Here is a 115,343-nt window from a genome sequence, read left to right as displayed (position 1 = left end):
TACCATACTTCTTAGCCATGGTAGCTATTCCTCCTTGCAAATGCGGTCAAATGGTCGTCCAAGACCTCCCGCTTGATCATGCTTAGTTTCCTACGCGATCCGTACTAACGTCAGATTAGCCTTCAACAGTGAAGCCCATTGAACGTGCAGTACCTTCAATCATGCGAGCTGCTGCTTCAACATCAGCTGCGTTTAGATCTTGCATCTTAGTTTCTGCAATTTCACGCACTTGTGCTGCAGTAACTGTGGCAACCTTCTTCGTGTTAGGTTCTCCTGAACCCTTATCCGTTCCAGCGGCCTTCTTTAGCAATACAGCTGCAGGTGGCGTCTTTGTAACGAACTCGAATGAACGATCCTCATATACAGTAATAACTACAGGAATTAGCATACCGTCTTGATCAGCAGTACGTGCATTAAATTCCTTTGCGAATCCCATGATGTTAACACCAGCTTGACCCAAAGCAGGTCCTACTGGAGGTGCAGGTGTAGCCTTACCGGCTGGAATCTGCAACTTAACAATACTTGAAACTTTCTTAGCCACGATTGTTTCCTCCTTCGTGTTTGTGGTATAAATGGCGAGTTTCGATTTCCGCCTCCCACATATACGTGTCACCACGCATACCTGAACATTATAATAAAAGCCATACACTTTTGCAAGGGTATGGCGGAATTATTTTTAATTTACTGGCTTAACATCAGCAAATGAAATTTCTGTTGGTGTTTCACGACCTAAGAAGTTAACCAAAACAGTCACTTCTTGCTTGTCGTTATCGATACTTGTAATTGTACCTTCCATACCTTCAAATGAACCGCTGGTTACATTCACAACATCCCCAACTTCTGCATCAATATGGTCAACGACATCACGTTCTGTATCTTCAACACGTGCTAACATCTCATCAACTTCTTCTGGCAACAATGATGTTGGCTTTGAACCACCACCGTGTGAACCTAAGAATCCAGTAACACCAGGTGTGTTACGCACAACATACCAGGCTTCGTCAGTCATAACCATTTCAACTAAGACATATCCTGGGAAGTCATTTTCCTTTACAACCTTAGTTTCACCATTTTCGTTAACTGTTACTTCGCGTTCTGGAACAACGACACGGAAAATATAATCTGTCATGCCCATTGTTTCAATACGTGATTCAAGATTTGTTTTCACACTGTTTTCGTAACCTGAATAGGTATGGATAACATACCATTGATTGTCAAAAGACTCGTCTGCCATGATGCCTCCTAGCTAATTGTTAAATAAAAACCCCCGAAATTGGAGGTTTTGTTTGCTGTTAAGATTTAATAAGTCAATTATACCTTAGACCGATTATTTCGACAAGAATGTAATTCCTTGTTCAAAGATCCAATCTGCGCTCCCTAAGAATAGGGCGAAGAAGAGACTAGTCAAAATAACAACGGTTGTATTATGAATATTTTGACTGAAAGTAGGCCAAGTCACCCGCCTCATTTCTTCAAAAACACTACTAATAAAATTCATTTGCTAGCTCCCTTCTTCGCTTACATCGTCTCGCGATGAATCGTATGTTGATCACAATACTTACAATATTTTTTTACTTCAAGCCGAGTTGCGCGGTCTGTTTTCTTTGGAACCGTATAATTACGTGATCCACAAACACTACAAGCCAAGGCTACTTTTTTCTGGGCCATTTGAAATCCCACCTTATTTTTATTCATTCACTTTTATAGTGTAACACGTTTTTGAAAAAACGACAGTATCAATTAAATGCATGTGGCCGTTCTTTCATTGATTTGAAATAATGCTGAATTAAGCGCCATTGTTGGTAACACCATGAAGCTGACTTGTCTAGTTCAACGGCACATTCCTGGATTGAATAGCCCTGCAATCGCAAAGTCATCAATTGATACTGTAATGTTGACAACTCAGCCATCGCCCCTTCTAATAACAAATGCCATTCAATCTCCAAGTTTGAACCATAAGCCTGATCCGTCGGTAAATACGTTAAACAGTCATCTGAAAGCATGGGCCCATATTTACTCTGTACCTCTTCTCGCCAAAGCGATGTCACATGGTGCCTTAACGCCCGTTGAAAGTAAATGGTTAAAACACCCCAATGTTGATGGGGTAGTTTCATCAAACAACGATACATCACCAAACGACACTCATGATACCAATCATCGGGTTTGGGACGCATTTTTTGTCCCTGAAATTCTTGCCAAATTAAGCCATTAAATGCTTGTAAAACCCATTCAAGCGCTGCCTCATCCCCGGTCATTGCTGCTGCTAAGTAAAACTCACGGCATTCTTTCATTTGCATAATTATTTCCCCCAGAAAAATCATTATGCCGGGGACAATTTTGTGAAACAAGCTTATGTTTTGAACTTGTTTTTTGATGTTTTCGAGCATGCTTTTTCGAATAGAGCCTATGGTACAATCGAGCTATCAGATAATTTACGAAAAGAGGACGCTACGATGTTTAAAGTTGGTGATTTAGTACAAACAGATGATATCAGTTATCCGGGCGTACCGGGTGTTTTAGTCTATTATAACCAAACTGATGATACTTGGCTGGTTCGCTATGGCGTGAACCAAGGCTTCTATGCCACCGGCCGGATCAGTCCTTGGGACAAATAAATTAGCATTATTTATACCGGCACGTGCACCATGCAAAGACCTGTGCATTTTAACTTAAAAACCCCTTGATCACTGTTTATGTGGTCAAGGGGTTTTATTTTACAAAGGATTACGTGAGTTAAAGCCTTGATAAATCAACAGGCTGGCTGCAACAGAAGCATTCAAACTTTGCACATGTCCAATCATTGGAATTGAGAGCGTTTCGTCAACGGTCTTCTTCAACAAAGGCGAAATACCCTTACCTTCATTCCCAATAATCAAGGCCGTGGCCCCTTTGGCATCCCAGCGACGGTAATCAGTCCCATCCATGTCGGTTCCAAAGACCCACAAGCCACGTTCTTTCAACTTCTCAACCGTTTGGACCAAGTTCGTCACCCGGGCAACAGGCACGTGCTCAATCGCCCCAGTTGATGTCTTAGCAACTGTCGATGTTAATTGAACGGCGCGGCGCTTTGGAATAATCACACCATGGACCCCAGCAGCGTCGGCTGTTCGCAAGATTGACCCTAAATTATGTGGATCTTCAATTGAATCCAAAATCAAGATAAAGGGTGCTTCATCTTTTTCAGCTGCTAAAGCGAACATGTCGTCAATGCTAGCATACGCATAAGCCGCAATTGATAAGACAACACCTTGGTGATTTTGTCCATCAGTTAATTCATCCAATTTCGCTTTGGGTGCGTCTTGAATAATCAATCCACGCTTCTTTGCCAAAGTCGTTAACTCATTCCGAGTTTTATCTTGCAAACCAGATTGTAGCCAAACTTTGTTGATTTGCGTTTCACCCTTCAAGGCTTCGGTTGCGGCATGAATGCCGAAAATGAATTCAGCATTATCAACGCTTTGATTTTTATCTTGTTGGGCGTCATGTTGTTCCTTACGACGACCATTATTTTGTTGTGGACGGCCTTTACCGTTACGACGGTCATTTTGCTTTTGACGCCCGTCCGCTTTATTTCTTGTTTGTGCCATTTGCTTTTGTTTTCCCATCCTCTACTTGTGTAAACACCCAACTGACGAGTGTTTCTAAGCGTTCAATTTGATGACTCGCATATAAATAGCCAATCAAAGCTTCAAAACCAGTTGAAATTCGATAACTGACAACATCTGTATTCTTAGCCTTGGTATGTGAATTTGCATTTCGGCCGCGCTTGAAATAGCGCATTTCTTCTTCCGTCAACACATCATCGGCTTCCATCAAAGCAAATAAAGCGGCGTGCGCCTTAGCTGATACATATTGCTTTGACTGGCGTTGCAATTGTTGGGGACGGGTAATCCCTTGCGCCAATAAATGTTGACGTACATAAATTTCGTAGACCGCATCGCCGAGGTAGGCTAAATCAAGGCCATTCATTTGTTGATAATCAAGTTCATCAGAATTCATTTTTATTTTTCTCTCTATATTATATTCTCAAGTTGTTCGTTAGGCTTTATGCCAACGGGTTCCTTGCGGTGTATCTTCTAAAATCACACCTTGTGCTGATAATTCATCCCGAATTTCATCAGAACGGGCAAAATCGCGGTTCGCACGAGCTGCATCACGTTCATCAATTAAGGCTTGAATGTCTGTATCAGCTTCCTCTTCTTGGGCAAAGCCATCGACACCAAACACGCCCATCAATGTTTCAATCTGATTTAGGATGTTGGTCACCGTTTCACTTTGAACAGCTGTTTGCTCAGCATAAATATTCGCCAATTCAACCAATCCATAAACAGCCGCTAAGGCATTTTGTACATTGAAATCATCATCCATCGCTTCAACATACTTTGCCACAAGGTCAGCCACTTTTGCGTCAGTTTCTGCATTCTGACCAGGGTTTGCATCAGCCAAACGGAACTTAAGATTTCGGTAACCGGTGCGAATACGTTCTAGATTACGCGCCGCTTGCGTCATATTCTTTTCCGAAAAAGCAATTGGACGACGATACTGAGTTGTTGCCATAAAGAAACGTAGAACCATTGGATCATCAATTTCTTGCAATAGATCATGCACTGTTGTGAAGTTGCCCAAAGACTTTGACATCTTCTCTTCTTCATCCCCAACTGTCACAAAGCCATTGTGTAACCATTTGTTGACGAATGTTTCACCGGTTTTAGCCTCAGACTGTGCAATTTCATTGGTATGGTGTGGGAACGCCAAATCAATCCCACCCCCATGAATATCGAAATGATTCCCGAGATACTTTGTTGCCATAACCGAGCATTCAATATGCCAACCTGGACGACCTTGACCCCAAGGTGATTCCCATGAGATTTCATCGTCTGTTTTAGATGCTTTCCAAACCGCAAAGTCCATTGGATCTTCCTTGCGGTCCATTTCAGCATCATCTAAACGACCCGCAGCATTGTGTTCCATTTCAGCAACATCTTGATGGGCTAAAGCACCATAATCATCAAACTTGCTAGCACGATAATAAACATCACCCGCAGACTCATAAGCATAACCTTTATCGACCAAGTCTTGCACAAACACAATGATTTCAGGAATATTGTCCGTCGCACGTGGCTGAACGGTCGCAGGCCGCACATTTAATGGCTTCGTGTCCTCAAAGTAGGCCGCAATAAATTTATCAGCCAGCTCTGGGACGGTTATGTTTTCGGCGCGAGCCGTGTTAATCATTTTGTCATCAATATCAGTGAAATTAGACACATAATTCACTTGATAACCTTTGTACTCAAAATACCGACGAATCGTATCAAAAGCAATTGCTGAACGTGCATTACCAATATGAATGTAGTTGTATACAGTCGGCCCACAGACATACATATTGATTTCATTAGTATGCATTGGTATAAACTCTTCTTTAGTGAGGGTCATTGTATTAAAAACTTTCATGAGAAGCACCGTTCCTTTTTTAGAATGTCTCTAGTTTACCATATAAAGCGAATTATCGGCATGAAAAAACGACCAATCAGCATTGGTCGTCGATTGTTTAATTTATTTCCACCAGGCGTCAAAAACAGTGACTGGGGCTTGGCGCTTATGCTCAGTTCGTGTATACCAATTCTCAATTTTTTCAGCGACATCATCTGCCACATCGCGGCCTTCCAAATAATCATCGATATCAGTATAAGTTACACCTAATGCGACTTCATCTGGTAGCGCTGGACGATCTTCTTCCAAATCGGCCGTTGGCGTCTTTTCATACAAATGCTTAGGCGCATCCAAATATTCAAGAATTTGACGTCCTTGGCGCTTATTCAAGCGGTGCAAAGGTGTGATATCAGCTGCGCCATCACCAAATTTCGTATAGAAACCAGTAATTGCTTCAGCCGCGTGATCCGTTCCAATCACTAGGCCACCCATTGAACCAGCCACCGCATATTGGAAAATCATACGTTGACGGGCTTTGATATTACCTTTATTGAAATCAGATACAGGTAAGTCATTATTCACAACTTCAGCAACGGTATGTTCCGTCACGTCTTGAATATTAACCCGAATTGTTTGATCGGCATTTTGCCACGCAATGGCATCCAATGCATCTTGTTCATCGGCTTGTTCATTGTATGGGAGACGCATCGCAACGAATTGATACGCAGCATCCCCTGTTTCATCACGTAATTCAGTAATTGCAGTTTGTGCCATCTTACCGGCTAAAGTTGAATCTTGACCGCCAGAAATTCCTAGCACGTACGTCTTTAAATGCGTTGATTGTAGATATCCTTTTAACAAATCAACAGAACGACGGAATTCTTGCTCAGGATCAATCGTTGGTTGAGCACCCAATGCTTCAATAATTTCGGCTTGTTTTGCACGCATGTTCGTTACTTCCTTTGGTTAAAATAAAGTTGATATGCCTAGAGTACAGCGTTTTAACCCGGTGTGCAACTACTTAAATATTTGTAATTGTGGGGTCTGCTGCCGTGAGGTGATAAATTGTTCCTTCAACCCCAAGCTCACGTGCAATCACACTTTGTAAGGCATCCATTGCAATAAAGACTTTTCGTTGACAAAATTAATCGATTGAAAGAAAAAAGCCACCATTACGGCAGCTTTCTATCTGTTATGCTTGTGTATTTTGCTTATCATCCTTATCAGCTAATTCTTTCACGTAACCACGAATTTGCTCGATGAGATTCATCTTATTATTCCAAGCTTCAGGTGACAAATCAACTGGATACTCTTGTGGATTTAAGTCACGACGGTATTCTGACCAAAGTGCTTTCAGATTTTGACGTGAATATTGACGAATTTCTTGAACGTCGGGTGATTCATAGACCACTTCACCATCAATAATCATATCGTGCAAGAGTGGACGGGCTGTGTAATCTTCAACTGTTTTGTTCAAGTAAGTGTAGTTTGGGTGGAACATATACAAACCTTCAGGTAAATCACGTGGATCTTCATGACTCAATGCAATGTAATCACCTTGTGATTTACCATCAGTGTTTGATGTAATGCGCCAAACTTGTTTCTTACCTGGTGTTGAAATCTTTTCAGCAGAACCAGAAATCTTGATAGTATCAACCATTTCACCAGATTCATCTTCAATTGAGACAACCTTATAAACACCACCCAATGCAGGTTGGTCATAGGCAGTAATCAATTTCGTGCCAATTCCCCAGACGTCAATCTTCGCATCTTGACGCTTCAAACTTGTAATGGTTTCTTCATCCAAATCGTTTGATGCATAAATTTTAGCCTCAGTGAAACCAGCCTCATCCAAAAGATGACGGACACCCTTTGAAAGATAAGCCATGTCCCCTGAATCTAAACGAACACCTTGGAAATTAATCTTATCTCCAAATTCCTTCGCAACACGAATTGCGGCTGGAACACCTGAATGTAAAGTATCATACGTATCAACTAAGAAGACAACATCACGATGCGTTTCAGCATAGGCTTTGAAGGCTTCGTAGTCACTACGATACGTTTGAACCAAGCTGTGGGCGTGTGTTCCTGAAATCGGAATATTAAATAACTTTCCAGCACGGACATTTGAAGTGGCATCGAATCCACCAATAAAGGCCGCACGGGTTCCCCACAAAGCCGCATCCATCTCCTGGGCACGACGAGTTCCGAACTCTAGAAGTCCTTGGTTACCAACGACCGTGCGAATACGCGCTGCCTTAGTTGCAATCAGTGTTTGGTAATTAATAATATTCAATAATGGCGTTTCAATTAATTGGGCATCAAAGACAGTTCCTTCAACTTGAACGATTGGTTCATTATTGAAAACTGGTTCACCTTCATAAGGTGCACGGACAGTTCCCTTGAAACGCCAATTAGCCAAATAGTCTACAAACTTTTCATCAAATTCACCAGACTCACGTAGATAAGCAATGTCACTTTCTGAAAAGTGAAGACCATTTAGGAAGTCAAGCACACGCTCAAGTCCCGCAAAAATGGCGTAACCATTTTCGAATGGCAACTTTCTAAAGTACATTTCAAACACTGCTTTACGTTCATGCACGCCTTCTAAGAAGTACGTTTGCATCATTGAAAGTTGATAAGCATCTGTATGTAATGCTAAACTATCATCCGGATATTTTTGAGTCATAACAGGTCTCCCATTTATTCAACAAATTTAATAGAAATTGATTATATTAATAAAATATACGTTCATTGTAACACATTAGGTTATGAATTTAGTCATTTCGTAAAAATGCACAATTTATGATTTTATATGTTGACATCACTATCAATATCATCTAATATACAAAACAAGGAAATTAAGAGAAACAAGTTGAGCAGGAAAGTATGTTCATAACCCATGTCTCAGAGAATACAACATTGGTGCGAGTTGTTACATGTGGTTAGAATTGAAAATGGCCTGTGATTGGCGTTGATGAGCAGCAAGACTGTAAGTTAACGACGTATTGGTCTACGTTACAAGACACACGAATCGGCAAAGCATCATCTCGCTCCCTGCCCGCTCGTTGCCGAGGTCTAGAAGAGCAATTTTCTAGGTAAAGTAGAATGGTAACACGGAAGATCCGTTTCTATATGTATTTTGTTTACAAGATATATGTAGAAACGGTTTTTTTATTGTCTACTACTTTATCTGCAATTCGCCTCATGTCTCTTAGTTAGTTAGATATTTTTTAGGAAAAAGGAGTTATATCTATGTCAAAATTCGTTAAGTTCGGTGCCATTGCCGCCGCTACCCTAATTACTGCTTCTGCTGTTAGCCCACTTACAGCCACTCATGTCAGTGCTGATAGCAAAGATAAGACTGTGACTGTTGGTGTCGTTGGAAATGACGACAGTAAGATTTGGAAGTCTGTTGCTAAAACAGCCAAGGATAAGTACGGTGTCACTGTTAAGACTAAGGTCTTCACAGACTATAACCAACCAAACAAGGCTGTTGCTGATGGATCAATTGATCTAAATGCATTCCAACACCAATTCTTCTTAGATGATTGGAACAAGCACAACAAGAACCAAGTTAAGGCAATCGGTGATACATTCATCACACCAATCCGTCTTTACGCCACTGATTACAAGGAACCAAAGAACTTCAAAAAGGGTGATACGATTGGGGTACCAAACGACCCTACTAATGAAGGTCGTTCATTGAAGGTCTTGGAATCAGCTGGACTTATCAAGTTGAAGAAGACTGATTTGCCAACAACTAAAGATATCACTGAAAACAAGAAAGACTTGAAGATTAAGGAATTGTCAGCTGATCAAGTTGCCGCTGCCTTCAAGAAGAAGAGTGTTGACGGTGCTGTTATCAACACAAACTATGCACAAGAAGCTAAGATTAAGTTGGATTCAGCCATCTATGTTGAACCAGAAAACAAGGATTCAAAGCAATGGGTCAACGTGATTGCAGCTAAGAAGGATAAGACTGACAAGAAGGAATACAAGGATGTCGTAAAGGCTTACCAAACTGAGCAGACTAAGAAGGTCATGAAGGAAGAGTTTGGCGATACGCAAGACGCCGCTTGGGATAAGAAATTCTAATCGCATAACATTTTTCGACGCATCTGCAATTTAGGATGCGTCGATACATATTTATTAAAGGAGTAAATTATGGCTGTTATTGAATTAAAGGATATTAACGTCACATTTAAACAAAAAGACCAATCAATCGTAGCCGTGCAAAAAGAAAGTATTACCGTTGAAAAAGGTGATATTTACGGGATTGTAGGTTACTCAGGGGCTGGTAAGTCAACTTTGGTACGTACAATTAACTTATTGCAAAAGCCAACAAGTGGCTCAGTTAAAGTTAATGGCACTGAAATGACGACATTATCAGACGGTGAACTTCGCGAACGCCGTAAGAAAATTGGTATGATTTTCCAACACTTCAATTTGATGGATGAATTGACTGTTTTTGGTAATGTTGCCCAACCTCTTAAGCATAGTAAGCTTTCAAAGGATGAAAAGAAGGCAAAAGTTAACCATCTACTTGAATTAGTTGGATTGGATGATCGTAGCCAAAACTACCCTTCTCAATTATCTGGTGGTCAAAAGCAGCGTGTGGCGATTGCCCGTGCTTTAGCTAACGATCCTGAAATTTTGATTTCCGATGAAGCAACTTCTGCTCTAGATCCAAAGACGACAAATCAAATTCTAGAAATTCTAACACGTTTGAATAAGGAACTTGGTTTAACAATCGTCTTGATTACGCACGAAATGCAAGCGATTAAAGAAGCCGCAAACAAAGTGGCTGTTATGGAAAACGGTACAATCATTGAACGTGGTAGTTTGCTTGAGATTTTCACTAACCCACAACAAAAGTTAACGAAGGATTTCATCAATACTGCAACGAATCGTGATGAAGCACTTACGAAGGTGCAAGAACTACTTGTTGAAAAGCCACTAGCAACTGACGAACGCCTAGTTCAAATCAATTACGTTGGTAACGACACAGCGCAACCATTACTTTCTACCATTTACGCTGACTACCAAGTAACAACAAATATTCTTTATTCAAACATGGAAATTCTGACACAAACACCGGTTGGACTTGCGATTGCAATCTTTAAGGGACAACCCGAAAACACCAATGCAGCTATTGCTAGCTTGATTGATCATGGTGTCAATGTTACTGAATTAGATGTAAAACAGGAGGAAGCTTAATATGATTGATTGGATTGCTCAAAATCTTCCCGGCGTCTATGAATTAGGTTGGACCGGTGATTCAGGTTGGGGAACGGCCATTGGACAGACTCTTTATATGACCGTTGGTTCTGCAATTTTTGGTGGCTTACTTGGTTTGGCCTTTGGTATCGGTTTAGTCATTACTGATGACTCAGGGATTAGCCCAAATCGCATTGCCTTTCAAATTCTAGACAAAGTCGTTTCAGTCGGACGTGCGATTCCATTCATTATCATGGTAGTTGCGTTCTCTCCGTTGACCCAACTGATTACAGGAACAACAATTGGGGCAACGGCTGCCCTAGTGCCATTATCACTTGGGGTTTTCCCATTCTATGCCCGTCAGGTGCAAGTCGCACTCCTTGGTGTTTCAAGTGGTAAGGTCGAAGCCGCACGTGCATTTGGTGCAAGCAAGTGGGACATCATCCATGATGTTTACCTACGTGAAGGGCGTTCAGAACTTGTTCGTGTTTCAACAGTTACCATGATTAGTTTGGTTGGATTAACTGCCATGGCTGGTGCCATTGGTGGTGGTGGTCTTGGAACAACAGCGATTGTTACAGGTTACCAACGTTTCCAAAACGACGTAATGTGGACCGCAACAATCATTATTCTCTTGTTTATTGTGTTAATTCAATTTATTGGAGATCTTGTTGCTCGTCACTACAGTCATCATTAATATCAAATAAAAAAGAGCTTAACTCGGATCTTCGAGTTAAGCTCTTTTCTTGTGCAACTGTTAATGGGCATCAGCAAAAACTCACAGCATTGCTGGCCCTTATTGATGCAAGGTACGCCTGTAGTAAGCAGCGATGAAATGCCCATTGCCCCCAGTATGTCGATGTCCTTAAGCATACTGCTTATTCTTAAAAGCATTATTATTTTTTATCTATGTATACAAAAAAACCTCACACGTCAATGAGTGCAACGTTTAAAACGTCATTCAACCTAGACTTGGCCGAAGCCATCATCGTAGCGGTTTATACTCAAAGATATGAGAGATTCCATTGTTAATTGTTATTAATTTTCTAATACGTTAATATTAGTCAACCAATTCCAAGATGACCATTGGAGCAGCGTCTCCACGACGTTGGTCCAACTTCAAGATACGAGTGTAACCACCCGCACGTCCTTCAAAACGTGGTGCAACATTGTCAAACAAGAATTGCACTGCATTTTGAATCTTGATGTTATCATCTTCAGTCGTTTGTACATCAGCAACGACGTTACGCAAGAAAGCAGCGGCCTTACGGCGTGAAGCCAAGTCACCACGCTTACCAAGTGTAATCATCTTATCTGCTGTACGGCGAACTTCTTTCGCGCGCGCTTCAGTCGTTTCAATACGACCATTAATCAACAATGAAGTTGTCAAGTCACGCAACATAGCCTTACGTTGTGAGCTATTACGTCCCAACTTACGGTATCCCATGAGTGTATCCTCCTTTTCTTGGAATTCTATTTATTTAATTTAATCTTCCTTGCGGAACCCTAAACCGAGCACAGCCAGCTTATCCTGGATTTCGTCAAGTGACTTACGTCCCAAATTACGAACAGTCATCATTTGAGCTTCTGAACGATCAGTAAGCTCTTGAATTGTGTTAATTCCGGCACGCTTTAGGCAGTTGTAAGAACGAACAGACAAATCCAATTCTTCAATTGGAACTTCAGCATTCTTGCTTGTAGTCGTTTCTTCCTTATCAACCATAACTTGTGTTTCCACTGCGCGTTCTGATAATTCGATAAATGGGTTCAAATGATCTGACAAGATACGTGAAGCAAGAGAAATAGCTTCAGTTGCTGTCAAAGAACCATCAGTCCAAACATCCATAGTCAACTTATCATAATCGTTACGTTGACCAACACGAGTTTCCTCAACTTGATAATTTACGCGTTCGATTGGGGTAAAGATTGAATCAATTGCTAGAACACCAATTGGCGTATCATCATGCAATTCCTTATTCTGGTCACCTGATACATAACCACGACCACGTACTGCGGTTACAGTCATATGCAAAGTAGCACCAGCTGCAACAGTTGCAATGTATTGATCCTTATTCAAGACCTCAACATCAGCATCACCAACTAAATCGCCGGCAGTGACTGTTGCAGGTCCATTAACATTTACTTCGAGCGTCTTCTCATCATCACTATCGATACGCATTGAAACCTTTTTAAGGTTCAAGATGATTTGCGTTACGTCTTCAACAACCCCTTCGACTGTTGAAAACTCATGCAAAACGCCATCAATTTGTACTGAGTTGATTGCCGCACCGGGCAATGAAGACAACAATACACGGCGTAGGGAGTTACCCAAAGTAGTTCCGTAACCACGTTCAAGCGGCTCAACCACAAACTTACCGTAATTACTATCCTCTTCAACCAGTGTAATCTTTGGGTTTTCGAATTCAAGCATACTGTTTGTTACCCCTTTCAAAGCATTGTGCGCTAACTAGTTGCATTAACAATTAGACACGACGACGCTTTGGTGGACGTGAACCGTTGTGTGGTACTGGAGTAACATCCTTGATAGATGTAACTTCCAAACCAGCAGCGGCTAACGCACGAATAGCTGACTCACGTCCTGAACCAGGACCCTTGACAGTTACTTCAACAGTCTTCATGCCACTTTCCATTGCTGACTTTGCAGCTGCTTCAGCAGCCATTTGTGCAGCGAATGGAGTAGACTTACGGCTACCCTTGAATCCAAGAGCACCAGCTGATGACCATGATACCGCGTTACCTTGAACGTCAGTAACCATGACAATCGTGTTATTGAATGTTGCGTGAATGTGAACAACACCACTTTCAATATTCTTTTTAACACGACGCTTACGATTTGTACGACCTGCCATAATCAAGTAATCTCCTTTCCTTTAAAAATTAATTACTTCTTCTTACCTGCAATTGAAACAGCTGGGCCTTTACGTGTACGTGCATTGTTCTTCGTGTTTTGACCACGAACAGGCAAATTACGACGATGACGTAGACCACGGTATGATCCAATTTCTTTTAAGTTCTTAATGTTCATTGAGACTTCACGACGCAAGTCACCTTCCACCTTGATACCATCAACGATGGCACGGATGGCGTCTTCTTGGTCGGGAGTTAAGTCACGAACACGAACGTCTTCAGAAACACCAGCTTCAGAAACAATCTTTTCTGCAGTTGTGTTACCGATTCCGTATACATATGTCAATGCAATCACGATACGCTTATCGCGAGGCAAATCAACACCAGCAATACGAGCCATTACGATTACCTCCTATTTTATTTATTGTTTCAAGAATGCTAATTAAGCACCTTGACGTTGCTTGTGCTTGGCGTTTGCAGAACAAATCACCATAACACGACCGTTACGCTTAATCACTTTACAGTGATCGCACATAGGCTTTACAGATGGACGAACCTTCATAATATTTACCTCCCCTTGGATTTTTGGACGTTACATTATTTAATATAACGATACGTAATACGACCCTTAGTTAAATCATATGGCGACATTTCTACCGTCACTTTATCTCCAGGTAAGATACGAATAAAATTCTTACGAATCTTTCCAGAAACGTGCGCTAAAATAGTCGCCCCGTTTTCCAATTCAACGGTAAACATGGCATTAGGCATAGTATCAATTACTTTACCTGAAATTTCAATAACATCTTTGGCCACGTTGCTGCCTCCTTAATGTGACATTGGAGAACGTAACACGTAATTATACCATAATGAACCAATTAGATTCAATAAGATATTTTACGAATTACCCTTCCAAGTTATCCAATACTGTTTCAACATCAGTGAACACATCTTCAAGAGCTTTCGCTCCATCAAGTTCGTGTAGGACACCCTTTTCCGCATAAAAATCAGCAATAGGTTTTGTCAACTCACCATTGACGTTCAAACGATTTTGAATGACCTCAGGAGTGTCATCAGCTCGACCGCGAGCCATCATTCGTTGAACTAGAACATCATTGTCAGCAGTAAAGTAAAGCACACCGTTAATGTTACGATCTTGTGCTGCTAACATTTGCTCCAAAGCTTTAGCTTGTTCAATGTTACGTGGATAACCATCAAGGATGAATCCATTTTTTGTATCATCTTGAGCTAACCGTTCTTCTACGATACCATTAGTAACTTCGTCGGGGACCAAGTTACCAGCATCCATATAAGACTTTGCTTTCAAACCAAGTTCTGTTTCGTTCGCCATTGCTTCACGGAACATATCCCCGGTACTAATATGTGGCAAGTTGTAAGTTTCAACAATCTTTGCAGCTTGAGTACCCTTTCCCACGCCAGGTAAACCTAGCAATACGATATTCTTGCTCATTTTGCTTTGACTCCTTCTTGAATAAAACCAACATACTGACGCTTCATTAATAGTCCTTCCAATTGACGAATCAAGTCAATGGCAACACCGATAACAATCAAAATTGATGTACCTGACATTGCTAATTGACCATCAAGGCCAAAGGCGTGGGTTGCTAGAACTGGGGTCAAAGCCACAAATCCTAGGAAGAACGCGCCGACTACTGATAGACGCAACAAGAGAGCAGAAATCCACTTTTCTGTTGCCTTACCAGGTCGAACCCCCACAATATAACTACCCTGCTTTTGCAAGTTCTCTGCAACCTTTTCAGGATTAACCTGAACGAAAGCATAGAAGAATGTAAAGAGGACAATCAATAAGGTGTAAACAATTCCACCTTGAACAGTCTGCATATTAAGATATTCCATGACTGTTGTATACCAAGCTGTATCTCCAAACTTTGTTGCAAATAATTGCAAAATAGTTTGTGGCGTCACCATCAAAGATGACGCAAAGATAACAGGAATCACACCAGCAACATTCACTTTCAAAGGTAAGTAAGACGTGCTTCCTGAACCCTTTGATTGACGTGTATATTGCATTGGAATCTTACGGATTGCTTGGTTGAACCAAGTAATAAATCCGACAACCACCAAAAAGAGGATGAGGATTCCAATCATAAATGCCCAACCTCGCGCTTGGTCGGCACTTACAATAACGTGTTCTCTGAACAACTTATAAACAGATGCAGGCATTCTTGCAATAATACCTGCGAAAATCAACATTGAGACACCTTGTCCAAGTCCGTGACTTGTAATCATATCACCAAGCCAAACAGCAAACATCGTTCCAGCGGTTAGAATAAACCCAATTAGAACATATGTTTGCGTATTTGGTGTGCTGACTAAGTTCACTTGACTTAGTTGATTAAACCCAGCAGTAATTCCAATAGATTGGACGAATGCTAGGAAAATGGTCAAGTAACGGGTGACTTGGTTTAACTTACGTCGTCCCACTTCACCTTGTTTTGACCATTCAACAAATCGTGGCACAATATCCATCTGAAGGAGCTGTACCACGATTTGTGCAGTAACGTATGGTGAAACTCCCATTGCGAACAATGAATAATTTGTAAGACCACCACCGCTAAACATATTCAAAATGCTGCCGAGTCCAGAAGATGCAACGTCTTGTAGTGCCAAAGGATTAATACCAGGAATGGTAATTTGAGCACCGATTCTGTATACAATCAAAATCGCTAAAGTAAAGAACAATTTATTACGAATGTCTTTTTCTTTCAGTGATTGGAACACGGTTTTTAGCATTAAATCACCTCAGTTTTACCACCAGCTGCTTCAATAGCTGAAACGGCTGAAGCTGAGAACTTGTTAGCTTTAACAGTCAAAGATTTCTCTAGTTGACCGTTTGCTAAGATCTTAATGCCACTTAATTCGTTTTTAACGATACCTGATTCTACCAACAAAGCTGGTGTAACTTCAGTACCATTGTCAAACTTGTTCAACGCATCAAGGTTTACGACTGCGTAATCCTTGCGGTTAATGTTAGTAAATCCACGCTTTGGCTTACGACGGAACAAAGGCATTTGTCCACCTTCGAAGCCCATACGTACCTTACTACGAGCCTTTTGACCTTTTTGACCACGTCCAGCAGTCTTTCCGTTACCTGATGATTCCCCACGTCCAACACGGTTGCGAACGTGACGTGAACCTTCAGATACTTGGAGTTCATTAAGCTTCATTAGGGTTGTACCTCCTTCAAAGCAATCTATTAGCTACTTAACTACTTCAACAGTAATTAAGTGAGCAATCTTAAATAGTGCACCACGCGTTGCTGCGTTGTCAGGCAATACGACTGATGAGTTCACCTTGTTCAAACCAAGTGACTTAACAATCGCGCGCTGATTTGGCTTACGGTGAGCAGCACTCTTAACAAGTGTAACCTTTACTTGATCGGTCATTTTCTGCCTCCTTAATCTGCCAAGTGCTCAAGTGAGACCTGACGCATTTCAGCAACTTCTTCAGCGTTCTTCAAAGACTTGATTGCTTCAAAAGTTGCGCGAACAACGTTAATTGGTGTAGCTGAACCTAATGACTTTGCAGTCACGTCGGCTACGCCACCCAAATCCATAATAGCACGAGAAGCTCCACCGGCAGCTACTCCAGAACCTTCAGCAGCGGGCTTTAGCAAAACGCGTCCACCACTGTAGATACCCAAAGTAGAATGAGGAAGGGTCGTACCAACCATTGGGATTGCAACGATATTACGCTTAGCATCATCAACAGCCTTACGGATAGCTTCTGGCACTTCTTGTGCCTTACCAGTTCCGAAACCAACATGTCCATTGCGGTCACCAACAACAACTAGTGCTGCGAAACGTAGACGACGTCCACCCTTAACAACCTTAGTAACACGGTTGATGGCTACAACATTTTCTTCAAGCTCTCCGAGCGTTTTTGGATCGATATAAGCCATTTTCTTTCCTCCTTCCTTTAGAACTTCAAACCAGCTTCACGAGCAGCTTCTGCCAAAGCTTGTACACGACCATGGTACAAATATCCACCACGATCAAATACAACAACTTCGATGTTAGCAGCCTTTGCGCGTTCAGCGATCAAAGCTCCAACCTTAGCAGCTTGCTCTGTCTTTGGAGCAGTTTCAATTGAGCTGTCCAAAGTTGAGGCACTAGCAAGCGTCACACCCGCTACGTCATCAATTAATTGCGCGTAGATGTTCTTGTTAGAACGGTAAACGTTCAAGCGTGGGCGCTCAGCAGTACCAGAAATCTTTCCACGAACACGTGTGTGTCGGTGTTGACGCACTTTGTTCTTGTCTGACTTCGTAATCATTGTTCGTAACCTCTTTTTCAAAAATTTAAAAGATATACTCATAAGTAAATCCGGAAACGTTGTCATTCCGGCTAAACAATTTGTTTAGATTACTTACCAGTCTTACCTTCCTTACGTGCAACGTATTCGTTTTCGTAACGGATACCCTTACCCTTATAAGGTTCAGGTGAACGTACGGCACGAATTTCAGCGGCCAAATCTCCAACGCGTTGCTTGTCGATTCCGCTAACGATAATTGTCAAAGTATCAGGTACTTCAACTGATAACTCTTCACGGGCATCAAATTCAACAGGGTGTGAGTAACCAACATTCAAAACAAGCTTGTCGCCTTGCTTTGCTGCACGATAACCAACACCGACTAGCTTCAAAGTCTTCTTGAAACCATCTGTTACACCCTCGACCATGTTTGCAACATTGGCACGAGTTGTTCCGTGAAGGGCCTTGATACGACCTTCATCAGAAGGACGTGTGAAAGTAACTTCGTTACCTTCTACTGTGAATTGGATTTCGGGAGCGATTTCGCGTGAAAGCTCACCCTTTGGTCCCTTAACAGTAACTGTGTTTCCATCACGTGCAATTTCTACACCTGCTGGCAACGTAACTGTTTTATTACCAATACGACTCATGAGTAGACACCTCCTTGTTAGATTTTATTTTTTACCAGACGTAAGCTAATACTTCGCCACCAATACCCTTGGCGCGAGCTTCTTTATCGGTGATAACACCTTCAGAAGTTGAGATGATTGCGATACCTAGTCCGTTCAATACCTTAGGTACATCATCTGATTTAACATATGAACGTAGACCTGGCTTTGAAATACGCTTCAAACCAGAAATTACGCGAGTCTTATCAGAACCATACTTAAGGAAGACACGGATGACACCTTGCTTGTCATCTTCAATGTATTCAACGTCACGAACAAAGCCTTCGTTCTTCAAAATCTCGGCGATGTCCATCTTGATCTTTGATGCAGGTACTTCTACTGAATCGTGACGAACCATGTTCGCATTACGAATGCGAGTCAAAAAGTCTGCAATTGGGTCAGTCATTGACATTGATGTTTGCCTCCTATTATTAATTACTGTAAATCAGTTAAAGATTACTTTGAGAAAGGCATACCCATTTGAGTAAGCAATTCACGTGCTTCTTCGTCAGTGTTGGCAGTTGTAACAACAACAATATCCAAACCACGGACGCGGTTAACAGCATCGTAATCAATTTCTGGGAAAATAAGTTGTTCACGAATTCCCAACGTGTAGTTTCCACGACCATCAAAGGCCTTTGGTGAAACTCCACGGAAGTCACGAACACGTGGCAATGAAACGTTGATTAACTTATCCAAAAAGTCATACATACGCTCACCACGCAAAGTAACCTTAGTACCGATTGCCATACCCTCACGCAAACGGAAGCCAGCGATTGACTTCTTGGCACGAGTGATAACTGGCTTTTGACCAGCAATCAATTCTAATTCAGCAACAGCTTCATCCAAGTTCTTTGAGTTTGAGACAGCGTCACCAACACCCATATTCAACACGATCTTTTCGATCTTTGGAGTTTGCATGATTGATGAGTAATCAAACTTTTCGACCAATGAAGGTGTAACTTCACTGATGTACTTTTCCTTTAAACGACTTGCCATGATAATGATTTCCTCCTTTCACCTAAATATTAAGCTAAAGTCTTTCCAGACTTCTTAGCAAAACGTACCTTCTTACCATCTTCAACCTTGTAACCAATCTTAGTTGGTTCGTTAGTAGAAGGGTCAAGCAATTGTACGTTTGAAACGTGGATAGGAGCTTCTTGCTCGATAATTCCACCTTGTGGATATTGGTTATTTGGCTTTTGATGCTTCTTAACCATGTTTACACCTTCAACAACAACACGGTCTTGGTTGGCTAGAGTCTTAACAACTGAACCTTCCTTGCCCTTGTCCTTGCCGGCGATAACCTTAACCTTGTCACCAGTCTTCACAAACATGCGAGGCTTCCTCCTTGATTTAATGATGGTAATTACAATACTTCAGGTGCCAATGACACAATACGCATGTAATCATTGTCACGCAATTCACGCGCAACGGGGCCAAAAATACGTGTACCTACGGGGCTCTTGTCATCCTTTACGATAACAGCAGCATTTTCATCAAACTTGATGTATGATCCGTCTGTACGGTGGATTCCTGAAACGGTACGAACGATAACAGCCTTAACGACGTCACCCTTCTTTACAGTACCACCAGGAATAGCTTGCTTAACAGTTGCGACGATCATGTCACCGACACCGGCGAACTTACGTCCTGAACCACCCAAAACTTTGATTGTCAAAATTTCGCGAGCTCCAGAGTTATCAGCAACTTTCAAACGACTCTCTTGTTGAATCACGATTATATCCTCCTTCCGTTATTGGTTAGATTCGAGATTAACGATTAGATAATAACGGCCTTCTCGACGATTTCTACCAAACGGAAGCGCTTTGTAGCTGACGTTGGACGCGTCTCCATGATGCGTACGATGTCACCTTCTTTAGCTTCGTTATTCTCATCGTGAGCCTTAAACTTCTTCGTGTACTTAACACGCTTACCATAAACGGGGTGGTTCTTGTAAGTGTTAATGGCAACAGTAATTGTCTTATCCATCTTATCTGAAACCACGCGTCCTTGATAAACTTTACGTGCGTTACGATCTTCAGCCATACCGGTCTCCTCTCTTAGTCTACTTGTTTAATTCTTCTTGACGAATCGCCGTCTTGATACGAGCAATTTGCTTGCGTACTTCTGACAATCGAGCCGTGTTCTCAAGTTGACCAGTAGCTAATTGGAAACGCAAGTTAAACAACTCTTCCTTGTAGCTCTTTTCCTTGGCAACCAACTCAGCTTGGCTGAGACCCTTGATTTCTTCTTGTAAGTCCTTGATCTTCATTATTCACCCTCCGTTTGGCGAGTCAAAATTTTAGTTCTGACAGGCAACTTGTTAGATGCGAGACGCAAGGCTTCGCGGGCAACATCTTCAGAAACACCGCCGACTTCAAACATAACAGTGCCACGCTTTACTGGGGCAACCCAACCTTCGGGAGTACCCTTTCCGTTACCCATACGAACACCGACACCCTTAGAAGTGTATGACAAGTGTGGATAAATCTTAATCCAAACCTTACCACCACGCTTCATGTAACGTGTCATAGCAATACGAGCCGCCTCGATTTGACGATTTGTAATCCAATGTGAGTCGATGGCTTGTAGTCCAAACTCACCAAATGTTACTGTCTTACCACCCTTAGCTTCACCACGCATGTGGCCACGATGTGGACGACGATACTTAACACGCTTTGGAACTAGCATTTGTTACTCGCCTCCTTGCTTCTTTGACTTCTTCTCTGGCAAAACATCACCACGGTAGATCCAAGTTTTTACACCTAGTTGACCGTATGTTGTTGTTGCTTCATCCCATGAGTAGTCAATGTCTGCACGCAATGTGTGCAAAGGCACTGTACCCTCAGTATATTGTTCGATACGAGCAATGTCTGCTCCATTCAAACGACCAGAAACTTGTACCTTGATTCCCTTGGCACCTGAACGCATTGCACGTTGGATAGCACCACGCATTGAGCGACGGAATGCCACACGGCGTTCCAAATCGCCAGCGATTTGTGAACCTACCAAGTGAGCGTCCAAATCTGGCTTCTTAATCTCAATGATGTTGATGTGTACACGTTCACCCTTTGCCACCATCTTTGACAATTCGCTACGCAATGCATCAACTTCTGATCCACCTTTACCAATAACCATACCTGGCTTAGCAGTGTGGATTGAGATGTTTACACGGTTCGCAGTACGTTCAATTTCAATACGTGAAACTGATGCATCTGCCAACTTAGTCTCGATATAACTACGCAACTTCAAGTCTTCGTGCAAGTTGTTTGCATAGTCCTTCTTGTTTGCGTACCATTTAGCATCCCAGTCGCGGATGACACCGACACGGAAACCGGTTGGGTTAATCTTTTGACCCATGACTCAATCCTCCTTACTTTTCTTTTACCACAATCGTAATGTGGCTTGTTCGCTTGTTGATTGGTGAAGCAGAACCCTTAGCACGTGGACGGAAACGCTTTAGCGTTGGTCCTTCGTTTGCGTAAGCTTCTTCAACAACCAAATCTTCGCGATCTAGTGAAAAATTGTTCTCAGCGTTTGCTACTGCTGAGTTCAATACCTTATATACATCTGTAGCAGAGTGATTTGGCAAAAATTCCAAAATCGCGAATGCTTCTGCTACTGACTTTCCACGCACTTGGTCAAGCACTAAGCGGACCTTACGTGGAGCGACACGAACGATATTCGCTGTGGCGCGTGCTGACGTAATTTGTTCAGCCATTGTACTGTCCTCCTATTACTTACGTTGCGTCTTCTTATCGTCTGCAGCGTGTCCACGGAATGTACGCGTTGGGACGAATTCACCTAACTTGTGACCGACCATATCTTCTTGAACCAAAACTGGTACGTGCTTTCGTCCGTCATAAACGGCGAAAGTTAATCCGATAAAGCTAGGGAAAATTGTTGAGCGACGTGACCATGTCTTGATAACAGTTTGCTTATCTGATTCATTGGCTTGTTCAACCTTCTTCAACAGACTGGCATCAGCAAATGGTCCTTTTTTCAGGCTACGACCCATTCTGAGTCCTCCTCTCGATTGCTTATAAGTTTGAAATACTCAGGAACTAGACTACTTGCTCTTACGACCACGAACAATGAACTTAGATGATTGTGCGTTCTTGTTACGAGTCTTCTTACCAGCAGTCTTCTTACCCCATGGAGACAATGGAGATGGACGACCAACAGGGGCCTTTCCTTCACCACCACCATGAGGGTGATCGTTAGGGTTCATTACAGATCCACGAACGTGTGGACGTTGACCCTTCCAACGACTACGACCGGCCTTACCCCAATTGATCAATGAGTGTTGTTCGTTTCCAACAACTCCAATTGTGGCACGGTTCGTTGCCAAGATCATACGTACTTCACCAGATTGTAGGCGAACCAATACGTACTTTCCTTCACGACCCAAAACTTGAGCTGAAGTTCCGGCTGAACGGACAAGTTGTCCACCCTTACCAGGCTTCAATTCAATATTGTGAATTTGAGTTCCATCAGGAATTACTGACAATGGCAATGCATTTCCGACCTTAAAGTCGGCTTCAGGACCAGATTGAACAGTCATGCCCACTTCTAGACCCTTTGGTGCCAAGATATATGACTTGATACCGTCTGTGTATTGCAACAAAGCGATGTTAGCTGAACGGTTTGGATCGTATTCGATCGCAACAACCTTAGCTGGTACTTCATCCTTTGTACGCTTAAAGTCTACAGTACGGTATTGGCGCTTGTGTCCACCACCGCGATGGCGAACAGTCATGTGTCCGTAAGAATTACGAGCACCTGTGTTTGACTTTGATTCCAACAAGCTCTTTTCTGGTGTCGTCTTTGTGATTTCTGAAAAATCAGAACCAGTCATATTACGACGACCATTAGAGGTTGGCTTATACTTCTTGATAGCCACGCTAAGTTCCTCCTAATTAGTTTTCGTTGAACAATTGAATGTCCTTAGAAGCGGCAGACAACTTAACAGTTGCCTTCTTGCGCTTCTTAGTGTAACCAGTATAGCGTCCTTGACGCTTAAGCTTACCACGTACGTTTGCTGTATTGATCTTTTCAACCTTTACGTCGAAAATTTCTTCAATAGCGCGCTTGATTTGTGGCTTTGTGGCGCGAACATCAACTTCAAACGTGTAACGCTTTTCATCCAAAACGTTCATTGTTTGTTCAGTGATGACCGGGCGCAAAATGATTTCGCGTGCGTCCATTATGCCAAAACCTCCTCAACTTGTGCCAAAGCTGATTGTACAACAACCAACTTATCATTGTTGATTACGTCAAGAACGTTAACACCCTTAGCAGTCATAACAGTCACGTTTTCTAAGTTACGTGCTGCCAATGCTGCGTTTGTGTTGTCATCGTCCAAGACTACCAACGTCTTTCCGTCTACGTTCAAGTTATTCAAAACGTTCTTGAATTCCTTTGTCTTTGGTGCGTCAAATGCCAATGCATCTACGACAACCAATGAAGAATCCAAAACCTTTTGTGATAACACTGACTTCAATGCCAAACGGTATGCCTTCTTTGGCATCTTGTAGGCATATGAACGTGGAGTAGGTCCAAAGACAATTCCACCACCACGCCATTGTGGAGAACGGATTGATCCTTGACGAGCACGTCCAGTACCCTTTTGACGCCATGGCTTCTTTCCACCACCAGAAACGGCTGAGCGATTCTTAACAGCGTGAGTACCTTGACGCATTGATGCACGTTGCATCAAAACAGCGTCTGTTACAACGTTGTCGTTTGGCTCAACAGCGAAAATTGCGTCGTTCAACTCAACTTCACCGGCATTTGAACCGTCTTGCTTAAATAAAGCAATCTTAGTCATGTTATATTCCTCCTTTCGTCCTTATTACTTAGCTTTGATTGAATTCTTAACAGTAACAAGTGACTTGTTGGCACCAGGTACGTTTCCCTTGATCAAAAGTACGTTGTTTTCAGTATCAACACGAACAATCTTCAAGTTTTGAACAGTACGCTTACGGTTACCCATGCGTCCAGGCAACTTCTTACCCTTGAACACACGATTGATAACGGCTCCCAAAGAACCTGGACGACGGTGGTAACGAGATCCGTGAGCCATAGGTCCACGAGATTGGCCGTCCTTCTTGATGTTACCTTGGTAACCATGACCCTTTGTGATTCCAGTTACGTCAACGGCTTCACCTTCGGCGAAAACATCAACCTTAACTTCATCCCCAACATTGTATTCACCCTCAGCGTCGCGGATTTCACGAATGTAGCGCTTAGGGGTCGTGTTCGCCTTTGCGGCGTGACCTTGCTCAGGTTTGTTACTCAAAACGGCACGCTTGTCACCCAAACCAAGTTGAAGTGCGCTGTAACCATCATTTTCCAAAGTCTTAACTTGGAGGACGACGTTTGGCGTTGCTTCAACCACAGTAACTGGGATAAGCTCACCATTCTCAGTGAATACCTGAGTCATGCCGACTTTGCGGCCTAAGATACCCTTAGTAGTCATGACTATCTCCTTTATAAATGTAATATCTTTATTTTCAGTCAGTTGAATGCTTAACCAGGCAAGTTTTTAAAGTGTAATTAGAAATTACAACTTGATTTCAATATCAACACCACTTGGCAATTCAAGCTTTGACAAAGCATCAACTGTCTTAGCAGTAGGATTCATGATATCGATCAAACGCTTGTGTGTGCGCATTTCGAATTGTTCACGTGAATCCTTGTTCTTATGTGGTGAACGTAGCACCGTGTATAGTGTGCGTTCTGTAGGCAAAGGAATAGGACCTGAAATTTCGGCACCTGTTCGGTTTGCTGTTTCTACAATCTTTTCTGCTGATGCATCCAAGATTTCGTGCTCGTATGCCTTCAAACGGATACGAATCTTCTTACTTGCCATGATAATAATTCTCCCTTCGTCCATATTGGAATATGAAACTAACTCCGTGGAAACTACCGACACGCCACTCGAAATCCCATGGCCTGGGTCTCGTGGCAATGCTGCCGGGTGTGTCGCAACCTCCCACATCATCGCTGTGTGTTTTTCGACACTTTTGTAGTAGGTAATACCTACACACAATTAGCGTACTTGAATATAATACACAATATGCGGGTAAATGACAAGGTTTTTCTGCAATTAATTTAAATTGTTTTTTTCTGCCGTCTTTTTGCGACCATCACAAATTTTTTTCAATTCGTTTTTTCTCTTATAATATGAAGGAAACTGAAAAATACGAAACATTTAGAAAATACACCTGACTTTTTAATACGAATAGATTAAACTATTAATTATGGCGAGTAAGCATAACAATCTAATTAAGAACTAAAGGAGTTCGATTATCAATGCAAGATAATTCTATTCAATTAAACGCCATTTGGAATGATTTCCCATCTATTCAATCGGATCTAACTGAAGTATTAGACGTAATTCAAAGTGAATTGAAGGCGAAGAACCCTGCGGTTCAGGATGCCCTTATTGAAATGATAACAAGCGGCGGCAAGCTATTGCGCCCAGCCCTAACCATTCTAATTGGTCAAATGACCCTAAACAACCACGATAACTTAATTCATTTGGCCGCTGCTGTTGAGATGCTTCATTCAGCGACCTTAGTTCATGATGATATCATTGATAGTTCATCCCAACGTCGACACCATCCTTCTATTCAAGCCCGTTTCGGCCAAGATGTTGCTGTGTACGCTGGAGACTATCTCTTTTCAGTTACCTTTAAAATATTAGCGTTCCATTCGAGTTCAATGGACGTTTCTCGTAAGGCTACAACTTATCTAGAACAGATTTTGAACGGTGAGCTATTGCAACGTTCACATTACTATCATCTAGATATGACCATTGACGAGTACCTTGAGCAAATCGCTGGTAAGACGGCTGCATTATTCGAACTTGCAGCCCAACTGGGACTATCTGCAGCCGATGAACAGCCTGATCAAGCGTTAACCGACAAACTGATTTCCTTTACCTATAATCTTGGCATGGCCTTCCAAATCTTGGATGACTTACTAGATTATCAAGATGACAGCCAAACATTAGGTAAGCCAACGCTTAACGACATGCGCGAAGGCGTTTACTCTGCACCCCTTCTTTATGCAATTAATCGTAGTGAACGCGTCAAGGAATTGCTGGCTGCGCGCGAGACCATGACAGATGCTCAAAGCCAAGAGGTTGCTCAGCTTGTTCATGAGACCGGTGCTTTCGATGCTGCGACTGAATTAGCTGTCGATTACACTGACATCGCATTGGACATTCTTGATGAATTACCTGATAGCGATGCTAAAGATATGCTAATTGATTTAAGTAAACACTTACTACATCGTAGCGTTTAATATTTTTAAATAAAATAACCCCATACCGGTGCACCACTTAGATGTGGAACAGGTATGGGGCTTTTTTTACTCTTCTAAATAGTTAAATTCCAAGGCAGGGTTAGCATTTAAATCCCACTCACCACGTTTACCATGGCGATAGGCAATATCTCCAGCAGCACCAATCATCGCTGCATTGTCGCCAGCCAAAGCAATCGGAACCGGGATATACCTTGTATCTGGGAATTGTTGCATTAATTCATTTAGACCGTCACGTAGGCCTTGATTAGCGGCAACACCACCGGCAACAATAAATGACTTAACTGGGTATGCCTTTAATGCACGTTCTGTTTTACCAACTAACACATCAACCACGGCATGCTGGAAACTCGTTGCTAGATTATCTAAATCAACTGATTCTCCACGTTGTTCAGCGTTATGCATAAGGTTAATCACTGCACTCTTTAGACCTGAAAATGAAAAATCAAAATTATCTTCATTCAACATGGCACGTGGCAAATCATAGGCATCTTCACCACGATGCGCCATTTCATCAATAATTTTCCCAGATGGATACTTTAGCCCCATCGTCCGGCCAACCTTGTCATAACACTCACCAGCAGCGTCATCACGTGTATCTCCAATAACTAAGTAATCGTATTCCTCACGCATAAGCACTAACTCTGTGTGGCCACCAGAAACCATTAAAGCCAATGCTGGGTATTGAATCGGCTCAACAAAATTAGCTGCGCTAATATGGCCAGCTAAATGAATGACCGGTACTAACGGTAAGTTATGAGCCCATGCAATTGTTTTAGCAGCAGTCACCCCAATCAACAGTGCGCCAACCAAACCTGGCCCTTGCGTAACTGTGATTGCTGTCAGGTCATCATATGTGACATCGGCATCTTGCAAAGCTGCATCAGCCAAAAGCGTCACTTGTTCAATGTGATGGCGACTAGCCACCTCTGGGACAATTCCGCCAAAACGCTGATGCGATTTAATTTGCGTCGCCGTTTCAAGACTAACAATTTCATTGCCATCACGAATAATGGCGACACTCGTTTCATCTGCACTTGATTCAAAAGCCATTATTAAACGATGTTCTGTCATGAAAATCCTCTTTCTTCAATTATAAATAACAATCCATCAAATAGGCATCCTCGACTGGATGATGATAATAATCCTTACGCATATGATAAACATGAAAGCCCAAGTTCTCATAAACATGTCGCGCTGCAACATTTGATGCCCGCACCTCTAGCAAAACACGTGTATCCGGTGCAAAATCATCTAACCAACGTTTCAGTAGCATTTGACCATAACCTCGGCCTTGATAGGCTTGGCCAATCGCCACATTGCTAACTGATAATTCATCAATTACCAACGTTCCAGCAACAAAGCCAATTGGTTTTGCATCTAATGCTAAAACTAAATAAGACGTTAATCGACTCTTCAGATCACGTTCAAAACTTTCCAAAGGCCAAGGTGCTTCACCATAGGCATCCTGCGCAAGTTCAAACAATTCACTGGCATCTGTTGCTGGTCGAAAATCCATTTTTGTCATTGTTTTATCCTATTTACACTCTTACGTTTCTTCACCATCTGCGCCATGTCATAAGCATTTTTACCCTTACCATAATAATCATGACGCTCTCGAACAATCTGGAAACCAAGTCGCTGATACAATTCAATTGCGCGTGTATTCTCAGTTGCCACTTCTAGTGACAAACGCAAAAAGCGCCCTTGCTGAGCTAATGTCATTAAATACATCAGTAAAAATGTCCCAATTTCACGTCCCTGCCAATGCGGGGATACTGTGATATTTGTTAAATGTACTTCACGAATACCTGTACGAAAAGCCACGCCCATAAAGGCAACTAGTGAATTAGTCTCCGGATTACGCAAGACGACATACAAACGTTCTCGCGTACGATTCAATTCTTGTTCAAAAATATAACGTGGCCAGGGATCATCCCCATGATAGGCTTCGTGTTCAGTCGCTAAAATGTCATCCAAATCTTCCATGGTCGCACGCGACATAATAAATTCTCGGTTTTGGACAACCACAATTTGTTCAAACTCTTTTAATTCTTTGGGAATTGGATGGGTATGCCAATGCACCCAATCACTAAACTTGCTCCACATAAACTTGATCACCTACATTAGGATTTGCTTTAGCCCAATCTGCTTCTGCTTGGGACAGACGATGGTATTCAGGTACGAAGCGATGAATGTCATCAATGGCTGTTAACAGCTTATTTTCATCTACCAACTGTGGCATATGACTCGCATGTGGCAAAACATCATTTATAAAACGCGCTTTAGGCAAAGCGCTTTGCAAGTCTTGCTTAAAGGCTGCATATTCGCCTGCAAAAACGATTGGTTGATTCGTTTGTTTAAGATGTTCAATCAAATTTGGAATATTTGAATGTTTATCTGCATCCACATTAATCAATGCCCCTGATTGCCATTGATACGTTCCGGTATAAATATTTTGGTTTCGCGCATCCATAATCGGTACAATCAGCGCATCAGTCACTTCAGCATTACTAGCTAACAACGCCAAACTTGATACAGGCGCTAAAGTTAACTGCAAGGTGAAGGCTAAAGTCTTCGCGGTCGTCACACCGATGCGCAACCCCGTATATGAGCCAGGCCCATCACTAACCACAACCCGTGTTAAGTCACTTGGCTGCCACCCCACACTTTGCGTCAATTCATCAATAAATGGCAATAATTGGACGGAATGGTTTCGAGCAATATTTGCTTCACGTTGTGCCAAAAGTGTCTCACCATCAAAAACGGCAACACTTAGCGCACGATTACTGGTATCAAATGCAAGCGTTTTGTCCACAATTAATGCCTCCTTCAATTTGTTTTTTATATAATGTCTATTCTAATGCAGTTCGGCCTAAAAAAAAACCAACTTGCTGAGTTAATCTCAAAAGCAAGCGGTTTTTTTATTTATTAACGATCTTCATAACCATGTGGATGTTGTTGATGCCACGTCCATGCGGTCTTAATAATTGTTTCAACATTATCATACTTTGGCGTCCAGTCCAAGATATCACGGGCCTTATCAGATGATGCAACCAATGAATCCGGATCACCGGCACGACGAGGTCCAACTTCAGCAGGAATTGGTTCTCCCGTTGCTTTACGCGCTGCTTCAACCATTTCTTTAACTGAGAAGCCATTGGCTGAACCCAAATTAAATTGATTTGAATCATTACCTGCAGCCAAGTAGTCCAAAGCAAGAATATGCGCATCAGCTAAGTCCATGACATGCACGTAATCGCGGACATTAAATCCATCAGGCGTGTTGTAATCATCTCCAAACATCATTACCTTGTCACGTTCACCCAAGGCAACTTGCAAGATAATTGGCACCAAATGCGTTTCAGTTGGGTGATCTTCACCAATTGAACCGTCTTCTTTAGCACCAGCAACGTTAAAGTAACGTAATGCTACCCACTTCAAGCCGTATGCTTCGTCAGCCCAACGCATAATGTGTTCCATTTGCAATTTAGATTCACCATATGGGTTGATTGGCTTTTGTGGTGTTGTTTCTGAAATTAAGGCATCTTCAGGAATACCATAAGTTGCAGCAGTTGAAGAGAAGACAATATTTTTAACATTGTGCTTAAGCATCACTTCTAAGAGTGCAATCATCCCACCAGTATTGTTGTCAAAATACTTAAGCGGATCTGACATTGATTCAGGCACAATTGATGACGCTGCAAAATGTACAACTTGGTCAATTGATTCTTTTTCAAAGACTTCATCCAACGCCGCTTTATCGCGAATATCTACCTCATAAAAAGGCACATTCTCAGGCACTGAAGCGCGATGTCCTGTGAGTAGATTGTCCACGACGACAACGTCGCGACCCGCTTCAAGTAAACGATCAACCATGTGTGAGCCAATATAACCAGCACCACCTAATACTAATGTTGCCATATAATATCTCCTTGTCTGTCTGCATTTGGTCTTTAGCTATTATTATCCTACTTAGCTATTTGTTTGTCCAATTAATGACCGCTTCAGTCGCCAAGCCACCATCAGCAAATAGAATCCGGTGCTTTGATTGCGTTTGTTCATCATTCATCACAGCTTGTGATGTCACCTTATCTGATGCGCCGACTTCTTTTTCAAAGCGAATATTCATTGTCGTAATTTCATGCTGATTCAAAAAATCAACATCCAACACATCAATCATCCAATCAAAATAGTGTGAATTATTAACATGCAAATTAAAATCAATATCAGTATAACGCACCCCATATTGCTTTTCGTAAGCAATAACATCCTCGTCTGTAATTGAGGCTGGGGCTTCGCCACGACTGATTCGCTTCACCACTTCAGGTTCATACCCTTGAACCATCTCTTTTGGAATCCGAACGAGCTTACGTTTTTCCATATCCATCAATGAAAACAGCGAGTGAATCTTAATGATTTCTTCGCCATCGGCATCAATAAACACAAAATCACGGTTAGCAAAAAATGCATTAAATTCACGGGCCATCGTCCGTAATGTCACAACTTCATCAACCATTGGACGACGCTTAATATCGATATCATACTGTAAGACAATCCAGCCCATCCCACGTTCATGTACAAAATCATCACCCACTTGTAAATCTTCTGATTGCATATTTGAAACCAAAATTGCAAGATTTAACAGCATGGGTACACTGACTTGCTTGGTCATATCACACTCATAATACTTTACTTTGTGTGAGATATCATATGTCTTAGGCATTATTTTTGCTCCTCGAATTCTTGATACAAGGTTTGTCGGTCTAATTGACGTGCCTTTGAAACTTGTTTAACCGCAGCGGTCGTCTTAATACCTGAGGCAACTAACGCCTTAACCGCATCGATTGGGGTCAATTCAGCTAAAGGATCAGCCGCAGCCACTTCTTCAACCTGGTCGTTGCCGGCCACCATGACGACAAATTCACCCCGGACTTCGTTTTCCTTTGCCCAAAGGGCCAATTCCGCCGCCGTCCCACGAATAAATTCTTCATATTTCTTCGTCAATTCACGTGCTAAACTCACTTCATGTGCATCCCCATACACCGTTTGGATGTTCGCAAGCGTCTTTGCTAAGCGATGGGGGGCTTCATAAAAGAGTATTGTCTCGGGCTTATTTTGCAAGACTGTCAACGCTTTTACTTGTTCTGATTGCTTGCGCGGCAAAAAACCGTAGAAAGTAAAGGGTTGAGGGGCCAAGCCTGAGGCAATCAATGACGTAATCCCGGCACTTGCGCCAGGTAGCGGTACAACTTGAATGTCAGCCGCAATCGCTGCTAAGACCAATTCATGGCCAGGATCTGAAATTGAAGGCATCCCTGCATCAGAAACCTGCGCTAAATTAACGCCATCGACTAATTTTGCAACTAATTCTGGAATTCGCGTCTCTTTATTGTGCTCATGAAATGAAATCTGTTTTGTTTCGATATCAAATTGATTTAACAGTTGTTGCGTATGACGTGTATCTTCCGCTGCAATTAAATCAACTGACTTTAATGTATTCACAGCACGGAAAGTCATATCTTCCAAATTACCAATTGGCGTTGGGACCAGATATAAGGTTCCCGTGTCTGTCTGTGTATAACTTCTTTGTTGTTGCATGTTTAACCTGCTATTACTTTCTGACTTTGTAAGACAAAACTTTCCAAAGTTGTTTGCGCATTCATATTCATATCTAAGGCCTTCGGCATTTCAAGCGCCAGTTCAACGACTTCAATCCAACGGCCACTCGGCATTTTAGCAACCGCTCTTTGCCAATCATCAATTGCCACAAATCCGGACGCGCTAGTGCTACCTTGGACACGCATTAAAATATCTCGGGTGGCTTGAACTAAGACGTCAACAACAGCTGCGCTTGATTGTTCACGGGCCAAAGGCATGAAGTCGGTTTGAACTAACGCAAACACTTGTAAGTCTTGCGCAATCAAACCAGTTATCATCTGCTCAACTGCTGTGCGCGTTCGGTCGAACCAGTCGTCGCTCAACCAGTTTTTAGCCAAGTCAACATCATCAGTCAATTGCATCACGATGTGTGCATTTGGCGTACTATAGCCCAACTGCTCCATTTGCGCTAAACGGCTCTGCGCACCAATAGCCGGAAACTCAATCACCTGTGTTCGTGACACAATTGTTGGCAAAATGCGTTGGCGACTGGTTGCCAGTAAAATAATGGTCTGTTGTCCCAAGGGCTCTTCAATCGACTTTAATAAACTATTCGCCGCACTCGTTGTCATCGTTTCAGCAGCCTGAATAATCATTACTTTTTGCGCCCCTTCAACGGCCGTCTTCGTTAATTCTTCTTGTAAATAGCGAACTTGTTCAACCTTTAAGCGTGCCCCATCTGGCGCCAATTCAATCACATCCGGATGCTCATGTTCCGCAATTCTTAAACATTGATGACATGTACCATCTGGTTCCCCATCTGCCTGTGGATGCAAACACAACAAACGCATTGCTAACCATTCAGCCACTTCTGTTTGACCACGCCCATTCGGGCCAATGAAAAGAAAGGCATGCCCTAACTGAGATTTTGCGATGGCGCTTTTAAATTGATGAATGATGGTTGGTTGTGTGTTGTTCGCCGTTTCAATAATTTTGGCCGGCTGTTGTTCATTCACCATAAATTGCCTCCGCTAATCGCTTAAAACTGATGAAATTGTTCGACATTTTGAACAAAGACAATGGCGCCACCGATTTCAACTTCCATCGGTGCTGCAACAGTTGATTCCACTGTATCCATGCTAAATGCTAGCGTCATCACTTGATCACGCTTTTTGGCTGAATGCTTGATGACATCTAAAACTTCATCCAAACGATCATCATCAATTCCAATCATGAAAGTTGTACTTCCGGCACGCAAGAAGCCTCCTGTTGAAGCTAAGCGGGTTGCCCCAAAGCCAGCTTTAACCAACGCTTTTCCTAACTTTGCTGCATCTTGATCTTGTACCACTGCTGTAACCATTTTCATTGTTCATTCCTCCTCGTTTTATGCTAATTCACTGGCTAAAATTTCTTGCATCGCATCCCACGCGTCTGCAATGACTGCGTCTAAGGGTTGACTGGCATCAATCACCCAAAAACGGTCAGGTGTTTGCGCAATCAACTGATGATACGCATCTGTCACACGTTGGTGAAAAGCTAAGGCTTCCACATCCAAACGGTTAATCTCGCCTTGGCGATGGGCTTGAATCCGTTCCAAGCCAACTTCTGGTGCTAAATCTAAATAGATAGTTGCTTCAGGTTGTAAACCTTGTGTTGCAAAGGCGTTAATTTGTTCAATATTAGCCACCCCCAGTTCACGGCCACCACCTTGATAGGCAATTGAACTGTCTAAATAGCGATCTGAAATAATCACTTTGTCTGCTGCCAAAGCAGGTTGAATCGTTTGAACCACATGTTGTCGACGTGCCGCTGCGTAAAGCAACGCTTCTGTCCGTGAATCCATTTCTGGGTAGTCTGGGCTCAATACCAAATCACGAATTGCTTCAGCAATTGCATTTTGATTGCCCCCAGGTTCACGTGTAATCAATAATTTTGTCCCAAGCGCTGGTTCTAATCGCTCTAAAATAGCCTTTAAGACTGACGTTTTACCTGCACCATCAGGACCCTCAAAGGAGATAAATTTTCCCGTCATAAGCCACACCTTTATTTTTTTATTCCCTACATTATAGCATAGCAAAAAAGGACCTAACCAAATTGGTTAAGTCCTTTATAAATCTTACATTTCTGGATGAATGAAAGCTTGATGGAATTTAGCGGTCACATTGCGTTGACGGGCAGCTCGTAACAAAAAGAAGTATTTTTGCTTTTGTAGCGCTGTTTGCGCCAAAATATAACGAACGTCTGCATCACTTTCTAGCATCGCATCTTGTGAAAGTTTCGCTTTTTCAAAATCATACTTGGCGTCAGCAATTCCATCTGTCAAATAATCATCGAATTGTTGCACGTTCAAGCGTGTTTTTTTCTTCATTCCAAACATTACAGCTCTGTCCTTCCTTCAACTGCTTTAATTAAGGTGATTTCATCAGCATAATCAATATCACTACCAACTGACAATCCGGTTGCCAATCGTGATACTTTAATGCCGGCCGGCTTAAGCAAACGAGACAGATACATGGCAGTGGCTTCGCCTTCTGCATTCGCATTTGTTGCGACAATCACTTCTTCAATTGCTTCATTTTTCTGTAAACGCGTCACCAATGCATCAATATTGATATCATCGGGACCTTTTCCTGCGATTGGTGACAAAACACCGTGTAAGACATGGTAAAGTCCATGATACTCACCCGCATTTTCAATCGCCATCAAATCCTTCACTTCTTCGACAACCAACACCGTTTGTTGATCACGATTCGTGTCAGTACAGATATTACATGGATCATTTTCCGTTAGGTTACCACAAATACTGCAAAAAGTTAAATCACGTTTAGCCGAAATCAACGATTGTGCAAACCCAGTAACATCTTCTTCTGGCATATCAATCACAAAAAAAGCAAGGCGTGTGGCTGTTTTAATCCCAATTCCAGGCAGTTTCGTAAAACTGTCTATGAGTTTAGCCACCGGTTCAGGATATTGCACAAGACTACCTTCTTTCTCCTAAAGTTGCCTTAAAATCCACCCATGCCTTTAGGTGCAAATTGGCCCATACGCTTTTCTGTATCGGCTTCAAGTTTCTTCAAAGCATCATTGACAGCAACCAAAATCATGTCTGACAATTCATCTGGATCTTCCGGATCAATCAATTCGGGCTTAATTTGCATATCGAGCATTTCGTGGTCACCATTAAATTTAACGGTTACCATATCACTAGGCGCTGAACCTGTGTACTCTGTTTCAGCAATCGCAGCTTGTTCTGATTGCACTTGTGATTGCATCTTCTTCATTTGCTTCATCATTTGTTGCATGTTTTGTCCACCAAACATTCGTAAATCCTCTTCTTTCTTATGCGTGTTCACATTTTAATTATCCTGTGTTTCAACTAAGTCAGCTCCAAAAATGGCTTTAGCTTCATCAACAGCTGGATTTGCTTCAACTTCTGATTCAGCTTGATCAATAAGCCCTTGCATGGTTGGATCATCCACCATATTTGGGCTGGCTGGTTCCCCTTGCGCGGGCGAACTTGTTTCACTTGTAACGCCACGTGTTTCCTTAACAAATTCAGCTCGTAAATTAGGCCAATCTTCATTAACAATAAACACTAACTGACGATCGCTGTCTGCTTGCGTTAAAATGCGCAATTGTTGGGTTAGCTTCGCCAATAGGTCTTGATTTTGCATGGCATTGACCCGAATAACATCGTAATCAAAAGCAATCACAAGTCCTTCAGGTGCTGCCGCTATTGGTCGCGCCACATTTAGCATCGCTTGTTGCGGCACTGATAAAGCATTCACCAAGTCGCCCCAAATACCTTGAATGCGATTCAAATCACCACGTGTTGCTTGCCGTAATACTTTAAACACGGCCGCTTGGTCCGAGGCCACTTGAATGCTTGCTTGTGCTGGCTTTGGTGTCTGATTGGTTGGCTCAGTTGGCGTAGGCGCCACTGGCTGCTTGGCGGCAACATTGTTTTGCGCAGCAACCACTGATTCAGCCGGTGCCTGCTGACTGCTTGTTGCCTTAACTTCAGGCTGTACCGGTGTCGGCGTGACAGGTGTTACAGCCACTTGTTCGCTGACAGCTTGCGGCTTTGTCTGCACAGCACTTAGCTTCACCGTCAACACTTCTAAGTAAACACTTGGTCGATTCGTAAAGCGTAATTGTTGTTGCGTTTCACTTAAGACGTCAATCATTTCGTACCAAACTTGCGCCGGCGTTGCTTCAGCCAATTGCTTAAAGTTATCATCTGGAACAAGTGTAATTAAATCAGGTGCTTCTGTATAAAGCAATAAGTCACGGGCGTAACTAATTAAATCTTCTACGAAGCGATTCACATCCTTACCGGCATCAAGAATTTCTTCAACCTTAGCTAGCGCGGACTTCGTATCATGCGCTTGCAAAGCTTGCACATACTCACCCAACAATGTTTGCGTCACTGAACCAGTAACCAACAGTGCATTTTCCAAGGTAACCGTATCATCACCGAATGAGAGCACTTGATCCAAAATACTTAAGGCATCACGCATCCCACCATCAGCAGCATTAGCAATCACACGTAATGCATCTTCATCATAAGCATCCCCGACTTCGTCTAAGATATATTTCATACGATTTAATGCATCTTGCGCACTGATTCGCTTAAAATCAAAGCGTTGCGTTCGTGAAATAATCGTGGCTGGAATCTTTTGTGGTTCCGTTGTTGCCAAAATAAAAATCACGTTTGCAGGTGGTTCTTCTAATGTCTTCAACAACGCATTAAATGCACCTGTTGAAAGCATGTGCACCTCATCAATAATGTAGACTTTATATTGAGCCCGCGTTGGGGCGTAATTAACATCTTCACGAATTTGTCGAATTTCATCAACACTGTTATTAGACGCCGCGTCCAATTCAATCACATCACCAAGGGCACCTTCATTAATTGCCACACAAATTTCACAGGTATCATCTGGTTCCCCATCGACGGGATGTAAACAATTCACCGCCTTGGCAAAAATCTTAGCAGCTGATGTTTTACCAGTTCCCCGAGGGCCGTTGAACAAATAGGCATGCGTAATTTGATTGCTGATAATTGTGTTCCGTAAAGTCCGGGTCACAACCTCTTGCCCAATCATGTCACTGAATTTCTGCGGACGCCATGTCCGGTATAAAGCTTGATATGCCAATCCAACGTCCTCCAATCTGTCAATTTAATACACTCTATTCTAACAGAACTTTTATCAAAAAAAACGCCAGCCGATAAAATTATCAGCTAGCGACTTTATATACTTAAGGAAGTGAAGCACAATACACGGTCTCCTTAGTGCTGCTGCCTTCCGACCCTGACACGATTCGAAGTGCATACTTGCCCCACCAGAAGATAGTATAACACGTCCTCATTTTTTTGACTAGTTATTTTTAGCTTCTTTCTCCGCCCGCTTTTGCGCCTTGCGTCGCTTGCGAACTGCTTTAAAAAAATCTTTGAGCAACTGACTTGCTTCATCTTGACGTACACCGGAAACGACATGCACTTGATGGTTTAAACGCTCATCTTCTAATACCTGATATAAGGAATGGACTGCGCCACCCTTTGGATCTTCGGCACCATAGTAAACGTCTGTAATCCGCGTTTGTTGGATTAGGCCTGCACACATCAAGCACGGTTCCAAGGTCACAAACAACTGTGCTTCGGGCAATCGCCACGAATGTAACAAACGATTTGCTTCACTAATTGCTAACAACTCGGCATGTTGGGTCCCGTCTTGCAAACGTTCACGCAAATTAAAGCCACGGCCCACAATTTCCCCATCGTTCACAACCACGGCCCCAATCGGAACTTCACCTAATGCGCCTGCTTTACGTGCTTCGTATAACGCTTGACCCATAAAATAATCAATTTGTTCAGGCGTTAGTTCCGTCGACATACACACTCTCCATAATGTAATAACCTTTATCCTTTGAAATAGTTTGGGCATTATCAAAGGTTTCAAGCATGAGCTTTTTGGCAGAAGGAGCACCTTGTTTCTTTTGCAAAACGACAGTTAATGTCCCTTCCGGTAGCAAATGATTCTTGGCTTCACTAATCATCGTTTGAACAACATCTTTCCCAGCTCGCACTGGTGGATTTACTAAAATTGCCGCAAAACGATCATGCACATTTTCATAGCAATCCGATGTCACTACTTCAATTTGATCCGCTACCTGATTCGCTTGTGCATTACGAACAATCAACCCGGCGGCACGGTGATTAATTTCTGCCGCAACAAATTGACGATCGGGTAGTGTTTTAGCCAATGATATAGCCACAGGCCCATAACCAGCCCCTAAATCTAAAATCGGCCCATCTGGAATTTCATCGCGGTCAAAGGCTTCAAGCATGGCCCGTGTCCCATAGTCGACCGTGCTCTTTGAAAAAACACCTGCGTCAGTTGTAAATGTTAAGGGATGGCCCAATAAATCAAATTGGAAAGTATGCTCGTCATGCGCTGCCGTTGGTTCTTCTGTATAGTAATAATCTGTCATCGTCTTTACCTCATCTTTGTCCATTCTATTGTAGCATGACCACATAAAAAAGGTATTGTCGTAAACACAACAATACCTTAGTTTTTAATCCATATATTTATCTAAGAAACTTTCAACCTTATGTTCATACTTTGGAATGTCCAAACGGTATGCTTCCATATGGTCAGCACCAGCAACAACCATCTTTTCTTTAGGTCCCTTTGCCGCATCATAGACGTCATGCACCATGTAACCTGGCACAAAATTATCCTCATCCCCATGAATAAATAACATTGGGCGATCGTTCTTTTTAACGGCCGCAACACTATCCACTTGATTATATGAATAACCGGCAAGAATTTTTGAATAAACTGACATGACACTAATCAAGGGATTGGCAACCCACTTTGGAATGCCAAAGAGTGTATTGGCCTCATAAACTAATTCTTCGCGCATACTTGTGTAGCCACAATCTTCAATGAAGGCCTTCACTTGCTTAGGCGGATTCATTCCTGACAAAAGCATTGTTGTTGCCCCACCTAATGATGTTCCGTAAACGACAATTTCACTATTTGGATTATCATCAATTAATTTATCAATCCATTCCAAATAGTCTTTTGCTTCCAAATAGCCATAGCCAATAAAACTACCCTCGGACTTACCCGCTGCACGATTATCACTTAGCAACACATTGTAGCCTTGGTCGTGCATTAAGTTCGCATAAGGAATCATTTCCGTATGATCCACACCAAAACCATGAATCATCACAGCGGTTTTATTAGTCTTTTTAGCAGCTGGAATGTATTGCCCTTTCAAATGCGTGCCATCTTTTGTGGTCAACGCAACATCTTGCTTATTGTCCACTTTTTTCCAAGCTTGTTTTTGGTCCGCAAGCGGGTCCTTTTTAACAACTTCCCCACTACTGTTACCACTCAACACAAAGCTTTTGTCTCCACGCACTTCAACCATATAAAATGGTCCAGCCGCGATAACCAGTACCATGACAATAAAGCCAACTAAGGTTCCCAACGCAATTTTCGTCCCTTTTTTCATCTCTTTCAATATATCAGTCTTGCTCGACTGAACTCCTCTTTTCACAAATCTAAAAATTCATAACTAAACCATTATAGCAAATCATTTGAAATTTAAAATGTATACCCCGTTAACTACAAGAAATTCCTAATAATTTTAAGGATGGACTGATTCTATGATACAATATTAAAAAACAATGAGAGGTGCCTTATGACATATTCAGAAAATTGGAATTTAATTGACCTATACCCAGGTGGCGTGGAAGGGGATGCTTTTACTGAGAAGTTAGCAACCATTCAACACCAAACCGACTCACTCAAGCAACGCATTGCCAACTATCAAGCGGATGCTGATCCTGATTTTTCAGAAGTAGTTGCCCTCACTCAACTTGTCCAAGACCTTGAAAGTGGTCTAAAGACCGTTGGTACCTATATTAATGGTTTAATTTCAGCCGATTATACAAATCCGACTTACCGTTCAGTTGATAATAGAATTCAAAGCCTCTCTGCTGGCTTTAACCAACCCTTCAATGCCTACAAGCTATTATTAGCACATTTTGATGCCGCAAGCTTTGAAAAAATTGTGGCCTTACCTGAGTTAGCACCAGTTGCTTTCACTTTAAAGGAACTACGTCATAGCGCCCAACGTTTAGGCCGTCCTGAGACCGAGGCCTTGCTTGACCAACTTAAGTTGGATGGCCTCACGGCATGGTCAAGTCACTACGATGTCGTTGCGGCGACCCTCGACATGCCATTTACCGATGAGAATGGTGAAACAAAGACGATTTCAGCTGGGCAAGCCCTAAACATGCTGGATGGTTATCCTGATAATGACGCCCGTTCTAAGCTAATGGACGGCTATGAAGACATGTGGGGGCAAGCTGAAACAATTACAGCTGACACGCTCAATCATTTAGCTGGGGCTCGTTTAACGGAACAAAAGTCCCACAACTATGAAAATTATCTTGAAGAACCACTAGAGATGAATCGTATGTCAAAGGCAACCCTTGATGCCATGTGGCAAGTTGTTGATCAGAATAAGGGGATGTTTAAGGCATACTTTGATCGTAAAGCAGCCTTGCTCGGTACAGATGGGATTGGTTGGCAAGACCAAGTTGCCCCACTAACACATGTTGGTGACTATAAGCCTGAAACACATTCATATGATGACGTGGCGCAATTCATTATCCAAAACTTTGGCAAGTATTCATCAAAGATGGCTGACTTTGCCCAACAAGCTTTTGAAAACCAATGGATTGAAGCAGAAGACCGTCCTGGTAAGCAACCAGGTGGTTGGATGGATACCCTACCAGATATCCATGAATCACGTATCTTCTTGACTTTCACAGGTTCAGTCAACGATGCGTCAACCATCGCGCATGAGCTCGGTCATGCTTTCCATTCTAGCTTACTAACAGATTTGCCACTATGGCGTGATGACTATGCCATGAACGTGGCTGAAACAGCCTCAACTTTCGCTGAATTGTTGATTGCAGATGCCAATGTGCAACAAGCACAAACTGATGCTGAAAAGGTTGTTTTGCTAGATGCGAAGATGACAAATCCAATTGCCATGTTCTTAAACATTCGTACCCGTTTCTTGTTTGAAAACAAGTTTTATCAAGAGCGTGAACAAGGCTATGTACCTGCTGAACGCCTAAATACGTTAATGGATGAGGCGCAAAGCGAAGCGTTTGACGGTATTCTAAATAAGCGTCACCCCCACTTCTGGTCATCAAAGCTCCATTTCTACATTGATGGTGTGCCATTCTATAACTTCCCATACACATTTGGTTATCTCTTTAGCTCAGGAATTTATGCATGGGCGAAAACACAAGATAACTTTGAAGAAGCTTACATTAGTTTGTTGCGTGACACAGCCAACATGACTACTGAAGAACTTGCTCAAAAGCACTTAGGTGTTGACCTAACCAAGCCTGACTTCTGGCAAGCTGGTGCTGATTTGGTTCAAGCTGACATTGATGAATTCCTAGAATTATCAGAACAATTTGTTAAATAATAAAAACCGCTTAGTTTACGCTAAGCGGTTTTTTATTGGATTTATTGGCCTAACACCTATTTTTCCCAACCAGTTAAAACAACTTTCCCGACCATTTTACCGGATTCAACATCTGCATGTGCTTTGCGCATATTCTCAGCATTAATCGGACTGTAATGAATTTTATCTAATGTTTGCAATTTACCATCTTCATATAGCTTCGCAATTTCATCCAAAATTTCATGCTGTGATTCTAAATCAACCTGATAATAAGACTTACTATACATCCATTCCCAGGCGAATGTAGCACGTTTCTTGGTTAATTTTTGCAAATCAATCAAGCGATGGTTTTCAGTTGTTGCTGCAATCATCCCATTAGGCTTAATAACTTCTGCAATCTCATCCCAATGGGCATCAAGATTATTCAAATTCAAGACATAATCAACATATTGTAACCCCAAGGCATGCACTTGCTTAACCAAATCTTGATGATGATCAATCACCTCGTCTGCCCCTAGCTGTTCAACCCAGGCTACTGAATCTGGTCGTGAAGCTGTTGCAATCACTTTGAGTCCGGCCAGTTTAGCCAATTGGACGGCCATTGAACCAACACCACCGGCACCGTTAATAATCAAAATCGTTTTATCCGCATTATTACCCCATGTGATATGCAATTTTTCAAAAAGTGATTCATATGCGGTCAATCCAACCAATGGAACCGCTGCGGCAGATTCATCGTCTAAATTCTTTGGTGCATGACCAACAATCCGTTCATCAACGACTTGATTTTGCGCATCACTCCCTGACTTCGTAAAGTCACCAGCATACCAAACACGATCACCTTTTGCGAAAAGTGATACTTCTGAGCCTGTATCAATCACAGTCCCCACCGCATCCCATCCAATAATTTTTGGATGCTTTAAGGGCTTGGGACGACCACCTTTACGGACACCAACATCAACTGGGTTCACTGATACACCGTCAACACGTACTAATAAATCATGACCACCAACCGTTGGTACTGGTAATTCAATATCCTCAAAACTCTTTGCATCTGAAATTGGTAAATGTTGGTAAAAGCCAACCGCTTTAATGTTATTTGTCATCTTCCAAGCCCTCCTCGCTTTACTAACTACTATGTTAGACCTTTCGTTCAGCAATGGAAGACGTGAATTTAAAGGCACTAGGTGCAGATTAATTCACCTACTTGTTGCAACAAGTGCTAGGATAGATATATGAGGGGAAGTTTAATATTAAAATTTGGAGGTACTGTCATTTTGATGCGCGAAGTTTATGATTGTGATTTAGGTTGTCCCGTTCAAAACACTTTACAATTTATTTCCGGTAAATGGAAAAGTGTGATTTTGTATCATTTGTTTGAAAATAAAGTCCTTCGCTTTTCCGAATTTGAAAGCAAGCTTCCCTACGTTTCCAAAAGAATGTTAGCTAAGCAACTAAGTGAATTAGAAGCTGATGGGCTCATCGATAAAACCATCTACCCAGTCGTGCCTGTTAAGACTGAATACCGTTTGACTGAATTTGGCAAATCGCTGTATCCCGTTATCCGGGCCATGGAAATTTGGGGCGATGATTATGCCCAAATGGTTGCTCGTGAAGCAGAAGCTCAAGCAAATTCAGATGAATAAATCAAAAGCGCCAACGTAATGCCGTTGGCGCTTTTTTATGGACTATTTTCTAGCTGATCTCTGCTAATCTTTTTTCAATCACTTCAATCGCAGCGCGGTAGTACGCCATTCCGTACTCAACAGTAAATAACTGATGATCGGACATCCCGTCATTGCGCCACTTTTCGATGTTTTCAACAAGCTGCTGCAAACTTGCTTGTTTCCGTACTAATTCTTCTTTCAAAAAGGTCACATCATTTCCACTATCCAGCGACGCACCGAAGTATAATTTCATTAAAAAATCAGACTTTAAAACTTCAGGTTCTGTCTTTTGATTGACGGCTTGATTAAATTCCGTTTTACCTAAGTCAGTAATATAAAAAACATTTTTATTGGGTTTGTCATCTTGGCTAATGGTTTCTTTAGAAACCATTTCAGCCTCTTCTAACTTCTTCAAAGTTGGATAAATCATACCAAATCCACCATCATAAAAATGATGCAATTGCGTCTGCACAATTTCTTTAATTTGATAACCCGTTAACCCACCTCTTGTATTCAGTAAACCAAGTATCACATGCTTACCTTTCATCGTTTACTCCTTTGCACACACTGTATTCAACTTTGATACAAACATATAATTGCGCTTGATTGAACATTTTTCATCTTAATTCAATAATCATACCATTTTCATTCACTAATTTTCTGGTTTTTCCAAAAAAGCAATGTGCAAAATGCACTCAATATTAAGAATGGCAAGGCACTTTTGTATAAATTTTTAAAAGCCTTCATCATATTTGCTTCCGCTTCTTTTTTAATCTTTATAAGCGTCATATTAATACGCACATCTATTTTTTTATCACCGGTATGCTTTTTCGGAATTTGTTGTGTTTGATTATTATCTTTAAGCGCTTGCCTAGACTTATCAATCAACACTGATTTTATCTGATTTGGTACTGGTAATGCCCCAATCGACTGTTCCATATATTGATTTGATTGTTTTTGGGCATTATCAATATTACTATATAAGCTTGTCACAAAAATGGACACCGCTAATACCGTCCCCACCTGTCTCATCACACCTGCAACACTCTGCGATGCAGAAAGTAATTCACCTGTAAAATCTGATGCGGCTAAAATCGTAATTGGTCCTGTAATGAGTCCGTATCCTGCGCCAATCAATGCACCATCTAAATAAGCATATAGCTGATTCTCCAGTCCATTATACCCAAAGCCCAAGTACCCCAAAGCCATCAACAAAAAACCTAATGTAATCAACTGTTTTGCTCCTATTTTTTTAAGTGAAAATCCAGCAATCGGTGACATGATAAAAATGAATATCGTAATTGGTAAAAGCATCAAAGCTGCATGCAAAGCATCAAAATGCGCTACCGTCGTATAGTAGGTCGGTAAAATAACCGTAATCGCAACCAAAAAGAGATTACTTAAAACGATAACAATTGCAGCACCATTAAACTGCCTATTCGTGAATAGTTCTAATGGTATCATTGGTTGCATTGTTCTTTTTTCGATGATTATAAAAACCACAAAAACTAATAGCGCGACTATCATAGTACCCACTGACGCGACACTCGTCCATCCCCAAATACGCCCTTGTGTTAAAACAAGCGTCAAACTGACTAGAAAAATAATACTAGTGATTGATCCTGCTATATCAAAATGTTTATTTTGTCCGGTTGCTTCATGCAGATTCAGAACGAAACGACCCGTAAACAAAATCAAAATAATAATTGGTACGTTAATTAAAAAAATCCAACGCCATGAAAATAGTTGCGTTATAACCCCACCAATAATTGGTCCTAGTGCCGCCGCTAGCCCCTGAGTCACACCTAATAGGGCAATCATACCCGTACGACTATCTTGTTTAACTTGTTCAATTCCCAATGTCATCGATAATGGAAAAACAAGCGCTGCACCAATACTCTGAATCGCTCGACCTATAAGTAACATAGGTAAAGCATTTGCCATTCCTGACAAACATGATCCACTTCCTAACAGCAAGAAGCCGAATAAAATTGATTTATTCATTCCCCATTTTTCAGCAATACGGGTCAATGGAATCGTTAAACTCGCAAAAAGTATCGTATAGATATTTATCGCCCATGACAAATTATCTAGACTTGTGGAAAATGACTGACTAATTTGCGGCAACGCAATGTTCATAACCGTTGTGTCTAACATACAAACAAATATACCGCTCACAAATATGCTAATTTTTATCATCTGCTTTTCCATCTGACGTCGCTCCTATTTTTTATATTAATAATGTTAATATAAACATAATCAATAATACTGTCAAGGAAGATATGCGTACACTAAAAAACCAGCCCATGTGTGAGCTGGTTTTTTATTAGCAAGTTATTTTAACTAAATCATCGGTTAATTGTTTTATCTTTGCGACATTGGCTGGAACATTATCTAAAAAGTAATAGCTTTGTGTGCCTTCTTTTTTAAAACTGATAATTCCAGCTTCTCGCAAAATTTTAAGATGATGCGAAACAGCTGGTCGCGACAAATCAGTTAATTCCGTTAAGTCACGTACGCATAACGGTGCTGACTGATAGGCATTGATTAAGTGTGAAAGTAGCATTAACCGTTTTTTATCACCCAAGGCAACTAAGATGTCTGCAACTTCAGTAATATCTTGATTGATATCAACTGCTAATTGATCATGGTTTGTCATCATACCAACCTTTATTTATCAAAAATTTGGCGCACACCCTCATCAAAAGAGGTCACCTTGAAATCTGGAAATTGTTGCTTAAATTTATCAGAATTGAAAATATTATCATCTTGATAACGTGGCAATAATTCCAATAATTCTTGTGCATTTTTATTAAAATGACTGCCGACTTTAAACACAGCCATTGGTAGTGTTTGATAACGAACCTTATGGTCAAGCACTGACTCTGTCTTTTGCATTAATGCATCGTATGAGATTGGTTCGTCCGTAGGCAGATGCCATGTTTGACCATATGCTGAATCAGTATTACCCAATAAAGCTAGCGCACGACTTGCATCAGGCGTCCAAATCAACGTGCGTAATGCTTGCGCATTCAAAGGAACAATTGCACGTTTTCCAGCTTTTATGCGATCAAAAACCATTGTGTTGGTAATACTTTGTGTATGGTTAGGTCCATAAAACTCAGGTGCGCGTCCAATCACTGCTTCGATAATACCGGCTTGCATCGCCTCTAATAACATCGTGGTCATTTCAGCTCGAATTGTCGATTTCGGTCCAACCGCATCAAATGAACTATCCTCTAACTGTACATGTGACGCTTTAGGATACATATACGTATTATCGAAGTACGCTAATTTAGCTCCTGTTTCATGACATGCTTTAATCACATTCTTCAAAATTGTCGTAAATTGGCTTTCCCAAAGATTATAGGGCAATCCGACTGTAAAATAGACCACATCACTGCCTTCGATGGCATGTAAGGTCTCTTCATACTGGTTCAAGTCTGCGACAACGAGTTCGTCCGTCTCGTGAATCTTCTCCGGATGTCTGCCAACTAAACGAATATCATGTGTGTAATTTTGATAAAGTTCCTTGGCAACTTCTGTACCGATTTGTCCATTACTACCTAATACTGTCTGCATATTATCCCCTTGCGTGTTTTTATATACTTTTTGTAAGCTTTATTCAGTATAACGCATTGGTTTAAATTTTTAAACCTTTATGGTAATAAAATAAGTTAAGTTATTGGATAACATTCGTGACAATCGCCTTTGCTCGCTCAAAATTATATTTATTTGAATTCAACACAATCTTTTTTCCTTTATCATCAAAAAAAGTCCCAGTCACATGCGCTAAATCACTATCGTTCATAAGATACTTTACAACCGGAACTTCTGTGTTTACCAATGTCTGTGTGTAAGGCATTAAATTACTCTTGACCTCACCTGGGAAAAAACTGTTTACAATAATCTGTTCGTCTCGTAATAGCTCTGACAGATAAATCATTAACAAGGTTTTATGGGTTAAAACCCATCCAGCACGGGCGATAGGACTATTCTGTTGTTCATTAATCGGTAATAATTGAATGGCTTTCGGATTACCTGTAACAAGTAAGATTCTACTTCGCGTCAACATAGGCTTTAATGCCATAACTAAATCATAGTGCGTCCTGAAATTAATTTGTCTATTTTCTCGCACGTCATTTGTAACGGCACCCGCTGCCAATATCACCCCATCCAGTTTGGTAAATCGTTGCTTAACGACATCTGCTAAATAAGTAATTCCTTGATTAGTTCCCAAATCTGCAGCTATAAATGAGACATTGGCATCCCCTAACGTTCGCACCGCATGCGCGCCTTTCGCCTCATTTCTGCCAACAATAATCAAATGCGTATCATCCGTAATTAATTGTTTAGCACTGGCGTACCCCACACCTGAAGTTCCACCCGTGATTAAGATGTTTTTCATAATTGATTCTCCTTTAAAGCACCGATTTTAAGCGAACGTCAACTATCTTTTTAACACTCGTTAATTGCCTTCTAAACACACGCTTTAAATAGCAAACTTGCAAAAAAGAATAATGTCTTATGTTATCGACCAAAAATTCTTGTTTCAGCAGACTTACTTCACTATTCATAGACTCAACCGTAAATTCAATATAATAAAGTTGGTTATCTTTTTCTAAAATATACAGGATACAATTATGTCTTAATTCCATTTCAAATTGGAGTGTTTGTACGATTGACCCCTGCATCATTCTAATGACATATTTATGCGTATCAACCGGCTTAACTGCTACGATGTGCTTATTTTGTGACAACATCTGCACCACATCTAGATTCAGCAATTGTTCCATGATCACACTGTTAGTCCCATTTATTTTAATTCGATTCATAAACAGTTCGTCTACCATCAATAAGCCCCTCTCATTTCCTAATTTGTAATTCTTATCCTAGCATTGCTAACGCATTGTTTTTATAATGTGTACTATAGTCACATTTAACTGAACTGAGGCGGTATCATGAAATCTGGAGAATTGATTAAACAGTTAAGACAAGAACGGAATATTAAACAAAAAGACCTTGCTGAAGGCATTCTTTCACGATCAGCTATTTCGAAGATTGAACATGGCGAACACGAACCATCATTTGATACGGCTATGAAGCTTATAGACCGGCTAGGGGTTACATTATCTGATTTTGAAAGACTCTATTTTGACCGTACAAGCGTGTCTTTGCTCGCGCAGTACTTTACGAATATCACTGACACGGCTCCCAATAATTATCATATTCAGAAAATTGAATCATTGCGTAAACACAGGCATCAAAACACTGTCAATGATACCGTTAATGACATATATATCATCGTGGAGAACTATAAAGACTTATCAAATAAGGAAATCAATATGCTCAGAGAAACTGTTCTGCCCGTTTGGCATCATTTTGAAAAAATTGATTCTTGGCAAAAAACAGATTTATACATTATCAATGATATGTTGTTTTTCTTTCAATTAACAGATGCCATCAACATCACGACGCGTGCCCTATCAAAGATTGATACAACTTATCCTGAGCTAGTTGACCTCAAAGCCTCCTTCTTAAATAATCTTGGATTATTATGTCTCTTAAATGCTGAATATAAACAAGCCATAACTTACTTTTCACAGTCCATTGCGCAAGCTAAACTAGTCCATCGTTACGATATTTCGATTACAGCTAAAATTAGAACTGCTCTGATACAGCAGCATTCCGATGAAATAAAGCATCAACTGAAGTTATTGGCCGATTTAGATGACCAAGAATTGCTTAATCGTACAAAGCATGAGTTAGCTCTTTTAAAAAGCCGGATAATGGCATAGGTTGGCAAGCGGTTTTCTAAATTCGGCACCGTAACAATAAATGCACCTGCTGTACATCCCTTTTTTCCCTAAGAAAAAACCTGTCCCAAAATTGGAGACAGGTTTTATTTAATTATTCATATTAAACAATTAGCTCATTTGATTCAAACGCTCTTCTTCTTTCAGAATCCGACGTTCATGCATAACAAGGTAAATCGTTAGAATCAATACCAACCCAAGCGCGATAAAGATAACAACGGCATTTGCACCCCAACCAAACTTCTCAATCAATGAACCAATCAAAGCAGTGGCACCAACTTCTCCCAATACATATTGGAAGAAACCGATGAATCCAGTTGACACACCGACGGCAAAATTAGGTACAGCTTCATTAATCATCAAACCGATTAATGTTGCAGGTGCATAAATTAAGCTTCCCATGAAGAATAGATCAACTGTAATCAACGTCTTGTTGCTACTCATGAAATAAATCAATAGCGCGATACTTAAACCAACCAAACAGAATAGACAAACCAAGGCACGTTGACCCTTTAACTTATCGGAAAGCATTCCAGTAATAATCACACCTGGCACAGCGGCAATTTCAAAAATTCCAACCAACCACTTGGCAAAATTTGGACTAAATCCCTTCGTTGGTAAGTAACTTGGAATCCAGCTCATCACACCATAACGGATCAAATAAATAGCCATTGATGTTAATGCCACAGCCCAAACAATTTTATTCATCAAAATGTACTTCACGAACACTTGCACAATTGATAAGTCAGTTTTATCGGCGATAGCATTTTCACCACTATCAGTTAACTCGACATCATTTGACCAAGTTCCAACATCAGGTAAACCTTCTGTCTCAGGACGTTCAGAATTAATCAACAACATAATTGTCGCAATTACGGCAGAAACAACAGAAGCTGTTAAGAAAATAGCAGATAATGAACCATTAAATAAGTATGCTCCTAATTCAACTGTCATCACACACAAGAAGGCCCCAGCGTTGTGGGCTGAAGACCAAATGGCATACGCCGTTCCACGATTCTTTTTTGAAAACCACAAACTAATTTCACGCTGACAAGCGGGCGCACCCATTGATTGAACGGATGCCATCAAGAGCATCAATCCCATAATGACATAAAAATTATGCGTAAACGCTAGACCGGCATTGAAAATTGCTGATAAATATAAACCTAAAGCCAAAAAATATTTCGTGTTCGCCTTGTCAGCCAACGCACCCATAAATAATTTAGAAATCCCATACCCAATTCCAAAAGTTGAAAGAATCAATCCAATTTGTGCAATTGAAAACCATATTCCTTCATAATTGCGCCTTGTTCAGTTGTGAAAACTAGACGAATAATATAATAAGCAATGTAAGAAAAACTAGTGGCAACCAAAACGCCAATTTGTTTTTTCTTATAGGTGCTATCAATCTTATCTTCCGGAACTCGTTCTGTTGCATCCGGTGATGCAAGTAACCAATTAAACATCCTACTCCTCCTACGAAGCATTCAAAAACCCAAGTAAATGTAAGCGCATTCATTTAAGCGCATGTTTCATGTTAGACCTCTAAATTATGCTTGTCAATTCAAAGTTACAGTATCTAACAAATTGTGCCCTGACAAGGGTTTAAACGTTTTTTCGAGTTTGAAAATTTCACCTAAATTCACAGGTAGCATCAAAAAAATTGGTTAGCCGTGTAACGGTACACTGCCGCCACCTGCTAACCAATTTTCTACGATTAAATTTCACTGTCTTGCATATAGCAATCTAATCACATGCTGTTCACTACTTACCCAATTTTTGCACAAAAGTTAACATTAATACCATTGCACAAACACCACTAATCCCTAAATGAATCCATGCCGGTGTCACATCCCACATGCCATTGATCAACATCGCTAAATTAACGCCAACGAATATACCAGCGAACCAATGATAGTCAGCCTTCGAATGATTTTCTGTACTTGTAAATACCAATCCTCCTAATACCGCTGCTTCAAAGCGATAAAACCAACTATTTTCATGTCCAACCATCAACGCTAATAGCATTAAGAAACCTAAAGTTAAATATATCCACTTTAGTTGTTTTGTTGTTACCATAATTCAATCCAGCCATTATTTCGCTTACGGTCATGTGCATCAATTCGATGCGCAATAATTGATCCTGGCGAATAATAGCCTAAGGCAAGGTCGAGTGCTGCACTTGCATAACCTGCTGCACGCCCTAAGCCCATCCCTCTCATTTTATTTACAACTCGTTGCTGAACAATTCGCTTAGCTGCTGCACGCCCTTTACGACGTACCAATGCTGCCGCTGCACCAACACCACCCCCAACACAGGCCGAAATCACAATGTCTAAGACTGCCCCTAAAAATCGTGTTGAGATTTTACCATGACGTGCGGCCAAGACTTGTTCGCCGGACAACACATTCTGATGATTCCGATCAATAGCACTAATTAAGGCTTCTGTTGCTAATTGTGTATTCGCATAATACGCTTGTTTGGAATCGAAAAATCCTCTCAAAACGTCTATTGCGGATGCCTCATCTACTTTAGATAATCCCATTCTTTGAGCGGCAATTTCAATACTTTTCTCAAATTGAGATAATGCTTCCCCTGAAAGCTTCTGCACATCAATTGCCCCAGAAATTTGAGTCATCGATGTTTCAATATTCTCCGGCACAAACGAATTTTGTGCACTTAGAATATTAGCCCCTGCTTGTTGTGTTGGTACGACAAAAGGCACTGTACTTCCTAAAAAAATTGTTGCAACTGTTGTATAAGTCATTTGTTTAATCAAGCGCATCTCATTATTCCCCCGTTTAACATTGATGGTTCAGTCTCAACACTCCTTTCCTGTATTTCACCAACCTGGTGACATCAATATAAACGCGATTTGTTTGAAAATTTGCACAAATTAACTTTATTAATTTACCCTAACTCGACCCAAAGGAACATAGCCGTGCTTTTACAAATACATATCCATTCTCTCAGTGACTTATCAAAGCATGACGAATATGCAATCTCCGATACCCTGTTAAATAAAAATAAGCGACTGTAATCCATATTTAAGATTACAATCACTTATTTTGTTTGCTTATGTTATTGATTCAGGAAACACGATAAATTTTTTCATCAATCAAATCAAAAGGTGGCCGCGTTGCATTAATCGCATCAAGTTCATTTAATGTTGCTGACTGCCAAAAAATTTCAGAATCTGTCGCACCCTTAAATTCGCCAATCACCAAAAATGTAATTTCAGGGTGTTCTTGCCGTATCTTTTGGAGCACTTGCCAATCGATGTCACTTGTATCAGGCGCCCAACTCATCAAAATCGCCTCAACTTGATTCCCATATTTATCAATAGCCGCTAATGCATCCAAATTCTCAACTAAAGTGACCGGTGTCACTGCATCCACTGGCTGATATTGCCAGTCTTGATTATCTGTCGCAATAATTGTTTGATCCGGTCGTAACGCCCTTAGGCCAGCTGATAAATACCCTTGACCAGCCATTATCTCTAAAGTAGATTTGCCAGCCAACTCTTTTGATAAAGCTCCTAAGAACGTTGGGGTCAAATACGCATACAAATTGAAATCTTCAATGAATTCATCACGAATGTTTTGTAGACAATAGTCCACTTGTTCGAGTGCCTCGCGTAATTGCTCCCACAAAGCATTTCCCTGCTCCGGTTGCTGCGGATAACGTGCTAACACATAGGCTTGTGTAGCTGCAATATCGGTTTCTGTCACAGCCATATCATGTAGTGGTGGCGGAAATTCGCCTTGGTTAATGGCTTTAACCGCCGTCTGCGCTAATTGTAACTTGTCTTTAAGGCCTGGAATATCTTTAAATAAGATAAAAAAATCAGCTAACGCATCGAGATAATCGATATACGCTAGCTGACGCCCAGTCCCAAATGATAAATGACTTTCTGACATTTCTCTTTGGCTCCTAAAATAGGTTTTCTTGATGGTTGATGGTCACATCCCCATCCTTTAATTCAGTTGCTGGGTTCAGATACGCATTAACATATTGAAAAATATCAAAACGTTCTTGATCAGTTAACGGCTTTCCATTAAAATCAATTTCCTTACCCGATAAAAATAGTAAAGATAAATCAGTCTTCTCAGCCATTGTACGACCAACTAAAAAGTCTAATGAAACATTGAAGAATTCGGCTAACTTGCAAACTTCAAGATAAGAAGGTGAGCGGTCGCCACGTTCCCAATTACCAATTTGTGCTGCCGTATTTGGTTTTTGACCAGGATCTAACTGCTGATTCATTGCATCAGCTAAGTTTTCCAATGTGATACCACGGCCTTTTCGTAATTCACGCAAACGATCTGGAAACATGCTGCAACACCTATTTTCCTTTACTAAAATTTAATAATCATAACTAAAACCATTTTACCGAACTCTCCGTTATTTTTCCACAGTTTTATGTGGAAAAGATGCATTTCATCCCATATTCTCGACAATTAACACGGTCACATCTACCGTTACGTTAGATATTGGGCTAGTTTCAGCTAATTTTTGTGCTTCTGGTCGTGCTCCCCAATGCAAAGGTGTCATATGCAAGAGGTCCACATAACAGTCTGTTGGAATTGGCCATTGGTATGTCGTCTCGATGCGGTTCGCATTCGGGTAACGTTCCATAAAGCGTGCTAAGACTTTTTCATTACTATACGTATGATTTGGTGAATCCACTGGATAAAGCATTTCTCTTAATTCATGTAAATAACCAGCATTCGGAATCACTTTAATTAACCGGCCCCCATCTTTTAAGACGCGATCAAATTCGTCATACGCGCTTGGGGAGAAGAATTCAACAATCGTATCAATACTTGCATCGGCTAATGGTAAATGTGCTAAATCAGCGACCATAAAAAATGCTTGGGTTGGCAATTGTGTTGCTAAATTCACACCTGCTTTTGAGATATCAAAACCAATGCCAGTATCTTGTTCACCACGTCGTGCCAATAATTTAGCTAATGGCGAGCCTTCTCCCGTTCCAATGTCCAAAATTGTTTGTGCTTGTGGTTCCAATGCATCTGCTACGGTTTGAATAATGCCGTCAAATAGACCTTCTGAAAGGACATGTCGGCGTGCCTCTAACATGCCATCGTCATATTCCGTATCAACCGTGCGGTTCAAAAAATTCAACGTACCTTTTTTGTTGAGATCCATACGATGTCCATTCGGACACACAAGGCTATGTCCTTCTACTTGTTCATAAGCACGATGACAGGTGGGACATTGAAAAACCTGCGTATGCGCTTCTATAAATTTCGTTCCCTGTTCAATTTTTTTCATTATTTTCCTTTTTTATGATTTGTTCCATTTGAATAAAAAAAGTGAGCTGAATGCTCACAAATTTGATTTATTCAAATCCTTCAGTTGTCATTGATTGTTCATATAGCTTAACCACGTCAGCAGTCTTGAGTTTTACAAACGCGACCTTGTCTAACTTTCCACCTGTAACAGCCGCTTGTGCCATCACCTTGAAGTTTTCATCAGAATCAATTCCGACCTCGGGCAGCGTCATTGGTACGCCTAAAGCTTTAATCCAATCATATGTTTTTTGAATCGCGGCTTTTGCTACATCCATATCTTGATCACCTTCTAAATGCCAGACATTACGACCATATTGTGCAAATTTTGGTGCTGTTTCATCACTCAACACATAGGTCATCCAGCGTGGTGTTAAGATTCCTAACCCAATCCCATGGGTAATGTCATAATAGGCTGAAAGCTGATGCTCAATGGCATGTGCTGTCCAACGATTTTTATTTCCCTGGCGCAACAATTCGTTCAATGCCATGGTTGATGCCCACATTAAATTAGCACGCGCATCATAGTTATCAGGTTCTTCAATCGCCACAGGTGCCCACTTAATCACGGCACGCATCACACCTTCGCGTAATCCGTCTTGCACATCATTATTAATGGCATTATCGAAATACTGTTCAAATAAATGTGACATAATATCAGTTGAACCAGCTGCTGTTTGACGTTGTGACACAGTATAAGTCAAGGTTGGGTCTAAAAATGACACTGCTGGACTATTTGGCCCACGTGTACCTTGCTTTTGATGGGTATCTGGATTGGAAATGACTGAGTTATAATTCATTTCACTACCCGTTGCCGCTAAGGTTAAGATATCAACAAATGGTAATTGATCTATCTTTTGACGTAATGCTGGATTCAATACCAAATCCCATGGATCACCGTCATAAAATCGAGCTGATGCAATAACCTTGGTTGCATCAATAACTGACCCACCACCAATCGCTAAAATAGCGTCAACATCATGCTCTTTAACCAGCTTTTGACCAGCACGCACTGAGTCAATCTTTGGATTGGGCTCAATTCCACTTAATTCGATAATATCAAAACCATCTAACGCCTTTATTACGCGGTCATATAGTCCAGTCTTTTTGATTGAACCACCCCCATACGTTAACAGAATGCGTTTCCCAAAGCGTTCCATAACTGGTGCTAATTCTGAATCAAATCGATCTGGTCCAAAATGAACTTCAGTTTTATTTACAAAGGTAAAGTCTTCCATACTATCCTCCCAATCATCATTTATCATATCATCTAAGTATACCTTATTTTAGAACACAAAAAAAACGTGAGTTGGCTGCTCACGTTTTCAGTTTTATTCAAAATTATCAGTTGTCATTGATGCTTCAAATAACTTCACCACATCTTCAGCTTGCAACTTAACATAGGCGTCTGTGTCCAAAGCACCAACTTCAACAGCTGAATCAGCCATTGCCAAGAAATGTTCATCACTAGTGATGTCTACACCTGGAAGTGTCATTGGAACATCTAGGCTCTTAATCCAATCATAGGTTTGTTGAATCGCTTGTTTTGCAACAGCCATGTCATCATCTCCAACAATATGCCACACATTACGGCCATATTGTGCAAATTTAGCAGCTGTCGTCTCACTCAAAATATATGACATCCAACGTGGTGTTAGAATTCCCAAACCAACACCATGGGTAATATCATAATATGCTGATAATTCATGTTCAATTGGATGCACAGTCCAGTCATTTTGATTACCCAAACCAACTAGTCCGTTCAACCCCATTGTTGATGCCCACATCAAATTAGCACGTGCATCGTAGTTTTTTGGATCAGCTAATGCAACCGGCGCCCACTTAATGACCGCACGCATCACACCTTCACGCAATCCATCTTGAACGTCATTATTCGTCGCATTATCAAAATATTGTTCAAATAGATGTGACATAATGTCGATTGATCCAGCTGCTGTTTGCCACTTTGAAACTGAATATGTCAAAGTTGGATCTAAAAATGAAACAGCTGGTGTATTTGGTCCAAAGGTTGCTAACTTTTGATGTGTGTCTGGATTTGAGATGACTGAGCCATTATTCATTTCCGTTCCAGTTGCGGACAAAGTCAAAATATCAACAAATGGTAATTGGTCAATTGTTTGACGAATATCTGGATTAATGACTAAGTCCCATGGATCTTCATCATAAAAACGTGCTGACGCAATCAATTTACTTGCATCAATTACTGATCCACCACCAACTGCTAGAATGGCATCAATATCGTTTTCCTTCGTTAAACGTTGCCCATCACGAACTGAGGCAATCTTTGGATTTGGTGCGATACCATCCAATTCAAACACTTCAAAATCTTTCAAGGCGGTCATAATTCGGTCATATAAACCGCTTTTCTTAATTGATCCACCACCGTAAGTTAATAGAATGCGTTTCCCAAAACGTTCCATGACTGGCGCTAATTCAGCATCAAGTCGGTCGGCCCCAAAACGAACTTCTGTTTTATTTACAAATGTAAAATCTTCCATGAGATCCTCCAATATTTCCGATTTAATTTACTTATTGTAAGTATAATTATGACACACTTTTATTCCAATTTAAAGTCAAACAAAAAAAGCGAACTGATAAACTATCAGTCCACTTCTTTATTAAAATTATTCCGCAGTTTCACTCATTGCATTTGCAATGTCTGAAGTTGATGGAATATTTGTACCATCTTCATTAGTTACGATAGGCTCGCCTACTACTTCGGGTTGCACAGCTTGGTACTCCTTCATACCAGTACCAGCTGGAATCAACTTACCAATAATAACGTTTTCCTTCAAACCAATCAATGGGTCATTCTTACCGCGAATAGCAGCATCAGTCAAGACACGAGTTGTCTCTTGGAATGAAGCGGCTGACAAGAATGAGTTTGTTTCCAATGAGGCCTTTGTAATTCCAAGCAAGATTGGACGACCAGTTGCAGGCAACTTACCTTCCAATAATGGCTTTTCATTGGCCGCACGGAATTCAGCGATGTCCATCAAAGTTCCTGGCAACAATTCTGTATCACCTGGATCCATGACACGCACCTTACGAAGCATTTGACGTGCCATAACTTCGATGTGCTTATCACCAATTTCAACACCTTGCATACGGTAAACCTTTTGAACTTCGTCCACTAGGTAATTTTCTGTAGCAAGTGTATCACGCACTTCGATCATTTCCTTAGGGTCAGCTGAACCTTCGTTCAAAGTCTCACCACGGTGAATATGATCGCCTTCTGCAACACGCATACGTGCTGTCATTGGCAAAGTATAAGTACGTGTATCAGTTTCACCTTCAACTGTAACTTCCTTCGTACGGTCAGCTGGGTTTTCTTCAATTGATTGAATTTCACCAGTAACTTCAGAAATCACGGCACGACCCTTAGGGTTACGTGCTTCAAAGATTTCTTGCACACGAGGAAGACCTTGCGTGATGTCGTTTCCGGCAACTCCACCCGTGTGGAACGTACGCATAGTCAATTGAGTACCAGGTTCACCGATTGATTGAGCGGCAACAGTTCCGGCAGCTTCTCCAACTTCAACAACATCACCGGTAGCCATGTTACGACCGTAGTCCTTAACACAAACTCCGTGTTCTGTATTACAAGTGAAGGCTGAACGGATGTTTACTGTTGTGATACCGGCATCAAGAATTTGTTGTGCCTTAGCTTCATCAATCATTTCGTTGTGCGCAACAATTGTCTCACCAGTTTCTGGATCGATAACTGACTTTTGTGCGAAACGACCCAAAATACGATCGTATAATGGTTCCACAACTTCATTACCATTCATAATAGCGGCAACATCAAGACCACGATCACTTCCACAATCGTCTTCACGGATGATAACGTCTTGCGCAACGTCAACCAAACGACGTGTCATATAACCAGAGTCGGCAGTCTTCAAGGCCGTGTCGGTCATTCCCTTACGAGCTCCGTGGGTAGAGAAGAACATCTCCAACACAGATAGACCCTCACGGAAGTTTGAGATGATTGGCAATTCCATGATACGTCCGTTAGGCGCAGCCATCAAACCACGCATACCAGCAAGTTGAGAGAAGTTAGAGATATTACCACGAGCTCCAGAATCTGACATCATGAAGATGTTGTTGTCAGGTTCAAAGTGCGCAATCAATTGATCAGTAATATCATCTTTAGCCTTATTCCAAATTGCGATAACACGTTCATAACGCTCATCATCTGTAATCAAACCACGACGGAATTGCTTTGTAACTGTTGCAACTTGCTTGTGGGCAGCTTCAACCAGTTCAGGCTTTTCTGTCAATTCAGTAACGTCAGCCATACCAACAGTCAAACCTGACTTAGTTGATATATCATAACCCAAGTCCTTCATACGGTCCAAAAGAAGTGACGTTTCCGTAACCTTATAAACCTTATAAATTTGGGCAATGATATCTGACAAGAATCCCTTCTTAAATGGTGGCAAAATTGGTGTATCAGCGAAGTAATCACTAATATCCGTACCAGCATCTAAGAAGAAGCGGTTATCAATTTCAGCAAAGTTTGCTGAATTTGGTTCGTTCAAGTATGGGAAGTCAACTGGCAAGATCTCGTTAAAGATCAACTTACCAACAGACGTTACCATAACCTTTGAACGTTGTTCGTCAGTAAATGGCTTTGATGCTGGGAAAGCAGCCGTTTGAATACCAACACGTGAGTGCAAATGCACATAACCGTTTTGGTAAGCAGTACGGGCTTCATCAACACTACTAAAGATCATGCCTTCACCTTCACGACCAGCTTCTTCAGTCGTTAGGTAGTAGTTACCGATAACCATGTCTTGTGATGGTGTAACGATAGGCTTTCCATCCTTAGGTGCCAAGATGTGACCAGCGGCAAGCATTAGCAAACGTGCTTCAGCTTGTGCTTCATCTGACAAAGGTACGTGAATGGCCATTTGGTCACCGTCAAAGTCGGCGTTATAAGCTTCACAGACCAATGGGTGCAAACGCATCGCCTTACCTGAAACCAAAACAGGTTCAAAGGCTTGGATTCCAAGACGGTGCAAAGTTGGGGCACGGTTCAAAAGAACTGGGTGCTCCTTGATTACATCTTCAACCACATCCATCACATCATCATCACGACGATCAATCTTACGCTTAGCAGCACGAATGTTACCAGCTAAACTACGTTCAACTAATTCATGCATAATGAATGGACGGAACAATTCGATTGCCATTGGTACAGGCAATCCCATTTGGTTCATCTTCAAGAAAGGACCAACGTCGATAACTGAACGTCCTGAATAGTCAACACGCTTACCAAGCAAGTTTTGACGGAAACGTCCTTGCTTACCCTTAAGCATGTGTGACAATGACTTCAATGGACGATTACCAGGACCTGTTACGGGACGACCACGGCGACCGTTGTCGACCAAAGCGTCAACCGCTTCTTGTAACATACGCTTTTCGTTTTGCACGATAATACCAGGGGCATTCAACTCCAACAAACGCTTCAAACGGTTGTTACGGTTAATCACACGACGGTACAAGTCGTTCAAATCAGAAGTCGCAAAACGACCACCTTCAAGTTGGACCATTGGACGCAAGTCAGGTGGGATAATTGGAATAACATCCATAATCATCCATTCAGGCTTGTTACCAGAAGTCGCAAAGGCTTCCAAAATATCCAAACGACGAACGGCACGCACACGCTTTTGACCAGTTACTTCACGTAACTCAGCCTTCAAACTTTGAACTTCAGCTTCCACATCGACATGTGATAGCAAAGTCTTAATGGCTTCAGCACCCATTCCAGCTTCAAATTGGTTACCATATTGTTGCTTTAACTCACGGTATTCACGTTCTGAAATAATTTGCTTTTCAGTCAATGGTGTATCACCAGCTTCAGTGACAACATATGATGCAAAGTAAATGATTTCTTCCAATGAACGTGGTGACATATCCAAAACCAATCCCATACGTGATGGAATTCCCTTGAAGTACCAGATGTGTGATACAGGAGCGGCTAATTCAATGTGACCCATGCGTTCACGACGGACCTTAGAAGTTGTAACTTCAACTCCACAACGATCACAGACGATTCCCTTATAACGAATACGCTTGTACTTTCCACAAGCACATTCATAGTCTTTAGTAGGTCCGAAGATACGTTCGTCGAAAAGCCCATCTTTTTCAGGCTTTAGAGTACGATAATTGATTGTCTCGGGCTTCTTAACTTCACCGTAAGACCAGCTACGAATTTTGTTGGGACTTGCCAACCCAATTTGCATGCTTTCAAACTTATTGACATCAATCAATGGTTTGACCCCTTTCATAGGTTCTTTAACAATCCGATTTGCAATCGTAAACCTGCAGGTATGAACACACTTATCACGCTGATATATTTTGCTCATACCCACAGGCTTAGCAATTACTAAACCGGGGACATTTTCTGATTTAACAGATCAAAAATTAGTCTTCTTGATCACTTGTGTTCGCAACACCTTGTGCTTCAGAAGGTGTTTGAGCAGGTGCATCAGCTGTAGCGTCATCCGTTACAGGCTTGTTGATGTTAACAACTGCGTCATCGCCTTCTTCTTCATCCAAATCACGTAGGTCAATTTCAGCATCAGCTGCATCAAGAACCTTCATATCAAGTCCTAATGCTTGCAATTCCTTAACCAACACACGGAATGATTCAGGCACACCAGGCTTTGGAATTTGTTCACCCTTAACGATGGCTTCATAAGTCTTCACACGTCCAACAACGTCATCCGACTTGTAAGTCAAGATTTCTTGTAGGGTATGTGCAGCACCATAAGCTTCAAGGGCCCAAACTTCCATTTCACCGAAACGCTGTCCACCAAATTGCGCTTTACCACCAAGTGGTTGTTGCGTAACAAGTGAGTAAGGTCCGATTGAACGGGCGTGGATCTTGTCGTCGACCATGTGGGCCAACTTCATATAGTGCATAACTCCGACCGCAATACGCTTGTCAAAGGCTTCACCAGTACGTCCGTCATACAAAACAGTCTTACCATCACCTGGTAGTCCAGCTTCTTCAACGGCATCCCAGATATCCGTGTCACGCGCCCCGTCAAAGACAGGTGATGCAACGTGGATACCCAATTCACGAGCAGCCATTCCTAAGTGCAATTCAAGCACTTGTCCAATATTCATACGTGATGGCACACCCATTGGTGACAACATAATGTCAACTTGAGTTCCATCTGGCAAGTATGGCATATCTTCTGAAGGCACAACCATTGAAACTGTACCCTTGTTACCGTGACGTCCGGCCATCTTGTCACCAACTTGAATCTTACGACGTTGGGCAATGTAGACACGAACCATCATGTTAACACCTGGTGACAATTCATCGCCGTTTTCACGTGTGAAGATACGAACGTCTTGAACGACTCCGCCTCCACCGTGTGGTACACGCAATGATGTATCACGAACTTCACGTGCCTTTTCACCGAAAATAGCATGAAGTAGACGTTCTTCAGCTGAAAGTTCAGTCACACCCTTAGGTGTTACCTTACCAACCAAAATATCACCGTCTTCAACTTCAGCACCGACACGAATAATACCACGTTCATCCAAATCGCGAAGTTGTTCTTCACCAGTATTTGGAATTTCGCGTGTAAATTCTTCAGGGCCAAGCTTTGTATCACGTGCTTCTGATTCATATTCTTCAATGTGAATTGACGTATAGACATCATCACGAATCAAACGTTCATTAATGATGATGGCATCTTCGAAGTTATATCCTTGCCAAGTCATGAAGGCAACCAATGGGTTTTGTCCCAAAGCTAATTCACCTTGTTCCATTGATGGACCATCGGCGATAACTTCATCAGCATCAACCTTGTCCCCAACAGCGACAATTGGACGTTGGTTATAATTCTTACCGGCATTTGAACGACGGAACTTCATAAGCTTGTACTTATCTAATGAACCATCTTCACGACGAATGCGAATTTCACGTCCGTCAACATATTCAACCGTTCCAGAATAAGCAGCAACCACAGCGACACCAGCGTCGTGGGCAGCCTTGTATTCAATTCCAGTTCCAATCAAAGGTGCGTGTGGGTTAATCAAAGGCACCGCTTGACGTTGCATGTTGGCACCCATCAAGGCACGATTTGAGTCATCGTTTTCCAAGAAAGGAATGGCAGCAGTGGCAACGGCAACCATTTGCTTAGGTGACACGTCCATGTAGTCAACGTCTTCAATTGAAACTTCCATGTTTTCATCCCCAGAACGGGCCAAAACAGTATCAGTTGCAAATGAACCATCTTCATTCAAGACAGAGTTACCTTGCGCAACGACGAAGTTATCTTCTTCATCAGCCATCAAGTAATCAATCTTATCAGTCACCTTATGTGTATCCCATGAAACACGACGGTATGGTGTTTCAATGAATCCATAACGGTTAACACGGGCATAAGTGGCCAATGAATTGATCAACCCAATGTTAGGTCCTTCAGGCGTTTCGATTGGGTCCATACGACCATAGTGTGTATAGTGAACGTCTCGGACTTCATATCCGGCACGGTCACGAGTCAAACCACCAGGTCCAAGGGCTGACAAACGACGCTTGTTAGTCAATTCACCCAATGGATTTGTTTGGTCCATGAATTGTGACAATTGTGATGAACCAAAGAATTCCTTGGTTGCAGCCACAACTGGACGAATGTTAATCAATTGTTGCGGTGTCACTGTGTCAGGGTCTTGAATTGACATACGCTCACGTACAACACGTTCCATACGGCTCAAACCAATACGGAATGTGTTTTGTAGCAATTCACCAACACGACGAACACGACGGTTACCCAAGTGATCAATATCGTCAGTTGCACCGATACCCATTTGCAAGTTCAAGAAGTAATTCATACCTGCAATAATATCTGATGGTTGTAGATCACGAACTGATTCATCAAAATGTCCGTTACCAATCATTGGCAAAACATTTTCAGGATCATTTGGATCTTGTACCAAGACACGTTGAATCAACATAGGTGCTGTCACAACGGCATCATCAGATGGAATATGTTCTTCCATCTTAAAGTCATCACGGTCAAGGAATGGTGCCAAAACGCCCATAACCTTCTTATCAATGACTGTTCCCTTTTCAAACAAAACTTCACCAGTATCTGGATCAGCCAATGTTTCACCAAGCGTCAAGCCCATCAAACGTGACTTCAATGACAACTTCTTATTCATCTTGTAACGACCAACAGGCGCCAAGTCATAACGACGAGGATCAAAGAAACGCGCTGTCAAAAGTGAACGTGATGACTCAGCAGTCTTTGGTTCACCTGGTCGTAGACGTTCGTAAATGTCCTTCAAGGCCTCTTCAACACGTGAATCGTTGATTTCCTTGTGAACATCCTTATCTAATGTCAAATTAATTGAGTCATATTGCTCACCCAAGATTTGTAGAATTTCAGAATCTGAACCAAATCCTAGCGCACGTACCAATTCTGTCATTGGCAACTTACGCGTACGGTCAATACGAACATAATCTAAGCCCTTGGCATCTGTCTCATATTCTAGCCATGCTCCACGGCTTGGAATATAAGTCGTACCAAAGATTGGACGACCATTTTTATCGGCTTCTTCATTGTAATAAACACCAGATGAACGTACTAATTGTGAAACAATAACACGTTCGGCACCATTAATAATGAAAGTTCCTTGTGGCGTCATTAGTGGGAAATCACCAAAGAAAACATCTTGGGACTTGATTTCACCAGTTTCTTTATTTGTTAGACGTAATGTTACGTGCAAAGGTGCTGAATAATTTGCATCGTGATTACGTGCTTCTTCAACTGTGTACTTAGGCTCCATGAGCTTATAGTCCACAAATTCCAATGACAACTTACCTTGGAAGTCTTCGATTGGCAAAATGTCCGTAAACATTTCACGTAATCCTTCATCCAAGAACCAGTTGTATGAATCCGTTTGAATTTCGATCAAGTTTGGCAAATCAAGGACATCCTTAATTCGCGCATAACTACGACGAACACGGTGCTTACCGTATTTAACAAGCGTTCCTACCAAGTTCTCCACCTCACTTTGATTTGGCTAATTGTGTGCAGCCGTTCCTTACAATTGTGTTACAAATTTCCAAAACGACCCTTAAAAATCAGTTTTTGGGCGCAAAAAAGACAAAAGCATCTCCTCAAATTTTTCAAAAAATGCTTCCGTCTTTCTATTCGTTAGACGACTTGGGACAATATTTCCAAGCCATCTAGATTTTCATACACAATTAAAACTAACTGTCAGTATACAATAAAAAACAAACAAAAACAAGTTGCCTTGCTTTGTCTGTTTTTATCTGACACTTTATGCTTCAACAGGTGTTTTTGCTTTATTTTTCTTATTTTCTTTAATGGTTAATGTAATTTCACCTTGCTTGGCACCAATAACCACTTCATTCTCTGTCGTTACACGACCTGATAGCAATGCATCTGACAATTTATCTTCAACCTTCGTTTGAAGGGCACGACGAATTGGACGGGCACCATACTCAGCATCGTAACCTTCATCTGCAATCACATCGATTGCCGCCGGTGTCAATTTCACTGCAATGCCTTGTTCCTTAACACGAGCTAACATATCGTCGGCCATCAATTTCACAACATCGTGAATTTGTGGCTTGGTCAAATTGTGGAAGACCACAATCTCATCAAGACGATTAATGAATTCAGGACGGAAAGTTTCTTTGACTGTTTCATTAACCAAAGCTTTCATTGCTTCATAGTCATCACTGGCTGATGTTGCGCCGAAACCAACCTTCTTTTCATCACGAATACGTGTGGCCCCTAAGTTTGACGTCATAATAATAATCGTATTTCTAAAATCGACCTTACGACCCTTAGCATCCGTCAAGAAACCTTCGTCAAAGACTTGCAACATCAAATTATAGATATCTGGATGTGCTTTTTCAGCCTCGTCTAACAAGACAACTGAATATGGATGACGACGCACTTGTTCGGTCAATTGACCACCTTCGTCGTAACCAACATATCCAGGTGCTGAACCAACCAAACGACTCGATGAATAAGCTTCACGATATTCAGACATATCCACACGAATCATATTATCCTTAGATCCAAACATCGCTTCTGCCAAAGTCTTAGCCAATTCTGTTTTTCCAGTTCCAGTTGGTCCTAAGAACATAAAGGTTCCGATTGGACGATTAGGATCTTTCAATCCTGAACGCGCACGACGAATCGCACGGGCAACCGCTGAAATGGCTTCATCTTGGCCAATCACATGTTCATGCAAGACTTCTTCCAAATTCAACAAACGAGCTTGTTCTGACTGTTCCATTTGATGCAACGGAATTCCCGTCTGTTCAGCAATAACTTGATTGACATCATGCTCATCAACCTTTAAGGCATAATCCGGTTTTTGGTCTGGATCAACCGGATGTTTTTCTTGGTAATCTTCAATCACACCGCGTTGATCCAATTCAGATTGACGCAAACGCGCTGCTTCTTCAAAGTCCAAATTTTCGATTGCTTGTTCTTTTTCACGACGCAAACGATTTAATTCATCATTTAATTCTGCAAGTGGTGTTTTATGGCCAGACTCTTCAATACGTACTTTGGCCGCAGCTTCGTCCATAATATCGATTGCTTTATCTGGTAAGAAACGATCACTAATATAACGATCTGATAGTGTCACCGCATTTTTAATCGCCTTATCTGAAATTCCAACTTGATGGAATTCTTCATAACGGGGACGAAGCCCTTCCAAAATCGCCACGGATTCATCCAAACTTGGTTCTTCCACTTGAACCTTGGCAAAACGACGTTCCAGTGCAGCATCAGATTCAATGTACTTTTGATATTCATCTAATGTCGTTGCCCCAATTGTCTGCAATTCACCACGGGCAAGAGCTGGCTTCAAGATATCTGAAGCATCAATCGCTCCTTCGGCACCACCAGCACCAATCAATGTATGCAGTTCATCAATAAAGAGCACAACATGTCCGTCTTGTTGAATCTCATCAATAATCTTCTTGACGCGATCTTCAAATTCACCACGGAATTTTGTTCCGGCAACCAATGATCCCATGTCTAACATCATTAAACGCTTCTGGGCTAAATCATTTGGTACATCTTTGGCAACAATCCGTTGTGCTAGGCCTTCCGCAATCGCGGTCTTACCAACACCAGGTTCTCCAATCAAAACGGGATTATTTTTTGTTCGACGTGACAAAATTTGGACAACGCGTTTAATTTCATCATCACGACCAACAACTGGATCAATTTTTTGTTCACGCGCTTGTTGCGTTAAGTCACGGGCTAATGAATCAAGCAATGGTGTTCCTTGTTCATCAGCCTCAGCCTGTTGACCGCCCATATTGGCACGTTGTGCGTTACGGGTCCGCTTACGTTGTTCTTTCGGGTTAACCCCTAATTTCATCAAAATCACACGGCTTAGCTCTTGGCTCGTAACCCCTAAGTCATGCAAAATACGTGTCGCCAAAATTGACTCATCTGAAATTAAAGCCAATAAAATGTGTTCAGTTCCAACACGTTCTTGCTTAAATTCCGTTGCTTTCTTAATTGCTAGTTGCAACATATCACCAGCTTTTGGTGAGTATGGCAAATAACTCGTCGCGTACTCGCGATGCAAATTCCCGTAACCGGTAAAGAGTTCAATTTCTTCTCGTACAACTGATTCGGTCACATCAAATTGTTCTAAAATTTTAGCTGCGACCCCTTGTGGTTCCATTGTCAAAGCTAGCAACAGATGTTCAGTTCCAACTGCTTGATGTTTAAAATATTTCGCTTGTTCTTGGGCTAAAACTAGGACTGTCTTGGCACTCTCTGTAAATTCTTTTTCCATATTTAATCACGCTCACTTTCAAACCGTAACCGATTGAGTAATTGTTTCAATAAACGCGCTCTTAGATATTCCTGGTCTGCTCTTGAGGCCAGTACATCTAACGTTTCTTTGCTGAGAACTGTTTGAATTAAACATTCTTCATGTTCAGTCAAAACAGCTTCTCGCGTTAAGCACTCCAAAATATCGTCTGCCTGTTTAACGTTCATTGTCTCAGGCAATTCATGCAACATTGTTTCAATATACTGTGAGTCTGGACCAACCGCGACTTTGACGATTCGAATATAACCGCCGCCACCTCGTTTAGATTCCACTAAATAGCCCTTTTGTAAGGTGAAACGGGTCTTAATCACATAATTAATTTGTGAGGGGACCACGTCAAAGCGTGTCGCAATATCTGAACGCTTAATTTCAACCTGATTGACACTTGCTAATAGCTCTTTTAAGTACATTTCTATGCAATCTGACATATTTTGATCAGACATGCGTCACACCTCCTTTGACTAATATTGACATTTATTATAAGCATCAATTAATTTAATGTCAACATTAGTCAAAGTTGTCCATTACAGGCAACAAAAAAGCCATTAAGTAACTTAATGGCTTCAAAGCATGATATGCACCTAGCAGGAGTCGAACCTGCAACCTTCTGATTCGTAGTCAGACACTCTATCCAATTGCGCTATAGGTGCAATATTATTCAATTAACACAATATAAAATTTAAAAAATCATATCGCTGATGCACCTAGCAGGAGTCGAACCTGCAACCTTCTGATTCGTAGTCAGACACTCTATCCAATTGCGCTATAGGTGCAATACCATCATAACTTGGTATGAAAATGCCGACTACTGGATTCGAACCAGCGACCCCTTCATTACTAGTGAAGTGCTCTGCCAGCTGAGCTAAGTCGGCATCTAATGCGGATGACAGGAATCGAACCTGCACGCCCGAAGGCACTGGAACCTAAATCCAGCGCGTCTGCCAGTTCCGCCACATCCGCATGGCTTGTTTTTTCGAGGTCTCCCTGAAACAACTTATTTATCATATCAAGCATACAGACTAAAGTCAACACATTTTGCAAATTAATTTGTAAAAGAAAAAAGCAACTGCCAAAACAGCTGCTTTTTCATTGATATTAGTGTAAATCTTTTTCAGATACAATCTTATCTGCACCAAAGTATGGTACTAATACTTCCGGAACCGTCACAGTTCCATCTTCATTTTGATAGTTTTCAAGGATAGCTGCAACTGCACGTCCAACAGCCAAACCTGATCCATTCAAAGTGTGAACATATTGAAGCTTACCTTCGTCATCACGATATTGAATATGTGCACGACGTGCTTGGAAAGATTCTGTATTTGAAACAGAAGAAATTTCACGGTATTGGTCTTGCGCTGGCATCCATACTTCTAAATCATTTGTCTTAGCAGCTGAGAATCCCATGTCTCCTGTTGATAGAGTCAACACGTGATATGGCAAGTTCAACTTTTTCAAAATGTTTTCAGCATTTTCAACCATCTTGTCTAATTCCGCATAAGATTGTTCTGGCTTGGCAAACTTCACCATTTCAACCTTATTGAATTGATGCATACGAATCAATCCACGCGTATCACGCCCAGCTGATCCAGCTTCTTCACGGAAAGCAGGTGTCAATGCCGTTACTGAAATTGGTAGCTTCTCAGCATCAATCACTTCATCACGATAGTAGTTAGTCAATGGCACTTCCGCGGTTGGAATCAAAGTCATCGCTTCGTTTGTTCCCACACGGTAAGCGTCATCTTGGAACTTAGGATATTGTCCAGTTCCGTACATGGCAAGATCCTTAACCAAGTAAGGTGGCAACATTTCAATGTAGCCTTCCTTTTCGTGTTCATCTAGCATGAAGTTGTAAACTGCTCGTTCTAAACGTGCACCTTGGCCAACATAGTAGACGAAACGCGCACCTGAAACTTTAGCACCACGTTCAAAGTCCAGAATACCAAGATCTTCACCAATCTCAAAATGCGCTTTAGGTTGAAATGAGAATTCAGGTAAATCACCAACACGATATTCTTCACGATTTGAATCTTCATCAGGTCCAACCGGAATTGATTCATTTGGCATATTTGGCAAATGTAGCGCAATATTTTCAATTTGGCTATCTAATTGCTCAACTTGCTCATCCATACCTTTAATATCAGCTGAAACTTGTTGCATCTCAGCGATAACATCCGAAGCATCTTCCTTATTACGCTTCTTCAAACCGATTTCATCAGAAACCTTGTTACGGCGGGCCTTCAATTCTTCAGTTGATACTAATAGTTCGCGACGCTTAACGTCTGCTGCTAATAGTTCTTCAATTGTCGCCGCATCAACTCCACGAGTTGCCAAACGTTCCTTAACTAGTTCCGGATTATTCCGAATCATCTTCATTTCTAACATATCTACGCCCCTTACTTCAAATGTAAACTAACGAGTTTATCATCAATTTGTTGCAACACTGCATTAGCTGCATCGTCATCCTCAACAAAATCATACTTATCACCATCAATTTGTAATTTAGGTGAGTCATTATATGCATCGAACCAGTTCGAATAACGTTCATTAAGTTCTTTATAGTATTCATATAAGGAACTATCTTGTTCAATTTGTTCGAAATCACGTCCACGCTTTTTAATACGGTCAAGCATCGTATCAAAACTAACTGAAATGTGAATCAACAAATCAGGCGTCTTTACAACTGCCTCATTTGAAAAATCAACTTGTTCCATCATGTTATTCAACAAATCACTATAGATACTAGCCTCGATTTGCGTTGCTCGTTCTAAATCGGCATTCAACTGGAATAACAAGCGGTCCTCATAAATCGAACGATCAATCACGTTCAACGGACTTCCTTGTGCATCTTTAATATTTTCTAAGCGCTTATTCAAAAAATAATTTTGGAGTAAAAAGCCATAACGCTTAGGGTCGTCATAAAACAATGGCAAAATTGGATTATCATCAACTGATTCGTAATATGCATTGCTCTCTAGATGATCAGCAAGCATGGTCGTTAAGCTGGTCTTTCCAGCGCCAATTGTTCCTGATAATACAATCATCGACTGCGGTCCCCTCTTCTAAAAATTCATTATAATTTATTCTACCAAATATACCTGCTAATTAATATAGCAAAACTACTTTGTCGATTGGCCTTGAATCAGGTCATCATACTCTTCGAGTGTCAAATGATGCTTCGTCATATACTTTGCATTTTCGACCCCTACATAACGGAAATGCCAACTTTCATAATCAATCCCGGTGCTCTTTTTTGCGGCCTCAGATTTTGGATAGCGTAAAACAAAACCATAATCTGGTGCATGTTCGATTAACCATTTTTGCCCCTCAGTTTTATCCGAATCCGACTCCAATTGATGATATTGTTGCCAATATTCATCGGTCATCACATCAACAGCTAATCCCGTTTGATGTTCACTAGCACCTGGTGTTTGAATAACCGCACGGGTTGCTTTTTTCGCTTCTGATTCCGTCATGCCATTGTTTATGTTTTGTTGCACATTTTCATTAAAAACTTGTTCTTGATATTTTTTGGAGCGATAGCCAGAAACCAATGTTGCTGGATGCCCAGCATCTTTAGCAGCATTTAAGAACTTACGTAGCGGTTCATCGATTTCCTGACTATATTGAATGCCATTCATTTCAGACTTTTCAAAATCCAATTCATGATCAAGCACATGCTGCTTATTCACTAAAATAAGCGTGGAATTGTCTGCTTCGGCCGTATTTGGCAGGTCAGTTTTTTGACTTGATTCTGTGGCCCGACTACTTGATTTTGAACTTACTAAGGACGGCAACTGGTTCTGACTATGCATGATATATACGCCGCCCCCAACGAGCACAATCACACCAACACAACTTAAAATAATGTTTTTATATTTCATATAATGGCCCCCATTTCGTTTTAAGCCCCAAAAAAATTAAACATATTCATCCAATAAAAAGACTTCTCTTAAATTATAAGAGAAGTCTTCTAGATAATAAACTTTTATTCACCCGTCGCAGCATGAATACGTGTAACAGCACGTACCAAGGCTGCTTGAGCCAATTGTTGTTCACGCTGATTGTGCGCTTCGCGTAAACGTCGTTCAGCACGATCACGTGCACGTTCAGCACGGTTCACGTCAATTTCACCGGCTTTTTCCGCCGCATCCGCTACAACCGTCAATTTGTTTGATGAAAATTCAGCAAAGCCACCATTCACAGCTAAACGCTCTTCATAGTCATTCGCTTTATCTTGAATTCGCATCTCACTCGTCGCTAAAGCTGAAATAAGCGGATTGTGATTTGCCATGATTCCAAGTTCACCGTCAGTCGTGTGGATGACCGTTAACGTGGCATTGGGGTAATTAAACACCTCACCATTAGGTGTCACCACAGCTACTTCAAAGTTATGTGTCTCTTCCATGGTCAACCTCGCCTATCTACATTAAGCCAACGTCTTGGCTTTTTCTGCGACTTGTTCGATTACACCAACGTTACGGAAGGCATCTTCAGGATATTGGTCATACTTACCTTCCAAAATTTCCTTAAAGCTACGAACCGTATCATCAACTGAAACATATTCACCCTTAACACCCGTAAATGTTTCGGCAACAGAGAATGGTTGTGATAAGAAGAATTGGATACGACGAGCACGGTTAACAACCGTCTTCTCTTCATCTGACAATTCATCCATTCCCAAAATTGAAATAATGTCTTGCAATTCACGATAACGTTGCAAAGTGTGTTGCACTTCAGTTGCAACTTCATAGTGTTCTTTTCCAACAATTTCAGGCGTCAACGCTGTTGATGTTGAAGCCAATGGATCAACGGCAGGGTAGATACCTTGTTGGGTCAATGAACGTTCCAAATTCGTTGTCGCATCCAAATGCGCGAATGTTGTTGCAGGCGCTGGGTCAGTATAGTCATCGGCAGGCACGTAAACGGCTTGGATTGATGTAACTGATCCATTCTTAGTTGATGTAATACGCTCTTGCAATTGACCCATTTCAGTTGCCAATGTTGGTTGGTATCCAACGGCTGATGGAATTCGACCAAGCAAAGCTGATACTTCAGATCCAGCTTGCGTGAAACGGAAGATATTATCAATGAACAAAAGCACATCTTGATGCTTCTCATCACGGAAATATTCAGCCATCGTCAAACCAGTCAACGCAACACGCATACGTGCACCAGGAGGCTCATTCATTTGACCATAGACCATGGCTGTTTGCTTCAACACGCCTGAGTCAGTCATTTCATGATACATGTCATTTCCTTCACGAGTTCGTTCTCCGACCCCGGTGAAAACAGAAATACCATTGTGCCCTTGGGCAATATTGTGAATCAATTCTTGAATAAGAACTGTTTTTCCAACTCCAGCACCACCGAACAATCCAATCTTACCACCACGAATATATGGGGCAAGCAAGTCAATAACCTTAATACCAGTTTCTAAGACTTCTGTTGATGTTGATAGTTGATCGTAATCTGGAGCTCCACGATGAATTGGATGACGCTCTGCATCTGGGCCAAATTCTGGTCCATTATCAATCGCTTCACCTAACACATTAAATACACGACCTAATGTATCTTCACCTACAGGAACTTCAATTGGTGCACCTGTATCGGTAACCTGCATACCACGTTGTAACCCATCAGTTGAATCCATGGCAATTGTTCGCACAATTCCATCACCCAATTCCAAAGATACTTCAACTGTTAGAGTCTTGTTATCTTCACCTAAATCAACAACTAATGCATTGTTGATTGCGGGTAATTCATCATTTGACGAGAAAGCAACATCGACCACAGGCCCAATGATTTGAACAATTTGTCCGGTACTCATTGTTGTTTCCTTTCTATGCTAAGCGCCGGTGCGTGCACTTATTCAAGTGCAGCCATTCCACCGGTAATTTCAGTAATTTCTGTTGTAATTGCGGCCTGACGCGCACGATTATAATGCAATTCCAAGTCATCAATGACTTCCTTGGCATTATCTGACGCTGAAGACATCGCATTAACTGATGCTGAATGTTCCGCAGTTTTGGCATCCAAAATGGCACCAAAGACAAGACTCTGTGCATACTGTGGTAACACAGTTTCCAAAACCTTATCAGCTGACGGATTCATATCGTATTCAGCACTCAATGACCCTGATTCAGTTTCCAAGTTGGTTGTATCAATTGGCAAAATTTGTTCCAATTGCACTTCATTACTAATACGTGAAGCAAAGTGTTGATAAGCCAATTCTAGTTCATCATAAACTTCATTGTCATACATAGCCGTAACCGTCTTAACAATATCACGTACTTCCATGAAATCAGGGACATCAGAAACACCACGATATTCATACGCAACATTGAAGCCACGCTTCTTAAAGAAGTCAGCTCCATTCCCACCAATAGCCAAAATCACGACATCATCTTTAGTCAAATGTCGTTCTTCAAAAGCTGACATCACGCGCTTAATGAGCATTGAATTATAACCACCCACTAATCCACGGTCTGATGTAATGATCAAAAATCCAACTTTTTTCACTTCACGTGATTCAAGTAAAGTCCCTTTCACATTTGATAAATGTGCTTGAGCTAAATGCGAGACAACATCTTGAAGGTGTTGGGCATAAAGACGGTAACCGGTACCAGAACGTTGAATTTTTGAGAGCTTAGCTGTCGAGACCATTTGCATGGCACTCGTAATTTGACGGGTACTTTTTGTCGAATCAATTCGATGTTGAATTTCTTGCAAAGAAGCTGCCATAATTGCCCTCCTTCACTATTGCTCATTTGTTGCAGTAAACGTTGACTTAAATTGCTTAACCGCATCGTCTAACAAATCTGTATCAGGCAATTGTGATGTTTCAACAATTTCATTCAACAAATCGCTATGTGATGCAGTCATCGCATTAATCAATTCTGATTCAAAACGTGGAATGTCTTCAACAGCAACATCATCGATGTAACCATGTGTCAATGCATACAAAACAATCACTTGGTTTTGTACAGGCATTGGTTCATGCAATGGTTGCTTCAACAATTCAACCGTACGACGACCACGGGCTAATTTAGCTTGCGTCGCTTCATCCAAATCAGATCCGAATTGTGCAAACGATTCCAATTCATGATATGATGCCAAATCCAAACGAAGGGTTCCTGAAACTTTCTTCATGGCCTTAATTTGCGCATCCCCACCAACACGTGAAACAGATGTTCCAGCGTCAACGGCAGGACGATTTCCAGCATAGAAAGCATCCCCATCCAAGAAGATTTGACCGTCAGTAATTGAAATAACATTTGTTGGAATATAAGCTGAAACGTCTCCGGCTTGCGTTTCGATAATTGGCAAAGCAGTCATTGACCCACCACCCAATTCATCAGACAACTTAGCGGCACGTTCAAGCAAACGTGAGTGCAAGTAGAAAACGTCACCAGGATAAGCTTCACGACCAGGTGGACGACGAAGAATTAATGACAGCTCACGGTAAGCCGTTGCTTGCTTTGACAAATCATCATACACAATCAAAACATGCTTACCATTGTACATAAATTCTTCACCCATTGCGGCACCAGCATAAGGTGCCAAATACAATAGGGGTGCTGGTTCTGAAGGTCCAGCCGTTACCACAATCGTATAATCCAAAGCGCCTAAACGACGCAATGTTTCAACTTGTGTACGAACCGTTGAATCCTTTTGACCAATTGCAACGTAAATGGCGATAACATCTTGATCTTTTTGATTCAAAATTGTATCGACCGCAATTGATGTCTTTCCCGTTTTACGGTCACCGATAATCAATTCACGTTGACCACGGCCAATTGGGACCAAAGCGTCAATCGCTTTGATTCCTGTTTGCAAAGGTTCTGAAACAGATTGACGTTCCATAACCCCAGGTGCTTTTGCTTCAACAGGGCGTGTCTTTGTGGTATTAATTGGTCCTAAGCCATCAACTGGTTGTCCCAATGTATTCACAACACGTCCAATTAGTTCCTCACCAACAGGGACTTCCATAATTTGCCCTGTACGCGTTACAGTATCGCCTTCATGAATATCATCATAAGAACCAAGAATAATAACACCAACGTCATCTGATTCAAGGTTTTGCGCCATACCATATGTGCCGTTTGCAAAGGTAACTAGTTCACCGGCTAAGGCATTTTCCAATCCGCTTACACGGGCCACACCATCACCTACGTAAGTGATTGTTCCGGTTTCTTTTACATCTAATTTATCTTCGTAATTGGCTAATTGCTCTTTGATGAGTGAACTGATTTCTTCGGCTTTAATGCTCATTTCAACAGTTCCTCTTTCTACATAATTTGTGCTTTTACGCTAACACTGTCTAGCCAATAATACTTTGGCGAATATTTGCTAACTTGGTTGCAAGTGATCCATCGATCACGCGATTGTTCGCTTCAACTTTGACGCCACCTAAAATTGTTGGGTCAACATGTTGCTCTAAGACAATCTCTTGGGCATTAAACATGTCTTTTAACTTAGCTGACAAGCGTTCTGCTTGGTCATCTGCTAAAGCAACCGCTGTGGTCACCTCAGCTGTAACGACTTGCATCGCTTGGTCAACAAGTAACTTATAATCAACAATAATAGTTGGTAAATCAGCAATTCGGCGGTTCTCATAAACCATTTCAATCAAATGTTGCACTAATGTGCTTGCATCTTTTGTCATGGTTGTAAGGAGCTCCTGCTTTGCAGCGTCCGGAACACTGACCGAAGTTAAAGCTTGCATAAGCTGTGGATTAGTTGACAAAACATCTTGTAGCGTTAAAAGTTCCGCTAAAGTTGTTTCATCAGTTTGATCAGCATGCGTTAGTTCAAATAATGCCCGTGCATATCGCCTACCGACAGTTGCCCTAGGTAATTTGGCCATTATTTTTCTCCTAATCCATCGATGTAAGCATCAATCAATGCTTTTTGATCATCCAACTTCAACTCTTTTTGAATAATTTTTTGTGCAATCGTTACTGATAATTCAGCAACATCATCTTTTGCAGATAACATCGCTTGATCACGATCTTGTTCAATTTGTGCAGCCGCACGGTCTTGCATTGCTTGTGCAGTTGTTTGTGCATCTGAAACAATCTTTTGACTTTCTTGATTAGCTGCATTCTTTGCATCAGTCACAATTGTATTTGCATCAGTTCGCGCTGATGTCAATTGTGCTTGACGTTCTTGCTGCAATGTCTCCGCAGATTGGCGGGCATCTTCAGCAGAATCCAAATCATGTGCGACTTTATTCGCACGATCATCCATCATTTTAACTACCGGTCCCCATGCATACTTCTTTAGTAGAAGCATGAGGATTGCAAAGGCAATTAACAAAAAGAGCATATTCCCCAAAGCCAACCCGTCACTAGCACCAGCGATAAATACTTGATTTAACATAATTAGTTGGCCTCCATGCGTTTTACTTTAAATTACTTACTCAACAACATGAACGCAATCGCGATTGTAATAATTGGCATCGCTTCAACCAAAGCAACTCCAATGAACATGTTTGAACGTAGCTTACCTTCCAATTCAGGTTGGCGCGCCATCCCTTCAAGCATCTTAGAAATAATAAGCCCGTTACCAATACCACCACCAATAGCGGCTCCGGCTGCGGCTAAACCAACACCGATTGTTGCAATACTTCCTGTCATGAAAACATCCTCCTGAATAGATATATAACAAAATTGCTACTCTAACTTTTCACCTGTATAAACCATTGTTAATACGACGAAAACATAAGCCTGAATAGCTCCAATAAACAATGAAAAGGCGATCCATACGATAGCCAAAAATAGGCTAGGCACCATCGTCACGATTCCTGCCGACTGTGCAAGGTTCCAAATCAAACCAAGGACAACTTCACCCGCAAAGATATTTCCAAATAGACGTAAGCCTAAGGTCATAAAACTAGTGAATTGATCGATGATATTGATTGGCAACAAGAAAGGAAATGGACTTAAGTACACGTTTTTCACGTAATTTTTAAATCCAATCTTTTCGACACTCAAATAGTGAGACATTCCAATTGATACAAGCGCTAAAATCATGGGTATTAACGGATCAGATGTCGCACTTTTTAGATAAGTGACACCATCAACATTAATATGCAAGATTAGCCCTAACTGGTTTGTAACAAAGATAAACGAGAACAGAACAAAGGCTAAAAACTTCATGTTGTCACCGGTCTTGTTAGCTAAATTACTATCAACAATTCCATTGGTGAATTCAATCAGCATTTCTAAAGCATTTTGTTTCCCGGTCGGCTTCATCGTTAACCGATGCGCCATCCAAACCAGGACGACAAATACAATGACCATTGCCACTGTTATTGAAATAATTGTTGGCCAATCAAATTTGAGCCCCGCAAGCATAAATGATGCGGTCTTTTCGTTCACAGAACGTTACCTCCTTTTCTTCAAGCTAATCGCCGATATGTAGGCTCCAATTGCCGTTACCAATCTGCAATACACCACTATACTAGTCCTATCCCTTTCTCAATTCAATGATTAAAAAGGTTAAATTTGTTACGTAATAGTTAAAACCGTATCATATCAAGACTTTTCGAGATAAATTTCACAAACTTTTTTAAAAATAAAAAAGGCTTACAATTTTTGTAAGCCTTTTCATATTAATTATTAATAAGTAAAGTCGCCTATAGCTCGGTCTCTGAGGCTGCTTCCTTTGGCAAAATCAAGTTTAATGCAATTCCCAATACAGTTGCAATCGCTACACCTGAAAATTGGACAATTTGATCCCCAGAACCAACTTGTAAGTATGCATTTCCAATCCCAATAACCAAAACTGATGACGTAATCATCAAATTACGCTTTAGATTAAAGTCAATGTTGTTTTCAACCAAAATACGCAAACCTGACGCTGCAATCACACCAAACAATAGGAATGAAATACCACCCGTCACGGCTCCAGGAATTGATTGAATCAAAGCTGATAACTTACCCACAAATGAGAACAGAATAGCAAAGATAGCCGCACCAATCAATACATAGACTGAGTGCACCTTGGTAATCGCCATAACTCCGATGTTTTCACCGTATGAAGTCACAGATGGACCACCGACTAATCCAGCAAAAACAGACGCAGCTCCATCACCAGCCAAAGTGCGTTGCAAGCCAGGCTCCTTCATATAATCACGGCCTGTTAAATCATCCAGCACCATCAAGTGCCCGAGATGTTCTGTGATGGTTACCAATGCTAATGGCGCCATCACGATAATCGCATTCCAATACATATGCGGTTGATAATTCACAAATGGGATTTCAAAATCAGGCATGGCAAACCAACTTGCTTCCATAACAGGCTTGAAATCAACCAATCCAACGACCGCAGCGGCAATATAACCGACCATGATACCAAGCAAAATTGGAATCAAACCTAAGAAACCACGTAATTTCATGTTAAAGAGGATTGTCACACCCAAAGTTAACATCGCAACCAAAAAGACACGAATATCGTATTTATCATTTAGCAAAGTTGCTGATTGAGCAGCTGAAGGTGCTAATGATAACCCAATTACCATCACAATTGGTCCCACAACAATTGGTGGCAATAACTTATCAATCCAGTCCGTCCCAATCATCGCAACGATTCCAGCAATAATTAAGTAAATCACCCCAACTGAGATAACCCCGGCTGCAACACCTGGATAACCCGTTGTTTGCATTAAGGACATCATTGGCACAATGAACGCAAAACTTGATCCCATATAAGCCGGAATTTCACGTTTTGTGATTAAAATATGCAACAATGTTCCAACACCAGAACTAAATAGTGCAATCCCTGGGTTTAGCCCAACTAACAAAGGCACCAACACCGTTGATCCAAACATTGAAAACATATGTTGTAATGATAGCCCTACCCATTGCCCAAACGCGGGTTTATCATCAACATCTAAAACGACATCTTTTTGATTTTCTGCCATTTTCCTAACTCCTCCAGTTTTTATGCCAAAAAAAAGCTGATATCTTTAAAAAGACACCAGCTAAAAAATTCAATTTAGATTTTAACCGCACAAAAATGCGTCGACCTAACACTTGAACTTTTCAGTCTCACAGGGCTGAATTAAAGACATTTTATATCAGTGCTAAGTATACCGGGATAAAGTTTTAATACACAAGTAAAACTTAGTTAAACGAAATTGATTCAGGTGCTTCCACAAAAGAATCAAGTAAAACAGATTCAAATGTTAATTCAATAATCGTTTCAGTTTCAGGCTCTGGATGTCCAGCATGCCAACCAGGATTGTCAGCAAATAAAGGTTCAATGTCTGACCATTGTTTATCAGAAATTTTAGCAACTGCTTGATTGGATGACATACGCTTACCACCAGCACCAGGCAATGTTGTGAATGCGACCTGCTCATTTTGCTTTAGCTCTTCAATTTTAGTCGCGGTTGGCTTTGACACAATGTAAAAACGATTTGGCTGTTTTGCATCCTGTCCAAAACCAACAACACGAATTGATGGTTGCCCATCAACTGATGTCGCCAACGCAAGTAACTGTTTAGCTTCTGCAACATATTCTTGATAATCTGCCATATCCTTAACCTCTTTCGAATACATGTATTTACTATATATTTTACCAGTTTCTCATCATGGTGGCCGATTTTTCAACAATAAAAAAAAGATGAATTAAAAAATTCATCTTTTTTCATACTTAATTAATGCGTACCGAACAAACGGTCACCGGCATCACCCAAACCAGGAACGATGTAGCCATCTGCATTCAAATGGTCATCGATACTTGCTGTAAAGATTTCAACATCAGGATGTGCCTTTTGGACCGCTTCAACGCCTTCAGGAGCTGATACCAATGTAATCAACTTAATCTTCTTAGCGCCACGCTTCTTCAAAGCATCAATCGCCATATCAGCTGATCCACCAGTTGCCAACATTGGATCAACTAACAAAACTTCACGTTGATCAATATCTTCAGGCAACTTGACGAAGTATTCCACTGGTTCAAGTGTCTCTTCGTCACGATACATACCAATATGTCCAATTCGTGCAGCTGGGATTAACTTCATAATCCCATCAACCATTCCAAGACCCGCACGCAAAATTGGGACAATGGCCAACTTCTTACCAGCCAATGTCTTTTGCGTTGTTTCTTGAACAGGCGTTTCAATCGTAATATCCGTCATTGGTAGGTCACGTGTAACTTCATAAGCCATCAATGAGGCAATCTCATCAACGATTTCACGAAATTCCTTCGTTCCAACGTTTTTTTGACGAATGATAGTTAATTTATGTTGGATCAATGGATGATCAAAAACAGTTACATTACTCATGCGTTCATTCTCCTTAGGTTTAACACCATTACTCTGCATGTTCAATTTTACTCAATGGGAAGCGATCAGTCAAAGCACGCACATCCGCCGCAACGGCAGCCAAAACTGCTTCGTCATCTGGATTTTCAAGTGTTTGAACAATCAATTCTGCGACTTGCTTAGATTCAGCTTCCTTAAAGCCACGTGTTGTGATGGCTGGTGATCCAATTCGTAGACCAGATGTAATAAATGGACTACGCGGATCATTTGGAATTGCTTCCTTATTGGTCGTAATTTGCACTGAATCTAACAAGTTTTGGGCTTTCTTTCCAGAAATACCAGTCTCCGTCAAATCGATATTGAACAAATGATTATCTGTTCCACCTGAAATGACGCGAATCATCTTAGACTCCATGAAGACATCTGCCATTGCTTTGGCATTGGCTACAACTTGTTGACCATAGGCCTTAAAACTCTCATCTTGTGCTTCCTTGAAAGCAACCGCCTTACCGGCAATGATGTGCTCCAACGGACCACCTTGGTTCCCTGGGAAAATCGCTGAATTCAACTTCTTACCCAAGCCTTCTTTAGCCAAAATCATCCCACCACGTGGTCCACGCAATGTTTTGTGCGTTGTCGTTGTCACAACATCCGCAATTGGAATTGGTGATGGATGAACACCAGCTGCAACTAATCCAGCAATATGGGCCATATCAACCATCAAATAAGCGCCAACAGAATCCGCAATTTCGCGGAAACGGTCAAAATCAATAAAACGTGAATAGGCTGAGGCACCTGTCACAATCAATTTTGGTTGGAATTCATCAGCCAAGGCTTGAACTTGATCGTAATCAATCAATTCATTCTCATCCAAACCATATTCATGGAAGTGGTAAAGCTTACCAGAAAAGTTAACTGACGCACCGTGGGTCAAATGACCACCGGCATCCAAACTCATTCCTAATACATCATCACCAGCTTCTAACAAAGCAGCATAAACGGCTGAGTTTGCTTGTGAACCTGAATGTGGTTGAACATTGGCATATTCTGCACCAAAGAGTTCCTTAGCACGATCAATGGCAAGTTGTTCAACTTGGTCCACAAATTCTGTTCCACCATAGTAACGCTTACCCGGATAACCTTCCGCGTATTTGTTGGTCAACACACTTCCTTGCGCGGCTTGAACACCGGCTGAAGCAATGTTTTCTGAGGCAATCAATTCAATATTATGCTCTTGGCGATCAGCTTCCCGATCCACAGCTGCCCACAATTCAGGGTCATAATTACGATAGTCTGTCATTGGTTGAGTCCTCCTCATAGGTGCAAATTCGCTAGAAAGCGAACATCTCTCGTTAATCGCTATTATACACTATCTGGTCACGACAATTGGACTAAATTAATCATCAAAAAGTTCGGTAACAAAATGACTACCGGCCGCTTTATTCAAACGGTTATTATAAGCCGCATTGCGAGAAGTCTCTGGCATCCGGGCAACCAAAATGGTTTGCACATCGGCTTGTCCGTCAAAATAACGTAAACCAGCAAACAGTTTGGCCGCAGCTGAATCAGCATCTGGTCCCAATGACCAAACAAAATCCATCCCCGCTAATTGATGTTCTAAAATCAAATCATTCGTGAGCATCAAACCAACCGGTGACAATTGTGATTGCGCCCAAATAATCGCCTGCGTCCAGTCTTCACGTTCGACCATAAAGACATCTTTATCTGGTGCATAATGACGATATTTCATACCGGGTGCTTTCGGCACTTCATCAGCTTTCACTGCATGTTGTCCAGCTTCAACTGATGTTTTTAAAACAGCTTCCAAATCCTCGGGCGTAATTTTACCCGGACGCAAAACTGTTGGTTGATCGGTTGATAAATCAATCACAGTTGATTCAACCCCAATGCGTGTGCTGCCCCCATCCAAAATTCCAGAAATCTTACCATGTAGATCATGATAAACATGTTGGGCAATTGTTGGAGATGGACGACCTGACGTATTGGCAGACGGCCCAACGATTGGCGTATCAGCCTCACGAATCAAGCTTCTTGTCAAATCATTGTCAGGCATCCGGATGGCAACTGTATCAAGCCCTCCCGTCACAACTGACGAAAGCACACCCGTTTTAACAGGTAGAATCATAGTCAAAGGTCCTGGCCAGAACGCCTCAATCAACGCATCGGCCCACGCATTACGTTGCGCAAATCGATCAATTTGATTCGCATCAGCAATGTGCACAATCAATGGATTGTCCGACGGACGCCCCTTTGCAGCGTACACCTTACCTACCGCTTGTTCGTTAAACGCATCGGCCCCCAAGCCATACACAGTTTCAGTCGGAAAAGCGACCAACGCGCCACGCTTAATCGCGCGTACAGCAGCTGGCAACTCATCGGCTGACCAAATCTTTGTCTCCATCATTACCCCTTTCTGGCAACTTTTAGCATGCGATCATGCCCACTCATATCTTGTTGCAATGTGACGGTCGTCTCAGGCAAGCGACTAAATAATTCTGTCAACGCCGACCCCTGTTGATAACCGATTTCAAAATACGCCACACCCTGCGGCTTTAAATGTGCCAATAACTCTGGCGCGATTGCTGCATAAATTGCTAAACCATCATCATCCGCAAAAAGCGCTTGTTGTGGTTCATAACTTAAGACGCTATCGTCCATTTGTGACCGTTCATTTTCCGCGATGTAGGGCGGGTTACTAATAATGACATCATACTGTCCCGGAATATTTTCAAATAAATCACTTTCAAGAAAGCTGACTTGTGGCGCATATTGTTTCGCATTGGCTTGCGCCACAGCAAGTGCATCGGCAGAGATGTCACTCGCTGTGACTTTCCAATTGGGCTTTTCAGCTGCCAAAGTCACCGCAATTGCGCCAGACCCCGTCCCAATATCAAGCAATGCTAATTGATCAGTTTTTGCATAATCACGTAACACCCAATCCACTAATTCTTCGGTTTCCTGACGTGGAATTAAAACACGCTGATCAACTGTAAATTCGCGCCCATAAAAAGCTGCATGACCCAATGCATATTGCACCGGTTGTCCGCCCTTAATCGCATCAACAGCGACCATAAAACGAACGCGCAAATCATCTTCTAAGATTGTATTTAAATTATTCGCTAACTGGCTATAATTCCAGTCGAGCATCCCAGTCAACAGATAGTCAATTTGGGCTTGCCGTTCAGTCTCATCTTGTAAATAAGGTTCAAGTTGCCAGTTACCCCAATCACTAACAGCTTGAATGGTCCACTGTTCATCAAACATAGGCTTAACCTTGCTTCAAATCTTCAAGCTTAGCCGTTTGGTCAGCAATCACCAAAGCATCGACAATATCGTCCAATTCACCGTTCATGACACGGTCTAACTTGTTCAAAGTCAAACCAATGCGGTGGTCAGTCACACGGTTTTGGGGATAGTTATACGTACGAATACGTTCTGAACGATCTCCAGTCCCCACCGCTGTTTTACGTTGTTCCGCATATTCGGCTTCATTTTGCGAAGCATAATAATCATAAACACGGGTCTTCAAGATTTCCATGGCCTTAACACGGTTTTGTTGTTGTGAACGTTGGTCTTGCATCGCCACAACAATTCCAGTTGGCAAGTGGGTCATACGCACGGCTGATGACGTCTTGTTAATGTGCTGTCCACCGGCACCAGAAGCACGATAAACGTCGACACGCAAATCCTTTTCTTCAATGTCGATATCCACATCTTCATATTCTGGCATCACACCAACCGTTGCGGTAGATGTATGCACACGTCCAGCTGATTCAGTTTCTGGCACACGTTGGACACGATGGGCCCCATTTTCATACTTCAATTTTGAATACACACTGTTTCCAGTAATCATCAAAACAATTTCTTTGTAACCACCGATTTCAGTTTTGTTTTCGTCGATAATTTCAACATTCCAACCCTGACGTTCAGCATAGCGACCGTACATATCGTACAAATCAGCTGCAAACAAAGCCCCTTCATCTCCACCAGCTGCTCCGTGGATTTCCATGATAATATTCTTATCATCATTTGGATCCTTTGGTAGCAATAAGATCTTCAAGCGTTCTTCTAATTCACCCTTTTCGCTTTCCAATTCTTTCAATTCTTCTTTAGTTAATTCTTCCATATCAGCATCAAGCTTTTCGGCTAACAATTCCTTATCGCTTTCGATTTCAGCGATAACGGCTTGATAGTGCTTGAAAACCTCAACTGTTTCACGTAATTGTCCTTCTTCTTTTGACAACGCCATAAAACGATTTGTATCTGAAATAATGTCTGGATCAGACAGCATTTCACTAATTTCATCATAACGGTCAACGACTGACTGTAGTTTCTCAAAAATTTCATCCATGGTATGACACTCCTTATTTTATATCGTTAATTCATTTTCATTTTTATCAAATCCAGACGTTTTAACGCGGCGCGCTAAAGCATCTAAATCTGGGTGATTATAATGTTGACGACAAACTGGCAAGTAGGAATCATCCCCACCGATTTGGACTTGCGCCCCTTCATATACCGGTTGTCCATCCGTCAAACGTAAGTTCATTGTGGCTTTGTGACCACAAAATGAGCAAAGCGTCTTCATTTCTTCAATTTTATCAGCATAAATCAACAATGCTTCTGAACCTGGGAACAGATTGTTAAATGCATCATTTTTAAGACCAAAAGTTAAGACCGGAATATTAATTTCATCAACCACACGGGTCAATTGCATCACCTGGTCCTTGGTCATAAATTGGGCTTCATCAATTAAAACCGCTGCAATGTCTGACTCATTTTGAATTAGAGCAAATAAATCATCTTGATCTGAAATTGCTTGAGCAGGACGCGTCAAACCAATCCGTGAAGCGATCTCTCCAACTTCAGTTCGATCATCTAAGGCACTGGTAAGTAACAAGACTTTACGCTGTTGAACCTCATAATTATGTGCGACTTTCAAAATCTCAATACTCTTACCACTGGCCATTGCGCCATAGCGGAAAAATAACTGTGCCATGCCTGCTCCTTTCGGTGTCAAAAGATAATTTTGCCGATTAACACTCATTTAACAGTATAACGAAATTATGTCGATAAAAAAAGCATAGACTCTGGCAAAACTGACAATGTTATTTTTCATCGGAATACTAAAGACACTCGTGCATAGAAAAAACGACCATTCCAAAAAGAATAGTCGTTCCACATCACAGGTAAATTCTGTTATTCTCATCATACACACCATCCGCAGAAAATATCTTGCAATCAAAAATCTGCCAAACATGTATGATCTTATACATCAACATCCCAATTAAAAGTCAACATCCCAATTAAAAGTCACATCTGTAAAATTATAATGTTGCAAATCTTCCGGTTTAATAAAGAAATTCACAATATCACAACCACCGACACCAATACCATCTATCTCATGAGCTGATAGTTGGAATAACAATATACGTTTATCTCGATCAACACGTGGATCCTCATGCCAAAAATCTGGATACCCACCTATTTTTGAGTTATTGTAACAATGGTTCAAGTCGTAAATATAACCCTCTATATCAAATGCATATTCACCAAATAATTCCTCAGCATAATGATCATATCTATCTCTTCCAAACCCATCCAAAAACTCAAGAATTTCCATGTTATACAAATAATCAGTCTGTAATTCCCCCGTAAGTCGGAACTCTTTTTCAACTGAAAAGCTTTCTGCATCAGGTCGTTTGGCATGACCTTCGAATAATTGATTGATTTCAGCTTCAGTATAGGCTATCTGATTTATATTCGAAAAATATAAGACTTTATAGGGTCGTGACGTGTAGCGATCTTGCAAATAACTGCTCAAATAATCAGTTGTTTGATCTAGATAAAAGGCAAGAATTCCAGTCTCTGGGAATCCATCTAGATTTGGTAATTCATCTAAATTAAGTTGTGCAACTAATCCCATTGGGACACCTGCATGATTTGGATATTGCATTGTTTTAGGGATATAACCATATCCACCCACTTTACTAGCGGTTAATGGTAGATTAGCTTCTGGCACCAATTTTAGCGAAACATAATCACGTGCAAATTCATCGCGCCGCTTAAAAATAGGGCTTGCTTCAAACAATGCTTTTTCTTGGGAGAAGTCAGAGTCAGCGACCGCATAGTCCCTATCAACTGAATCCACCGCATCTGTTTCTTGTTTGGCTGCAAGTTCATCAACTGATTCCGCAGTCTCAGTTTCAGTTTCTTGTTTAATTGCAGCTCGCGGCTCATCCTGGTTCACTTCAGTACTTGCTTTTGGTGCCGTTACTTTTACAATATCTGGTTTCCAAAACTTGTGCTTCCATCCAGCTAATCCATCTGCTTCAGTTGCCGCATTTTGTTTTTTAGCCTTACGAATCAACGATTTATAAGTTGGCACAACGTCATCTGTTACACCAATTTTAAGATCTTCATAAATCGCTAACCCTTTCTTGCGAATCCGATTAACCGCTTTAACATCTTTTTTCTCGAAATGGCTGCCAATTTCTTCAACAAATTGCTCAACATTCACATCTTCAACGTCGTAATAACGTTCCAACAAGTCTTCCAGAACTTCAGCCTTATCATCTTCATCAATCTCAATATATTCTTCAACCAGACCATCCATCATCGCAGAAACATAAATTGCTAATACTTGGACCCCTAGTTCACTCGAATCAACATCCTGTAATTTCAACTCCTCAAACACAGGTTTGGCAATATCTTCATCCACATCATCTTCAAATAATTCTGTGTCACCGTTTTCAGATACCCAAAAAGTCATGACAAATGGTACAATACTCAATCCTGGCACAAACATGGCAAACGTCCAAAAGGGATTAAAAATAGTATCGTTTATGCGTCGAAAACGTGCACTTACAAAAGGCACAAAATAGACAATGAGCGCTACAATCAATTCAATTCCAACGACAATTTCAAGAGCCGTTTCAGAGTCTATCAACAATGCCGCTAAAAATAAGACTCCACATAATACAAAAATGACCAACGCCAAATTGACCAATGTTCCAACAAAGTACTCTTTCCGTGTGTCATAGTCATCATAATAAAATGCACTCTCCCAAAACCAAGTGACACAATCCCAAAAACCCATCTATCTACCCCTATACCGATATTTTTATGTTTAATTGATACATATCATTTTAAAACAGCCTCAATCACTGCCTAGTTAAAGACTTTTCACATAATATGTCTATACATTATTGCCTGAACCAATATATCGTGTCAAGCAGTATGCGCCACAGCAAAAAAGTTATCGCAGCCCTTGACTGCGATGACTTTTTTCATTGTTCATTAATCAATTTTCTTAGCAAAGAGTAAGATTAAAAATGATACTGCCGCAAAGCCAATTCCAATTGTTAGCGTGATTGTCGGCCCTATTCCAGCATACCCCGCAACTAATGCGACACTTCCGACTGGAGTGGCAAGGGTCATCACCGTACTAATCGTTCCCATCATCGGACTAAGATACTTTTCATCAACCTTTTCCATAATATCCGATGCCACCTTTGGATTGACTTTTCCAATAATATACGACATCGCAAACAGCAAAAGCAGAATCAGCAAGAAGTTCATTTGTAATGCTAAGACCACAAATAACAAAATTAACAAAACAGCGGATATCAGCAACAATTTTTTCATCGTATAATTTTTCATAAAATCATTGACCCAGAACGAACCTACAATCTGACCAGCAATAGAAGCAATAGTTATCAAAAAAATCGAGACACCAAATGAAAAGTAGAAACTGTCTGAATGATCCAGCACATACAAATTCAGAACTCCGTCAATACCAGCACTTATTCCATTAAAAATCATTAGTGATGCTAATAGACTGATTCCAGGAATTTTTGTCGCATCTGTCAGTAACGCAAGGACTTTTTTCAATGAAATTGCTTTCTCTTTCGATGTTTGGGCTGGTTCAGGTTGATCAGATACTGATGTCGTCGGATTAATTTCAACTTGCTTATAATTGAAGACGAAAATCAGAGCTGAAATCAAAAAGGTCGCCGCATTAATCAAACTTCCCATGCGATAGTCACCCGTCGCACCAATATATGCCACACCTGCCGCTTGACCAATCGGTTGCATAAAGAATGCAATACTTTGCATAATTCCCAGTGCTTGACGTCGGTTATCACCCTCAATATGGGCTTGAATAATTGGATAGCGTAATAGCCCAATTAATACGCCAAATATATCGGAAAGCAAATTAACCCCAATCACCATCATGATGACCCATGTATATTTATGATCCATGTACACTGCCATGTATAAATACATCACCGCTTGAATTATCGTTAAAATAATGATGCTTTTGGCTTTATAATTAAATCGGTTAACAACATTTCCCAAGACAGCCGATAACACCCCTGGAATCACAGCACTAATCGAAATTAACGCAACCCACAATTGCGCATTATCAAAAGACTTCGCAAACATCAATAGAATAATGTTAAAAAAACTAATACCAAGTGTCTGAAAAAAATTACTCGTTGATAAGGTTAAAAATGTTCGATTTTTGATTAATGTATGCATCGGCAGCGTCCTTCCTGAGCAGAAGCACCACTTCGACTCACTTCACAATAAAAATAATTATTGTTATTCTAGCACAAAAATGATAGAAATAGTTATTTTTATCATTTTTCTATCATTTAACAGACAGGAACACCTTAACGAAAGCGTTTAATCGCACAAAAAAACCATCCAAAAATTGGATGGTTCATGATCTTTTAAAAGAATTCTGGTTCTAATTGTGCAATCTGACTTGCCCAATCTACATCTGGATAACGACGTTCAAGCATTGTTTGGAGCAAACGTAGCGTTAGGTTTCCGTTACGCGTTAAGATTGGTCCGTGGAAATAAGTCCCATAAGTATTCTTATAGACAAGTCCTTCACCACCATCTTCTCCGTTGTTTCCATTTCCTTGCTTAACCATCCCCAATGGACGTTCTTCTGCATCTAGGAAAGTTCTCCCTTGATGGTTTTCAAATCCACGATACACATCACCGTTAGTTGGATCTTCAATCACGACATTACCGATAAAACGGCTGTCTGTTTGATTCAAAGTATAGTGCATCATGGCCTTAATACCTTCAACCCGCGTCCCATCAGCTAGAACAAAGTAATCACCAAGCAGTTGGAAGCCACCACAGACCCCTAAGAAGACACCATCATTTTCAATATAGCGCTTAATTGCTTCTGATTTACCTGGCAAATCTTTCGTCACAACCATTTGCTCGTAATCTTGACCACCACCAAATAAAACAAAGTCATAGGCAGTATCATCAAAATCATCTTCCAATGAAATGACTTGGGTCTCAACATCAACACCAATTAAATTTGCATAATAACTAAGCGCAATGATATTTCCATAATCGCCATACGTATTCATTAAATCACCATAAAGGTGTGCTGTCTGTAATTTATAATCAGCCATCTTAACCCTCCATTCCTGACTTAATGTATCCCTTTTGCTTAAGTTGCTCACGTAGTTGTAGCATCGCCGTATACGTGGCTGCGACATACACATGTTCGGTTGGTTGCGCTTCAATTGCCTCAACAATCTTCGTCAAATCCTCATGGACTGGTTGGTCGCCGTAACCGGCCATCTTAATGCGCACATACAAATCCTTATAACGTTCACCACCAGTTGAGATAGCTTGCATATTTGTATCTGCTAATGATTCAAAATCAGCATCCCAAATCCAACTTGTGTCGATACCATCCGCATAGTTGGCATTCAATAATGCGATCAGTGAGAATGGCTGGTCATCCGTTGACATCATTTGAATCACTTGGTTAGCCCCAACTGGATTCTTAATCAACACAATTGTAACGTCCTTATCACCAACTTTAACCGCTTCTTGACGTCCAAAAATCTGTGCATTTGATTCAAATGCATGCTTAATTTGTGATTCAGAAACACCCATAAAGCGACCAACTGAATAGGCCGCCATAGCGTTATAAATATTATATTGACCACCAATTTCAATTTGGAATGGCTTGCCATCAATATCAAAGTTTGAATAACTTGGTGTTAGTTTATTTAATTTCGTAATTGCATAATCCAGCTCAGGACGCTTAAAGTCATCTGTTTTGCTGAAATAATAACCCTGGTTCGCAAAGGTCATAAAGTGATAGTGCAAAATCGAGTCATCTGTTGGTGACAAAACCCCATCCGTATTATAAGGTGCACGCATATCACCACTAGCTTCTTCATGATTAAACCCGTAATAAACCTTTGGATTTGGCAAATTGCCACGCATAAAGATTGGTGAATCTGCATTCGCAATCACTGTTGCTTCAGGGAATAATCGAATTCCCTTCAAAATCTTTTCATAAGTTGTATAAATTTCACCATAACGGTCCAACTGGTCACGGAAAATATTTGTTAAAACAAACGCCTTCGGCTTTAGCTGACGAGCCACTTCTTCCACATTGGCTTCATCAACTTCAAGCACGGCAATTGGCTTCTCTCCAGCTTTTGGCTTCGCCGTCAACATGGTTCCAGTAATCCCTTGCATCATATTTGACCCAGATGGATTGGTAATAACGTTATTATATTTTTCTCGCAACACACGCGTCGTTAATGCGGTTGTCAATGTTTTACCATTGGTTCCGGTAATTAAGATAACATCATACTTTTCAGCCAAACTCGTCATGACATTTGGATCAATTTTAATTGCCAATTTTCCCGGCAATGAGGTTCCACCACGATGTAGAATATCTTTCAACACAAAGTGTGAACTATTCCCCACAAAGGTTGCCAATGAACTTCTTAAACTCATGTCTAACTCCTTTTTATTACGCGTGAGCATAAACGCTTTAAAGTGCTAGCAATAGTGTACCATCTCAGCGCTTGATACCCAATATAAAAACTAGGCCTTTTCATGTATTTCGAAAAAGACTAGCTTCTATGCACTTAAATTGATTTAGGCCCTGGTGTGCCAATCACAAATTGTCCTTTTCCAACAACTTGATACTGTTTAACGTCAGCTGGTAGGACAAAACTCATCCCTTTTTCAATATGATAATTTTCATCATCAACCGTCAATGTCATTTGTCCACTCACCATCGTAACTAAACTATAGGGGGCGGTTGGTGTTAATTCAGCATTCCCATCTAAGGCGTAATCATTCACATTAAAGTAAGCTGATTCAACCAATATTGTTTGCGTGACATCACCTAATTCCAACACTTTTGGTGTTGTTGGTACTGGTTTAAATGGCACTTCCGTTACCGCTTTTGAATCTTCTAAATCTAAGCGTCGCTTTTGACCAGTTGCTGCTTCAACCCGATCAAAATCATAAACACGATAAGTCGTATCGGAAGACTGTTGAATTTCTAAAGCCACAACACCAGCACCTAAAGCATGTAAAGTTCCAGATGGGACATAGAAAAAGTCCCCTTTGTGGGCTGGAACAGTCTGCAATAAGTCATCCCAATCACCTGCATCGACCATTGCATCAAATTCAGCTTGTGTTTTTGCTGTATGTCCATAATAAATTTCAGCGTCAGGTGTCGCGTCCAAGATATACCATGACTCAGTTTTACCAAGTTCATTGGCATGCTCAGCTGCATAGGTATCATCTGGATGAACTTGAACCGATAAATCAGCATGGGCATCTAAAATTTTAACCAGCAATGGGAATGGGCGACTTGTATCCGCATTTTTAAACAATTCTGGATGCGATTGCCAAACTTCGACCAATGTTTGGCCTGCGTATACACCATTTTCAACAATCGTTGGTCCATTTGGGTGGCCTGATACAACCCAAGCTTCTCCAGTATGATCACTTGGAATCTCAAAGCCAAACAAATCCCGTAAAGCCGTACCACCCCACATTTTTTCGTGTACATCTGCCTTCAAAATCAATGGTTCTGCCATGATGATTATCCCCCCATCACTATCTGCTACTTCATTTTAATGTAAAGACTTGAAACCCATCCATATTGATCCATGTGATACCACACGTTATCAGCATCATCTTCAACTTTTTCAATAATTTCTACTGGTGCCCCATCCACAATCTGGCCAATGATTTCACCATATGGACGATCGTAAACATTTAGTCGTCGTTCTGGTACAAAATCGATGGTTGCTTCGGCTGTCATTGGCGTTGGCTCCCAAGCAGTATGTAATTGCCAACCTTGTTCGCTATTTTGACCATCGTCATTTGATAAGCTCATTTGATGCATTGAAAATGGAACCCAGCGTGAATCTGCCATTTGGTACCAAAACTTACCATTTGCAGTTGCCACACGGTTCACAACTTTCACCACCATGTTAGCCCATAAACTAAAGCCATCAGGTTCACCATCGACATCACGATAAGTGTTAACTGGTGCGACGACGTGTAAATACTTACCTTCTAGCTTTTGCGCTTCTAAATAAGATTCAGGACGATAATACAATGTCACCGTATGCATGGTTTCACCAAGTTGTCCTTTTATGTCACCGTCAGCTCGAACAAATTTATACCCTTCAATTGGCTTTGGTTCAACTGTATAAGTCGAGCCCAGCGCTCCTTCGACCAAACGACTGGGCGCGACCACTTTTTGATTATCAATATTTCTAGAATAAACCCACACAGGCATTCCCTGTAATTGAATATCTGTCATCATGCGCTCCTTGTATTTTAAATTTCAACTAAATATCCGGTTAAAACCCTTGATATCTAGCGCTTTTAGAAAAGCTTCTTTAAAAATTATTATACGTCAATCCACATTCTTTGTATAATTATATCTATCAAACCTTACAAATTTTATAAAGGACTGGTCTACCTATGCTTACATACACGCGTTTAGCAACAAAAAATGATCTCAATCAAATCATGCCCATTATTCACGATGGACAAGAAAATTTAGCTGCTGCCGGCATTCCGCAATGGCAAGATGGCTATCCTGATCAAGCCGCCATTGCGCAAGACATCGATCAAGGCGAAGGCTATGTACTGGTCAATTCCGAAAGTATCATTGGCTATGGCGCCATTCGTCAAACACCTGAACCCAACTATATAGCACCAATTTCTGGCACTTGGTCAGATGACACGACGCCATACGTCTCACTCCATCGCGTTGTGGTTTCTAGCCATTTTCGTGGACAACATTTAGGCCAAATTTTCATGTCTAATTTGCTAACCATTAGTTCCAGGCTCGGCTTCCAAGCCGCACGAATTGATACGCATGAACAAAACAAACGTATGCAACATTTAATTGAACAAACCGGTTTCAGCTACGACTGCACTGTGTGCATGAATGGCAATTTAAATGACCTACGTTGGGCCTACAGCTTACCACTGAATAAATAAGCATTGGTATGCAAATGTATGGGCGGTCCTAAGCTTGGTTGCCATGCTATCTTTCATTGAATGGTACGGCTGGTACCGCAAGAAATAAAAAGTCGACCTTGGATATCATCCAGGTCGGCTTTTTTATATGATATGCCACAAACTATGAAACACAATCAATAACAATAAGTTATTTTGATTCAAATTGTCGCATACACAAAATATCAACAATAAAAAAACTCCTAGACTCACATGTAACATGTAAGTTTAGGAGCTTTTTAATCAGATTAACCACTTTTCTTCTATATAAATGCGAAGAAATTTATCCACGTGCGCGTTTGCGACGAATTTGTGTAGCTGGATCCAGTAGGACCTCAATCTTCCCCAAGCCCCAGTCTGCAAGAATTGACATCAATGCGGTTGGCAATGCCCCAGCTAAGATGATAGCTCCACCATCAGTCGCGTTCGTTCCACGAATGATAATATCACCTAATCCCCCAGCTCCAACGAAGGCACCGATTGCAACCACCCCAATCGCCAGTACCAATGCATTTCGCATTCCAGCCATAATCACGGATACTGATAATGGTAACTTAACCATATAAAGTTGTTGCCAGCGGGTCATCCCCATCCCTTCTCCGGCATCTAATACATTGCGATCAACTTGGTTAATTCCCGTATACGTATTACTCAAAATTGGTAAGAGCGCATACAAAAATGTTGCCATTAAAACAACTTTAACCCCAAGTCCCATTGCCAACATTAGAATTGACACCATCGCCAATGATGGAATTGTTTGTAAAATACTAGCTAAACGTAACACCCAGTTCGCTAATTTGTGATGATCAGCAATATAAATTCCCAATGGAATTGCAATCACTGCTGCAAAAAGCACACCGTACAAAGACATCATGAAATGTCGCAAGAATTGTTCGAAGACATAACCGCCATTTTGAGTAAAGTATGCAATAAATTGTTGAAAAACGTTCATATTCGCCATATCCATGATGCTTACTCTCCTTCAAAATAATTATTTTTCTCTAAGAACTCACGCGCCACCACTGACGGCTCCTTCAAGTTATTATCAACTTCATAGTTAAGCTTTTGCATTTGCTCGGTTGTAATCTTACCTTGCATCTTCAACATCGCCTCACGTAGTTTAGGCGTCTGACTCAAAGTAACATTATCAACAACTGGACAAGCATCATATGGTGGGAAGAATTGACGATCATCCTTAAGCATAACCAAGTCATAACTATTAATACGTCCATCAGTTGTATATCCAAGTACGACGTCCATCTTCTTACTTGCAACCGCTGTATAAACTAACCCAATTTGCATGGGATGAATTGACTCAAATGGGAAATAGGTCTTCTTAAAGCCATCATATCCATCACCCTTACGTGTCACCCAGGCCGTATCAACCCCTAAGCTTAACTTATCAGCAACTTTTTCCATGTCACTAACCGTCTTTAGATTGTACTTTTTGGCAGTATCTTTACGTACCAAGAACACATACGTATTTTCAAAACCATATGATGGGAACCATGTTTCATTGTATTGCTTTTGGAACTCATCATGAACTGTATCAAAGGCCTTCTTAGGATCCTTTTCAGCCGGCAACCCTAGTGTAGTTGTCAAATCAGTTCCGGTATAACGTGCCGCGGAAACTTGTGCATCATTGTTCGTCATCGCTTTTTGATTAATAGTCGTTGTTGCCAAGTTATTAATAACACGCGTTTGACGTCCAGTATAATGCTCAATCATATCCGCATTAATGCTTCCAAGTGTTTGTGCTTCAGATGTAATTCCACCTGTAATCGTAATTGGCTTATTCGCAGTTTCTGGTGGCATTAGCCAAAAGTAGCCGGCACCAAGGGCCACTAGAGCAATAATGCCAAGAAGAATGTTCTTAATCTTTTTCTTAGTCATTATCTCTCCCTCCGTTGTGCTTCTTCTTGTTCAATTTGACTTGATTGTTGCTTTTCTTCAAGAATGAATGCCTTTGGCGTCATTTTTTGCTCTAACTTAGTCAACAAGAAGTCAACAATCAAGGCGATAATCGTCACTGGAATCGTTCCGGCAAAGATCAAATCAGGTTGATAATTATACAAACCACTAAAGATCAAATCACCTAAACCACCAGCTCCAATATATGACGCCAAGGTTGCCCATGAAATAACATAAATCGCTGACAAATGAATTCCGGCCATAATTGTTGGTAAGGCAATGGGTAATTCAACCTGTAAGATTGATTGCACATTGCTCATTCCCATACCTTTGGCAACGTCACGATATTCATCATTCACATTACTCATACCTAAATACGTATTACGTAAGATGGGTAACAATGAATAAATGAATAACGCAATAATCGCTGGCGTGCGACCGATTCCAAAAATTGGCAACATCAATGTTAACAAGGCCAATGAAGGGATTGTTTGTAACGCACTTACCACATTAATAATGGGACTCGCCATTTTATCTGCACGCGTCAACGCAATCCCGGCTGGAACCGCTACAAGGATTCCAAGTACCAGCGCAATTGCTGAGATGTACAAATGTTGGCCACTCTTCTCTAAGATTTGTGAACCATATTCTGAAATAAAGGCTTGCATATGCTAGACCTCCTTCATTGCAGTTGAACCCAAAGCTCCCGCATCATCTGCTGCATCTGCGTTCATATCTGTACCCCAAATTGTGTCATAAACCAAATCAACTAATGATGAACGCGTCAATAGACCGACAACATGCTGAGTTTTATCAACAACTGGGACGACCTTCAAACCTAAGTTCAAAATCTTCTGCAAAGTATGCTTCAAATAATCAGTTTCGTGCACAAATGGGACATCAACCATAATGTCACCCACACTTGACGCTTTACTACGCATACGATTTAGATTCTGAATGTCGACAATCCCTTGCAAAATCCCGTCATTATTCGTCACGATCAACGAATCAACACGACGTTCCTTCATCATCGTAATCGCATCACTCAATGAACGATCTGAATGAATCGTTACGGCACTTGGTATCATAATTTCGCCAACCGTTGTATTATCCGGCTTTGATTGCAATAGACGCTCTTCACCAATTAACTCTTCAACGAATTCGTTAGCTGGGTGACGCAAAACATTTTCTGGTGTGTCAGCTTGGACCACATGCCCATGACTCATAACCACCAATTGACTTGCTAACTTCAATGCCTCGTCCATATCGTGTGTAACAAAGACAACTGTTTTACCAAGCTTTTCTTGCAAGTTCTTAATCAAATCTTGCAACGCTTCACGCGTAATTGGATCCAAAGCCCCAAAAGGTTCGTCCATCAAGATAATGTCTTGATCGGCAGCCAAGGCGCGAACTACCCCAATACGCTGTTGCTGTCCACCTGATAATTCAAATGGATAACGGTCCAGCATCTCACGTGGTAATTCAACTAAATCAATCATTTTATTCGCTGTTTGCTCACGTGTTGCTTCATCCACCTTCAATAGGCGTTGCACCAATGTGATATTTTCACGAATTGTCATATGTGGCATTAATCCAATACTTTGAATCACGTAACCGATACGACGACGTAATTCAACTGGATTCAAGTTGGCCACATCTTGATTGTCGACCATCACTTTTCCACTTGTTGGTGTGTTCATACGATTAATCATTCGCATCAACGTTGTTTTTCCACTTCCACTGGTCCCAATAAAGCAAATAAACTCACCTTTTTCAAAACTCAAATCGACATTTTCGACTGCGACCTTTGAGCCATTGTAAACTTTGGCTACATTTTGAAATTCAATAAACCCACTCATTATTTTGACCTCGTTTCAAATAAATTGCATTTTTCGTAACCTTATACACTATCCATCATTACATAATGCTTGAAAAATTACAAATCAATGACCTTTAAATATCATTCAGTTACTTAATCAACTTTTTATATACATTTTTAATACATAATGTGTTAGGAAAACGATTCTATGCCCCTTTTCGTCTTAAATTTATATGTAATATGCAATCGTATTGCTATTGATTTCACAAGTAGATTTTCAAGAAATTTTTTTAACATAAAATATTCTTCTTTTAACTATTAATTTACGTGTTTTGTTTAAATCGAATCCTGTTCACTTGTATGAAAACGTTTTAAGTTTTAAAAAGACGAATGGACCAAAAAGGGATTTTTATACAAGTTAAACGTTTTACTATTTAGATACTTTTAAGAATACATTGCAAGTTAGTGATAATTGTAAAGCGAACGCTTACAAAAACGTTTTATCTGTTATAATTTACAAGTAACTCGTTTTACTATTTTATTTTTACTTCAGGAGTATAGAGAGGTCTTCTTCTAATGTTTTACTTAATTGTTAACTTTTTAAGTATCTTTGTCTTTTTAGGCATTGCATTCTTATTTTCTAACGACAAGCACGGCGTAAAGTGGTCACGTATCGCGATTGTTGTTGCTTTGCAACTTGTCTTGGGCTGGTTCTTTATGAAATTCAGCATCGGACAAGATATTGTTAAGGGAGCCGCTGATGGCTTTAACTGGATTGTTCAAGCTGCAAATACTGGTATCGCCTTTGCTTTGCCAGATTGGTTGCAACCAACAACTGGTAACCCTAACTTCGTAACTAGCGCCTTGCTACCAATGTTGCTAGTTGTGCCATTGTTTGACATCTTAACTTATATTGGTGTCTTACCTTGGGTTGTTAAGTGGATTGGTCGCGGACTTTCATTCGCTACTGGTCAACCACGTTCTGAAGCTTTCTTCTCAATTGAAATGATGTTCCTTGGTAACACTGAAGTGTTGGCCGTTTCTGGTGCACAATTGAACGCAATGAGCGCACGTCGTAACTACACATTGGCTTTGATGTCAATGAGCTGTGTGACGGCTGCGATTTTGGGAGCTTATACTTCAATGGTTCCTGGTCAATACGTTATGGCCGCTGTTCCTTTGAACATCTTAGGTGCCATCATTATTTCAAGTATCTTGAACCCTGTTGACGTTGAACCTGAAGACGATGTTATCGTTTCAATTCACGAAGAGGGTGAAGAACGCGAACCATTCTTCTCATTCTTGGGAGATTCAATCTTGAACGCTGGTCGTTTGATTTTGATCATTACAGCAACAGTTATTGCCTTCGTTGCTTTGGCTGGTTTGATTGACAAGCTATTCGGTTTGACTGGTCTTTCATGGTTAACACTTGGTAACATCTTCGGTGTTGTTCTATTCCCATTCGCTTGGTTACTTGGATTCAACCCTGACCAAGCTTTCCAAATCGCGCAATTGATGGGTACAAAGTTAGTAACCAACGAATTCGTTGTTATGGGACAAATCACTAAGGACATCATGGCCGGAACTGGTTTGTTCTCTAACGCCCACGCTTCTGCTGTTTTGACTGTTTTCCTTACAAGTTTTGCTAACTTCAGTACGGTTGGTATGATTCTAGGTGCCTTTAAGGGACTTGTTTCAAAGGAAAAGAGTGATTACATCGCTGCTCACGTTCCACAGATGTTGCTTGCTGGTATCTTAGTTTCATTGCTATCTGCTGCTGTTGCTGGACTATTCGTCTGGTAATCACGCCTTGCTCAAGGAGGGTAAATCATGGCAAAGTCAGTTATTTTAGACATGGATCCTGGGATTGATGATGCAGCAGCCATTGCGGTTGCTGTTAATCGTCCTGATTTAGACATTAAGTTAATTACTGCGGTTGCAGGAAACGTTAGTGTTGATAAGACAACGTTGAATGTTTTGAAATTATTGGAATTCTTTGATAAAGATATTCCCGTAGCCAGTGGTGCTAAGGCGCCACTTAAGCGTGAATTTGTTGATGCATCATATATTCATGGTGAATCAGGTATGCCTGGTTATGACTTCCCCGAAGTAACAACCAAGCCGCTTGATGTTGATGCCGTTGAAGCCATTCATGATGTCTTAACGCATTCAGAAGAACCCATTACAATCATTGCAACTGGTGCTTACACGAACCTAGCGTTACTTTTGCAACAATACCCAGAAGACAAAGCCTACATTAAAGAATTCATTTTAATGGGTGGTTCAATTTCTGGTGGTAATGTCAGTTCTGTTGCAGAATTCAATGTCTTTACTGATCCTGATGCCGCTGCGATTGTCTTTGAAAGTGGTCTACCAATTACAATGATTGGTTTGGACGTTACTTTAAAGGCTTTGCTAACAACTGAAACCATTAATGCATTACCTGATTTAGGTGAAGCTGGTAAGATGTTGTATGGTATCGTCACAGCTTATGAAGATGTTCATGATGGTGGTAAGCCCATGCACGACGTTAACACGATCTTGTATGCGGTTGATTCCAGCGTCATTAAAACAGAAGCATTGGCTGTTGATGTTGTCACTGATGGCCCTGCTGCTGGAGCCACTGTTGCTGATACGCAACATCGTTGGCACGAAGATGGCTTCACCAACGTTAATGTTGGGGTCGACATTGATGCCCATGCGTTCAACAAGTGGTTCCTTGAACAAGTTGACGAAATGAACAAATAGGAATTGGAGAAAATCATGGCTCGTAAAAAGATGATTTTGGATTTGGATACAGGTGTTGATGACGCCCTAGCGATTGCTTATGCTTTAGCAACACCCGATGCCGATTTAATTGGAATTGCTTCTTCATATGGTAATACATTAGTTGATACTGCCGTTGAAAATAGCTTGAAGTTATTAGAACTACTTGGTGCAACTGACGTGCCCGTTTACCGCGGCCTAAGTCACTCATCAACAACTGATAACTTTGAAACCATGCAAATTTCAATGGATATTCATGGTAAAAACGGAATTGGTGATGTCGAACTACCAACGGCCAAGCGCCCGGTAGAAGATGCTTCTGCAGTTGATTTCATTATTGAAGCTGCTCACAAGTATCAAGACGAATTAATTATCGTTCCAACTGGTCCGCTAACCAACTTGGCAGCGGCCATGGAAAAAGACCCTGAAATCGTTGATTTGATTGGTAATATCACATTAATGGGTGGTGCCCTTACCGTTCCAGGTAATGTTACCCCTTATACTGAAGCCAACATCAACCAAGACCCTGAAGCTGCTGACTATGTTTACAAACATGCCAAGCACTTGGTGATGGTTGGACTTGATGTGACCTTACAAACCCTCTTAACGAAAAATGAAACACAAGAGTGGCGTGACTTAGGAACTGAAAAAGGTCGTGTCTTTGCTGACATCTTCGATTACTATATCGATGCTTACGACCGCCTTGACATCAACAAAAATGGTGCTGCTTTGCACGACCCATTAGCTGTTGGTGTTGCGGTTGATCCAAAGTTAGTAACCCTTCTACCATTAAATATGATGGTAACGCATGATGATGGTCGTGTGATTGGTGACCCAGAACGGGCCCTTGATCCTGTTAAGACCGGATTTGCTGCTGTTGAAGTGGATACACCAGATTACTTGGATCGCTTCATGAACTACACAAATAACATTCTTGGTTAAAAGAAATGCCGACCCCTTTGGGATCGGCATTTTTTTGTGCTTAGAATATGCTACAATCGAATTAAAGTTTAAAAAAGGAATTTGCATTTATTCATGAAAAACGCCTATGTCAAAAATAGTCTGTATGCTGCCATTATTAGTCTGCTCTTACTATTTCAACAATTACCGAATGGGCTTTCAGCCAACTTCATTATCATGATTTTAACGATTTGGGCTTGTCTCTTGTTCTTTGCTTACTTTGATGAACAACGTCGCCAAAATGAACGTAAAATTGCGGACCAATTGCGTGCGAATCCCCAGGTCATTCCGGTCATTTTACAAGAAACTGCTTTATCACGTCAGGATATTGTCCGTTTGCAAACCACTCCGCGACACTTTAATTATCAAACTTTAAAACACATTCAATCACTCTTAGATGATACTAAGGAGAACCGTTAGTTATGGCAAAATTTATTTGGCGCGGTTTAACCATCGCCCTCCCACTCGCAACCTTCACGCTCGCTTTTGTCTTTCCACAGACATGGGCACGCTGGACTTTTGTCGGCTTTGCAATTTTTCAAGCTCTTGTCTTTTATTTATTAGAAAGACTATTCCGTGACCCAAATGACGATCCTGACAACTATCAAAGTTAAGACAATCAACGATGCAAATTTATTTCTTATGTACCGGTAATGCCTGTCGTAGCCAAATCGCCGAAGGCTTCGCTAAAGAACTGCTACCACCAGATTGGCTGATTGCCAGTGCTGGCATTGAAACACATGGTTTAAACCCTAACGCTGTCGCTGTTATGGCCGAAGACGGCATCGATATCTCGGCCCAAAGGTCAAAGCTAATTGATTTAGATTATTTGAATACAAGCGATTTAGTCGTTACGCTGTGTGGTGATGCCAATGATAATTGCCCCATCACGCCAAAACACGTGCGCCGTATTCATTGGAATTTAACCGACCCCGCTCAGGCAACTGGCTCTGATGTCGAAATTCATCAAGCCTTTGTCGATACACGCGACACGATTGAAAGCTTAGTCCAAAACCTAAATGTAAAATAAAAAGTAGCACCATGAGGTGCTACTTTTTTTATTTTGCTTCATTCCCATCAAGGTACGATAATTGATCAATTTCAGCTATCATCCCTTGTAGCAAATCATTATCATCTAAAAGGGCCAATTGTTGTAAATAGTGTTCCACTGCCTCAGAATTACTATCTATCAACATTAAACGGATTTTATTAATATAAACCAAATCAAACCGCTTCAATTGTTTTGAAAGGGTTAAACTACGTGAAATGTAATATTGTGCATAGGTCGAATTGTGTTCCTTTAAGTATAAATAAGATAGATTCAGTAAAAATGCATTTTTCAAAGATAATAAATGTGGATACTTCAAATCAATACACTTAAGCGCATGCTTAACAATATTTTCAGCAATCGGAGTTTCAAAAAAATATAACATATAATTAATCAAGAACAAATCAATTTCAGACCAATTATCAATTTTCTGTAAGGATTGCCAAACCGGATCAATTTGTTTTTTTAGATCCGCCATTTCTACAACATCCACGTCGATAAATGCTTTCAAAACAATTTTAATATTATCCATCGTTTGATTACTTGGTACTTGCTCTATTTTGAATAATAGCTGATTAACATCATTAATTTGCGTTGAATTGAACAAATTTTTAAAATCATTCAAAATTTGATTATAAGTGAGAACCCTACTGGACTGATCATATGCATATAATTCTGCTATTGATAGTCCTAAGCGTTCAACAATCTTTTCTACAGTATTAAAGGATGGGTCTTGATGTCCTTGCTCAATTTTAACAATTGAAGTCCTTGAAACAATCCCCGCAGCCAACTCGGCTTGGGTCATGTGACGACTTATGCGTGCTTGTTTAATTGCATATCCAATATTCATTCAAAATCTCCACTGTAATGCGCCATGACAGCTTTCATTATACATTATTCTTCTTTTCCTAGCGGTGATAAAGATGCAAAAAAACCTGTTAACGTTCTAATAACCCCTCCAACCACAATAACTGTTCCCATACTCAAGCCAATTGACAACATCTTACCACCTAGAAAAGCACCAATGGGAATCGAAGCATAAGACATCATACGTGTAACCGCAACAACTCGGCCAAGCATATCTTTTGAAACAGTCCTTTGCCTTAATGTAAAATACGTAATCACATTTAGCGTACCAAAGAAGCTGACTAATCCTAGAATAATACCTAGTAATAAATAGTTATGGGTCGTGTTCAATAACAAAGTTGTAAGCCCGGCAGCAACTGTACTACTAACTAAAACTAATCCTGATTTAAATTTAGGAATCCATCGACTACCAATTGGTCCAGCAATCAACGCACCGGTTCCGCTAATTGCCATTGCAGCCGTTGTTTGTAAGACACTCATTTTTAATTCTTTAGTCATAAAATACATGAAATTAGATTCAAACATATTTGTTCCTAAATTAGCAAAAAAGAACATTAACGAACCACTTAAAATAACTTTTTCATGCAGGACATATTCAAAACCACATTTAGCATCTCGGTAAATTGACTGAAAACTAATGCTTCGCTGATGAAACGCCGACTGAATTAACAAAGATGCAACTGCCGCAACACTTAAAAACGCTACAGAGAACCATAAGGTTTGAATGCCTCCTAATATAGTTACAATCCCACCACCGACCAGAGGTCCAATAATTGATAGTGTATTTTCAATGGTTTGTATAATTGCATTCGCATTGACATAGTCTTTTGCATCAACAATTTCTGGAATGATACTTTGAAAACTTGGATGTACCAACGGATCCGCCGAAGACAAAATAAAAACAATACTATATATCGCAATCATGTTCAGCGGTTGCAACTGCATCGCAAAAACAAGCATAAGTGCTGCAAAAGTACTAAATAAATTCCCAATAAATAGCACCCAGCTTTTTGTAAATGAATCTGCAATAACACCACCGAAAAGTGAAAATAAAATCCATGGTATGAAAGAAAAACCAAAAAGACTTGCCGCATGCAGTGCTGAACCCGTTTGATTTAAAATTATTATTGGTAAGGCTAGTTTATAAACCCAATTGGCAATCGACGAACTCAAAAAGCTTAACGCCAACAAGGCGAATTGTCGATTTCTAAATAACTTATACATCTCGATTGACCCTTATTGCTAATGTAGCTCAGCCCTTCCTGTGTTAATAAAATGACTATATATCTTTATCACATTATGAACACAGAATGTTAACTATTTTCACTTTCAGCACCCGAAAATAAAAAGTAGCACCAGCTGGTGCTACTTTTTTAGGTTTAAAATGGGTACCAGAAACGCCCACCATTTTGCCAGAGTAGGTACATTTCTAATGCAATTAGCGCAACCGCAAATCCCAGTGCTAACCAATCAATGCGTGCAAATGATTGGGCGTAATACCACGTCCGCCGCTTTTGTTTACCAAAGCGACGTAAATCCATCGCCTGACTAACTGCATCAATCTGGTTAAGCGACGCAAACATCAACGGCACCATAATCCCTAAGGCCCCCTTCAATCTTTTCCATAAAGAAGCCTTTTTTGATAGATCATGACCACGTGCTTGTTGCACTTTACTAATCGTCTGATAAGACACCTGAATATCTGGAATATAACGTAATGCCAGCGCAACCGCATATGCAACGCGATATGAAATACCAATTCGATTAAGGCCGGCCGCAAATTCACTTGGATTCGTCGTTAACAGAAAGACTAATGCTAACGGAACCGCAAACAGATACTTCACAAAGACAATAAATTCATAGTAAAGCTGTTCAAAGGTTAAGGCATAATGGCCAGAACCAAATAGAACTGTTTTCGAACCGAAGAGTTGCACGCCATATTGTGGTGCAAACACATAAATCAGCATCAGATTAATGACAGCAAAAATGGTTACTAACCACACAATCGTTCGGACATCCGCCCATTTGATTTTTGCGACATATAAAGCAACCAGCGCAACCACACTCAGTAGAATTAAATAGCGCAAATCAAAACTGAGCGAACCAAAAATTGTTAAGGCCAGAAAAATAACCAATTTCGTTGTTCCAGTTAGACGGTGAATAATACTAGTCCCAGGATGGAAGCCAAAAATATTATGATTCATTATGCGCCTCCTGTCCCGTCAAAGCCCGAAAGACTCTAGTGTCAGCAACTAAGTCAAACCGTTGTAAGAGCGTATGTACCGTTGTCGCTTGCAGATTTCCAGCCGTAACCACATCTTGATCAGCCAAAATTGCAGCTGGGGTTCCGTTTGCAATTATTTCACCATCAACCAAAACCACACTACGGTCAGCAATCGTGCACATCAAGCCCATATCATGTGTCACAACCAAAATTGTTAATTCATATTCACGCTTTAATTTCAAAATAAAAGCAATTAGTTTTTGTGCATGATAAGCATCTTGTCCTGCCGTTGGCTCATCTAAAATTAAAATTTCAAGGCGCAACGCTAAAATGGCAATGATTGATAAACGTTTTTTCTGACCAAAACTCAAACTATCAATCGGCCAATTACGCATTGGATAGAGACCCGCCGTCTTAAGTAAGTCCGTTACTGTTGTTTCAATATCCGCCTCTTCGTAGCCGCGTAACCGTAATCCTAATGCCACTTCGTCATAAACACTACTCTGCGTTAACATCAAATTCGGGTCTTGAATCACATACCCAATGACATCGGCGCGTTCCTTAATCGATAATTTGCTAAGGTCTTGATTGTGCAGACGCAAATCACCGTTCATCTTTTTATCAGTAATAAATCCGGTCAAAATATTAATCAAAGTCGATTTTCCAGAACCATTTTTACCTACTAAGGCCACAATTTCACCAGCGTCCAAATGAAAATTAACATCCTTAAATAAAGGCTCAGCTGGTCCATAACCATAACTAAGATGTTCCACTGTTAAAATTGGCTCCCCAAAATTATCAGTCGGCAAAGTTGGAAAGTCTGCAATGGTGCTTGCTAATTTTTCAGCTAAATGCGGTGCAGTCACTTGTTCAGGTAATAATAATTGTTGCGTTTCATCCAAATCAATACCAGCTCGTTTTAAAAGACGAATATATAGTGGTTCCGCCAAACCATATGCTGGTAAACAATTCGTTTGTACAGCTGTTAAAGCATCCGTATTGCTCTGAATCTGGCCTGCATCAAGGATTACCAATTGGTCTAAGTTATGTTGTAGCACTTGCGTTAAACGATGTTCAATTAAAATAATGGTTAGCCCGCGTTCTTCACGTAAGCGGTCAAGTAAATCAAGCATGTCGGAACCACTTTGTTGATCTAAACTGGCCAACGGTTCATCTAACAATAAAATGGGGCTTTCATCAATCAAAACGCCAGCCATTGCAGTGCGTTGCTTCTGTCCACCCGACAAGAACTGAGGTGCTAAATTCATGCGTTGCCCTAAATCTAAACGTTCGAGCCATTCAAGCACAGCCGCATGCATCGGGTCGGTTGCTACACCATCATTCTCAAGGGCAAATGCCACATCTTCGGCCACACTCAAACCCACAAATTGTGCGTTCGTATCTTGTAGAACAGTTCCTATGGCTTGTGAGCGTTCGAAAATACTCTGGCCATTCACCACTTGCCCGTTAATCAATAAGTCACCCGTCAAATCACCCGGATAAGCTTCTGGTATCAGACCACTGATTAAACGCCCCAAGGTTGATTTACCTGAGCCAGAGGCACCAGCAATAACGACCAATTCACCAGCATGAATCTTGAGATTAAGCTTTTTGAGGGTTGGCTCCTTTTGAGCCGCGTACTTAAAGGTCACATCCCTTAATTCTAAAATTGGGGCATTATCTGTCTTCACCATGTCTACTCCTATGCTTCGTACTCTAATGAATCTTTCTTAGTTTGTGTTCGGGTATAAATTGCAATAATCGCCGTTCCTAACACAGCGGTTGAAATGGAATTCAAACTAGCTGAGACAACACCTTGTGTAAACACCTTAGCGGCCGGTTCACTGTAAATAAAGATATCGCCCAATGGCGCAATAATCAACCACGCAATAATATTTGAAACAATTTGGGCGATATTAAAGCCAATGATTTTCTTCGTTGTGAAGGTACCACTTGTCACATGCAAGTAGCGGGCAAAGAATCCAATTAGAACCCCAAAAGCACCATCCGCAATCACCCAACTCCACCAAATTGATCCATATGAGATACCATCATTTAACGCATGCCCAATAAAGGCAACTAAACCACCAACGAGCGGACCAAAGATACTTGCAATCAAACTTAACCACGCTTGGGCCACATTAATTTGTGTGTTCGCAATCCCGGTTGGAATCGCTAAAAATTTAAATAAAATAATGAAAACCGCTGTTCCGATTCCTGTTGCAACAACCGCTTTAGTTGATAATCCTTTTTTCTTTTGCATATGCATTAACCTTCTACTTTTCTAATTTCAATTTTCCACTCTGGTCCAGCGCCAACATGATTAAGGGCCGCAAAATCGCCCATGCGAATCGCCACCCCAATTGTTGCAACTGAGTTAATGTAGAGCAATTCTGTTCCAGGTTCAACATCCGCAAATGTTTGTACAAATGGAATTTGTTTTTCTAATTTTAAGGTGTCATCTTCAAAAATACGGATAATAAAGTCTTCCCCATATTTAGGATCAAAGGCTGACTGCCATAATTCTTCCGTAACATTGGTCCATAGTGAACCGAAATTCACATCCGTAATTTCAACCGTTCCAACCAAGCCATGCTCTGTTAACTCGGCTTGGGCTAGCGGTAGGGTCTCAATTTCATCCACCGCTAAAGGTGTCCCACAATCATCAAATGTCGTAATCCCAGCTGCTAATTTTGCCCCATTATACGCATAAATATCACGACCAAGGAATGTGGCAGAATGCTCTGAGCCAGGCAGACGTTGAATGGTTTCATCAAGGACGCGAATCGCTTCAATGCCAAAGTGCTTCGCCACATGGGTCAACGTCCCATTGTCAGGTGTCACCACATACTGACCCGTTTTTAATTTCGCAATGATTGACTTACGGGCTGAACCGATGCCAGGATCAACAACTGAGACAAACACAGTTCCCGGACGCCAATACTTAATTGTTTGGAAGAGGCGGAATGACGCCTCAAACACATTAAACGGGGTAATACCTTGCGTTAATTCTGAAATACGAATTTTGTCGCTGACACCATAGGCCACACCATACATCGTTGAAACTGCACCATCACGATAACCAAAATCTGTTTGAATTACTAAATCTGCCATACCATTCCTCCTAAAAATAAAAAACGCCCCAGAAATCCACTTGGATCTCTGGGACGTTAAACCGTGTTACCACCCAAATTTTTTTGAACATTACTATCCAAAACTCACTCCGTATCAAACAATACGTGCCGCGTTAACGGGCGGACCCGGTGCATACCTCCACATGGATAGTCTGCACAAATGCTCCAAGACCATTTTCCAAATTAATAATGATTAGCTCACACCAGCCGCTAACTCTCTGAACATCTTTCATTTGTACTTATCTCTTCATCGCTTGCATTAAATATTTCTAATTTTTACTCATTATAGTGTTATCATACACTCATTGTCAACACGTGTTTTAAATCACTTGTCTTTATTCCGCTTAGGCTTAAAGGCGAGGAATAGAAAAGCAGCCGGAAAAACAAAGTGTCCCACAATTTGTCCGGCCCCGTATGCGCCAACCGGTACCTGTGTTTGTGTTAATAGATAAAAGCTATAGATTAATAATAAAACGCCTACTACAAGCGCCCAAGGTCGTTGTATTTTCATATCTGATTCTCCCATTCACAAATAAACTTACACGTCGATTATAGCAAAAAAGAGCAAGGTCGATGACCTTACTCTTTCCGTTTTTATTCAAACACCATTTGATTATGGTAAAGCTCAGAATAGAATCCGTCTTCAGCCAATAGCTCTTGATGCGTACCTTCTTCAATAATGTTTCCATTTCGAAGCACAACGATTTTATCCGCATTCAAAATCGTCTTCAAACGATGGGCAATCACAAAGCTGGTACGTCCAGCAATCACATTATCCATCGCCTTTTGGATCTTGGCTTCGGTCACTGTGTCCACGTTAGAAGTTGCTTCATCCAAAATCAACAAGTCTGGATTCGTCAAAATTGTACGAGCAATTGAAAGCAATTGCTTTTGTCCAGTTGAGAAAATTGAATTTTCATCGCTGACTTCTGTATCGTATTGATCTGGCAAAGTCATAATGAAGTCATGAATATTTGCTTGTTTAGCAGCATCAATCATTTCAGCATCCGTTGCATCTGGGCGACCATACGTGATGTTGTAACGAATCGTACCGGTGAAAATCACTGATTCTTGCAGAACGATTCCGACATGGTCACGCAATTCTTGCAAGCCCATATCACGGACATCAATCCCATCAAACTTCACGGCCCCTTCATTAACATCGTAAAAACGGTTCATCAAATTCATAACCGTCGTTTTACCAGAACCAGTTGGCCCAACTAAGGCGACCATCTGACCCTTATCCACATTAATATTGATACCATGCAAAATTTCATTGCCTTCGTCATAACTAAAGTGAATATTTTCTAATTCAACCTTACTTTGTAGACCATTAAATGCCACTTCGTCTTTAGGACTCACTTCATCATCTTGATCAAAGACTTCATCCAAACGACGGGCACCCGTCACAGCCAACTGTAGCATATTGTAAGTCGAGGTAATTTGACTGATTGGTTGGTAATATTGTTGTGAAAAGTTAACGAACGTCACAATCAAACCTAAGGCTGTCGCACGTTCCAAACTACCATTCAAGGCCAAATAACCACCAAAGAAAATCACAATGGCCGTATTAACCAAGCTCATCCCCATCATCAATGGGTATAAGATTCCTGACCAAACCTGACCACGATAAGTTGCCGCTTGCACTTTATCATTATGTTCTGTAAATCCGTCAATTGAATCTTGTTGCAAGCCGTTGGTGATAATCACTTTTTCACCATTGATTTGTTCATTGACGTACGCATTTAAATGACCAACTTCATCTTGCTGCAAATTAACATAGCGTTCAGCCTTACTAATAATAAAGACTGATAGCAAAATTGCGATCGGCGTTGATGCAATCGTCACCCAGGCTAATTGCGTACTTTGATTAAACATCATAATCAAAACCCCAATTAACAAAGCAATTTGTGAAAATGCTTGGAAAATAGCTTCATTCATGGCGTTATAAATATTATCAATATCCGACGTAAAACGTGACAAAATTTCACCATCACGATGTGAATCGAAATATTTAACCGTCATTCGTTGCATTTTTCCAAACAAACCAGTTCGCATGTCATTAACGGCACGTGAAGAAACAATCGCTTGCGCCATGGCATTAATCAATGAGCCCACAGCCATCAAAATAATAAAGAGTACAAACAACCAAAGGGCATCATAGACCTTATCCAAGGAAGCTTGCGCAGCTGTCGCTGGATTTGATTTAAGCATCAAATAATTCGCAATTTCTTGAATTGATCGTCCCATATAAACAGGCGCTTTAACTTGGAAATAGGTTGCGACAATCGTAAAGATCGCAATCACTAGCATGCCTAATTTATAGTGTTTAAAGTAACCGGCAAAAAACTTAATTGCTCGTCCAAAACTAGCCATTAGTCAATCACCTCCTGTGCTTTTTGTGTTTCATAAATTTCGCGATAAGCTGGTGAATTTTCAACCAACTCATGGTGCTTTCCAGTCGCGATTAATTCACCATCTTCCATAACAAAAATACGATCTGCATTAATCACTGATGAAATCTTTTCAGCAATCACAAATTTAGTTGTATCTGAAAGTTGCTTATCAAGCGCTTCTTGTACTAACTTCTCGGAACGCGCATCTAGCGCTGAAGTTGAATCGTCTAAAATCAACACTGCCGGTTCGCCAATGACACCTCGTGTAATTGACAAACGTTGTTTTTGACCACCTGAAAAGTTAGAAGAACGTTCTTCAACGATATGCTCATAATCGTCATCGTATTTTTCAATAAATTCTGAAGCTTGCGCCATCTTGGCGGCGCGCACCATATCAGGTCGCCCTGCATTTGATTTACCTTGACGTAAATTATCTGAAATCTTACCAGAGAACAGAATCGCTTTTTGCAAAACAAATGCGACCGCATTACGCAAAGACTTCTCATTAACATGACGTAAATCTTCATTTCCAACTTTGACTGAGCCTTCAGTTGGATCATATAAACGTGGAATTAATTGCGCTAAGGTCGACTTACCTGAACCAGTCGCCCCGACAATTCCAATCATTTCCCCTTGTTTAACCTTAAATGACACATCCTTCAAAACGGGTGCATCATCCCCGGGATAAGCGAATGAAACATGATCGAATTCAACATCACCTGACAATGCTTCACTTGGTGCCGCAGCATCAAAAGTCAAGTCTGGCTCTGTATCCATAACTTCCATAATACGCTTTGCTGATTCCATTCCACGGGCAGCAAAAGTCATCATAAATCCAGCCATCACGATGGCATTCATAATTTGCAAAAGGTAATTAACGAAAGAAGTTAACGCCCCTAACATTTGTGGATCAGATGTAATATTGCGTCCAACAAATAGAATTGAGACAGCAATCGCAATTTCACCGATTAGGAAGAACGCGGGCATCAAAATACCAAACAAATAACCAATTTTAATATTAATATTAGTCAATTGCGTTGAAGCGTCATCAAAACGTTCTTCTTCATTCTTTTCTTGATTAAATGACTTAACAACACGGACACCCTGTAGGTTTTCCTTCGCCATATTATTCGTTTTTTCAATCCATCCTTGAACTGATCCGAACAATTTTCCCATGGGCTGGAAAACACCCATACTAATCAAAACAACTAGGATAACCATTACCAGAATCACCCACCACAATTGTGGCAAAGTCGTTAACGCTAAGACCAAGGCCCCAACGAACAAAATTGGCACACGTAGTAATGACTGGAAAAAGGCCATCACAATGGTCTGCACTTGTTGTACGTCATTGGTCATGCGGACCACTAAACTTCCGGTTGAGAAACGCTCAATGTTTCCAAATGAGAATGTCTGAATCTTCTTATATTCATCAGCACGAATATCGGCTGCGGTTCCCATCGCAATGCGAGCTGAAAAGACTGTATTCAAAGCCCCTGCAGCCAGTCCGATCAAGGCAATCACAATCAATTGAATTCCTAAAGGATACATTTTTGATAGTTCATCGTCCGCAATCGCTTGAATCACTTGTTGTAGTAATTTAGGTTGCCACAGGCTTGTTGCTGCGGCAATGGCAATCGTTAAAGAAGCCCAAACGACATCTTTCTTATATTTCGAAATATAAGGGAGTAAAAATTTAATCATTTTACTTGCTCCTTTTCATTTTTAAAATTTGGCAGTGTCGCCATTTTAACACATTTATTAGAAAATGCACCGCTTAAATTGGAAAATTAAAAGCACACCGCTTATCGGTATGCTTTTTAGATCTTTAGTCCACAATATATGCTGCAAATCGACCAACTTGGACAGGCGTTAAGACCACCTGCATTTTAGTTCCTGTTTCAACATACTCTGTATTCAAGACCGTTGCTTGTTCATTCAATTCTGCAACAATCTGGCCTTGGTCAAAAGGCACCAAGATTGTTTGCTCTTTTAAATCAGCAAAAATGTGCTGACGGACAGTTTCGACCAGTACATCTAATGATGTCTCATCTTGGGCGGAGATGATTAAATTATCACCAACGCGTTCAGGATAGACGACATCTTCACATTTATCCGCTTTATTATAAACCACAACCATTGGAATATCGCCTACACCAATTTCTTTCAAGGTTGCTTCCGTTGTCTTCATCATTTCACGATAATTTGGATCTGAATAATCAACAACTTGTAACAATAAATCAGCTTGGGCCGCTTCAGCTAAGGTTGCTTTAAAGGCTGCGACCAAACCATGCGGTAAATTAGACACAAATCCAACTGTATCTGAGAGTAAGAAGCTTTGCTTATCTGGCAAATTCAACTTACGGACCGATGTCTCCAATGTCGCAAAGAGCATATCTGCTTGGAAGACGGTCTTATCTTGGTTTTCACCATAACGACGTACCAAAGCATTCATAATCGTTGACTTACCGGCGTTAGTATAACCAATCAAAGCGACATTTTTAATACTCTCTTTATCACGACGCGCACGACGGGTTGCATCATCAGCTTCAATTTCAGCCAATTCTTTACGTAAATCACCAATTTGATGTTCAATATGACGACGATTCATTTCCAGCTTCGTTTCACCAGCCCCACGACTAGTAAAACTACCACCATTTCCGCCAGTTTGTTGGTCCAAACGAACATTCATTGATGTACGTAAACGTGGTAGTTGGTATTGCAACTGTGCAATCTCAACTTGCAACTTCGCCGTTCGTGTTTTAGCACGCGATGCGAATATATCCAAAATCAAAGCCGTCCGGTCAATAATGCTAACGCCTGTCTCTGCTTCTAAATTACGAATTTGTGAAGGAGACAATTCATCGTTGGTGACTACCATATCAGCTTGATAGTATTCAACCGCCTCTTTCAAGGCTTCCACTTTCCCTTTTCCAAAATAACTACCCGGATTTGGTCGTTCCAACTTTTGCGTAACGGTTCCCACCGGTTCCATTTGATTTGCTTCGACTAAATTAGCCAGCTCTTCCATTTGATAGTCAAAATCTTCGGTTTGTCGATCCAAACCGGCTAAAATGACTGGACGCTTTGCGTCAATTTCGTTTTCTATCATTTAATGTCCTTATCTACAATGATCGCCTACCAAATGGTCGTCGTATCATTATATGCTTTCATTTTTAGATCATCATCTGTGACTTCCCAGACTGAGACCATCCCGTTTTGTGGCGCAATATGTGTCGTTTTTTCACTATCAAAACGACCCGCTACATTACGCACCACAGTACCATGGGCAACAACCAGTACATTATCCCCATCTTTGTGGTTTTCACGTACAGTATCTAATGCAACGTCAAAACGCTTCCAGAACATTTCAGCACTCTCTGCGTCATGATATGGATCTACTTCATGGAAAGTATCCATTGTTCCATCCATCGTCAAATGTTTCGTTAAATCACCATATGATGTGATTTTGTCGGCATCAACAAGTTGCTTTTCAGCAGCAATCTCACCGGCAATTTCGTCGCCACGCAATCCTTCATACACACCGAAGAAAACTTCACGGAAACCAGGTAATTCAACTGGCGCTGTTAAGTCACCACTTTGGTCATTTTGCGCTAAAATATGTTCAGCTGTAATCCGAGCACGACTCAAATCAGATGAATAGGCACCCGCAAAATCAACATTTGCCAAACGTTTACCGGCTGCATCTGCATCAGTAATGCCACTCTCAGTTAACGGGGCATCACTCCATCCCTGCATTCGTCCATATTTATTTAAATAAGTCTGTCCGTGTCGAACCAAGTATAAATTAAATGACATGTGTGAATTCCTCCATTTGTGCTTTGAGCCGTTGCTCTATGTATGTCTAATCCCTATCATTATAGCATTTTTAGAATTCTTTTTTCGTATGGATCACAATTAAAAAAATATTGACAATAATCTATCACCTCTGTATAGTTAATTATTGTTGTGATGATATTT

The 115,343-nt window shown here is 41.0% G+C and carries 129 protein-coding genes, 4 tRNA genes, 1 other RNA gene, 1 pseudogene and 1 other annotated feature (1 of these 136 running past the window's edge); of the genes and pseudogenes, 15 read left to right on the top strand and 120 right to left on the bottom strand.

Going from position 1 to position 115,343, the window contains the following annotated elements:
- The 6 genes from rplA to IV67_RS08780 form a co-directional block, all read right to left on the bottom strand.
- On the bottom strand, positions 1-19 hold the 5' portion of the coding sequence (gene rplA / locus IV67_RS08800; protein ID WP_057789060.1) for a 50S ribosomal protein L1. The gene continues 674 nt to the left of window position 1, outside the view; the window shows 19 of its 693 coding nt (coding positions 1-19); its start codon is at positions 17-19; the stop codon falls past the left edge of the window.
- 96 nt (positions 20-115) lie between these two features.
- Positions 116-541 (bottom strand): 50S ribosomal protein L11, encoded by a 426-nt coding sequence (gene rplK, locus IV67_RS08795; RefSeq protein ID WP_057789059.1) that lies wholly within the window; start codon positions 539-541, stop codon positions 116-118.
- A gap of 135 nt (positions 542-676) precedes the next feature.
- A complete protein-coding gene (gene nusG / locus IV67_RS08790) occupies positions 677-1,234 on the bottom strand; it encodes a transcription termination/antitermination protein NusG (protein WP_057789058.1) in 558 nt (185 codons plus the stop codon).
- Positions 1,235-1,327: 93 nt separating this feature from the next.
- The gene (gene secE / locus IV67_RS08785) at positions 1,328-1,498 is read right to left on the bottom strand and encodes a preprotein translocase subunit SecE (protein WP_057789057.1); all 171 of its coding nucleotides are present in this window, start codon (positions 1,496-1,498) and stop codon (positions 1,328-1,330) included.
- Between the two features lie 20 nt (positions 1,499-1,518).
- Positions 1,519-1,668, bottom strand: coding sequence for a 50S ribosomal protein L33 (gene rpmG / locus IV67_RS09160; RefSeq protein ID WP_083486722.1), 150 nt, complete (start codon positions 1,666-1,668; stop codon positions 1,519-1,521).
- 68 nt (positions 1,669-1,736) lie between these two features.
- Complete coding sequence (locus tag IV67_RS08780) at positions 1,737-2,297, bottom strand: hypothetical protein (protein WP_057789056.1); 561 nt, start codon at positions 2,295-2,297, stop codon at positions 1,737-1,739.
- A 42-nt stretch (positions 2,298-2,339) separates the two neighbouring features.
- On the opposite strand from IV67_RS08780, the gene IV67_RS08775 reads away from it, so the two are divergent.
- Complete coding sequence (locus IV67_RS08775) at positions 2,340-2,615, top strand: hypothetical protein (RefSeq protein WP_057789055.1); 276 nt, start codon at positions 2,340-2,342, stop codon at positions 2,613-2,615.
- Between the two features lie 99 nt (positions 2,616-2,714).
- Here the strand turns inward: IV67_RS08775 and rlmB are convergent, their stop codons facing one another.
- The 5 genes from rlmB to IV67_RS08750 all read right to left on the bottom strand — a co-directional run bounded on the left by rlmB (position 2,715) and on the right by IV67_RS08750 (position 8,119).
- Positions 2,715-3,605: a 23S rRNA (guanosine(2251)-2'-O)-methyltransferase RlmB gene (gene rlmB, locus IV67_RS08770; RefSeq protein ID WP_236698276.1), complete on the bottom strand. Its 891-nt coding sequence runs from the start codon at positions 3,603-3,605 to the stop codon at positions 2,715-2,717.
- On the bottom strand, positions 3,568-3,999 hold the full coding sequence (locus tag IV67_RS08765; protein ID WP_057789054.1) for a Mini-ribonuclease 3: 432 nt from the start codon (positions 3,997-3,999) through the stop codon (positions 3,568-3,570). The genes rlmB and IV67_RS08765 overlap by 38 nt, the downstream gene beginning before the upstream one ends.
- A 39-nt stretch (positions 4,000-4,038) precedes the next feature.
- A complete protein-coding gene (gene cysS, locus IV67_RS08760; RefSeq protein WP_057789053.1) occupies positions 4,039-5,451 on the bottom strand; it encodes a cysteine--tRNA ligase in 1,413 nt (470 codons plus the stop codon).
- A 102-nt stretch (positions 5,452-5,553) separates the two neighbouring features.
- Positions 5,554-6,378: an ammonia-dependent NAD(+) synthetase gene (gene nadE / locus IV67_RS08755; protein WP_057789052.1), complete on the bottom strand. Its 825-nt coding sequence runs from the start codon at positions 6,376-6,378 to the stop codon at positions 5,554-5,556.
- A gap of 244 nt (positions 6,379-6,622) precedes the next feature.
- Positions 6,623-8,119 carry a nicotinate phosphoribosyltransferase gene (locus tag IV67_RS08750; RefSeq protein WP_057789051.1) on the bottom strand — a complete coding sequence of 499 codons (1,497 nt, stop codon included), beginning with the start codon at positions 8,117-8,119 and terminating at the stop codon, positions 6,623-6,625.
- Positions 8,120-8,685: 566 nt separating this feature from the next.
- Here IV67_RS08750 and IV67_RS08745 point away from each other — a divergent pair.
- From IV67_RS08745 to IV67_RS08735, 3 genes are all read left to right on the top strand, one after another.
- A complete protein-coding gene (locus IV67_RS08745; RefSeq protein WP_057789050.1) occupies positions 8,686-9,528 on the top strand; it encodes a MetQ/NlpA family ABC transporter substrate-binding protein in 843 nt (280 codons plus the stop codon).
- 69 nt (positions 9,529-9,597) lie between these two features.
- Positions 9,598-10,650: a methionine ABC transporter ATP-binding protein gene (locus IV67_RS08740; protein ID WP_057789049.1), complete on the top strand. Its 1,053-nt coding sequence runs from the start codon at positions 9,598-9,600 to the stop codon at positions 10,648-10,650.
- A 1-nt stretch (position 10,651) separates the two neighbouring features.
- A complete protein-coding gene (locus IV67_RS08735) occupies positions 10,652-11,347 on the top strand; it encodes a methionine ABC transporter permease (RefSeq protein ID WP_057789048.1) in 696 nt (231 codons plus the stop codon).
- A 363-nt stretch (positions 11,348-11,710) separates the two neighbouring features.
- On the opposite strand, the gene rplQ is transcribed toward IV67_RS08735, so the two are convergent.
- From rplQ to rpsJ, 28 genes are all read right to left on the bottom strand, one after another.
- On the bottom strand, positions 11,711-12,097 hold the full coding sequence (gene rplQ / locus IV67_RS08730; protein WP_057789047.1) for a 50S ribosomal protein L17: 387 nt from the start codon (positions 12,095-12,097) through the stop codon (positions 11,711-11,713).
- 39 nt (positions 12,098-12,136) lie between these two features.
- On the bottom strand, positions 12,137-13,081 hold the full coding sequence (locus IV67_RS08725; protein WP_057789046.1) for a DNA-directed RNA polymerase subunit alpha: 945 nt from the start codon (positions 13,079-13,081) through the stop codon (positions 12,137-12,139).
- Positions 13,082-13,133: 52 nt separating this feature from the next.
- The gene (gene rpsK, locus IV67_RS08720; RefSeq protein WP_057789045.1) at positions 13,134-13,520 is read right to left on the bottom strand and encodes a 30S ribosomal protein S11; all 387 of its coding nucleotides are present in this window, start codon (positions 13,518-13,520) and stop codon (positions 13,134-13,136) included.
- Between the two features lie 32 nt (positions 13,521-13,552).
- Complete coding sequence (rpsM, locus tag IV67_RS08715) at positions 13,553-13,918, bottom strand: 30S ribosomal protein S13 (protein WP_057789044.1); 366 nt, start codon at positions 13,916-13,918, stop codon at positions 13,553-13,555.
- A gap of 42 nt (positions 13,919-13,960) precedes the next feature.
- On the bottom strand, positions 13,961-14,080 hold the full coding sequence (rpmJ, locus tag IV67_RS08710) for a 50S ribosomal protein L36 (RefSeq protein ID WP_057789043.1): 120 nt from the start codon (positions 14,078-14,080) through the stop codon (positions 13,961-13,963).
- A gap of 35 nt (positions 14,081-14,115) precedes the next feature.
- Positions 14,116-14,334, bottom strand: a complete 219-nt coding sequence (gene infA, locus IV67_RS08705; protein WP_057789042.1) for a translation initiation factor IF-1 — start codon at positions 14,332-14,334, stop codon at positions 14,116-14,118.
- Between the two features lie 88 nt (positions 14,335-14,422).
- The gene (locus IV67_RS08700) at positions 14,423-14,989 is read right to left on the bottom strand and encodes an adenylate kinase (RefSeq protein WP_057789041.1); all 567 of its coding nucleotides are present in this window, start codon (positions 14,987-14,989) and stop codon (positions 14,423-14,425) included.
- Entirely contained in the window at positions 14,986-16,293 is a 1,308-nt protein-coding gene (gene secY, locus IV67_RS08695; protein ID WP_057789040.1) for a preprotein translocase subunit SecY, read from the bottom strand. The genes IV67_RS08700 and secY overlap by 4 nt, the downstream gene beginning before the upstream one ends.
- Positions 16,293-16,727: a 50S ribosomal protein L15 gene (rplO, locus tag IV67_RS08690; protein ID WP_057789039.1), complete on the bottom strand. Its 435-nt coding sequence runs from the start codon at positions 16,725-16,727 to the stop codon at positions 16,293-16,295. The genes secY and rplO overlap by 1 nt, the downstream gene beginning before the upstream one ends.
- A gap of 33 nt (positions 16,728-16,760) precedes the next feature.
- Positions 16,761-16,946 carry a 50S ribosomal protein L30 gene (rpmD, locus tag IV67_RS08685; protein WP_022791519.1) on the bottom strand — a complete coding sequence of 62 codons (186 nt, stop codon included), beginning with the start codon at positions 16,944-16,946 and terminating at the stop codon, positions 16,761-16,763.
- 11 nt (positions 16,947-16,957) lie between these two features.
- A complete protein-coding gene (gene rpsE, locus IV67_RS08680; protein ID WP_057789038.1) occupies positions 16,958-17,461 on the bottom strand; it encodes a 30S ribosomal protein S5 in 504 nt (167 codons plus the stop codon).
- A gap of 17 nt (positions 17,462-17,478) precedes the next feature.
- Entirely contained in the window at positions 17,479-17,835 is a 357-nt protein-coding gene (rplR, locus tag IV67_RS08675) for a 50S ribosomal protein L18 (RefSeq protein ID WP_057789037.1), read from the bottom strand.
- An 89-nt stretch (positions 17,836-17,924) separates the two neighbouring features.
- Entirely contained in the window at positions 17,925-18,461 is a 537-nt protein-coding gene (rplF, locus tag IV67_RS08670; protein WP_057789036.1) for a 50S ribosomal protein L6, read from the bottom strand.
- A 31-nt stretch (positions 18,462-18,492) separates the two neighbouring features.
- Positions 18,493-18,891 carry a 30S ribosomal protein S8 gene (gene rpsH / locus IV67_RS08665; RefSeq protein WP_057789035.1) on the bottom strand — a complete coding sequence of 133 codons (399 nt, stop codon included), beginning with the start codon at positions 18,889-18,891 and terminating at the stop codon, positions 18,493-18,495.
- A 44-nt stretch (positions 18,892-18,935) separates the two neighbouring features.
- The gene (rplE, locus tag IV67_RS08660) at positions 18,936-19,478 is read right to left on the bottom strand and encodes a 50S ribosomal protein L5 (protein WP_057789034.1); all 543 of its coding nucleotides are present in this window, start codon (positions 19,476-19,478) and stop codon (positions 18,936-18,938) included.
- Positions 19,479-19,507: 29 nt separating this feature from the next.
- A complete protein-coding gene (gene rplX, locus IV67_RS08655; RefSeq protein WP_057789033.1) occupies positions 19,508-19,816 on the bottom strand; it encodes a 50S ribosomal protein L24 in 309 nt (102 codons plus the stop codon).
- Positions 19,817-19,848: 32 nt separating this feature from the next.
- The gene (rplN, locus tag IV67_RS08650) at positions 19,849-20,217 is read right to left on the bottom strand and encodes a 50S ribosomal protein L14 (RefSeq protein WP_057745187.1); all 369 of its coding nucleotides are present in this window, start codon (positions 20,215-20,217) and stop codon (positions 19,849-19,851) included.
- A 44-nt stretch (positions 20,218-20,261) separates the two neighbouring features.
- Positions 20,262-20,528 carry a 30S ribosomal protein S17 gene (gene rpsQ / locus IV67_RS08645; RefSeq protein WP_057789032.1) on the bottom strand — a complete coding sequence of 89 codons (267 nt, stop codon included), beginning with the start codon at positions 20,526-20,528 and terminating at the stop codon, positions 20,262-20,264.
- 19 nt (positions 20,529-20,547) lie between these two features.
- Complete coding sequence (rpmC, locus tag IV67_RS08640; RefSeq protein ID WP_057745181.1) at positions 20,548-20,754, bottom strand: 50S ribosomal protein L29; 207 nt, start codon at positions 20,752-20,754, stop codon at positions 20,548-20,550.
- Positions 20,754-21,173 carry a 50S ribosomal protein L16 gene (gene rplP / locus IV67_RS08635; protein WP_057789031.1) on the bottom strand — a complete coding sequence of 140 codons (420 nt, stop codon included), beginning with the start codon at positions 21,171-21,173 and terminating at the stop codon, positions 20,754-20,756. Before rplP ends, rpmC begins: the two co-directional genes overlap by 1 nt.
- Before the next feature lie 3 nt (positions 21,174-21,176).
- The gene (gene rpsC / locus IV67_RS08630) at positions 21,177-21,842 is read right to left on the bottom strand and encodes a 30S ribosomal protein S3 (protein ID WP_057789030.1); all 666 of its coding nucleotides are present in this window, start codon (positions 21,840-21,842) and stop codon (positions 21,177-21,179) included.
- Positions 21,843-21,855: 13 nt separating this feature from the next.
- On the bottom strand, positions 21,856-22,203 hold the full coding sequence (gene rplV, locus IV67_RS08625) for a 50S ribosomal protein L22 (RefSeq protein ID WP_057789029.1): 348 nt from the start codon (positions 22,201-22,203) through the stop codon (positions 21,856-21,858).
- 15 nt (positions 22,204-22,218) lie between these two features.
- Positions 22,219-22,500, bottom strand: a complete 282-nt coding sequence (gene rpsS / locus IV67_RS08620) for a 30S ribosomal protein S19 (RefSeq protein WP_057789028.1) — start codon at positions 22,498-22,500, stop codon at positions 22,219-22,221.
- Positions 22,501-22,551: 51 nt separating this feature from the next.
- Positions 22,552-23,385 carry a 50S ribosomal protein L2 gene (gene rplB / locus IV67_RS08615; protein ID WP_057789027.1) on the bottom strand — a complete coding sequence of 278 codons (834 nt, stop codon included), beginning with the start codon at positions 23,383-23,385 and terminating at the stop codon, positions 22,552-22,554.
- A gap of 16 nt (positions 23,386-23,401) precedes the next feature.
- Positions 23,402-23,689: a 50S ribosomal protein L23 gene (rplW, locus tag IV67_RS08610; protein ID WP_057789026.1), complete on the bottom strand. Its 288-nt coding sequence runs from the start codon at positions 23,687-23,689 to the stop codon at positions 23,402-23,404.
- The gene (gene rplD / locus IV67_RS08605; RefSeq protein ID WP_057789025.1) at positions 23,689-24,312 is read right to left on the bottom strand and encodes a 50S ribosomal protein L4; all 624 of its coding nucleotides are present in this window, start codon (positions 24,310-24,312) and stop codon (positions 23,689-23,691) included. The genes rplW and rplD overlap by 1 nt, the downstream gene beginning before the upstream one ends.
- A 24-nt stretch (positions 24,313-24,336) precedes the next feature.
- On the bottom strand, positions 24,337-24,963 hold the full coding sequence (gene rplC / locus IV67_RS08600) for a 50S ribosomal protein L3 (protein ID WP_057789024.1): 627 nt from the start codon (positions 24,961-24,963) through the stop codon (positions 24,337-24,339).
- Positions 24,964-25,047: 84 nt separating this feature from the next.
- Positions 25,048-25,356, bottom strand: coding sequence for a 30S ribosomal protein S10 (gene rpsJ / locus IV67_RS08595; RefSeq protein ID WP_057745157.1), 309 nt, complete (start codon positions 25,354-25,356; stop codon positions 25,048-25,050).
- A gap of 443 nt (positions 25,357-25,799) precedes the next feature.
- Here rpsJ and IV67_RS08590 point away from each other — a divergent pair, with 443 nt between their 5' ends.
- Positions 25,800-26,795, top strand: a complete 996-nt coding sequence (locus IV67_RS08590) for a polyprenyl synthetase family protein (RefSeq protein ID WP_057789023.1) — start codon at positions 25,800-25,802, stop codon at positions 26,793-26,795.
- Between the two features lie 66 nt (positions 26,796-26,861).
- Here IV67_RS08590 and tsaD read toward each other — a convergent pair whose 3' ends face one another.
- The 18 genes from tsaD to IV67_RS08505 all read right to left on the bottom strand — a co-directional run bounded on the left by tsaD (position 26,862) and on the right by IV67_RS08505 (position 39,941).
- Positions 26,862-27,887, bottom strand: coding sequence for a tRNA (adenosine(37)-N6)-threonylcarbamoyltransferase complex transferase subunit TsaD (gene tsaD / locus IV67_RS08585; protein WP_057789022.1), 1,026 nt, complete (start codon positions 27,885-27,887; stop codon positions 26,862-26,864).
- 19 nt (positions 27,888-27,906) lie between these two features.
- The gene (gene rimI, locus IV67_RS08580) at positions 27,907-28,341 is read right to left on the bottom strand and encodes a ribosomal protein S18-alanine N-acetyltransferase (protein WP_083486721.1); all 435 of its coding nucleotides are present in this window, start codon (positions 28,339-28,341) and stop codon (positions 27,907-27,909) included.
- On the bottom strand, positions 28,338-28,922 hold the full coding sequence (locus IV67_RS08575) for a GNAT family N-acetyltransferase (RefSeq protein ID WP_057789021.1): 585 nt from the start codon (positions 28,920-28,922) through the stop codon (positions 28,338-28,340). Before IV67_RS08575 ends, rimI begins: the two co-directional genes overlap by 4 nt.
- Positions 28,906-29,631: a tRNA (adenosine(37)-N6)-threonylcarbamoyltransferase complex dimerization subunit type 1 TsaB gene (tsaB, locus tag IV67_RS08570; RefSeq protein ID WP_057789020.1), complete on the bottom strand. Its 726-nt coding sequence runs from the start codon at positions 29,629-29,631 to the stop codon at positions 28,906-28,908. Before tsaB ends, IV67_RS08575 begins: the two co-directional genes overlap by 17 nt.
- 113 nt (positions 29,632-29,744) lie before the next feature.
- On the bottom strand, positions 29,745-30,737 hold the full coding sequence (gene galE, locus IV67_RS08565; protein WP_057789018.1) for a UDP-glucose 4-epimerase GalE: 993 nt from the start codon (positions 30,735-30,737) through the stop codon (positions 29,745-29,747).
- A 55-nt stretch (positions 30,738-30,792) separates the two neighbouring features.
- Positions 30,793-31,539: an acyl-[acyl-carrier-protein] thioesterase gene (locus IV67_RS08560; protein WP_057789016.1), complete on the bottom strand. Its 747-nt coding sequence runs from the start codon at positions 31,537-31,539 to the stop codon at positions 30,793-30,795.
- On the bottom strand, positions 31,539-32,414 hold the full coding sequence (rsmI, locus tag IV67_RS08555) for a 16S rRNA (cytidine(1402)-2'-O)-methyltransferase (RefSeq protein ID WP_057789014.1): 876 nt from the start codon (positions 32,412-32,414) through the stop codon (positions 31,539-31,541). Before rsmI ends, IV67_RS08560 begins: the two co-directional genes overlap by 1 nt.
- Before the next feature lie 2 nt (positions 32,415-32,416).
- Positions 32,417-33,433 carry a DNA polymerase III subunit delta' gene (gene holB, locus IV67_RS08550; protein ID WP_057789012.1) on the bottom strand — a complete coding sequence of 339 codons (1,017 nt, stop codon included), beginning with the start codon at positions 33,431-33,433 and terminating at the stop codon, positions 32,417-32,419.
- 20 nt (positions 33,434-33,453) lie between these two features.
- Positions 33,454-33,780 (bottom strand): cyclic-di-AMP receptor, encoded by a 327-nt coding sequence (locus IV67_RS08545; protein ID WP_057789010.1) that lies wholly within the window; start codon positions 33,778-33,780, stop codon positions 33,454-33,456.
- An 18-nt stretch (positions 33,781-33,798) separates the two neighbouring features.
- Entirely contained in the window at positions 33,799-34,446 is a 648-nt protein-coding gene (gene tmk, locus IV67_RS08540) for a dTMP kinase (RefSeq protein WP_057789008.1), read from the bottom strand.
- A gap of 84 nt (positions 34,447-34,530) precedes the next feature.
- The gene (locus tag IV67_RS08535) at positions 34,531-34,782 is read right to left on the bottom strand and encodes a YaaL family protein (protein ID WP_236698275.1); all 252 of its coding nucleotides are present in this window, start codon (positions 34,780-34,782) and stop codon (positions 34,531-34,533) included.
- Between the two features lie 8 nt (positions 34,783-34,790).
- Entirely contained in the window at positions 34,791-35,390 is a 600-nt protein-coding gene (gene recR / locus IV67_RS08530) for a recombination mediator RecR (RefSeq protein ID WP_057789004.1), read from the bottom strand.
- Between the two features lie 29 nt (positions 35,391-35,419).
- A complete protein-coding gene (locus IV67_RS08525) occupies positions 35,420-35,734 on the bottom strand; it encodes a YbaB/EbfC family nucleoid-associated protein (RefSeq protein ID WP_057789002.1) in 315 nt (104 codons plus the stop codon).
- A 36-nt stretch (positions 35,735-35,770) separates the two neighbouring features.
- Positions 35,771-37,573 carry a DNA polymerase III subunit gamma/tau gene (gene dnaX / locus IV67_RS08520; protein WP_057789000.1) on the bottom strand — a complete coding sequence of 601 codons (1,803 nt, stop codon included), beginning with the start codon at positions 37,571-37,573 and terminating at the stop codon, positions 35,771-35,773.
- 98 nt (positions 37,574-37,671) lie between these two features.
- Positions 37,672-37,769: signal recognition particle sRNA small type (gene ffs / locus IV67_RS09155), an RNA gene on the bottom strand.
- Between the two features lie 26 nt (positions 37,770-37,795).
- Positions 37,796-38,311 (bottom strand): tRNA adenosine(34) deaminase TadA, encoded by a 516-nt coding sequence (tadA, locus tag IV67_RS08515; protein WP_057788998.1) that lies wholly within the window; start codon positions 38,309-38,311, stop codon positions 37,796-37,798.
- Positions 38,289-38,909, bottom strand: a complete 621-nt coding sequence (locus IV67_RS08510; RefSeq protein WP_057788996.1) for a class I SAM-dependent methyltransferase — start codon at positions 38,907-38,909, stop codon at positions 38,289-38,291. The genes tadA and IV67_RS08510 overlap by 23 nt, the downstream gene beginning before the upstream one ends.
- A gap of 84 nt (positions 38,910-38,993) precedes the next feature.
- Positions 38,994-39,941 (bottom strand): alpha/beta hydrolase, encoded by a 948-nt coding sequence (locus IV67_RS08505; RefSeq protein ID WP_057788994.1) that lies wholly within the window; start codon positions 39,939-39,941, stop codon positions 38,994-38,996.
- A gap of 189 nt (positions 39,942-40,130) precedes the next feature.
- Between IV67_RS08505 and IV67_RS08500 the strand changes: the two genes are divergently transcribed.
- Positions 40,131-41,939, top strand: a complete 1,809-nt coding sequence (locus tag IV67_RS08500; protein ID WP_057788992.1) for a M3 family oligoendopeptidase — start codon at positions 40,131-40,133, stop codon at positions 41,937-41,939.
- Positions 41,940-41,995: 56 nt separating this feature from the next.
- On the opposite strand, the gene IV67_RS08495 is transcribed toward IV67_RS08500, so the two are convergent.
- Positions 41,996-43,012: a zinc-binding alcohol dehydrogenase family protein gene (locus IV67_RS08495; RefSeq protein WP_057789126.1), complete on the bottom strand. Its 1,017-nt coding sequence runs from the start codon at positions 43,010-43,012 to the stop codon at positions 41,996-41,998.
- Between the two features lie 186 nt (positions 43,013-43,198).
- On the opposite strand from IV67_RS08495, the gene IV67_RS08490 reads away from it, so the two are divergent.
- Entirely contained in the window at positions 43,199-43,564 is a 366-nt protein-coding gene (locus IV67_RS08490; protein WP_057788990.1) for a winged helix-turn-helix transcriptional regulator, read from the top strand.
- A gap of 49 nt (positions 43,565-43,613) precedes the next feature.
- Here the strand turns inward: IV67_RS08490 and IV67_RS08485 are convergent, their stop codons facing one another.
- From IV67_RS08485 to IV67_RS08460, 6 genes are all read right to left on the bottom strand, one after another.
- On the bottom strand, positions 43,614-44,132 hold the full coding sequence (locus IV67_RS08485) for a PadR family transcriptional regulator (RefSeq protein ID WP_057788988.1): 519 nt from the start codon (positions 44,130-44,132) through the stop codon (positions 43,614-43,616).
- Between the two features lie 98 nt (positions 44,133-44,230).
- Positions 44,231-45,796: an MFS transporter gene (locus IV67_RS08480; protein WP_057788986.1), complete on the bottom strand. Its 1,566-nt coding sequence runs from the start codon at positions 45,794-45,796 to the stop codon at positions 44,231-44,233.
- Between the two features lie 115 nt (positions 45,797-45,911).
- Complete coding sequence (locus IV67_RS08475; RefSeq protein WP_057788984.1) at positions 45,912-46,247, bottom strand: ArsR/SmtB family transcription factor; 336 nt, start codon at positions 46,245-46,247, stop codon at positions 45,912-45,914.
- Positions 46,248-46,255: 8 nt separating this feature from the next.
- Positions 46,256-47,167: an NAD-dependent epimerase/dehydratase family protein gene (locus tag IV67_RS08470; RefSeq protein ID WP_057788982.1), complete on the bottom strand. Its 912-nt coding sequence runs from the start codon at positions 47,165-47,167 to the stop codon at positions 46,256-46,258.
- Between the two features lie 100 nt (positions 47,168-47,267).
- Complete coding sequence (locus tag IV67_RS08465; RefSeq protein ID WP_057788980.1) at positions 47,268-47,993, bottom strand: SDR family NAD(P)-dependent oxidoreductase; 726 nt, start codon at positions 47,991-47,993, stop codon at positions 47,268-47,270.
- A gap of 13 nt (positions 47,994-48,006) precedes the next feature.
- Entirely contained in the window at positions 48,007-48,438 is a 432-nt protein-coding gene (locus tag IV67_RS08460) for a hypothetical protein (RefSeq protein ID WP_057788978.1), read from the bottom strand.
- Positions 48,439-48,546: 108 nt separating this feature from the next.
- Here IV67_RS08460 and IV67_RS08455 point away from each other — a divergent pair, with 108 nt between their 5' ends.
- On the top strand, positions 48,547-49,383 hold the full coding sequence (locus IV67_RS08455; protein ID WP_057788974.1) for a helix-turn-helix domain-containing protein: 837 nt from the start codon (positions 48,547-48,549) through the stop codon (positions 49,381-49,383).
- A gap of 129 nt (positions 49,384-49,512) precedes the next feature.
- Here the strand turns inward: IV67_RS08455 and IV67_RS08450 are convergent.
- The 41 genes and pseudogenes from IV67_RS08450 to IV67_RS08250 all read right to left on the bottom strand — a co-directional run bounded on the left by IV67_RS08450 (position 49,513) and on the right by IV67_RS08250 (position 93,530).
- Positions 49,513-50,867: pseudogene (locus IV67_RS08450) on the bottom strand (MFS transporter).
- A gap of 298 nt (positions 50,868-51,165) precedes the next feature.
- Positions 51,166-51,480 (bottom strand): hypothetical protein, encoded by a 315-nt coding sequence (locus tag IV67_RS08445; RefSeq protein WP_057788972.1) that lies wholly within the window; start codon positions 51,478-51,480, stop codon positions 51,166-51,168.
- Complete coding sequence (locus IV67_RS08440) at positions 51,474-52,187, bottom strand: hypothetical protein (protein ID WP_057788970.1); 714 nt, start codon at positions 52,185-52,187, stop codon at positions 51,474-51,476. The genes IV67_RS08445 and IV67_RS08440 overlap by 7 nt, the downstream gene beginning before the upstream one ends.
- 304 nt (positions 52,188-52,491) lie before the next feature.
- Positions 52,492-53,322, bottom strand: coding sequence for a hypothetical protein (locus IV67_RS08435; protein ID WP_057788968.1), 831 nt, complete (start codon positions 53,320-53,322; stop codon positions 52,492-52,494).
- Between the two features lie 13 nt (positions 53,323-53,335).
- Positions 53,336-53,737, bottom strand: a complete 402-nt coding sequence (locus tag IV67_RS08430) for a helix-turn-helix domain-containing protein (protein ID WP_057788966.1) — start codon at positions 53,735-53,737, stop codon at positions 53,336-53,338.
- 105 nt (positions 53,738-53,842) lie between these two features.
- Complete coding sequence (locus tag IV67_RS08425) at positions 53,843-54,697, bottom strand: methyltransferase domain-containing protein (protein WP_057788964.1); 855 nt, start codon at positions 54,695-54,697, stop codon at positions 53,843-53,845.
- Positions 54,698-54,764: 67 nt separating this feature from the next.
- Positions 54,765-55,952 (bottom strand): iron-containing alcohol dehydrogenase, encoded by a 1,188-nt coding sequence (locus tag IV67_RS08420; RefSeq protein WP_057788962.1) that lies wholly within the window; start codon positions 55,950-55,952, stop codon positions 54,765-54,767.
- 93 nt (positions 55,953-56,045) lie between these two features.
- On the bottom strand, positions 56,046-57,233 hold the full coding sequence (locus IV67_RS08415; RefSeq protein ID WP_057788960.1) for an iron-containing alcohol dehydrogenase: 1,188 nt from the start codon (positions 57,231-57,233) through the stop codon (positions 56,046-56,048).
- A gap of 126 nt (positions 57,234-57,359) precedes the next feature.
- On the bottom strand, positions 57,360-61,031 hold the full coding sequence (rpoC, locus tag IV67_RS08410; RefSeq protein WP_057788958.1) for a DNA-directed RNA polymerase subunit beta': 3,672 nt from the start codon (positions 61,029-61,031) through the stop codon (positions 57,360-57,362).
- Between the two features lie 136 nt (positions 61,032-61,167).
- A complete protein-coding gene (rpoB, locus tag IV67_RS08405) occupies positions 61,168-64,764 on the bottom strand; it encodes a DNA-directed RNA polymerase subunit beta (RefSeq protein WP_057788956.1) in 3,597 nt (1,198 codons plus the stop codon).
- Positions 64,765-65,049: 285 nt separating this feature from the next.
- Complete coding sequence (locus tag IV67_RS08400) at positions 65,050-67,566, bottom strand: ATP-dependent Clp protease ATP-binding subunit (RefSeq protein WP_057788955.1); 2,517 nt, start codon at positions 67,564-67,566, stop codon at positions 65,050-65,052.
- Between the two features lie 2 nt (positions 67,567-67,568).
- Positions 67,569-68,048 (bottom strand): CtsR family transcriptional regulator, encoded by a 480-nt coding sequence (locus IV67_RS08395; protein WP_057788952.1) that lies wholly within the window; start codon positions 68,046-68,048, stop codon positions 67,569-67,571.
- A gap of 133 nt (positions 68,049-68,181) precedes the next feature.
- A tRNA-Arg gene (locus tag IV67_RS08390) sits at positions 68,182-68,255 on the bottom strand.
- A gap of 49 nt (positions 68,256-68,304) precedes the next feature.
- Positions 68,305-68,378 (bottom strand) — tRNA-Arg (locus IV67_RS08385).
- A 26-nt stretch (positions 68,379-68,404) separates the two neighbouring features.
- A tRNA-Thr gene (locus tag IV67_RS08380) sits at positions 68,405-68,477 on the bottom strand.
- 6 nt (positions 68,478-68,483) lie between these two features.
- Positions 68,484-68,565, bottom strand: a tRNA-Leu gene (locus tag IV67_RS08375).
- Between the two features lie 135 nt (positions 68,566-68,700).
- Entirely contained in the window at positions 68,701-69,987 is a 1,287-nt protein-coding gene (gene serS / locus IV67_RS08370; RefSeq protein ID WP_057788950.1) for a serine--tRNA ligase, read from the bottom strand.
- 11 nt (positions 69,988-69,998) lie between these two features.
- Positions 69,999-70,646 (bottom strand): deoxynucleoside kinase, encoded by a 648-nt coding sequence (locus IV67_RS08365; RefSeq protein ID WP_057788949.1) that lies wholly within the window; start codon positions 70,644-70,646, stop codon positions 69,999-70,001.
- 75 nt (positions 70,647-70,721) lie between these two features.
- Positions 70,722-71,486 carry a M15 family metallopeptidase gene (locus IV67_RS08360; protein WP_057788947.1) on the bottom strand — a complete coding sequence of 255 codons (765 nt, stop codon included), beginning with the start codon at positions 71,484-71,486 and terminating at the stop codon, positions 70,722-70,724.
- Positions 71,487-71,590: 104 nt separating this feature from the next.
- Positions 71,591-72,010, bottom strand: a complete 420-nt coding sequence (locus IV67_RS08355; RefSeq protein ID WP_057788945.1) for a F0F1 ATP synthase subunit epsilon — start codon at positions 72,008-72,010, stop codon at positions 71,591-71,593.
- A 21-nt stretch (positions 72,011-72,031) separates the two neighbouring features.
- Positions 72,032-73,432, bottom strand: a complete 1,401-nt coding sequence (atpD, locus tag IV67_RS08350) for a F0F1 ATP synthase subunit beta (protein ID WP_057788944.1) — start codon at positions 73,430-73,432, stop codon at positions 72,032-72,034.
- A 38-nt stretch (positions 73,433-73,470) separates the two neighbouring features.
- The gene (locus IV67_RS08345) at positions 73,471-74,346 is read right to left on the bottom strand and encodes a F0F1 ATP synthase subunit gamma (protein WP_057788942.1); all 876 of its coding nucleotides are present in this window, start codon (positions 74,344-74,346) and stop codon (positions 73,471-73,473) included.
- Between the two features lie 15 nt (positions 74,347-74,361).
- Positions 74,362-75,876 (bottom strand): F0F1 ATP synthase subunit alpha, encoded by a 1,515-nt coding sequence (gene atpA, locus IV67_RS08340; protein WP_057788940.1) that lies wholly within the window; start codon positions 75,874-75,876, stop codon positions 74,362-74,364.
- A gap of 49 nt (positions 75,877-75,925) precedes the next feature.
- Entirely contained in the window at positions 75,926-76,471 is a 546-nt protein-coding gene (gene atpH, locus IV67_RS08335; protein ID WP_057788938.1) for an ATP synthase F1 subunit delta, read from the bottom strand.
- Positions 76,471-76,986 (bottom strand): F0F1 ATP synthase subunit B, encoded by a 516-nt coding sequence (atpF, locus tag IV67_RS08330; protein ID WP_057788937.1) that lies wholly within the window; start codon positions 76,984-76,986, stop codon positions 76,471-76,473. The genes atpH and atpF overlap by 1 nt, the downstream gene beginning before the upstream one ends.
- Before the next feature lie 32 nt (positions 76,987-77,018).
- A complete protein-coding gene (atpE, locus tag IV67_RS08325; protein WP_057788935.1) occupies positions 77,019-77,243 on the bottom strand; it encodes a F0F1 ATP synthase subunit C in 225 nt (74 codons plus the stop codon).
- A 36-nt stretch (positions 77,244-77,279) separates the two neighbouring features.
- Complete coding sequence (gene atpB / locus IV67_RS08320) at positions 77,280-77,987, bottom strand: F0F1 ATP synthase subunit A (RefSeq protein WP_083486718.1); 708 nt, start codon at positions 77,985-77,987, stop codon at positions 77,280-77,282.
- A 257-nt stretch (positions 77,988-78,244) separates the two neighbouring features.
- Entirely contained in the window at positions 78,245-79,531 is a 1,287-nt protein-coding gene (locus tag IV67_RS08315) for a solute carrier family 23 protein (protein WP_057788933.1), read from the bottom strand.
- 202 nt (positions 79,532-79,733) lie between these two features.
- Positions 79,734-80,147: a pyridoxamine 5'-phosphate oxidase family protein gene (locus tag IV67_RS08310; protein ID WP_057788931.1), complete on the bottom strand. Its 414-nt coding sequence runs from the start codon at positions 80,145-80,147 to the stop codon at positions 79,734-79,736.
- A 122-nt stretch (positions 80,148-80,269) separates the two neighbouring features.
- Complete coding sequence (gene upp, locus IV67_RS08305) at positions 80,270-80,899, bottom strand: uracil phosphoribosyltransferase (RefSeq protein ID WP_057788929.1); 630 nt, start codon at positions 80,897-80,899, stop codon at positions 80,270-80,272.
- A gap of 28 nt (positions 80,900-80,927) precedes the next feature.
- Positions 80,928-82,178, bottom strand: a complete 1,251-nt coding sequence (gene glyA, locus IV67_RS08300; protein WP_057788927.1) for a serine hydroxymethyltransferase — start codon at positions 82,176-82,178, stop codon at positions 80,928-80,930.
- 96 nt (positions 82,179-82,274) lie between these two features.
- Complete coding sequence (locus tag IV67_RS08295) at positions 82,275-83,300, bottom strand: L-threonylcarbamoyladenylate synthase (RefSeq protein WP_201782745.1); 1,026 nt, start codon at positions 83,298-83,300, stop codon at positions 82,275-82,277.
- A gap of 2 nt (positions 83,301-83,302) precedes the next feature.
- Positions 83,303-84,163, bottom strand: coding sequence for a peptide chain release factor N(5)-glutamine methyltransferase (gene prmC / locus IV67_RS08290; RefSeq protein WP_057788924.1), 861 nt, complete (start codon positions 84,161-84,163; stop codon positions 83,303-83,305).
- Between the two features lie 4 nt (positions 84,164-84,167).
- Positions 84,168-85,250, bottom strand: coding sequence for a peptide chain release factor 1 (gene prfA, locus IV67_RS08285; protein ID WP_057788922.1), 1,083 nt, complete (start codon positions 85,248-85,250; stop codon positions 84,168-84,170).
- Positions 85,251-85,268: 18 nt separating this feature from the next.
- Positions 85,269-85,898, bottom strand: coding sequence for a thymidine kinase (locus tag IV67_RS08280; RefSeq protein ID WP_057788920.1), 630 nt, complete (start codon positions 85,896-85,898; stop codon positions 85,269-85,271).
- A gap of 288 nt (positions 85,899-86,186) precedes the next feature.
- Positions 86,187-87,998: a DUF1963 domain-containing protein gene (locus tag IV67_RS08275; protein ID WP_057788919.1), complete on the bottom strand. Its 1,812-nt coding sequence runs from the start codon at positions 87,996-87,998 to the stop codon at positions 86,187-86,189.
- 200 nt (positions 87,999-88,198) lie between these two features.
- A complete protein-coding gene (locus IV67_RS08270; RefSeq protein WP_057788917.1) occupies positions 88,199-89,443 on the bottom strand; it encodes an MFS transporter in 1,245 nt (414 codons plus the stop codon).
- Positions 89,444-89,637: 194 nt separating this feature from the next.
- Complete coding sequence (locus IV67_RS08265) at positions 89,638-90,345, bottom strand: type 1 glutamine amidotransferase (RefSeq protein WP_057788916.1); 708 nt, start codon at positions 90,343-90,345, stop codon at positions 89,638-89,640.
- Position 90,346: 1 nt separating this feature from the next.
- Positions 90,347-91,696 (bottom strand): Mur ligase family protein, encoded by a 1,350-nt coding sequence (locus IV67_RS08260; protein WP_057788914.1) that lies wholly within the window; start codon positions 91,694-91,696, stop codon positions 90,347-90,349.
- A 134-nt stretch (positions 91,697-91,830) separates the two neighbouring features.
- Positions 91,831-92,796, bottom strand: a complete 966-nt coding sequence (manA, locus tag IV67_RS08255; protein ID WP_057788911.1) for a mannose-6-phosphate isomerase, class I — start codon at positions 92,794-92,796, stop codon at positions 91,831-91,833.
- Between the two features lie 26 nt (positions 92,797-92,822).
- Positions 92,823-93,530, bottom strand: coding sequence for a MucBP domain-containing protein (locus IV67_RS08250; protein WP_057788910.1), 708 nt, complete (start codon positions 93,528-93,530; stop codon positions 92,823-92,825).
- Positions 93,531-93,694: 164 nt separating this feature from the next.
- Between IV67_RS08250 and IV67_RS08245 the strand changes: the two genes are divergently transcribed.
- Positions 93,695-94,219 carry a GNAT family N-acetyltransferase gene (locus IV67_RS08245; RefSeq protein WP_057788908.1) on the top strand — a complete coding sequence of 175 codons (525 nt, stop codon included), beginning with the start codon at positions 93,695-93,697 and terminating at the stop codon, positions 94,217-94,219.
- Between the two features lie 301 nt (positions 94,220-94,520).
- Here IV67_RS08245 and IV67_RS08240 read toward each other — a convergent pair whose 3' ends face one another.
- Genes IV67_RS08240 through IV67_RS08225 form a run of 4 tightly spaced genes read right to left on the bottom strand, consistent with a single transcriptional unit; the run spans position 94,521 to position 98,007 of the window.
- Positions 94,521-95,198, bottom strand: coding sequence for an ABC transporter permease (locus IV67_RS08240; protein WP_057789124.1), 678 nt, complete (start codon positions 95,196-95,198; stop codon positions 94,521-94,523).
- Positions 95,199-95,209: 11 nt separating this feature from the next.
- Complete coding sequence (locus IV67_RS08235; protein WP_057788906.1) at positions 95,210-96,130, bottom strand: osmoprotectant ABC transporter substrate-binding protein; 921 nt, start codon at positions 96,128-96,130, stop codon at positions 95,210-95,212.
- Positions 96,130-96,816, bottom strand: a complete 687-nt coding sequence (locus tag IV67_RS08230; RefSeq protein ID WP_057788904.1) for an ABC transporter permease — start codon at positions 96,814-96,816, stop codon at positions 96,130-96,132. Before IV67_RS08230 ends, IV67_RS08235 begins: the two co-directional genes overlap by 1 nt.
- A 3-nt stretch (positions 96,817-96,819) precedes the next feature.
- The gene (locus tag IV67_RS08225) at positions 96,820-98,007 is read right to left on the bottom strand and encodes a betaine/proline/choline family ABC transporter ATP-binding protein (protein ID WP_057788902.1); all 1,188 of its coding nucleotides are present in this window, start codon (positions 98,005-98,007) and stop codon (positions 96,820-96,822) included.
- 536 nt (positions 98,008-98,543) lie between these two features.
- Between IV67_RS08225 and IV67_RS08220 the strand changes: the two genes are divergently transcribed.
- The 6 genes from IV67_RS08220 to arsC all read left to right on the top strand — a co-directional run bounded on the left by IV67_RS08220 (position 98,544) and on the right by arsC (position 102,723).
- A complete protein-coding gene (locus IV67_RS08220) occupies positions 98,544-99,770 on the top strand; it encodes a NupC/NupG family nucleoside CNT transporter (protein ID WP_057788901.1) in 1,227 nt (408 codons plus the stop codon).
- A 27-nt stretch (positions 99,771-99,797) separates the two neighbouring features.
- Complete coding sequence (gene rihC / locus IV67_RS08215; protein WP_057788900.1) at positions 99,798-100,715, top strand: ribonucleoside hydrolase RihC; 918 nt, start codon at positions 99,798-99,800, stop codon at positions 100,713-100,715.
- Between the two features lie 15 nt (positions 100,716-100,730).
- On the top strand, positions 100,731-101,675 hold the full coding sequence (locus IV67_RS08210; protein WP_057788899.1) for a nucleoside hydrolase: 945 nt from the start codon (positions 100,731-100,733) through the stop codon (positions 101,673-101,675).
- Between the two features lie 93 nt (positions 101,676-101,768).
- Positions 101,769-102,113, top strand: a complete 345-nt coding sequence (locus IV67_RS08205) for a hypothetical protein (RefSeq protein WP_057788898.1) — start codon at positions 101,769-101,771, stop codon at positions 102,111-102,113.
- Positions 102,114-102,115: 2 nt separating this feature from the next.
- Positions 102,116-102,307, top strand: a complete 192-nt coding sequence (locus tag IV67_RS08200) for a hypothetical protein (protein ID WP_057788897.1) — start codon at positions 102,116-102,118, stop codon at positions 102,305-102,307.
- Positions 102,308-102,318: 11 nt separating this feature from the next.
- Entirely contained in the window at positions 102,319-102,723 is a 405-nt protein-coding gene (gene arsC, locus IV67_RS08195) for an arsenate reductase (thioredoxin) (RefSeq protein ID WP_057788895.1), read from the top strand.
- A gap of 28 nt (positions 102,724-102,751) precedes the next feature.
- On the opposite strand, the gene IV67_RS08190 is transcribed toward arsC, so the two are convergent.
- The 11 genes from IV67_RS08190 to IV67_RS08140 form a co-directional block, all read right to left on the bottom strand.
- Positions 102,752-103,591, bottom strand: a complete 840-nt coding sequence (locus IV67_RS08190) for a helix-turn-helix domain-containing protein (protein WP_057788894.1) — start codon at positions 103,589-103,591, stop codon at positions 102,752-102,754.
- A gap of 44 nt (positions 103,592-103,635) precedes the next feature.
- Entirely contained in the window at positions 103,636-104,832 is a 1,197-nt protein-coding gene (locus IV67_RS08185) for an MFS transporter (protein ID WP_057788889.1), read from the bottom strand.
- Between the two features lie 155 nt (positions 104,833-104,987).
- Complete coding sequence (locus IV67_RS08180) at positions 104,988-105,812, bottom strand: energy-coupling factor transporter transmembrane component T family protein (RefSeq protein ID WP_057788887.1); 825 nt, start codon at positions 105,810-105,812, stop codon at positions 104,988-104,990.
- A complete protein-coding gene (locus tag IV67_RS08175; RefSeq protein ID WP_057788885.1) occupies positions 105,802-107,526 on the bottom strand; it encodes an ABC transporter ATP-binding protein in 1,725 nt (574 codons plus the stop codon). The genes IV67_RS08180 and IV67_RS08175 overlap by 11 nt, the downstream gene beginning before the upstream one ends.
- Before the next feature lie 8 nt (positions 107,527-107,534).
- Positions 107,535-108,101, bottom strand: coding sequence for an ECF-type riboflavin transporter substrate-binding protein (locus tag IV67_RS08170; RefSeq protein WP_057788883.1), 567 nt, complete (start codon positions 108,099-108,101; stop codon positions 107,535-107,537).
- Positions 108,101-108,946 carry an SAM hydrolase/SAM-dependent halogenase family protein gene (locus tag IV67_RS08165; protein ID WP_057788881.1) on the bottom strand — a complete coding sequence of 282 codons (846 nt, stop codon included), beginning with the start codon at positions 108,944-108,946 and terminating at the stop codon, positions 108,101-108,103. Before IV67_RS08165 ends, IV67_RS08170 begins: the two co-directional genes overlap by 1 nt.
- A 46-nt stretch (positions 108,947-108,992) precedes the next feature.
- Positions 108,993-109,226 (bottom strand) — a binding site (T-box leader).
- A gap of 65 nt (positions 109,227-109,291) precedes the next feature.
- The gene (locus tag IV67_RS08160; protein ID WP_057788879.1) at positions 109,292-109,477 is read right to left on the bottom strand and encodes a hypothetical protein; all 186 of its coding nucleotides are present in this window, start codon (positions 109,475-109,477) and stop codon (positions 109,292-109,294) included.
- Between the two features lie 83 nt (positions 109,478-109,560).
- Positions 109,561-111,342, bottom strand: a complete 1,782-nt coding sequence (locus IV67_RS08155) for an ABC transporter ATP-binding protein (protein ID WP_057788877.1) — start codon at positions 111,340-111,342, stop codon at positions 109,561-109,563.
- The gene (locus IV67_RS08150) at positions 111,342-113,063 is read right to left on the bottom strand and encodes an ABC transporter ATP-binding protein (RefSeq protein WP_057789123.1); all 1,722 of its coding nucleotides are present in this window, start codon (positions 113,061-113,063) and stop codon (positions 111,342-111,344) included. The genes IV67_RS08155 and IV67_RS08150 overlap by 1 nt, the downstream gene beginning before the upstream one ends.
- Before the next feature lie 127 nt (positions 113,064-113,190).
- Complete coding sequence (hflX, locus tag IV67_RS08145) at positions 113,191-114,474, bottom strand: GTPase HflX (protein WP_057788875.1); 1,284 nt, start codon at positions 114,472-114,474, stop codon at positions 113,191-113,193.
- 26 nt (positions 114,475-114,500) lie between these two features.
- Complete coding sequence (locus IV67_RS08140; RefSeq protein ID WP_057788873.1) at positions 114,501-115,181, bottom strand: histidine phosphatase family protein; 681 nt, start codon at positions 115,179-115,181, stop codon at positions 114,501-114,503.
- Between the last annotated feature and the right edge of the window lie 162 nt (positions 115,182-115,343).

Origin of the sequence: Weissella minor (genome assembly GCF_001437425.1) — a bacterium.
Lineage (GTDB): Bacteria > Bacillota > Bacilli > Lactobacillales > Lactobacillaceae > Weissella > Weissella minor.
Note: the sequence above shows the minus strand (reverse complement) of the source record. Positions and strands in the feature narration are given on the sequence as shown.

What these genes read in the sequence shown, in the direction of transcription:
- IV67_RS08480 (WP_057788986.1), bottom strand. Translation starts at nt 45,796, where the DNA reads ATGGAAAAGCAGATGATAAAAATTAGCATATTTGTGAGCGGTATATTT.
- IV67_RS08470 (WP_057788982.1), bottom strand. Translation starts at nt 47,167, where the DNA reads ATGCAGACAGTATTAGGTAGTAATGGACAAATCGGTACAGAAGTTGCC.
- IV67_RS08560 (WP_057789016.1), bottom strand. Translation starts at nt 31,539, where the DNA reads ATGCCTAAGACATATGATATCTCACACAAAGTAAAGTATTATGAGTGT.
- rplO (WP_057789039.1), bottom strand. Translation starts at nt 16,727, where the DNA reads ATGAAGCTTAATGAACTCCAAGTATCTGAAGGTTCACGTCACGTTCGC.
- IV67_RS08210 (WP_057788899.1), top strand. Translation starts at nt 100,731, where the DNA reads ATGGCTCGTAAAAAGATGATTTTGGATTTGGATACAGGTGTTGATGAC.
- IV67_RS08425 (WP_057788964.1), bottom strand. Translation starts at nt 54,697, where the DNA reads ATGAAAAAAATTGAACAGGGAACGAAATTTATAGAAGCGCATACGCAG.
- IV67_RS08155 (WP_057788877.1), bottom strand. Translation starts at nt 111,342, where the DNA reads ATGGCTAGTTTTGGACGAGCAATTAAGTTTTTTGCCGGTTACTTTAAA.
- IV67_RS08745 (WP_057789050.1), top strand. Translation starts at nt 8,686, where the DNA reads ATGTCAAAATTCGTTAAGTTCGGTGCCATTGCCGCCGCTACCCTAATT.
- IV67_RS08230 (WP_057788904.1), bottom strand. Translation starts at nt 96,816, where the DNA reads ATGCAAGCCTTTATTTCAGAATATGGTTCACAAATCTTAGAGAAGAGT.
- IV67_RS08725 (WP_057789046.1), bottom strand. Translation starts at nt 13,081, where the DNA reads ATGCTTGAATTCGAAAACCCAAAGATTACACTGGTTGAAGAGGATAGT.
- tadA (WP_057788998.1), bottom strand. Translation starts at nt 38,311, where the DNA reads ATGTCGACGGAACTAACGCCTGAACAAATTGATTATTTTATGGGTCAA.
- rplF (WP_057789036.1), bottom strand. Translation starts at nt 18,461, where the DNA reads ATGAGTCGTATTGGTAATAAAACAGTTACGTTGCCAGCAGGTGTAGAA.
- IV67_RS08430 (WP_057788966.1), bottom strand. Translation starts at nt 53,737, where the DNA reads ATGTTTCCAGATCGTTTGCGTGAATTACGAAAAGGCCGTGGTATCACA.
- rpsJ (WP_057745157.1), bottom strand. Translation starts at nt 25,356, where the DNA reads ATGGCAAGTAAGAAGATTCGTATCCGTTTGAAGGCATACGAGCACGAA.
- IV67_RS08175 (WP_057788885.1), bottom strand. Translation starts at nt 107,526, where the DNA reads ATGGTGAAGACAGATAATGCCCCAATTTTAGAATTAAGGGATGTGACC.
- serS (WP_057788950.1), bottom strand. Translation starts at nt 69,987, where the DNA reads ATGTTAGAAATGAAGATGATTCGGAATAATCCGGAACTAGTTAAGGAA.
- atpE (WP_057788935.1), bottom strand. Translation starts at nt 77,243, where the DNA reads ATGACAGGAAGTATTGCAACAATCGGTGTTGGTTTAGCCGCAGCCGGA.
- IV67_RS08165 (WP_057788881.1), bottom strand. Translation starts at nt 108,946, where the DNA reads ATGGCAGATTTAGTAATTCAAACAGATTTTGGTTATCGTGATGGTGCA.
- rplQ (WP_057789047.1), bottom strand. Translation starts at nt 12,097, where the DNA reads ATGGGATACCGTAAGTTGGGACGTAATAGCTCACAACGTAAGGCTATG.
- rimI (WP_083486721.1), bottom strand. Translation starts at nt 28,341, where the DNA reads ATGACAAAAATGGATTTTCGACCAGCAACAGATGCCAGTGAATTGTTT.
- rpsQ (WP_057789032.1), bottom strand. Translation starts at nt 20,528, where the DNA reads ATGGCTGAAGATCGTAACGCACGTAAAGTTTATCAAGGACGCGTGGTT.
- IV67_RS08270 (WP_057788917.1), bottom strand. Translation starts at nt 89,443, where the DNA reads ATGCATACATTAATCAAAAATCGAACATTTTTAACCTTATCAACGAGT.
- tsaD (WP_057789022.1), bottom strand. Translation starts at nt 27,887, where the DNA reads ATGACAGAACATCGTTTAATAATGGCTTTTGAATCAAGTGCAGATGAA.
- IV67_RS08245 (WP_057788908.1), top strand. Translation starts at nt 93,695, where the DNA reads ATGCTTACATACACGCGTTTAGCAACAAAAAATGATCTCAATCAAATC.
- hflX (WP_057788875.1), bottom strand. Translation starts at nt 114,474, where the DNA reads ATGATAGAAAACGAAATTGACGCAAAGCGTCCAGTCATTTTAGCCGGT.
- IV67_RS08295 (WP_201782745.1), bottom strand. Translation starts at nt 83,300, where the DNA reads ATGGAGACAAAGATTTGGTCAGCCGATGAGTTGCCAGCTGCTGTACGC.
- rplV (WP_057789029.1), bottom strand. Translation starts at nt 22,203, where the DNA reads ATGGCTGAACAAATTACGTCAGCACGCGCCACAGCGAATATCGTTCGT.
- rplR (WP_057789037.1), bottom strand. Translation starts at nt 17,835, where the DNA reads ATGATTACGAAGTCAGACAAGAACAAAGTGCGTCAACACCGACACACA.
- IV67_RS08280 (WP_057788920.1), bottom strand. Translation starts at nt 85,898, where the DNA reads ATGGCACAGTTATTTTTCCGCTATGGCGCAATGGCCAGTGGTAAGAGT.
- IV67_RS08205 (WP_057788898.1), top strand. Translation starts at nt 101,769, where the DNA reads ATGAAAAACGCCTATGTCAAAAATAGTCTGTATGCTGCCATTATTAGT.
- rplE (WP_057789034.1), bottom strand. Translation starts at nt 19,478, where the DNA reads ATGGCAAGTCGTTTAAAGGAAAAGTACATCAGTGAAGTTACACCTTCA.
- IV67_RS08185 (WP_057788889.1), bottom strand. Translation starts at nt 104,832, where the DNA reads ATGTATAAGTTATTTAGAAATCGACAATTCGCCTTGTTGGCGTTAAGC.
- rpmD (WP_022791519.1), bottom strand. Translation starts at nt 16,946, where the DNA reads ATGACCGATCAAGTAAAGGTTACACTTGTTAAGAGTGCTGCTCACCGT.
- IV67_RS08260 (WP_057788914.1), bottom strand. Translation starts at nt 91,696, where the DNA reads ATGAGTTTAAGAAGTTCATTGGCAACCTTTGTGGGGAATAGTTCACAC.
- IV67_RS08440 (WP_057788970.1), bottom strand. Translation starts at nt 52,187, where the DNA reads ATGCGCTTGATTAAACAAATGACTTATACAACAGTTGCAACAATTTTT.
- manA (WP_057788911.1), bottom strand. Translation starts at nt 92,796, where the DNA reads ATGGCAGAACCATTGATTTTGAAGGCAGATGTACACGAAAAAATGTGG.
- IV67_RS08750 (WP_057789051.1), bottom strand. Translation starts at nt 8,119, where the DNA reads ATGACTCAAAAATATCCGGATGATAGTTTAGCATTACATACAGATGCT.
- IV67_RS08455 (WP_057788974.1), top strand. Translation starts at nt 48,547, where the DNA reads ATGAAATCTGGAGAATTGATTAAACAGTTAAGACAAGAACGGAATATT.
- IV67_RS08505 (WP_057788994.1), bottom strand. Translation starts at nt 39,941, where the DNA reads ATGAAAAAAGGGACGAAAATTGCGTTGGGAACCTTAGTTGGCTTTATT.
- rpsK (WP_057789045.1), bottom strand. Translation starts at nt 13,520, where the DNA reads ATGGCAGGTCGTACAAATCGTAAGCGTCGTGTTAAAAAGAATATTGAA.
- IV67_RS08740 (WP_057789049.1), top strand. Translation starts at nt 9,598, where the DNA reads ATGGCTGTTATTGAATTAAAGGATATTAACGTCACATTTAAACAAAAA.
- IV67_RS08420 (WP_057788962.1), bottom strand. Translation starts at nt 55,952, where the DNA reads ATGGAAGACTTTACCTTTGTAAATAAAACTGAAGTTCATTTTGGACCA.
- IV67_RS08240 (WP_057789124.1), bottom strand. Translation starts at nt 95,198, where the DNA reads ATGGCGAATATGAACGTTTTTCAACAATTTATTGCATACTTTACTCAA.
- atpD (WP_057788944.1), bottom strand. Translation starts at nt 73,432, where the DNA reads ATGAGTACCGGACAAATTGTTCAAATCATTGGGCCTGTGGTCGATGTT.
- IV67_RS08160 (WP_057788879.1), bottom strand. Translation starts at nt 109,477, where the DNA reads ATGAAAATACAACGACCTTGGGCGCTTGTAGTAGGCGTTTTATTATTA.
- IV67_RS08400 (WP_057788955.1), bottom strand. Translation starts at nt 67,566, where the DNA reads ATGGAAAAAGAATTTACAGAGAGTGCCAAGACAGTCCTAGTTTTAGCC.
- IV67_RS08765 (WP_057789054.1), bottom strand. Translation starts at nt 3,999, where the DNA reads ATGAATTCTGATGAACTTGATTATCAACAAATGAATGGCCTTGATTTA.
- IV67_RS08345 (WP_057788942.1), bottom strand. Translation starts at nt 74,346, where the DNA reads ATGGCAGCTTCTTTGCAAGAAATTCAACATCGAATTGATTCGACAAAA.
- galE (WP_057789018.1), bottom strand. Translation starts at nt 30,737, where the DNA reads ATGGCAACATTAGTATTAGGTGGTGCTGGTTATATTGGCTCACACATG.
- rpmG (WP_083486722.1), bottom strand. Translation starts at nt 1,668, where the DNA reads ATGGCCCAGAAAAAAGTAGCCTTGGCTTGTAGTGTTTGTGGATCACGT.
- IV67_RS08395 (WP_057788952.1), bottom strand. Translation starts at nt 68,048, where the DNA reads ATGTCTGATCAAAATATGTCAGATTGCATAGAAATGTACTTAAAAGAG.
- IV67_RS08140 (WP_057788873.1), bottom strand. Translation starts at nt 115,181, where the DNA reads ATGTCATTTAATTTATACTTGGTTCGACACGGACAGACTTATTTAAAT.
- secE (WP_057789057.1), bottom strand. Translation starts at nt 1,498, where the DNA reads ATGAATTTTATTAGTAGTGTTTTTGAAGAAATGAGGCGGGTGACTTGG.
- IV67_RS08460 (WP_057788978.1), bottom strand. Translation starts at nt 48,438, where the DNA reads ATGGTAGACGAACTGTTTATGAATCGAATTAAAATAAATGGGACTAAC.
- rpsH (WP_057789035.1), bottom strand. Translation starts at nt 18,891, where the DNA reads ATGTCAATGACTGACCCAATTGCAGACTTTTTGACTCGCATTCGTAAT.
- IV67_RS08575 (WP_057789021.1), bottom strand. Translation starts at nt 28,922, where the DNA reads ATGTGGAGCAAGTTTAGTGATTGGGTGCATTGGCATACCCATCCAATT.
- atpA (WP_057788940.1), bottom strand. Translation starts at nt 75,876, where the DNA reads ATGAGCATTAAAGCCGAAGAAATCAGTTCACTCATCAAAGAGCAATTA.
- IV67_RS08200 (WP_057788897.1), top strand. Translation starts at nt 102,116, where the DNA reads ATGGCAAAATTTATTTGGCGCGGTTTAACCATCGCCCTCCCACTCGCA.
- prmC (WP_057788924.1), bottom strand. Translation starts at nt 84,163, where the DNA reads ATGTTTGATGAACAGTGGACCATTCAAGCTGTTAGTGATTGGGGTAAC.
- IV67_RS08190 (WP_057788894.1), bottom strand. Translation starts at nt 103,591, where the DNA reads ATGAATATTGGATATGCAATTAAACAAGCACGCATAAGTCGTCACATG.
- IV67_RS08545 (WP_057789010.1), bottom strand. Translation starts at nt 33,780, where the DNA reads ATGAAAATGGTTACAGCAGTGGTACAAGATCAAGATGCAGCAAAGTTA.
- rplX (WP_057789033.1), bottom strand. Translation starts at nt 19,816, where the DNA reads ATGTTTGTGAAGACTGGTGACAAGGTTAAGGTTATCGCCGGCAAGGAC.
- upp (WP_057788929.1), bottom strand. Translation starts at nt 80,899, where the DNA reads ATGAGTAATGTAACTGTTTTTGATCATCCATTGATCCAACATAAATTA.
- IV67_RS08590 (WP_057789023.1), top strand. Translation starts at nt 25,800, where the DNA reads ATGCAAGATAATTCTATTCAATTAAACGCCATTTGGAATGATTTCCCA.
- atpF (WP_057788937.1), bottom strand. Translation starts at nt 76,986, where the DNA reads ATGTTAAATCAAGTATTTATCGCTGGTGCTAGTGACGGGTTGGCTTTG.
- IV67_RS08170 (WP_057788883.1), bottom strand. Translation starts at nt 108,101, where the DNA reads ATGCATATGCAAAAGAAAAAAGGATTATCAACTAAAGCGGTTGTTGCA.
- rplD (WP_057789025.1), bottom strand. Translation starts at nt 24,312, where the DNA reads ATGACTAAGATTGCTTTATTTAAGCAAGACGGTTCAAATGCCGGTGAA.
- rplC (WP_057789024.1), bottom strand. Translation starts at nt 24,963, where the DNA reads ATGACTACTAAGGGTATCTTAGGCCGCAAAGTCGGCATGACTCAGGTA.
- IV67_RS08310 (WP_057788931.1), bottom strand. Translation starts at nt 80,147, where the DNA reads ATGGCAGATTATCAAGAATATGTTGCAGAAGCTAAACAGTTACTTGCG.
- rpoC (WP_057788958.1), bottom strand. Translation starts at nt 61,031, where the DNA reads ATGAAAGGGGTCAAACCATTGATTGATGTCAATAAGTTTGAAAGCATG.
- atpH (WP_057788938.1), bottom strand. Translation starts at nt 76,471, where the DNA reads ATGGCCAAATTACCTAGGGCAACTGTCGGTAGGCGATATGCACGGGCA.
- IV67_RS08435 (WP_057788968.1), bottom strand. Translation starts at nt 53,322, where the DNA reads ATGTCAGAAAGTCATTTATCATTTGGGACTGGGCGTCAGCTAGCGTAT.
- prfA (WP_057788922.1), bottom strand. Translation starts at nt 85,250, where the DNA reads ATGGATGAAATTTTTGAGAAACTACAGTCAGTCGTTGACCGTTATGAT.
- nusG (WP_057789058.1), bottom strand. Translation starts at nt 1,234, where the DNA reads ATGGCAGACGAGTCTTTTGACAATCAATGGTATGTTATCCATACCTAT.
- IV67_RS08355 (WP_057788945.1), bottom strand. Translation starts at nt 72,010, where the DNA reads ATGGAAGAGACACATAACTTTGAAGTAGCTGTGGTGACACCTAATGGT.
- nadE (WP_057789052.1), bottom strand. Translation starts at nt 6,378, where the DNA reads ATGCGTGCAAAACAAGCCGAAATTATTGAAGCATTGGGTGCTCAACCA.
- cysS (WP_057789053.1), bottom strand. Translation starts at nt 5,451, where the DNA reads ATGAAAGTTTTTAATACAATGACCCTCACTAAAGAAGAGTTTATACCA.
- rlmB (WP_236698276.1), bottom strand. Translation starts at nt 3,605, where the DNA reads ATGGGAAAACAAAAGCAAATGGCACAAACAAGAAATAAAGCGGACGGG.
- IV67_RS08365 (WP_057788949.1), bottom strand. Translation starts at nt 70,646, where the DNA reads ATGATTGTATTATCAGGAACAATTGGCGCTGGAAAGACCAGCTTAACG.
- IV67_RS08465 (WP_057788980.1), bottom strand. Translation starts at nt 47,993, where the DNA reads ATGAAAAACATCTTAATCACGGGTGGAACTTCAGGTGTGGGGTACGCC.
- tmk (WP_057789008.1), bottom strand. Translation starts at nt 34,446, where the DNA reads ATGACGGGAAAATTTATCTCCTTTGAGGGTCCTGATGGTGCAGGTAAA.
- IV67_RS08275 (WP_057788919.1), bottom strand. Translation starts at nt 87,998, where the DNA reads ATGGGTTTTTGGGATTGTGTCACTTGGTTTTGGGAGAGTGCATTTTAT.
- IV67_RS08225 (WP_057788902.1), bottom strand. Translation starts at nt 98,007, where the DNA reads ATGAGTGGGTTTATTGAATTTCAAAATGTAGCCAAAGTTTACAATGGC.
- IV67_RS08250 (WP_057788910.1), bottom strand. Translation starts at nt 93,530, where the DNA reads ATGACAGATATTCAATTACAGGGAATGCCTGTGTGGGTTTATTCTAGA.
- IV67_RS08235 (WP_057788906.1), bottom strand. Translation starts at nt 96,130, where the DNA reads ATGACTAAGAAAAAGATTAAGAACATTCTTCTTGGCATTATTGCTCTA.
- IV67_RS08525 (WP_057789002.1), bottom strand. Translation starts at nt 35,734, where the DNA reads ATGTTTGGTGGACAAAACATGCAACAAATGATGAAGCAAATGAAGAAG.
- rsmI (WP_057789014.1), bottom strand. Translation starts at nt 32,414, where the DNA reads ATGCAACAACAAAGAAGTTATACACAGACAGACACGGGAACCTTATAT.
- IV67_RS08415 (WP_057788960.1), bottom strand. Translation starts at nt 57,233, where the DNA reads ATGGAAGATTTTACATTTGTAAATAAAACAGAAGTTCGTTTTGGGGCC.
- rpmC (WP_057745181.1), bottom strand. Translation starts at nt 20,754, where the DNA reads ATGAAGATCAAGGACTTACAAGAAGAAATCAAGGGTCTCAGCCAAGCT.
- rpsC (WP_057789030.1), bottom strand. Translation starts at nt 21,842, where the DNA reads ATGGGTCAAAAGATTAACCCAACCGGTTTCCGTGTCGGTGTCATCCGC.
- rihC (WP_057788900.1), top strand. Translation starts at nt 99,798, where the DNA reads ATGGCAAAGTCAGTTATTTTAGACATGGATCCTGGGATTGATGATGCA.
- rpsS (WP_057789028.1), bottom strand. Translation starts at nt 22,500, where the DNA reads ATGGGTCGTAGCCTGAAAAAAGGACCATTTGCTGATGCCAGTCTGTTG.
- IV67_RS08445 (WP_057788972.1), bottom strand. Translation starts at nt 51,480, where the DNA reads ATGGTAACAACAAAACAACTAAAGTGGATATATTTAACTTTAGGTTTC.
- IV67_RS08220 (WP_057788901.1), top strand. Translation starts at nt 98,544, where the DNA reads ATGTTTTACTTAATTGTTAACTTTTTAAGTATCTTTGTCTTTTTAGGC.
- IV67_RS08500 (WP_057788992.1), top strand. Translation starts at nt 40,131, where the DNA reads ATGACATATTCAGAAAATTGGAATTTAATTGACCTATACCCAGGTGGC.
- secY (WP_057789040.1), bottom strand. Translation starts at nt 16,293, where the DNA reads ATGCTAAAAACCGTGTTCCAATCACTGAAAGAAAAAGACATTCGTAAT.
- IV67_RS08265 (WP_057788916.1), bottom strand. Translation starts at nt 90,345, where the DNA reads ATGGCTGATTATAAATTACAGACAGCACACCTTTATGGTGATTTAATG.
- IV67_RS08485 (WP_057788988.1), bottom strand. Translation starts at nt 44,132, where the DNA reads ATGAAAGGTAAGCATGTGATACTTGGTTTACTGAATACAAGAGGTGGG.
- IV67_RS08315 (WP_057788933.1), bottom strand. Translation starts at nt 79,531, where the DNA reads ATGGCAGAAAATCAAAAAGATGTCGTTTTAGATGTTGATGATAAACCC.
- IV67_RS08490 (WP_057788990.1), top strand. Translation starts at nt 43,199, where the DNA reads ATGCGCGAAGTTTATGATTGTGATTTAGGTTGTCCCGTTCAAAACACT.
- IV67_RS08360 (WP_057788947.1), bottom strand. Translation starts at nt 71,486, where the DNA reads ATGAAATATAAAAACATTATTTTAAGTTGTGTTGGTGTGATTGTGCTC.
- holB (WP_057789012.1), bottom strand. Translation starts at nt 33,433, where the DNA reads ATGGTGAATGAACAACAGCCGGCCAAAATTATTGAAACGGCGAACAAC.
- arsC (WP_057788895.1), top strand. Translation starts at nt 102,319, where the DNA reads ATGCAAATTTATTTCTTATGTACCGGTAATGCCTGTCGTAGCCAAATC.
- IV67_RS08535 (WP_236698275.1), bottom strand. Translation starts at nt 34,782, where the DNA reads ATGAAGAAAAAAACACGCTTGAACGTGCAACAATTCGATGATTATTTG.
- rpmJ (WP_057789043.1), bottom strand. Translation starts at nt 14,080, where the DNA reads ATGAAGGTTCGTCCATCTGTAAAGCCTATGTGCGATCACTGTAAAGTG.
- IV67_RS08510 (WP_057788996.1), bottom strand. Translation starts at nt 38,909, where the DNA reads ATGACAGATTATTACTATACAGAAGAACCAACGGCAGCGCATGACGAG.
- rplW (WP_057789026.1), bottom strand. Translation starts at nt 23,689, where the DNA reads ATGGACGCACGCGAAATCATTTTGCGCCCGGTCATCACTGAACAAACA.
- IV67_RS08735 (WP_057789048.1), top strand. Translation starts at nt 10,652, where the DNA reads ATGATTGATTGGATTGCTCAAAATCTTCCCGGCGTCTATGAATTAGGT.
- IV67_RS08475 (WP_057788984.1), bottom strand. Translation starts at nt 46,247, where the DNA reads ATGATGACAAACCATGATCAATTAGCAGTTGATATCAATCAAGATATT.
- rpsM (WP_057789044.1), bottom strand. Translation starts at nt 13,918, where the DNA reads ATGGCTCGTATTGCTGGTGTTGATTTGCCTCGCGATAAGCGTATCGTG.
- rplP (WP_057789031.1), bottom strand. Translation starts at nt 21,173, where the DNA reads ATGCTAGTTCCAAAGCGTGTTAAGTATCGTCGTCCACATCGTGGCCAC.
- IV67_RS08180 (WP_057788887.1), bottom strand. Translation starts at nt 105,812, where the DNA reads ATGAATCATAATATTTTTGGCTTCCATCCTGGGACTAGTATTATTCAC.
- rpsE (WP_057789038.1), bottom strand. Translation starts at nt 17,461, where the DNA reads ATGGCTTATATCGATCCAAAAACGCTCGGAGAGCTTGAAGAAAATGTT.
- IV67_RS08700 (WP_057789041.1), bottom strand. Translation starts at nt 14,989, where the DNA reads ATGAGCAAGAATATCGTATTGCTAGGTTTACCTGGCGTGGGAAAGGGT.
- glyA (WP_057788927.1), bottom strand. Translation starts at nt 82,178, where the DNA reads ATGACAGACTATCGTAATTATGACCCTGAATTGTGGGCAGCTGTGGAT.
- IV67_RS08780 (WP_057789056.1), bottom strand. Translation starts at nt 2,297, where the DNA reads ATGCAAATGAAAGAATGCCGTGAGTTTTACTTAGCAGCAGCAATGACC.